The organism is Novosphingobium piscinae (genome assembly GCF_014230355.1).
GTDB lineage: Bacteria > Pseudomonadota > Alphaproteobacteria > Sphingomonadales > Sphingomonadaceae > Novosphingobium > Novosphingobium piscinae.
Map to the genome: position 1 here is coordinate 1 of NZ_JACLAX010000005.1, position 115,343 is coordinate 115,343.

A 115,343-nucleotide genomic window follows, 5' to 3' on the forward strand; every position below is an offset into this window, starting at 1 on the left:
GGCCGCTCCGGCCGCCGCCCCGCGCGCAGCTGCGGCGCCCGCTGCCGCGCCGGCTGGCACGCCGCCGGCCGCGCCCACGCCGCGGATCGTCTCGGTCGGCCCGGGCGGCTTCCTCCGCCAGGGCCCGGGTGATCAGCAGGCGCCCATTCCCCCGGCCCCGCCGCGCCGTCTGGTCCCGGCCAAGCCCAGCCCCGAGATCGCCGACAAGACCAGTCTGCTCGACCTGAACGACCGGATCTGCCGCTGGCCGATGGGCCATCCGGGCGAGCCGGATTTCCACTTCTGCGGCGAGAAGGTGAACCCGGGGTTCCCCTATTGCGTCGAGCACTGCGGCCGCGCCTATCAGGCCCAGCTGCCCCGCGGCGCGCGGCGTACTCCCCCGCCGATGCCCTTCGGAGGGCCTCGGGTCCGCTGAAGCCGGACCTCGGAAACCGTGACGAAAGGCCCGCCGCTGGCGGGCTTTTCTGTGCGCGCCGGGATGGCCGGAGCTGTCGTTCATGGTCTGGCCAAAGCCAAACCCGTCGTCATCCCAGCGCAGGCTGGCATCTTCCGCGGCAAGGGGAGAGATCCCAGCCTGCGCTGGGATGACGGGTGTGGGGCGGAAGCCGCCGAGCCGAAGTCAGCCCTACCCTCCATCCCGTCATGCCAGCGCAGGCTGGCATCTTCAGCAGCGAGGTGAGAGATCCCAGCCCTCGCCGGGATGACGGGTATCGGGCGGAAGCCGCCGAGCCGCCTTCAGGCCGTCACCGGGATGACGAGCTGTTCCGCCCAAAACAAGCGGGGCGGGCATCTCGCGATGCCCGCCCCCAAGGTTCAGGGTGCAATGGAACCGGCGGTCAGAACTTGATCGCGGCCTCGATCCCGAAGGTCCGCGGCGCGTTGAAGTTGCCGTAATCGCCCATGGTGTTGGACAGCGTGCCGACCAGCGCGGTGCTGGACTGGACCTGCGGCAGGCTGTTCGACGGATCGCGGCGGAACACGTACTGCATGTCGAACATGTTGCGCACCCAGGCCGAGACGGTCAGCGTGCGGCTGGTATCGCCGCCCACCGGGATGTCGGCCAGGGCCAGACGGCCGTTGACGATGAACGAGGCATCGTTCTTGGTCGCGAACTGGTCGAAGGCCTGGGTCGCCTGCGAGTAGTTGGCGTCGAGGTGCAGGCGCACCTCGGTGCCATTGTCGCCCACCGGGATCGCATAGTCGAGCGAGCCGCTGGCGGCGTTGCTCGGGGTGAACACGATGTAGAAGTTCTGCGGCTGGCTGGTGCGGTTGACCACCACGCGCTGGGCGTTGAGGCCTTCATAGACCACGGTCACCGGCGGCACCTTGAAGTAGGTGTAGGCGTAAGACAGACCCAGCGTGAGGTTGTCCACCGGCTTCAGCGTCAGGTCAGCCTCGACGCCACGGATCTTGGTCGTGCCCGGGGCGTTGAAGGTGACGAGGTTGTTGAAGTTGCCGGTCGCGGTGGGCTGGATCGTGCTGAGATCGACCTGGCTGTCCTGGCGGTCCATCATGTAGGCCGCCACGTTGATCCGGGCGCGCCGGTTCAGGAAATCAGCCTTGAAGCCCAGTTCGTAGGACTGCACGTCTTCCGGATCGAAGGCGCGGTAGTCCGAGGTGCGCGAGCTGGCGCCGCCGGCGCGATAGCCCGTGGCGTACTTGGCATAGACGTGGACGTCGGGGTTCACGTCATAGGCCACGGTGACCATCGGGTTGAAGCGGTTCCAGACCTCGTCCAGCGGCGTGTAGCCGTTGGTGGCCACGATCGCGGCATTCGCCGGATCGGTGTAGTTGATCCCGCGCGAGAAGGTCAGCGCGCCGCGCTTCTTGTCACGGGTGTAGCGGCCACCGGCGGTGATATGCAGCACCTCGCTCGGGTTCCAGGTGAGCTGCGCGAAGGCGGCATAGCTCTTCGACACGACCTGCGATGCACGGTCGATCGAGCAGCCGTTGACGGCCTTGCCCACGAACAGCGGGGTGTTGGCGGTGCAGAACGGGATCGGCACATAGGTCGCCCCGGTCACCACACCGTTCACGACAGTCGCGATGGCGCCCATCGAGTTCGGGGTCGCGGCATCGTCGCTGACCCGCTCGTTGAAGTAGTACAGGCCCGCGACGTAGTCGATGTTGCCGATCGAGCCGACCGCCTGGAACTCCTGGCTGAACTGGCGCTGGCGCAGGTCGGCCAGCGAATAGCGGCTGAACGGGCACGGTGCGGCGGCGGTGCAACTGGCCGTCAGGTTGACGACCGGCGGACGGTGCGCACCGCCGACGTTGTCCCACTGGTCGGCGGTGACACCGCGCCAGGCGGTGATCGAACGGAATTCGATCTCGGGCGAGATCTTCCACTTGAACGTGTTGGTGAAGCCATGGGCCTTGTCGATGCTGACGCGCATCGGCACGCCGATATCGGCCACCCTCATGCGGGTGGTCCCGTTCACCACCACGCCGGGCAGCAGTGGCCGGACCGTGCCGGTGAGACCGCCCGAGAAGTTGCTGCCGGGCAGGACGCAGGCCCCCGGGATGACATCGGCCGAGACCGGCTGGGCCGCGGTGCTGGGGGCGCAGTTGTTCGGGTTGTAGTTCAGCAGCTGGGTGTAGAACGGGGTGGTTTCGCTGTAGGCGTTGTCATAGGCGAAATCGTTGGTGATCCCGTCGGCCGGCTGCCAGCGGACCGCCGCGCGGAAGCCGCGGCGATTGAACATGTTGAACCCGGCCTGCCCCGCGAGCGGGTTCTCGGTGGTCGGATCCTGGCGCGAATAGACGGCGTCCAGCTTGATCGAGAAGCCGGCCACCGTGGGCAGGTCGATATGGGCGTCGGCATTGACCGCGCCATAGTTGCCCACGCCCGAGCTGATCCGGCCGCCGAACTCGCCGGTCGGCGCACGGGCGACGATCGACAGCGCGCCGCCCTCGGTGTTGCGGCCGAACAGGGTGCCCTGCGGGCCCTTCAGCACCTCGATGCGCTCCACGTCGAACAGCGCCGAGTTGATGCCGTGCTGGCGACCCAGATAGACGCCGTCGATGTAGATGCCCACGCCCTGTTCGCGCGCGGGCTGGTTGGCATCGAGCGGCACGATGCCGCGGATACCGATGGTCAGCGCGTTCTGGCGGGCCTCGAACGGCGCGACGCGAAGCGACGGCACCGCGCCGTCGGCCAGGTCGAACAGGCTCTGCACGTGGCGCTTCTTGATATCGTCGCTGCCCATCACCGAGATCGAGATCGGCGTCTTCTGCAGGTTGGTCTCACGCTTGGTCGCGGTCACCACGATGTCGGTCAGGCCAGTCGAATCGGGCGGGGTCGTCTCGGCGGCGACCTCGTCGGCGGCCACGGCGGCATCGGCCGCATAGGCCGGAGCGGCGGCGGCGCAGGCCAGGGCCAGGACGGAGACGGTGAACTTGATCGAATTCTGCATGATGCGTTCCCTTTCGGGCCTTTCTTCATCAGGCAGGGGCAAACCCTCATGGCTCGACTCGGATCGCCGAGCCCCCCTGCTGCGAGCCGGCAAGTAGGCAGCCGAGGTTTCAGTTCGCGGACGGAATGATGACACCAATATGACATTGAATTGACGACAAATGTGTCACTGAAGCGTCATGAATTCGTCATTTCGTTGCGGCACATGGCACAGTCGAACTCAACGCTGTGACTTCCATGCCGAACACCACCGTCGTTCTCATCGCGCCCGGCGATCCGCGTCTGCAGGAACAGCTTGCCGTCGCGCGGTCCGGACTCCAGGTCGTCTGCTGCGGCGAGGCCGCGGCACCACCGCGCCTGCCCGCTCCGCTGTTCGCCTTCGTCGACTGGCTGCTGCCGGCGATGTCCGGGCTCGAGTTCTGCCGCCGCCTGCGCGAGAGCGAAGGTACCGCCCACGCCCACGTCACCCTCGTGCTCGAAACCGCCGATGCCGACGCCCGCCGCCGGGCGCTGGCCGCCGGCGCGGACGACTACATGGTCGGCCCGCTCACCGCCGCGGCGCTGCTCGAACGGATCGACGCCGCCGATCTCGCCGGCACCCGCACCCCGGGCGGACAACGCTTGCGCCATGGCGAACTGTCGGTCGATCTGGCCGGCTTTCAGGCGCGCTTCCGTGGCAAGGTCGTGCCGTTGCGGCCCAACGAGTTTCGTCTGCTGGTGCACTTCATGGAGAACCCCGACCAGGTTTTCACCCGGCTCAGCCTGATCGACCGGCTGGGCAAGGACAGCGGGCTGATCGACGAGCGCACGGTCGACGTGTGGATCGGCCGCCTGCGCCGCGCGCTGCGGGCCCACGGCGTGCCCGATCCCCTGCGCACGGTGCGCTCGCTCGGCTACGTGATGGACAGCCTGCCGCTGGGCTGACACCCCGGGGACGGCCTTCCGGGTTTTTGGCCATGGACCGTGTCAACCGTGTCAACCGCGCGCAAATCCGGGTAGGAAGGGCGTGCCAGTCCCTTGCCCCGGTCGGCGGCTGCGGGCATAGGCGCGGCGAGTCAGGAGCCGCCGAATCTGTCGGCCAGCGAAAGGCATGCCCATGAAGGTCCGCGTCCACGTCAGCCTGAAGAACGGGGTGCTCGATCCCCAGGGCCGGGCGATCCACCACGCCATCGAGGGGCTGGGCTTCGCCGGGGTCAAGGATGTCCGCGCTGGCCGCCTGTTCGAACTCGAGGTGGACGACAGCGTGACCGATGCCGCGCTCGAGGACATGGCGGGCAAGCTGCTCGCCAACATGGTGATCGAGAACTACCGCATCGAGCGGGTTGCCGGCTGATGGCCTTCCGCTCGGCCGTCATCACCTTTCCCGGCTCGAACTGCGACCGCGACATGGCGGTGGCGCTCGAGGAGGTTTCGGGGACCGCGCCGCACCGGGTCTGGCACGGCGACGCCGAGCTGCCGGCGGGTCTGGACTTCATCGCCCTGCCCGGCGGCTTCTCCTATGGCGACTATCTGCGCTCGGGCGCGATGGCCGCGCGCTCGCCGATCATGCAGGCGGTGATCGCCGCGGCCGGGCGCGGGGTACCGGTGCTGGGCGTGTGCAACGGCTTCCAGGTGCTGACCGAGGCCGGCCTGCTGCCCGGTGCGCTGATGCGCAATGCCGGGATCCGTTTCGTCTGCCGCAGCGTGGCGCTGGATGTCGCCAACGCCCAGAGCCTGTTCACCTCCGGCTATGCCGCGGGCCAGCGCATCCACATTCCCGTGGCCCATCACGACGGCAACTACTTCGCCGACGCGGCCACGCTTGACCGGCTTGAGGGCGAAGGCCGGGTGGCGTTCCGTTATGCCGAACCGGTCAACGGTTCGGCCCGGGCAATCGCCGGGGTGCTGAACGAGGCAGGCAACGTGCTGGGCATGATGCCGCATCCCGAGCGGGCGATTGATCCCGTCCATGGCGGCACCGATGGCCGCGCCCTGTTCGAGGCGGCCGTCCGCGCCCTCGCCTCAGCCTGACTGCCCGCCACCATCGGCGGGGTAAACGGCGGCTGCCCAGCCCTGCGCGCTGCGCTCAGGCGGCGGCGCCGGACCGGGCCTGATTGGGTCCGGGGGCAAACAACCGTCGGGCGTCGAACGCGGGCATCGGACGGCCGAAGTAGTAACCCTGGATCTTGTTGCAGCCGAGCGCCTTGGTGATTTCGAGCTCAGCCTCGGTTTCCACCCCTTCGGCCGTGGTGGTGACGCCAAGACTCTCGGCCATGGCCACGACCGCGCGGATGATCGCCAGGCTCTCGGGGTTCTTCTGCGCCGCGCCCTGGACGAAGCTGCGGTCGACCTTGATCGTCGAGAAGCGGAGCTTGCGCAGGTAGCCCAGCGACGAATAGCCGGTGCCGAAATCGTCGAGCGCGATCGAGCAGCCCAGTCCCATCATCTGCTCGAGCGTGCTGCGCGCCGCGGTGGCATCGCGCAGGAAGATGCTCTCGGTCACCTCGATCTCGAGCCGCCGCGCGGGCAGCCCGGTCATCGCGAGGGCAGAGACCACGGTCGACGCGAAGTGCGGATCAAGCAGTTGCTCGCCGGAGACGTTGACCGCCACCTTGACGTGGTCGGGCCAGCGCATCGCCTCGGCGCAGGCCTCGCGCAGCACCCATTCCCCGATCGGGATGATCAGCCGGGTATCCTCGGCCAGCGGTATGAACTTGGCCGGGCTGACCGAACCATGCTCCTTGCTGTTCCAGCGCAGCAGCGCCTCGAAGCTGACGATGCTCTCGCTGTCCGCGCTGACCACCGGCTGATAGTGCAGCAGCATCTCGTTGCGCTCGAGCGCGCGGCGCAGCGCGAACTCCAGTTGGCGGCGCTCCTCGGCATGCGCATGCAGCGCCGGCTCGTAGCTGAAATGGGTGCCGCCGCCGGCATCCTTGGCGCGGTAGAGCGCGAGGTCGGCGTTGCGCATCAGCGTCTCGACGGTCGACCCGTCGCGCGGCCCCACCGCGGCGCCGACGCTGGCCCCGACGTAGAGCGTGTGATGGTCGACCTCGTAGGGCTGCGACAGCCGCTCGATCACGGCCTTGGCGACGCGGCTGACCTGGTTGAGATCGGTCGCATCGCGGATCACGATCGCGAACTCGTCGCCACCAAGCCGGCCGCACAGCTCGTTGTCGGTCATCAGTTCGCGCAGCCGGGCCGAGACCTTGGCGAGCAACTGGTCGCCCACGAGGTGGCCAAGCGTGTCGTTGACCGCCTTGAACCGGTCGAGGTCGATCATCAGGAACGCGCAGCGGGTCCGCCACTGGTCGGCATAGCGCATCGCCTCGGCCAGCGATTCGGTCAGCATCAGACGGTTGGGCAGCCCGGTCAGCGTGTCGTAGCGCGCCAGCTGGGCGATCTTGTCGGCGCTCTCGCGCTGCTCGGTCACGTCCGAACCGACCCCGCGGAAGCCGTCGTAGACGCCGTTGTCGGTGATCTTGGGCGTGCCCGACAGCTCCCACCAGCGCTGCTCGCCGGCCACCGTCACCCGCACCAGCAGGTTGGAGAAGCTCTCGCGTCGCTTGAGCCGCTCGGCCAGGTCATGCAGGCTCGAGGGGAACTGCCCGGTCTCCCAGGCCGGACCGGCGATCAGCTGGATGAACGGCTTGCCCTCGATGTCCTCGGGATCGAGGCTGAGCGCATAGGCGAAGCGCGGGCTGACCGCGCGGACCCGCCGGGCCGTGTCGACCTCCCACAGCCAGTCGGCGCCACCCTCCTCGAACTCGCGCAGCAACAGCGAGACCACCTCGGCCTTTTCCGCCATGCCGGCCTCGGCCACGCGCGAGGCGAGGAACATCCGCGCCGCCTCGATCGTGCCCACCGTGATGATGATCACGAAGACCGTGGCGATCCCGGCGCTCTGCCAGAAGCCGTGGAGCGCGAAGGAAATGGTCGCGGCGCTGCCGATGACCAGGCTGAACAGGATCGTGCCCATCGGCACGGCCGGGACGACCACCGCGGTGGCGGTCATCAGCATGGCCAGCACGGTCCACAGCTGGAGCCGGCTCTGGTCGTCCCCGAACGGGGTGAAAAAGACGATCGGCACCAGCCACACCGCGGCCGTGATCAGCGCGGCGATGGTCTGGGCGTTCACCTCGTCACGGCTCATCCGCCGCCGGTCGGCATCGCCGAGCGTGCGGTCGTAGCGGGCGCAGTAATAGAGCGCGCCGCCCAGCGCGAGGGCCCAGCCCAGCAGGGCCATCATCATCACGTGGGAGGCGAAGATCTGCACCGTGGCGACTGCCGCGATGCCGTGCACGATCAGCCGGGCGAAGGTGACCCGTGCCAGGCTGGCATACTGCATGCCACGCAGGCGCGCCCAATCGCCGTCGGGTGGGTCGACCAGCCCGATCACCGCCAGGACCGGCAGGTCGCGTGGCAGGGTCGACAATTCGGGGACATTGGGTTTCACGGCGGCATGGTTAGCCGACCAAACCTTGCGACCGGGTAAATCTCCGGGGTCAGACCGACCCGTTCGGGACAAATACGGCGGCTCCGGCAGCATTGACCCCGCGACCTTGCGGCGATCCCTCGGGACGGGCCGGCGCGCGGGCCGATCCGGCCGCGAAACACTGCGCTGCAACCGCCGGCACCGGAGCCGATTCGCCAAATGCAGACGTCCTCTCGCGGGATTCCGTCAGTCGGGCGTAGTCGAAATGTTAGGATCTTGGCGGAAAGCTGGGACTGCCCTTCCCCGCCCAGGAGCCCTTCCCCGGTGCAGCACCAGTTCGATCATCAGTTCACCGCGGCGCAGGGGACCCCGGGAGCGACGCTGTCGCAGATCCTCGGCGCCTTCTCCTATGCGCTCGACCTGACCGAAGGCCAGACCGAGGGGCACAGCCTGCGCTGCTGCTGGATCGCCATGCGCCTGGCCGCCCAGCTTGGCCTCACCGCCACCGAGCAGCGCGACATCTACTATGCGGTCATGCTCAAGGACCTGGGCTGCAGCAGCAACTCGGCGCGGGTGGCGGAGCTCTATCTGACCGACGACCGCCGCTTCAAGCGGGACTTCAAGCTGATCGGCACCGGGCTGAGCGACGTACTGGGCTTCGTCCTGCGCAGCACGGGCCATGGCGAAACCCTGATCAAGCGCTCGCGCGCGGTCGCCAACATCCTGCGCAACGGGCCCGAAATCGCCCGCGACCTGATCGAGACCCGCTGCACCCGCGGTGCCGACATCGCCCGGCGCCTGCGCTTTTCGGAAGGCGTCGCCGCGGCGATCCATAGCCTCGACGAGCACTGGGACGGCAGCGGCAAGCCGCAAGGGCTGTCCGGCGAGGCGATCCCGCTGGGCGCGCGGCTGGCGCTGCTCGCCCAGGTGGTCGATGTCTATTTCGTGTCGAGCGGCGCCCAGGCGGCGATCGACGAGATTGCCAAGCGCAGTGGCACCTGGCTCGACCCACGGCTGGCGCGCAGCTTCGCCGGTCTCGCCCGCGAGGCCAGCCTGTGGGAAGAGCTCTCCGCCAGCGATCTTCCGGCCCGTGTCGCCGCGATCGAACCCGATGCCGCGATCATGCCGGTCGATGAGGACTATCTTGACGACATCGCCGCTGCCTTCGGCGCCGTGATCGACGCGAAAAGCCCCTACACGGCAGGCCACAGCGACCGGGTCGGCCACTTCGCCGACGCGCTGTCCGGGTACATGGGCATGGCCGCGCCCGAGCGGCGGGTGCTGCGCCGGGCCGCGATCCTGCACGATGTCGGCAAGCTCGGGGTCAGCAGCCGGATCCTCGAGAAGCCGGGCAAGCTCGACGATGACGAGTGGCGGGTGATGAAAAGCCATGCCATGCACACCACCGAGATCCTCGGCCGCATTCCGGCGCTGCGCGACATGGCGCTGATCGCCGGATCGCACCACGAGCGGCTCGATGGCACCGGCTATCCGCTGCAGCTCGAGGCGACGGTGATTTCGCTCGAGACGCGGATCATCACCACCTGCGACTTCTTCGACGCGCTGACCGCCGACCGGCCCTATCGCGGGGCCATGCCCACCGAGCAGGCCTTCGCCATCATGGCGGGCGAGGCCGGCAAGGCGATCGATCCGGAATGCCTCGCCGCCCTGCGCGAGACGGTGGCATCCGGGCTCATGACCCCGGGAGCGGCCCCACTGCCACGACTGTCGCTGCCAGGCGGCTGATTTCCGCTGGATCATGGGTCACGTAGAGGATCGGCAGGCGCAGCTCGTCGCGGATCCGCTCGATCACCCGCAGGATTTCGTCCCGCCGGGCATGGTCGAGCGAGGACAACGGCTCGTCCAGCGCGAGGAAACGCGGCGCCGACAGCAGCGCCCGGCCGATCGCCACCCGTTGGGCCTCGCCGCCCGACAGCGTGGCGGGCAGGCGCTCGAGCAGGCCGCCCAGCCCGAGGAAGCCGATCGCCTCGTCGGGGCTGAGCCAGCGCTCGGAGGGCGCCAGGCGGCGCCAGGCATAGAGCAGGTTGTCGCGCACGCGCCGGTGCGGGAACAGGCGCAGGTCCTGGAACACGTAGCCGCAGCGCCGCTGCTCGGGCGGCAGGTCGATGCCCCGCGCGCTGTCGAACAGGACCGTCCCGTCGATGGCGATCTGCCCCGTGGTCGGCCGGACCAGACCAGCGATCGCGTCGAGCACGCTGGTCTTGCCCGCCCCCGAGGGGCCGAACAGCGCGGTGATGCCGGCCGGCGCGACCGTGCAGCGCGCCGCGATCATCCGGTCGCCGCGGCGGAGGGTGACGTCAACCTCAAGTGCCATCGCGCGGGCTCCCGCCCCAGCCCCGGCGGACCAGCCATTCGGAGGCGACCAGCGCCGCCAGCGACAGCGCGACCGAGACCAGCGCCAGCCGCGTCACCATGGCATCGCCGCCGGGCAGTTGCAGGGCGGCATAGATCGCCAGCGGCAGGGTCCGGGTCTCGCCGGGGATGTTCGAGACGAAAGTGATCGTCGCTCCGAATTCGCCCAGCGAGCGGGCGAAGCCGAGCACGGCCGCGGCCAGGACCCCGGGGACCGAGAGCGGCAGCGAGACCGTCCAGAAGCACCGCCACGGCCCGGCCCCCAGCGTGCGCGCCGCCTGCTCGAGCCGGCGGTCGATCGCCTCGATCGACAGGCGCATCGCGCGCACCATCAGCGGCAGGGCCATGATCGCGCTGGCCAGGGCCGCGCCGGTCCAGCGGAACATCAGGCTGAACCCGAGACTGCGCTCGAGCCAGCCGCCGACCGGCCCGGTGGCGCCGAAGGCGATCAGCAGCAGCCAGCCGGTGACCACCGGAGGCAGCACCAGCGGCAGATGGACCAGCGCGTCGAGCAGCAGCTTGCCGGGAAAGCGCCCCCGCGCCAGCAGCCAGGCGAGGCCATAGGCCAGTGGCAGGCTGGTGCCGATGGCGACGCCGCTGACCTTGAGCGAGAGCGCGATGATCTCCCACTCCGCGGGCTGGAGCATGGCCACGCTCATCGCAGGGTGAAGCCATGGCGGCGGAAGATCGCCCGGGCCTCGCTGCCCAACAGGAAGCGGCGGAAGCCCTCCCCCTCGGGGTTGGTCGAGCGCGCCAGCGCAGCGAGCGGGTAGATGATCGGCGCATGGCTGCGCGACGGAAAGACTCCAACCACCCGGACGGCCGGGGTCGCCCGCGCGTCGGTGGCGAAGACGATGCCGAGCGGGGCCTCCCCGCGCGCCACCAGCGCCAGTGCGGCGCGGACGTTCTCGGCCCGGACAACACGCCCCTCGACCTGGCTCCAGACGCCCAGCGCGGTCAGCGCCTCGCGGCCATACTTGCCGGCGGGAACGCTGTCCGGGTCGGCCATGGCCAGCCGGCCGGGGCCCAGCGTGCGCGCCAGCGGGAAACCCGGCGCGATGGCCAGACGGAGCGGGCGCGTGGCCGGGGCCACCAGCACCAGCGTGTTGCCCAGCAGCGCAACACGCGAGCCGCGCCGCAGCAGGCCGCGCCGGTCGAGATAGGTCATCCAGTCCTCGTCGGCCGAGAGGAACAGGTCGGCCGGGGCGCCGGCCTCGACCTGGCGCGCCAATGCCGACGAAGCGGCGAAGGACAGGACCGGGCGCGGATGGCCGCGCCGGGCCCAGGCCGCCGCCGCCGCGCTCAGGGCTTCCTGCAGGCTGGCCGCTGCCAGCACCACCGGCGCGCGCGGCGCGCCGGCCTGGGCCCGCACCGGCGTTCCGGCCACCAGCGCGGCGCCGAGCGCGACGACCAGCGCGAGGGCCTGGAGCGCCTGACGCCGACCGGTTGCCTCGCTTGCCACTCGCCTATGTCCTTCCCACCCGGATCCCACTGCCCGGGGTCAGTGGAGGTCAAGGCTATATCGGCGCGGCGCGCGCTCAGCAATGCGACCGGACCAGCGCTGGCCCCGGTCCGGCCGGATCAGGTGGGAGACACGGCCAGTGCCTCGGCGATCACCGCGTGATCGTCGGCCGAAGGATGCCAGTCGCTGGCCAACAGTCCTTCCGGGCCGAACACAGCGGCGACGATCCCCTCGGCGCCATGGGCCGCCCAGGCCGCGGCCAGTTCGGCCGCCCGCGGATCGTCGACCGCGCCCCAGCGGGCCGCGTTGTCGCCGCGGACATGGCGCAGCCAGGCCGCGACGGCGGTGAGGAGCGCGGGACAGCAGCGCCCACTGGCCTGATGGGCGGCAAGCGTGGCCAGCCAGCGCTGCGGGATCTTCTGGCTCCCGTCCATCGCGATCTGGTTGAGCTTGTGGTTCAGCGCCGGATTGGCGAAGCGGTCGAGCAGCGCGTCGGCATAGGCCGACAGGTCCTGCCCCGGGGCAGCGGCGATCGTGGGCAGAGCCTCCTCGCGCATCAGACCTTCCACCAGCGGCCGCAGCAGCGGATCGCCGACCGCCTCGTGGACGAAGCTGTGGCCGGCGAGCAGCCCGCAATAGGCCAGCGCCGAATGGGCGCCGTTGAGCATGCGCAGCTTGGCGGTCTCGTAGGGCGCCACCGCGCCGACGATCTCGGCCCCGACCAGGTCCCAGGCGGGACGCGGGCCAGCAAAGGCATCCTCGATCACCCATTGGCTGAAGGGTTCGGTCACCACCAGCCCGCGGTCCTCGACACCGAGCGCGGCGGCGGCCTCGGCGCGGTCCTCGGGGGTGGTGGCGGGCACGATGCGGTCAACCATGCTGCAGGGGAAGGTGCAGGTCTGGCCGGTCCATGCGCCCAGCCCGGGATCGCGCGCGGCAAGATAGTCACCCAGCAGGCGGCGCAGCTGGTGGCCGTTGTCGGCGAGATTGTCGCATGAGAGCAGGGTCAGGCCGCCCTGCCCCGCAGCGCGGCGCTGTCCCAGCGCCTCGGCCAGCAAAGGATAAAACCCCTGCTCGGCCAGAGCGAGATCGAGCGCGCCATCGGGCTGCCGGCAATAGCCTTTCTCGGTCACGGTGAAGGTGACCACATGGGTGCTCGGGGCGGCCAGCGCGGCGACGACGCGGGCGCGGTCGGCCGTGGCCAGCACCACTTCGGTGACCGCGCCGATCACCTGCCGGCGGGTCCCCGCACCCGAGCGCTCGGCCAGGGTGTAGAGCCCGTCCTGCGGGTTGAGCTGCGCGCCAACCTCGGGCGAGCGGAGCGAGACGCCGAGCGTGAGCCAGTCACCCCCGGCCGCAGCCATCGCCCGGTCGGTGTACCACGCCTGGTGCGCCCGGGTGAAGGCGCCCAGACCGAAATGGACGATCCCGACCTGCCGCCCGGTGCGGTCGTAACCCGGCTGGGCCAGGCCCTGCGGCAGATGCGCCGCCGACAGCCGGGTCACAGCTTGTAGGCCTTCTTGGCGAGGGTGTAGGTCAGCTCGACGGCCAGTTCGGCCGCCTCCCAGTCGGTCAGGCGGTGCTCGGCGACCAGCCCGGCGAGGAACCCGCAGTCGATCCGCCGCGCCAGATCATGCCGCGCCGGGATCGAAAGGAACGCGCGGGTGTCGTCGTTGAACCCGACGGTGTTGTAGAACCCGGCGGTCTCGGTGGTGGCGAGACGGAACCGACGCATGCCCTCCGGGCTGTCGTGGAACCACCAGGCCGGACCAAGGCGGAGACAGGGGTAGTGCCCGGTCAGCGGGGCCAGCTCGCGCGCATAGACGCTCTCGTCCAGCGTGAACACGATCAGGGTCAGCCCGGCCTCGTTGCCATAGCGGTCAAGCAGCGGCTTGAGCGCATGGACATAGTCGGTGCGCGTGGGGATGTCGGCCCCCTTGTCGCGACCATAGCGGGCGAACAGGCTGGCATTGTGGTTGCGGAAGGAACCCGGGTGAAGCTGCATGACCAGTCCGTCGTCAAGGCTCATCCCGGCCATCTCGGTCAGCATCTGGGCGCGGAACAGCTCGGCCTCGGCCGCGGTGAAATCCCCGGCGACCACCTTGGCGAACAGCGCGGCGGCCTCGGCCGGGGCGAGATCGGCGGTCAGCGCGGTGGGATGGCCGTGATCGGTGCTGGTCGCGCCGTGCCGGGCAAAGAAGGCGCGGCGCTGGCGATGCGCCGCCAGATAGCCCGGCCAGGTCAGGCAATCCTCGCCGGTCAGGGCGGAGAAGCGGTCCAGATTGGCGCGGAAGCCCTCGAACTCCGGGTCGATCACCGGATCGGGACGGTAGGCGGTGATCACCCGGCCCTGCCAGCCGCCCGGCCGGGCGTTCTCGGCCATGACCGCGGCGTGGTGCTCGAGTGTGTCGAGCGGGCTCTCGGTGGTGGCGATCACCTCGATGTTGAAGCGGTCGAACAGGGCACGCGGGCGGAACGCCTCGCTCGCCAGCGCCGCGGTGATGGTCTCGAAGTATTGGTCGGCCGTGTCCGGTCCCAGCATCTCGGTGAAGCCGAAGGCCTCGGCAAAGACCCAGTCGAGCCACATCCGCGACGGGGTGCCGCGGAACAGGTGCCAGTGATCGGCGAAGATCCGCCAGGCCGCGCGCGGATCATAAGTGGCCTTGGCCGGCCCGATGCCCAGCGCGTCGAGCGACACGCCCTGCGAGTAGAGCATGCGGAAGACGTAATGATCAGGGCGCAGCAAGAGCTCGGCGGCATCGCCGAACGGGGCGTTGCCGGCGAACCATGCGGGATCGGTGTGGCCGTGGGGCGAAACGATCGGCAGGTCGCGCACCGTGGCGTACAGCGCGCGGGTCAGGTCGCGCACGGCGGGGTCGGCAGGGAACAGACGATCGGGATTGAGCACGAGCGGGCGGGCCATGGAACGGAATATCCTGCTGGTTGGCTAAAGACGGAAACCGCCCTTAGCCGTCATTGATACCGGTGTCATGAGCGAATCTGGCGGAGCCGCCGATGCGCTCAGCTGGTCACCCGGGCGAAGCGCTCGCGCTTGACGCGGGCGGCGCGGCGGGCCTCCTCGATCGCCTTCTCCTCGGTCGCGAAGAGCAGGCTGTCGAGCACGGCGGCGAGGTGCGCGCGCATCGCCGAACGCGCGGCCACCGGATCATGGGCCCGCAGCGCGACAAGGATCGCGGTGTGCTCGTCGACCACGGGCTTGATGTTGGCCGAACGCGCCTTTTCGTGGAGCAGCGCGCTTTCCGGCGAAAGCGCGCGCAGATCCCACAGCCGCTCGATCGCCTCGGCGACGGCCGCATTGCGTGAGGCCCGGGCGATGGCGAGATGGAACGCGCGGTCGGCCTTCTCGGTGCCGTGCGGGTTGAGGTTCTCGCGCTCGATCTCCTCGACCAGCGCCTCCAGCTCGGCCAGCCCCTCAGGGCTGATCTGGGTCGCGGCGAGCGCCGCGGCCTCGGCCTCGAAGAGCAGGCGCGCCTCGGTCAGCTCGATCGCGGTGATGTTGAAGCCGGGGACGTCATTGCTGCCCGGCAGGCGCTTCACATAGGCACCCGAGCCGACCCGGACCTCGACCAGACCCTGCACTTCCAGCGCGATCACCGCCTCGCGCACGGTCGGGCGCGAGACGTTGTACTGCACCGACAGCTCGCGCTCGGCGGGCAACCGGTCGCCCACCGCGTAATTGCCGCTCGCCAACTCGGCGATCAGCTTGCGGGCAAGGTCCTGGTAGAGACGATCGGACGAGGCACGATCGCGGTCGGGGAGAAGGTCGGTCACGCAGGCGGCACTCCAAAATGGCCTTACCACTTTATCGAACTTGACAGGCCAGATGCGACCGGTCAAGAATCTTCGCACTCCATAGCAGACCAATTCGGATCACGAGACGATGAAAATCACTTCCGCCCGCGTTATCGTCACCTGTCCCGGGCGCAATTTCGTGACGCTCAAGATCGAGACCGATCAGGGCGTCTACGGGATCGGCGATGGCACGCTCAACGGGCGCGAGAAGTCGGTGGTCTCCTATCTCGAGGATCATGTGGCGCCCTGCCTGATCGGCATGGACCCGCGCCGGATCGAGGATATCTGGCAGTATCTCTACCGCGGGGCCTACTGGCGGCGCGGGCCGGTGACGATGCGCGCCATCGGCGCGGTCGACATGGCGCTGTGGGACATCAAGGGCAAGATGGCCGGCATGCCGGTCTACCAGTTGCTGGGCGGACGCAGCCGCGACGGGATCATGGTCTATGGCCACGCCAATGGTGCGGACATCGCCGAGACGGTCGAGGCGGTCGGCCACTACATCGACCTGGGCTACAAGGCGATCCGCGCCCAGACGGGGGTGCCGGGGATCAAGGACGCCTATGGGGTCGGCCGCGGCAAGCTCTACTACGAGCCGGCCGATGCGTCCCTGCCCTCGGTCACCGGGTGGGACACGCGCAAGGCGCTGAACTACGTCCCCAAGCTGTTCGAACAGCTGCGCAAGACCTACGGCTTCGACCATCACCTGCTGCATGACGGGCACCACCGCTACACCCCGCAGGAGGCCGCCAACCTGGGCAAGCAGCTTGAGCCCTACCAGCTGTTCTGGCTGGAGGACTGCACCCCGGCGGAAAACCAGGAAGCCTTCAGGCTGGTGCGCCACCACACCACCACCCCGCTGGCCGTGGGCGAGATCTTCAACACCATCTGGGACTGCAAGGACCTGATCCAGAACCAGCTGATCGACTACATCCGCGCCACCGTGGTCGGTGCCGGGGGCCTCACCCACCTCAGGCGCATCGCCGATCTCGCCAGCCTCTACCAGGTCCGCACCGGCTGCCACGGCGCCACCGACCTCTCGCCGGTGACGATGGGCTGCGCGCTGCACTTCGACACCTGGGTGCCCAACTTCGGCATCCAGGAATACATGCGCCACACCGAGGAGACCGACGCGGTCTTCCCGCATGACTACCACTTCGCGCAAGGCGAGCTGTTCGTCGGCGACACCCCCGGCCACGGCGTCGACATCGACGAGGCGCTCGCCGCCAAGTACCCCTACAAGCCCGCCTACCTCCCGGTCGCACGGCTCGAGGACGGCACCATGTGGAACTGGTGAGGCCCGCTCCACCGCGGCGCTGAAACGGCCCGCGGCGGCCTGCCCACCAGGAGAGGACAAGCCCGATGAATTGGCGTTCGGCGCGCGTACGCATCCTGCTGCTCGTGATGGTCGGGACGATCCTGAACTACGTCGCGCGCAATTCGCTCGGGGCGCTTGCTCCGCAGCTCAAGACCGACCTGCAGATCACCACCGAGCAATACTCCTATGTGGTCGGCGCCTTCCAGCTGGCCTACACGCTGATGCAGCCGATCGGCGGCCTGCTGATCGACCGGATTGGCCTGACGGCTGGCTTCGCGCTGTTCGCGGTGGCCTGGAGCCTGGCCAACATGGCGCACGGGTTCGCCCGCGGCTGGCTCTCGCTGGCGGCCTTCCGCGGCCTGCTCGGGATGGCCGAGGCGGTGGTCATCCCGGCCGGGATGAAGACCATCGGCGAATGGTTTCCCGACCGCGAGCGCTCGGTGGCGACCGGGTGGTTCAACGCCGGCACCGCCTTTGGCGCCGTGATCGCGCCGGTGATCGCCGCGCTGGTCGCCAAGACCTGGGGCTGGCAGGCCGCCTTCGTCGTCACCGGCGGAATGGGGCTGATCTTCGCCGCGGTCTGGTACCGTACCTATCGCTCGCCCGAGGTCGCCAGCTTTGTCTCGCCCGAAGAGCTGGCCGAGATCCAGGCCGGCCAGCGCCCGGTGCCGACCCAGGACACCTCGATGCGGGCGATCGTCAGCGCGCCCCGCTTCTGGGCGATCGCGGTGCCGCGTTTCCTGGCCGAGCCGGCCTGGCAGACCTTCAGCTTCTGGGTGCCGCTCTATTTCGCCAAGGAGCGCGGCTGGGACCTGACCGAGATCGCCCTGTTCGCCTGGGTGCCGTTCCTTGCGGCCGATGCCGGCGGGATCCTCGGCGGCTACCTCGCGCCCTGGCTGCAGCGCTGGCGCGGGCTGTCGCTGGAAGGCTCGCGCATCGCCGGTATCTGGATCGGCGCAGTGCTGATGATCGCCCCGGGCTGCGTCGGGCTGGTCGCCAGCCCCTATGCCGCGATCGCGCTGCTCGGGATCGGCGGCTTCGCCCACCAGGCGATCTCGGTGCTGATCAACACGCTCTCGGCCGATGTCTTCCCCAAGAACCACATCGCCAAGGCCAACGGGCTGGTGGGCATGTGCGGGTGGACCGGCGGGCTGCTGTTCTCGCTGCTGATCGGCCAGTTCGCCGACACGATCGGCTTCGCCCCGCTGTTCGCCTGCCTGGGCGTGTTCGACCTGCTGGGCGCGATCTGGCTGCTGGCGCTGCGCCGCCACCTGGCGGTCGCCAAGGCCTGACCCCCATGACCGCTCCCCGCCGCGCCACCCTCTCCCGCCCGCCCCGCTTCGCGCTGACCGGCCGCGACGGCCCCCGCGTCACCCTCACCGCCGATACCGGCGCGGTGGCCCACCTGTTCGTTCTCGAGGAGGACGTGATGCGGGTGCTGCTGCTGGCAGACGGCACGGTCACCTCCCCGCCCAGCTGGACCATCGCCCCGGGACAGGACGACCTGCCCGAGCCCGGGCGCGACCGGCTCGACACCCGCGGCTTCGCCGCACCGGCTTTCGCGCTGGACGAGGACGATGCGGCGGGCCTGCTGGTCCTGACCACCGCGCGGCTGCGCCTGACCGTGGCGCTCACCGGCCTGCGCTGCACCTGGCACCAGCATGACGGCACCGGCTGGCAGCTGATCGCCGAGGACCGCCCGACCCAGGCCTACAACTTCGGCTGGTGGGACGAGGCGACCTATCACTACCTCAAGCGCCAGCCCGGCGAGCGCCACTATGGCCTGGGCGAGCGCAGCGGCCCGCTCGACCGCAGCGGACGGCGGCTTCGGCTGACCAATCTGGACTGCATGGGCTACGACGCGGAAGCCGACGATCCGCTCTACAAGGCGATCCCCTGGGTCCTGACCGTCAATGCCGCCGGTCAGGCGCACGGCCTGTTCTATGACACCCTGGCCGATCCGGTGTTCGATTTCGGGCACGAGCATTCCAACTACCACCCGCACTACCGCTACATGCGCGCCGCGAGCGGCGATCTCGACTATTACATCGTCGCCGGACCCGATGCGGCCGAGGTGGTCCGCCGCTTCACCTGGCTGACCGGCCGCCCCGCGCTGATGCCGCGCTGGGCCGTGGGCTACTCCGGCTCGACCATGACCTATACCGACGCGCCCAATGCGCAGGAGCGGATGGGCGAGTTCCTCGAGGGGCTGGCGCGGCACGACATTCCCTGCACCTCGTTCCACCTCTCCTCGGGCTACACCTCGATCGGCGACAAGCGCTACGTGTTCCACTGGAACACCGACAAGTTCCCCGACGCCCGCGGGTTCGTGGCGAGCTACGCCGCGGCCGGGGTCGAGCTGGTGCCCAACATCAAGCCGGCGTTGCTGCTGTCGCACCCGCGCTACGCCGAGCTGGCGGCCAAGGGCTGGTTCGTCAGCGATGCCGAAGGGCAGCCGGTGGAATGCCTGTTCTGGGACGAACTGGGCAGCTACATCGATTTCACCAATCCCGCGGCCGCGGAGTGGTGGCGCGGGCAGGTCACCGCGCAGTTGCTCGACTACGGCATCCGCGCCACCTGGAACGACAACAACGAATACGAGATCTGGGACCGCCGCGCGGTCTTCGCCGGGTTCGGGCAGCCCCGCCTGGCGGCGGCCGAGCGTCCGGTCCAGACCCTGCTGATGATGCGCGCCTCGCGTCAGGCGCAGATCGCCTTCCGCCCGGACGAGCGGCCCTACCTGGTCACCCGCAGCGGCATGGCCGGAATGCAGCGCTATGCCCAGACCTGGTCGGGCGACAATTTCACCGCCTGGAAGACGCTGCGCTTCAACCAGAAGATGGGGCTGGGACTGGCGCTTTCGGGGGTGTCGAACACCGGGCACGATATCGGTGGCTTCGCCGGCCCCGCGCCCGAACCCGAACTGCTGCTGCGCTGGGTCCAGGCGGGCATCATGATGCCGCGCTTCTCGATCCACAGCTGGAACACCGACGGCACGGTCAACGAGCCCTGGATGTATCCCGCGGCGACCCCGGCGATCGTCGGAATGATGCAGCTGCGCCATGCCCTGGTTCCGCTGCTGCACGATCTGTTGTGGCGGCATCACGCGCGGTTCGAGCCGGTGACCCGGCCGCTGTGGCTCGACTTTCCCGGGGATCCCGCGGCGTGGCGCGATGGCGACGCCTATCTGCTTGGGCCCGACCTGCTGGTCGCCCCGGCGCTGGACGCCGGGGTCACCGAGGTGGCGGTCTATCTCCCGGCCGGCCCTCGCTGGATCGACCTGCGCGACGACCGCACCTGGCAGGGCGGCCAGACCGTCAGCCTCGCCGCGCCCTGCACCGGGCTCCCGCCGCTGCTGGCGCGCGAAGGGTCGGCCCACCTGCTCGACCTGTCGCCCCCCGGTTTCGCGCCGGCCACGGCGCGGTCGGCCGTGCTGATCCTGCCCCCGGCCGGAACCGGCGGGTTCGCCTGGAGCGGCTTCGACGAGCGCGGTGCGGACTGGCCCGACCCGGCGCAGCCGCCGCTGTGGTCGCTGACCGTGACCTGCAATCCCGCGACGATCGCGATCACCGCACGTTGGACGGGCACGACCCCGCCTCCGACCGACCGGCTCGACCTGATCCTTCCCGCCGCCGAGCACCGCGCGGTGACGGTCAACGGCCGGCCCGCCGCATTCACCCCCGCCGAGGTGCTGGGCGTGACCCGGCGCCTGGCCAGTTGCCCCGTCTGAGCAAAAGGAAGCCGGCCAAACCTGTCAGACAGGCTTGGCCGGCTCGAGGACTGCCAGAGGCAGGGTGAAACCGGTGGGCTAACGGCCAGAGAGCAGGCCGTTGGCCTTGAGCCACAGCGCATACTGATCGAACCAGGCATCGCTGGTCGTGCCGTTGGGGTGCGAGGCGAAGCCGTGCCCGCCCGCGCTGTAAAGGTGGAACTCCACCCCGCTGCCGGCCTTGCGCCAGGCGTCGATCAGGCCAAGGTCCTGGCTCTTGAAGAAGCGGTCGTCGGCGGCGAGTGCCGCGAACAGCGGCGGCGCCCCTGCCGGTACCGGAGCGCTCCCGGTCGGGCCATAGATCATGCCAACGAAGTCCGGCCGGGTATCGGGCTGGTTGGCCAGGGTCTGCGCCAGCACGGTGATGGCGCCGGCCGAAAATCCCAGCACGCCAAGCCGCTTGGGATCGACCCGCCATTCCGCCGCGCGCGCGCGGACCAGCCGGATTGCCGATTGCACATCGGCCACGGCATGGGGCACCACCTCGAGCGGTGCCGGACCACCCTTGACGAACAGCCCGGTGAGCGCGGCCTTGAACCCGGCAAAACCGCCGGTGAGCGGCGCGGTGCGGTACTTGACGATGAACACCCGCACGCCCAGCCGATCGAGCTTGCGCGCAACGTCATAGCCTTCATTGTCCATCGCCAGGAACTGGAAGCCACCACCGGGTACCAGCAGCACGGCCGGGGCTGTGCGATCGGCCGGGAGCGAGCTCGGCACCGGCACCAGCATGGGCTGGCTGACATTGTAGGCGATCCGCTGGTCGGGCGTCTGCTGTGCCCAGGCCTCGGCCTGCCCGCCGGGCAGCGTGGTGCCGAGCGGCAGCACCACGGCGCCCGGCTCGGCCGGCACGGCGATGGGCTGGATCAGGTCCACCCAGCTTCCGGGCGCCGGTGCCGGGCTGACGGGAGCCGTCGTGGCGGGCGCTTGCGCCTGCAGCGGAACCGACAGCGCCAGTGCCGCGAGGGCCAGCACCGACCCTGCGCGTTGAGACCAAGGGCGCCGAGACGAGGCCGGGTTCATCGCGCGCCCACGGCCGCCTTGCGGGCATAATAATCCGCCAGCACGGCGAAGGCCTGCTTGCGCACGCCGGTTTCGGAGATCAGCCCCTTGCGGTTCCAGCCTTGCTGGAAATCCGGGTTCTGGCGGCGGGGCGAGCGAAAGTCCTTGAGGATCCAGGGTGACATGCCGCGCAGTGTAGGCACCCGATCAGCCATTTCCAGCGTCTTGCGATAGAATTCCGCCTGGAACTCCTCCGAGAACTTCTGCTGCCGGTCGGGGCTGTGGAATCCGGCCTTGGCATCGGCGCCAAACTCCGAGAACACCAGCGGCTTGTCTGCCGGAACGCGCCAGACGCTGCCCGGCAGATCGGTCAGGCGATCCTGCGTGTACCAGCCGTTGTACGTGTTGATCGAAAGGACATCGAGATCGGCGGCCAGCGGATCGACCATGGTCATGGTCGGCACCGCCGCCGCGCGATCGCGCTCGACCAGCAGCGCCGCGCTGACCAGTCGCGTATCGTCCAGCCGGCGCGTGTCGCTGACCAGGGTGCGCAGGAAGGCATTGCGCGCCTCGCTCACCGGGGTCTCGTTGGCGACGCTCCAGATCACCACCGAGGCGCGGTTACGGTCGCGCAGGATGTTCTCGGCCAGCATGTTGCGCGCGGTCGCAAGGGTCGCCGGGTTGTCCCACGCCACCATCCAGTAGACCGGCACCTCGCTCCACACGAGCAGGCCCAGCTCATCCGCCGCGCGGGTCATCACCTCGGAATGGGGATAGTGCGACAGGCGCACATAGTTGCCGTTCAGGCCGGTCTTGATCTCGCCCAGCAGCGCGCGCGCGTTGGCCGGCGTGATGATCCGCGCCGGATTGGCCCCGATCTCTTCTTCGTGCATCGAGATGCCACGCAGGAACAACGGCTTGCCGTTCAGCAGCAGATCCGGACCACGGCGTTCGATGGTCCGGAAGCCGATGCGGTCGCGCCAGCGGTCATCCCCGGCGCTGAGCGTCACGTCATAGAGCCGGGGCTGTTCGGGCGACCAGCGCACCAGCGCACGCGGTGCGGTCATGGTCGCGCGCCAGGTTCCCATCGCGTCGGTCTTGCCGGCCAGCTCGAGCTTCAGCTCGCCGATGGCGAGACGGACCGGAGCATTGGCCGCGGCCGGACCCCTGAGCCGGGCCTCGACCGCCAGCTTGCCGTCGCGCGTCAGCCGCACCCAGGCATCGTCGACGTAGGTCTCCGGGGTCTGGACCAGGCGGACCTCGCGGGTGATCCCGCCATAGTTTTCCCAGTCGGTCACCGGCGGCGGCACAGTGGCCGCGGTCGCGGCGGAATCGACCCCGATGGTGATCTGGTTCTCGCCGTCGCGCAGCGCCGTGGTCGCCTCGAAGGCGAAGGGCGTGAAGCCGCCTTCATGACGCCCGAGCGGCTGGCCGTTGAGATAGACCACCGTGGCATAGTTGGCCGCGCCGAAGCGCAGGAAGGTACGCCCCTTGCGGCCCGGCGCGACGGTGAAGCTGCGCTGGTACCAGACCAGGCCCTGATAGTGCCGCAACTCGGGGGTAGCCGCCAGCCACGAGCCAGGCAGCTGTGCCGCAGGCGAATGGGCCAGGTCGAACTCGAACAGCGTGCGGTTGTCCTCGGCCATGGCCTTGCGGACATCGACGTCGAGCCAGCGTTGCTGGCCGCGGTCAGGGGTCTCGCCGTGGAAACCGGCAATGCCCGAGCGGTAGGGATCGATCGAATAGCGCCATTCGCCCGACAGGTCGGTGCCCTCGCGCAGATCGGCGGCGACCAGCAGCGGCTCGGTCGCGGCGGTGGCCAGTGGCAGCCGAGCGGCGGGAGACTGGGCCAGCGCGGCCCCCGACGCAGCCAAGCCAGCCGCCGCCAGACAAACGAAACGCCCCAGACTGCCGTAGCGCATGCACATCGCCTCCATCTTCCACGGCCTCCGCGGCTGACGGCGGAGTGCCTTACTGGTCGGACCCGCAACGCATCCGGCCGGAGCGGGGTTCCGTTCCCGCTCCAGCCGGCCCGTGCGGCTTAGTAGTTCAGGTTGAAGCGGATTCCGCCATAGCGGCGGAAGTCACGCGGCAGCAGCACCTGGGTGGCCTGGTTGTTGCCCCAGTTGCCCGCACTGTTGGCCAGCGAAGGGAAGTACTCCTGGTCGAACAGATTGTTGACGAAGGCGGTGACCTCCCACTTGCGATCCTCGTCGCGCACGCCGAGGCCCAGGTTCACGATCGAATAGGCTGGCTGGAACGTCTCGGGATCGCGCGCCACATAGAACACGCTGCTGGTATGCTGCCAGTTGGCCTGGACCACGCCGCGCAGCGTATCGGTGAGCGACGGGGTAAACTCCGCCCCGATCGAGAACTTGAACTCGGGGGCCTGGACCGCCCGCTCGCCGGTCAGGTTCTGGCGCGAAGGCTGACCTGCCACGGTGGTGCAGCCCTGTGCCGCGGTCTGCAGCGGGAAGCACGGCGCAACCGGGAAGTCGGTGTAGGTCGCGTCGAGGATCGCGAACGAACCATTGATGCTGAACGTGTCGTTCGGCCGGACCAGGGTGTCGATCTCGACGCCTTTGGTGGACAGCTTGCCGACGTTGGTGAGGCGGAAGTTGGCCGTGCCATCGGCCAGGGTCTCGATGGTCTGGGCCTGCAGGTTGCGATAGGCGGTGTCGAACAGGGTGACATTGAGCGTAACCTTGCGGTCGAACAGCTGGCTGCGGATGCCGACCTCGATATCGCGCGACTTCTCGGGCTTGATCGGCCCGGCGGCGGCGCGGTTGTTGTTGAAGCCGGTGGTCAGGTCGTAGGTCTGGCCCTTGTAGCCGGTCGAGACCGTGCCGAACACGTTCACCGTCGGGCTGAACTCGTACTTGAGGCTCGCCCGCCAGGTCGCCGCGGTGTCCGAGGCGTTGCCCGACCAGGTGCCGACCGGGGCGGCGCGGCTGGTGAAGGCATAACGGATCTTCTCGTTCTGCAGACGGGCCCCGCCGGTCAGCGTGGCATTGGGCATGAACTCCCAGTCGGCCTGGACGAACCCGGCGATCTGGTCCGACTTCGAATAGGCCGTCCAGTCGGCCAGCGAGAAGGCCGGACCGCGCAGGAACGGCCGGTCGAAGCGGACCGAGGCGTAGTAGGCACCCAGCGTGTAACGGAACGGCTGGTCACCCGGCGACAGCAGGCGGAACTCCTGGGTGAACAGCTTCGACTTGAACGCACCGACCTGGATGTTCGCGCCAACCGCCGCGGTCGAGGACGTGTCGTCCTGGTCGAGGAAGTCGTCGAGGCGGAACTTGTCGTAGGAGGTGATCGAGACCAGCGAATGGTTACCCAGCTCGAACTCGCCGCGCAGGTTGCCACCCCAGCCGCTGTAGCTGGTGCTGGCCGGGAAGTTGTTGCTGATGGTCTGGTTGTCCTCGTTGATCACCACGCCCGGCAGGGTGACCGCGGGAGTGAGGCCCGCAGTGCCGCGCAGCAGGGCATTGGCACCCATCCGCACGAACGGACGGCCCACCGTGGTATCGCCCTTGAGGTAGTTCGCGGTCAGCGTCAGGCTGGCCGTATCACTGGGCTCCCAGCGGAGCTTGGCGCGGGTGTTGAAGGTCTGGTTGCCGTTGACCTTCTGGTTGTTGAAGAGGTTACGGACGTTGCCGTCCCACTTCGAATAGCTGCCCGACAGCACGTAGCCGAGGGTTTCGCCCAGCGGGCCGGAGGCGCTGAAGTTGGCGCCGACCTCGCCGTCGGTCGTGCCCGTGCCGTTGACGCGGATGTTGAACGTGTCGGTCGGACCGCGGGTGATGATGTTGATGAGGCCGGCGGAGGCCGACTTGCCGTAGAGGGTCGACTGCGGACCGCGCAGCACCTCGATCCGCTCCACGTCGGGCAGGTCGGTGAAGGCCCGGGCCTGGAAGGCCAGCGGCACCTCGTCGACCAGCACGGCGACGCTGGGCTCGACGCCGATGCCGAAGGCGAAGGTACCGACGCCGCGCAGCGAAACGTTGGCATTGACCGGATGCTCGGCGGGACGGATCGTCAGCGAGGGCGACAGCTTGGTCAGATCCTGGAACTGGCGCACGCCGGCGGCCTGCAGCTGGCTGGGGCTGAGCACCGACACCGCGAGCGGCACCTGCTGGACGTTCTCGGCGCGCTTCTGCGCGGTCACGATGATCTCACCGGTGTCGGAGGCGTCCGCGCCACCCGCCGCGGGGCTGCTCTGAGCCATAGCCGGCTGAGCGGCGATCGTCAGGCCGATGGCCAGCGCGGCCCGACCCACGGTGTTGCGAAGCTTCATCATGTCCATCCCTCATCCACGCACATTGGGCTTCCGGTCAGGAAGTCGGGATCGGTCATACAAAATGGCCTGACCAAATGCAAGCCGGGACCCCTGCTTGGCGCAAAATTTGGTCTACCGCGCAAAACCATTTTTTATTTCAATGGTTTATGAGCAAAGAATAGCCGATGAAGCGGTACCAGGCCCGGTTCAGCCCAAGCTGGAGGGCCGCATCACTCGCTAATTGGTCAATCCAGTTGTGCGAAGGCCAGGACTGCTCAGGCCAGGGTCGCCCGCCTGATGGCCGCCTGCCATTCACCGACCAGCCGGGCCCGCTCGGCCGCCCCCATTGCGGGCGTGAAGCGGGTCAGGCCCTCGGTCCCGGCCGCGCTGTCGAGCACCCCTGCCCAGGCCCCCACGGCATGGGCCGCCAACATGGCCGCGCCGAGCGCGGTGGTTTCCAGGTTGGCGGGGCGTTCGACGCTGATGTCGAGAATGTCGGCGAGGAACTGGCAGAACCAGTCGTTCGCCGCCATGCCGCCATCGACGCGCAGCGCCGCCAGCGCGCCCGCCCCGTCGCGCTGCATGGCGGCGACCAGGTCGGCGGTCTGGAAGGCGACCGATTCGAGCGCGGCGCGGGCGATGTGAGCCGGTCCGCTGTCGAACGTCAGCCCGGTCAGCATGCCCCGGGCCTCGGTGCACCAGTGCGGGGCGCCCAGGCCGACGAAGGCCGGCACCATGTAGACCCCGCCGTTGTCGGGCAGCCGGGCCGCCATCTCCTGGGTCTGGCGCGCCGCGACGATGATCCCGAGCCCGTCACGCAGCCACTTGATCGCCGCACCCGCCACGAACAGCGACCCCTCCAGCGCATAATGCGCGGTGCCGTCGATCCGATAGGCCACGGTGGTCAGCAACCGCGCGCCCGAGGCGACCGGGCGCTCCCCGGTGTTGAGCAGCATGAAGCCGCCCGTGCCATAGGTGATCTTGGCCTGCCCGGGGGCGAAGCAGGACTGACCGACCAGCGCGGCCTGCTGATCGCCGGCGATCCCCGTGATCGGGATCTCGCCGCCCAGCAGGGTCGTGGTGCCGAAGTCCGCCGCGCTGTCGCAGACCTCGGGCAGGACCGCTGCCGGGATGCGGAACAGGGCGAGCAGGTCGGGACACCAGCGCTGGGCATGGATGTCGAACAGCAGCGTGCGGCTGGCGTTGGTGACGTCGGTCTTGTGGCTGCGCCCCTCGGTCAGGCGCCACAGCAGGAAGGTGTCGATCGTCCCGAACGCCAGTTCGCCCCGCTCGGCCCGCTCCCGCGCGCCGGGAATGGTGTCGAGCAGCCAAGCCAGCTTGGTCGCCGAGAAGTAGGGATCGAGCAGCAGGCCGGTCTTCGCCTGGACCATGGCCTCGTGCCCGGCAGCATGGAGTTCGGCGCAGACCGCGGCGGTGCGCCGGTCCTGCCAGACGATCGCCCGGTGCAGCGGCGCGCCGGTGGCGCGGTCCCACAGCACCACGGTCTCGCGCTGGTTGGTGATGCCGATCGTCGCGATCTCGCCGGGTGCGAGCCCCGCCTCGGCCAGCGCGCCACGCGCCGTCGCCAGGGTATCGCGCCAGATGTCCTCGGGATCGTGCTCGACCCAGCCGTCGGCCGGATAGTGCTGGGCGAACTCCTGCTGCGCCGTCGCGATCACCCGGCGGTCGGCCGCGAACACCAGCGCCCGGGTCGAGGTGGTGCCCTGATCGATCGCCAGAATGGACTTGCCCATGCTCCCCTCCCCCGAATTCAGCGGTTTGCCGCCAGCCACTCGGCCAGTCTCCGCGCCAGGGCGGGATCCGCGCCGAGCCCCAGCTTGGTGCGGCGCCACAGGATGTCGTCGCTGTCGCAGGCCCATTCGTGATCGCACAGGTAGGCCACCTCGGCTGCGGTCAGGCCCTGGCCAAAGTCCTCGCCCAGTCCGGCCCAGTCGGTCGCCGTCCCGATGATCCGCTCGATGCGGGTGCCATAGGCATGGGCCAGGCGCTCGGCCACCGCAGCCGGCAGGAACGGCCAGCGCTGGCGGCACTGCGCGAGAAAGTCGGCAAAACTGCCGGGCGGCAGATCGCCGCCCGGCAGCGGCGCCGTGTCCGTCCACCCCTGGCCCGACCCGGAAAGCCAGGGCTGGAGGTTCTCCAGCGCATGCTCGGCCAGGCGGCGGTAGGTGGTCAGCTTGCCGCCCAGCACACTCAACACTTGCGGGCCCGTCTTGCGGCCCAGTTGCAGCACGTAGTCGCGCGTGATCGCCTTGGCGTCGGCGGTGCCGTCGTCATAGAGCGGCCGCACCCCGGAATAGCTCCGCACCACGTCGTCCGGGCCGATCTCGCGGGCGAAGTAGCGGTTGACCGCGGCGCAGAGATAGTCGGTCTCTTCCGGCGAGATTTCCGGCCGGTCGCGCTGATCGGCGCCGACGAGCACGTCGGTCGTGCCGATCAGCGTATAGCGGTGCTCGTAGGGAATGGTGAAGACGATCCGCCCGTCCTGCTGTTGCAGGATGAAGGCATGGGCTCCGGGATAGAGCTGCGGGACAACGATGTGGCTGCCCTTGACCAGGGTGACCCCGCCCTCGCGCGACACGCCGTCGACCCCGTCGAGCAGGTGACCGGCCCAGGGCCCGGCGGCATTCACGATCGCGCGGGCCTGCACCTCGACCGGAGCGGCGATCCCGGGGCGGGCGCGGGCGGGGTTGGGCGCCAGCGCGACGCGCCAGGCATCGCCCTCCACGCGCGCACCGGTCATCGCGGTCCCGGTCAGGATCGTGGCGCCACGCTCGGCCGCATCGATCGCGTTGAGCACCACCAGCCGGGCATCGTCGACCCACGCATCGGAATAGGCGAAGCCGCGCTTCAGCCCGGGCTTCAGTCCGGCCCCCCAGCGGGGATCAGCCAGGTCGACGCCCTGCGAGGCAGGCAGCGACTGGCGCCCGCCGAGGTGATCGTAGAGCCACAGCCCGATGCGGATCATCCAGCCCGGCCGCCCGCCCTCGGGCTGGGGCAGGACGAAGCGCAGCGGCCAGGAGATGTGCGGGGCGATCCGGATCAGCCGTTCGCGCTCCTGCAGCGATTCCCGCACCAGCCGGAATTCGTAGTATTCGAGATAGCGCAGCCCACCGTGGATCAGCTTGGTGCTGGCAGAGGAGGTGTGCGCGGCCAGATCGTCGCGCTCGACCAGCAGGACGCTGAGCCCGCGGCCGACCGCATCGCGGGCGATCCCGACGCCGTTGATCCCTCCGCCGACCACGAGCAGGTCGAAGGTGGAACCATCCAGCAGGGTCACGTTCTGCACCATGTGCCAAAGATCCTCGCGGTAGACCCGCCCATCCCTCGCTCCCGGGGGCGAGGAGCCTGCTAAGCGACAGTCCCCTGCCCGTCAATTGGTTAGTCCAATTTATCCAGTCGCCTTGACCATAGCAGCGATCGCCCCCGCCACAGCCCGTCCTTTGGGGACCGTGCTGCTCACAGCACCAGCGGCCCGTGCTGGATCTGCGGCAGCACATAGCGGGCGAACAGGTCGGCCTCCTGCATGTGCGGGTAGCCCGACAGGATGAAAGCCTCGATCCCCTCGGCCTGGTAGGCGCGCAGCTTGGCCAGGACCTGATCGGGCGTGCCGACAATCGCGGCGCCGCAACCGGAGCGGGCGCGGCTGATCCCGGTCCACAGGTTCTCCTCGACGAACCCGTCGCCATCCGCCGCCCCGCGCAGCTCCTGCTGGCGCTGGACGCCGAAGTTCTTGGCATCGAGCGACTTCTCGCGGATCGCCCGGCCCGCCTCCTCGTCCAGCTTCGACAGCAGCCGGTCGGCATAGGCCCGCGCCTCGTCCTCGGTTTCGCGGACGATCACATGGACGCGGTAGCCGAACTTCAGGGTGCGGCCGAAGGTGGCGGCGCGAGCCTTCATGTCGGCGATCGTCTCGCGCACCTTGTCCAGCGTGTCGGGCCACATCAGGTAGACGTCGCTCGCCTCGGCGGCGCACTGGCGGGCTTCATGGCTGAGACCGCCGAAGTAGAACGCCGGGCACTTGCCGGAAATCGTCCCGATCCGCGGCGGATCGAGCTTGAGCTTGAAGAACTCACCCTGAAAATCGAGGTGCTCGCCGTTCAGCAGGGTGCGGACGATTGTCATGATCTCGGTCGCGCGGGCATAGCGTGGCCCCGAGGCGATCGTTTCCCCCGGCATGTCGGACGAGATGATGTTGACGTTGAGCCGCCCGCCGGTGCCGGCTGCGTTGGGCCCGAGGATGCGGTCGAGCGTGGCGATGCGCCGGGCCAGCTGGGGTGGCCAGTCCTCGCCCATGCGCGTTGCCCACAGCAGCTTGATGCGCCGCACCTGCGTCGCCACCGCCGCGGCAAAGGCGGTGGTATCGAGACCGAGCTGATAGCCCGACGGCAGCAGGATGTTGTCAAACCCGCCTTCCTCGGCCCGCAGCACGATGTTGCGGCAATGCTCCCAGCTTGATTGCAGATACTTGTCGGGGACGCCAAGAAACTCGTAGTCGTCGTCGCACAGCGCCGAGAACCAGGCGATTTCACATTGCGGTCCGGCCATCATCCCTCTCCTTCGTTCTTCGATCGCACCGCCGCCCTAAGGCAGCCGCTCGCCCCGGGCGGCGACCAGCACCGCGTACCAGTCCTGACGGGTCCAACGGACATGGGCCGCCTGCGTCGCCTCGGCGATCCGTTCAGGCTGCTGCGAGCCAACGATCGGTACGATCCCGGCGGGATGGGCCATCAGCCAGGCATAGGCGGCCACGGTGCGCGATACGCCCTGCGCGGCGCCGATGCGGTCAAGCTCGGCCGCCACCGCCTGCTCGCGCGGGGTGGCAGGCGCGGCCAGCCGGCCACCGCCCAGTGGCGACCAGGCCAGCGGCGTCAGGCCAAGCCGCATGGCCTGGTCCAGTTCGCCGTTCTCGAGGCAGGCGATCCGCAACGGGCTGATCTCGGGCTGGGTGGTGGCCAGCTTGTGGCCGAGGAAATGCTGCAGCGCTTCGGTCTGCTGCATGGTGAAGTTGGATACGCCGAGCGTACGGATCTTGCCGCTGGCCACCGCGTCATCCAGCGTCCGCGCCACCTCTTGCGGATGGGCGAGAATGTCGGGCCGATGGATCTGCCACAGATCGACCTGCTCGGTCCGCAGGCGGCGCAGCGAAGCCTCGATCGCCGCCGACAGATAGCCGGAACTCTGGTCGTAGGGCAGCGGCGGACAGATGCCGCCCTTGGTCGCCAGCACCATGCGCGCACGCAGGCCGGGCTCGGCAGCGAACACCTCGCCCAGCAGGGCTTCGGCATCCCCGAACCCGGCGGCCCCATCGAAGCCATAGATGTCGGCCGTGTCGAGCAGGGTGATCCCCGCATCAAGCGCGGCATGGACCAATGCCGCAGCCTCGCGCGCGGTGCGGCCGTTGTCGGCCAGGCGCCACATCCCCCACGCGATCGGCGAGACGACAAGATCGGAAGCACCCAGCCGGCGGGTGGCTGGCGGGAGGGGCAGTTCGCTCATGCAGGGTTCCTGACTGGGGGCGCGACGGAGCCGCGCTCGACAAGGGTATGGGGCAGGCGGCGATGGCAGATCTCGCCGCCTTCGATGAGGATCGCGGTGGCCGTCCGCGCCAGCTCGGCCATCGGCTGGTGGATCGTGGTCAGCGGGGGCCAAACCGTCCGGGCCAGGGTCGTATCGTCGAACCCGGCAACCGAAAGCTGCCCCGGCACGGGGATGCCGCGATCGTGGGCCACGGCCAGCACGCCGGCGGCCATGTCGTCGTTGGCGGCGAAGATCGCGGTTGGCGGGATCGGCTGGTCCAGCAGATCATGCCCGGCGCGGACGCCGGAATCGAAATCGAACGCGCCGTCGCAGACCAGCGCCGGCTCGAAGGCGATGCCCACGCGGTCAAGCGCGCGGCGGTAGCCGAACAGGCGATCGTCCGAGGCCATGTGGTTGGGATGGCCCTTGATGAAACCGATCCGGCGGTGGCCAAGATTGATCAGGTGGGTGGTCATGTCGTCCGCGGCCTGCGCGTCGTCCATGAAGACCGAGCTGGTCAGGGCATGATTGGTCCCCGGCGAGATCCGCACGAACGGAATGTCCATCGCGTCGAGCGCCTTGAGCACGGCCTCGCAATCGGTCACCGGCGAGGACAGGATGATGCCGTCGACGTGGCTCTCGCTGACCAGCCCGCGTACCTGCTCGCCAACCAGCGGATCGGCCACGTCGACCGGCTGGGCCAGCAGGCGCACCCCCTTCTCGCGGCACAGGTCCCAGCAGCCGGTCTGGATCTGGAACATGTAGTAGGGGCTGTGGTTGTCATAGATCAGCGCGATCTGGTTGGACTTGCCGCCCGACAGGATCCGCGCCGCCACGCTTGGCCGGAACTCGAGCGCGGCCATCGCCGCCTCGACCCGGCTGCGCGTTTCGGCGCTGACATAGGGGTGGCCGTTGAGCACGCGGCTGACGGTTTTGACCGCCACGCCCGCCCGCGCGGCGACATCGCGGATATTGGCGCGCTCGCTCATGCGGCCAGCGCCTCCGGCAGGGCGGCGAACAGCGCGGCGAAGGCACTGTCGGGCCGGTAGAACACGGGCGGCTGGTCAAACGGCGCGGCGACCACGTGAGTACCGGCGGCCAGGTCCGCCCCGCTCCAGACATGGCGCCAGACCCCCTCGCCCGGCAGCACGACCGGGCGCGCAGTCTGCCCGGCCTCGATCACCGGGGCGACCAGCAGGTCGGCACCGTAGAGATACTGGTCCTGCACCGCATGCAGCGCCGGGTCTGCGGGATAGTGGAGGAACAGCGGCCGCTGCAGCGGCAGGCCGGTTGCCCGCGCCTCGCCGGCGAGGTGGCGGACATAGGGCGCGAGGGCGGCGTGGACCCGGCTCCAGCGGGCGAAGCAGGCGAGCAGCTCGGGGGCGGAATCGTACTGCAGGTTGTCGTCGGGGCGGTTGCCCTCGTGGCTGCGCATCACCGGCGCGAAGGCAGCCAGTTCTGCCCAGCGCCGCAGCAGCTCGGCGCTGCGGACATTGCCGTGCAGCGAGGTGTAACCGCCGCAGTCCGAATGGCTGTAGGCATTGCCGACCAGACCGGCCGAAAGCGCCCCGGTGAGCACAGTGCCAATCCCGTCATGCCGGGTGAAGTCCACCGACTGGTCGCCCGCCCAGAGCAGCGGGCACTGCGCCTGCACGCCGGAATAGCCGGCGCGCATGAAGAACAGCGCCTCGCCGGTGAGCCCGCGGCTGGCCAGCGCCATGGCGTTGACCTCGGCCCACAGCACCGGCCAGCGGTTGTGCGCCTCCATCGGATCCGAGCCATCGGCCAGCCGCACGTCGGTGGGCAGATACTCACCGAAATCGGCCATCCACCCGGCCATGCCGCGATCGAGCATCTCGCGGGCCAGCACCCTTTCGGCAAACCAGGCCCGGGTCTCGGCCCGGGTGAAATCGACCACGCCGCAGTCGAATTCGCCGAAATCGACAAGGTAGACCTCGTCGCTGTCCTGCCGCAGCGCGAAATGGCCGCCGGCCAGGCCTTCGGCGAACAGGTCGCCATCGGCCGCCAGGTAGGGATTGGCATAGGCGAGGAAGCGGATTCCCCGCTCGCGCAGCGCCGCGATGCGAGCGGTCAGGTCCGGATAGCGCGCCGCGCTGCGCGCGCCAACGTGCCAGTCCCAGAACAGGCGGCGGCCAAAGCTGGTCTCGCGGATGCCGGCCCAGTCCTCGCACCATAGCCCGGACACCGCAGTCCCGGCGGCCAGGAACCGCTCGAGCCGCGCGAAGCTGTCCGTCCCGGCCTTCAGCCCGACGATCGCCCCGCCGATCGCCCAGTCGGGCAGTTCAGGCTGGCGGCCGAACCGGGTGGACAGCTGGCCCACCAGGCCGATGGGGCCGGTATCCGCGAACAGCTCGAACACCGCCTCGCTCCGCCACGCCTCGACCACGTGGTGCGCCGGATCGGTGAAATCGAGCACGCTGTAGCAGGCCTCGGCCAGATGCACCGCCAGCCAGCGTGCGGTGAGGAAGGTCGGCTGGGGATAGTTGGTCGTCCAGTAGTCCCCGCCGGCCATGCCCTCCTCGTCCATCCGCCGGGTCAAGGCGGTGGACTTGTCCCGGCCGACCCCGGGTTCGCTGGTCCAGATCGGGAACCGGCGGCCGTTGAGCGCGAGGTAGCTCATCTGCTCGCCGCCGCCCCAGACGGCCTCGTCCGGCTCGGCCGCGAAGCGCACCGTGAGCCGGTCGGCCCCGGGGCGCAGCGCGGCGACCGTCAGCCGGTTGCCGACGAGGCCGAGCCGCACGGCGGGACCGGCCCGGTCCGACAGGACCACCGCGTCTTCGTACAGCGCCCAGTCGGCAGGCGCGGCCAGGGGCTCGGGACTGTCCTCGATTCGATAGTTGCCGCGGAACATGGTGATCGCCGGATCGCCCCGGCCGATCGCCACCGCCGGACAGGCCGGGCGGTGGCGCAGCACGGTCCGGCCGGCGAATCGCAGGTCGAACCCGTCCTCCCGCGCCACAAATCCCGTTTCCACGCCCACTCCAGTCCACCTCACCGCCAGCTCCGGCGCCTCGTTCACGCTCGGTCGCATCGTGTATGACACCGCTTGACATATCGGCCTGCCCAAAGCATTTCAAGGACTACAAGTGGCACCGCTGGTTCTTTGCCCTGCGGATCAAGCCACGGTAGGTCGCCCGCACACACAGGGACCGGCCTGCCGGACTGGAGTGGGAGGAAACCTATGAAATTCATGCTTTTCAGCACTGTCGCCAGCCTGGCCATGGCGGCCACCCCGGCACTCGCGCAGCAGGCTCCGGCCGATGAACAGATCGGCGCCGAGATCGTCGTGACCGCCCAGCTCCGCACCGAGCGGCTGCAGGACGTGCCGGTTGCCGTGTCGGTCCTGTCGGGCGATGCGGTCGCCAATGCCTCGCGCTCGAGCCTGGAAGGCGCCACCGCGCTGGTCCCCTCGCTCAACTTCGTGAAGGCGGGCACCTCGCTCAACCAGACGCTGTTCCTGCGCGGGCTCGGCACCACCTCGTTCTCGATCGCGGTCGAGCCCTCGGTCTCCACCGTGCTCGACGGCGTGGTGCTCAGCCGGGCGGCCGAAGCCTTCAGCGACCTGGCCGACGTTGCCCGGCTCGAAGTGCTGCGCGGCCCGCAGGGCACGCTGTTCGGCCGCAACGCGAGCGCGGGCGTGATCAATATCGTCTCGGTCATGCCGGGCGACACGGTCGGCGGCAATGCCGAGGCGGCCTACTTCGGCGGCAACGGCAACGAGTTCCGCGCCCGCGGCTCGGTCGACCTGCCGATCAGCCCCACCGTGCGCACGCGCACGACGCTGTTCTACAACAAGTACGACGGCAACATCTTCAACGTTGCCCCGAACGTGAATCGGCGCGTCAATGGCTTCGAGCACTGGGGCATCCGCTCGATCCTGCAGGCCGATCTGGGCGAGAACGCCAAGTTCACGCTGATCGGCGACTACCACAAGAACGACGATGATTGCTGCGCCGACGTGATCGGTGGGCCGCCGCTGTTCGGCGCGACCTCGAGCACGCCGGGCGCGGTCAACACCACCAACCTGGCGCTGATCCAGACGGTCCTGCCCACGCTGCGCGGGGCCGACAGCCGCACGATCAACCAGAACCTGGTGACCCGCACGATCGAGACCGGCTATGGCTTCTCCGGCCAGCTCGATGCCGGGATCGGCGATCACACGCTGACCTCGATCACCGCCTATCGCAACTTCGCCAACAACGAGATCCGCGACGGCGACTTCTATCCGCAGGCCTACATCGGTGTCCCGCAGCTGCATGACACCGGACCGCAGACCGGCTGGAGCTTCAGTCAGGAGCTGCGCATCGCCTCGCCGGGCGGCCAGTTCATCGACTATGTCGCGGGCGCCTATTACGCCTACACCTTCACCGAGCGGGTCTTCCGCCGCGACAACGTGATCTGCAACGCGGCCGTCGGGGCCACGCTGCCCACCGGGGTGCTGACCCCGTGCAGCAGCAGCCTTGCCGCACCGTCGGTCAATGCCTTCGGCCAGGCGACCTACTCGAATGCCGCGAAGAACATGGCCTTCTTCGCCCAGGCGACCATGAACGTCTCGGCGCGCTTCCGCCTGATCGGCGGCCTGCGCTATACCCACGACCGGCTGGACGAGAAGTTCATCCGCATCACCAGCGCCGGCAATCTGGCCTCCAACCCGCCGTTCGATGCCGGTGTGTGGAACGCCTACCTGAACGGGATCGCCGCAGGCCTGGCGCCTGGCGCCGCGCAGACGGCGGCCGCCTCGGCCACGAACGGCGTCCCGCTGACCACGGGCACGACGGCCAACAACGTGTCGGGCCGGGCCGGCCTGCAGTTCGACGTCAGCGACCAGGTGATGAGCTATGCCACCTACACCCGCGGCTACAAGGGGCCGGCGTTCAACCTGTTCTTCAACCTCCAGCCGACCGGGCTGAAGGCGCTGGAGCCGGAAACCTCGGATGCCTTCGAGATCGGCCTGAAGAACACTCTGCTGGGCGGCGCGCTGACGCTGAACATCGCCGGGTTCTATGCCAAGTACCACAACTTCCAGGCCAACAACCCGGATACGCTGGTGATCAACGGGGTGACCAACACCATTGCCCGCTTCACCAACGCCGGCACGGTCTCGACCCGCGGCGTCGAATTCGACCTGGCCTACCGTCCCTCGCGCGATCTGACGATCAGCGGTGGCGCGGCCTTCACCGACGCCCAGATCGACCAGTTCAACCCGCCGCCGGTGCGCACCCCCAACGACATCGTCGCCAATGGCACCACCCTGCCCTTCGCGCCGAAGTTCAAGGGCAGCGTCAATGCCGACTACCGCATCCGCCTGGGCGGTCCGATCGACATCGCCCTGAACCTCCAGGGCACCTACCAGTCGAGCCAGAGCCTGTTCCTCACCCCCGATCCGGTGATCCGCAACGCCACCTCGATCGGCGCCTACGGCATCGTCAACGCCGGGATCTCGGTGGTGGACGCCGAGGACAAGTTCAAGCTCAGCCTGGTGGTGCGCAACCTGTTCGACCAGAGCTACATCGCGGCGATCAGCACCGGCGGACCGAGCGGCGCCTACCGCTACCAGATCCCGCGCGATGCCGACCGCTACTGGGGCATCATCGGCCGCGTGAACTTCTGACCCCCCTAGCCCGGGCGCAAGCTTCGGGTCGCCCCGGAACCCCGTCACCGCAAGGTGGCGGGGTTCCCTGTTTTCCCGCCGGCGCGGGCCAGAGCGCGCCTCCGGGGCAGCCGCCGCGCTCTGGCCCGCGCCGCAAAAACGCGGCACAGTGCCGCGCGGAGGCCGCTTGCCGATGACCGATCATGCCACCCCCAACCTGCCTTCGCGCGATTTCGCGGCGACCCTGGCGTTCTATGCCCGCCTGGGCTTCAGCGAATCCTACCGCGATCCGGGCTGGATGATCCTCGAGCGCGGCGGACTGGTCCTGGAGTTCTTCCCCTATCCCGGTCTGGATCCGGCGCAGAGCGCCTTCAGCTGCTGCCTGCGCCTGGACGATGTGGCCGCGTTCCATGCCCTGATCCTGGCCAGCGGCGTGCCGGAGGCGCGCACCGGCTGGCCGCGCACCCATGCCCCGCGGCGCGAGCCCTGGGGCGGCCTGGTCGGCGCGCTGATCGATCCCGACGGCAGCCTGCTGCGGCTGGTTCAGGAAGAGGCCTGACCGCGGCGCAACCGCCGCCGCACCGCCCGGGCGGTCAATCGGCCACGGCGGGGACCAGCCGCGGGACCAGCAGGTGGATCACCGCCAGCGCGGCCAGATAGGCGCTGCCGCAGATCGCGAACATCGGCACATAGCCATAGGCGTTCTCGAGCGACCAGGCCGCCAGTTCGATGATCCCCGCACCCGACAGGTTGCCGGCCAGCGCGCCCATGGCGATCACCGTCGCCACGCGGGTGCCGGGCACGATATCGGCGGTCATGCCGAAAATGTTGGTGGAAAAGCCCTGATGGGCGAACAGGCCGAGGCCGATCAGCACGGCGGCGAGCCACGGGTTGGCGGTCACCAGCGCCAACGGCATGGCCAGCACGACCAGGGCATAGAACAGCATCGAGCTCTTGCGGGCGGCATTGACGCTGAACCCGCGGGCGCGCAGCAGCGGGAACAGCGCCCCCGAGGTCAGGGCTCCCAGCGCCGCGAGGGTGAAGATGATCGCGATCGGCCAGCCCAGCCGGCCCTGCCCCATGGCGAACTGCCGGTTGAAGAAATCGGGCATCCAGAACAGGACGAACCACCAGACCGCATCGGTGCAGAACTTGGCCCCGATCACCGCCCAACTGCGCCGGTCGGACAGGAGCTCGCCCCAGGCTACCGGGGCGCGTTCAGGCACGTTGCCGATCACCTTCAGCTGGCGCGTCACCGCCAGCCAGCCGGCCAGCCAGAGGAAGCCGAGCGCGCCGGTCACCACGAAGGCGGCCTTCCAGCCGAACGCCAGCGCGAAGGGCGGGATCAGCAGCGGGGTGAGGATCGCGCCGATGTTGGGCGCGGTGTTGATCAGCCCGATCGCGAGGTTGCGCTCACCCGCCGGGAGATAGAGCGCAGCGGCCTTGAGCCCGGCCGGGGTGCTGACGGATTCGCCCGCCGCCAGCACGATCCGCGCCGCCACGAACTGCTGCACCGTCTGGGCCAGGGCATGGCCCATCCCGGCCATGCTCCACACCGTCACGGCGATGGCATAGGCAACGCGCACGCCGAGCCGGTCGACGAACCAGCCGACGAACAGCAGCACCCCGGCGGCGGCGAACTGGAACGACGAACCGAGGTGGGCATAGTCGCCATCGGTCCAGCCGAACTCGGCCTCGAGCGTGGGCTTGAGCAGCGCCAGCACCTGCCGGTCGACATAGTTGAGCGCATTGCCCAGGAACAGCAGCGCCACCAGCCCCAGCGCGGCCCCGCGCATCACTCCGTTGGCCTGGCTACTGGTCATCTCGGCTCTCCCTCGCTGCGCTCGCGGCAGCGCTTGCGCCTTGCAGACTAGCCACTTGGCAGCTTAAGGGAAGAGGGCATGACACCGTGGGACAGAAACCGCGGACAGCGGGAGCATTGGACGGCCGTGGCACGTCAGGAGATTGACTGGGATTCGCTGCCCTCGGCCGCCGACCTGTTCGGCGAGCTGCACCTGGCCGAGCAGGCCCCCGCGCCGCGCGCGCCCGATGCGCCGCGCGATTCGATCCTGCCCGGTCTGACCATCTGCGCGATTGCCGCCGGCGCCGCGGCCTGGCTGGCCGAGCACTATCACTTCCCGATCATCCTGCTGGGGCTGCTGATCGGCCTGTCGATGAGCTTCGTGGCGCGCGAGCCGCGCAGCCACCGCGGGCTCGATTTCGCCTCGCGCACCTGCCTGCGGCTGGGCGTGGTGCTGCTGGGCTTCCAGGTCACCTTCGGCCAGATCGGCTCGCTCGGCCCCGAACCCTTCGCCGGGCTGGTCGGCGTCATGGCGCTGACCTTCTTCGCCGGGGTGATCGCCGCCCGTCTCGCCGGCCAGTCCAGCTATACCGGAATCCTCGCCGGCGGCGCCACGGCGATCTGCGGGGCAAGCGCGGCCATGGCGCTCTACGGGATCATCGGGCGCGAGCGACTGCCCCAGACCCAGTTCGCGATCACCCTCGTCGGGGTGTCGCTGGCCAGCGCCGTCGCCATGTCGCTCTATCCGATCCTGGCCGGCTACCTGCAGCTGTCGCACCAGCAGGCCGGATTCCTGATCGGCGCCTCGATCCATGACGTCGCGCAGGCGATCGGCGGCGGCTATGCCTTTTCGGAGCCAGCGGGCAGTTATGCGACGATCGTCAAGCTCTCGCGCGTGGCCCTCCTCGCCCCGGTGGTGGTGATCACCGGCCTGGCGATCGGCGAACCCGATTCCGGCGCCCGGCGCACGCTCTGGCGGCGGCTGGCGCTACCCTGGTTCATCACCGCGTTCTTCGCCGTGGTGCTGGTCAACTCGCTGGTGCCGGTGCCGCCGGTGCTGGGCAGCAATGCCCTGGCCCTGTCCAAGGGGCTGCTGCTGATCGCGGTGATCGCCACGGCCATGCGCAGCCGGCTCGACCTGCTGATGCAGACCGGCCTGCGCCCGGCGATCCCGGTGCTGGCCGCCACAGTGGTGAGCTTCATCGCCTCGCTGGGGGTGGCGCTACTGCTGCTCTAAGGCGTCCCGCCAGAGGCATGCTTTGCGCAACCACAGGCTCGCTCAGCCACACTCTCTCGTCATCCCGGGCTTGACCCGGGACGGGCTTGACCCGGGACGGGCCTGACCCGGGACGGGCTTGACCTTGCCCGGGGATGGGCCAAGCGGAAGCAAGCCCTGCCCCGGATCAAGTCCGGGGCGACAACGAAGGCGGGGTCAGTGACCGGGAAGCCGGACAGAGTGCCCCACCAGCCCCCCCTGCGAGAACCGGCATTCCGGGCGCGCCCGGAATGCCGCCCGGCCTACGACCAGCCGTCCTGCGCCTTGAGGCTTTCGGCCAGCTCACCGATCACGCGGTAGCAGTCGAGCACCTTGCCGACCGAGCTGTTCGGCTCGCGGCCCTCGCGGATCGCGGCGACGAACTCGCGGTCCTGCAGCTCAATGCCGTTCATGCTGACATCGACCCGGGACACGTCGATCGGCTCTTCCTTGCCGTTCACCAGATCGTCGTAGCGGGCGATGTAGGTCCCGGTATCGCCGATGTAGCGGAAGAACGTGCCCAGCGGGCCATCGTTGTTGAACGACAGCGAGAGCGTGCAGATCGCCCCGGTCTCGGCCTTGAGCTGGATCGACATGTCCATGGCGATGCCCAGTTCCGGGTGCTTCGGCCCCTGGATCGCGTTGGCGGTCACGATGCGACCCGACTGGTAGGCGAACAGGTCGATCGTGTGGGCGGCGTGGTGCCACAGCAGGTGATCGGTCCAGCTCCGCGGCTCACCCTTGGCGTTCATATTCTTGCGGCGGAAGAAGTAGGTCTGCACGTCCATCTGCTGGACCGCGAACTCGCCCGCGACGATCTTGTTGTGCACGTACTGGTGCGAAGGGTTGAAGCGGCGGGTATGGCCGACCATGCAGACCAGCCCGGTCTCCTGCTGCTTGGCCACCACGGCCTCGGCATCGGCCCAGCTGTCGGACAGCGGGATCTCCACCTGCACGTGCTTGCCCGCGTCCATGCAGGCGATCGCCTGGACCGCGTGCATCTGGGTGGGGGTGCAGAGGATCACCGCATCGACGTCGTCGCGGGCCAGCGCGTCCTCCAACTCGGTCGAGCTGTGCCTGGCACCGTACTTGGCGGCCACCGCGGCGGCCTGCTCGGCCGTGCGGCTGATGATCGAGACGATCTCGACCCCCGGAATGTTCTTGAGGCCGTCGAGGTGCTTTTCGCCGAAGGCGCCGGCACCAGCCAGAGCGATGCGCATGGTCGGGTCCTTGTTCTGATGGAAGCCAAAAAAGGCCGGCCCCGCGGCATGCCACGGGACCGGCAGGGTGGAACGGTGTCAGTCCGCCGGTTCGAGCACGATGTGCCCGATGGCGGTGTTGGAACAGGGAATGTGGTAATGCCGGTTGAGCCGCCTGACCGTCTTGCCCAGCGCGCCGCGCATGATCAGCCACATCACCATCTCGATGCCCTCGCTGCCGGTCTCGCGCAGGTATTCGATGTGGGGGATGTGGCGCACGTCGTCGTTGTCCGCCTCGAGCATGTCGAGGAAGCGGTTGTCCCATTCGCGGTTGAGCAGGCCGGCGCGCGGACCCTGCAGCTGGTGGCTCATCCCGCCGGTACCCCAGATCTGCACCTTGAGGTCCTCGGGGAAGCTGGCCACCGCGCGCGCGATCGCCTCGCCCAGCGCCCAGCAGCGGTTGCCCGAGGGCACCGGATAGGTGACCACGTTGACCGCCAGCGGCACGACCTTGACCGGCCACTTCTCGGGCTGGCCGAACATCATCGACAGCGGCACGGTCAGCCCGTGGTCGACATCCATCTCGTTGATGATGGTCATGTCGAAATCGTCAAGGATCAGGCTCTGGGCAATGTGCCAGGCAAGGTCGGCATGGCCTTCCACGTCGGGCACCGGCCGCGGCCCCCAGCCCTCGTCGGCCGACTTGTAGCGCTCGCCGCAACCGATCGCGAAGGTCGGGATGATATTGGCATCGAAGGCCGAGGCATGGTCGTTGTAGACCAGGATCACCACGTCGGGCTTGGTCTCCGCCTCCCACTGGCGCGTCCACTCGTAGCCCTGGAAGATCGGGCCGAAGTAGTCGTCCTGCCACTTGCCCTGATCGACCGCGACACCCAGCAGGGGCACGTGGCTCGAGCCCACGCCGGCAACGATCTTGGCCATCTCAGTAGTTCCCTTTGATCGAGCGGTTGCCCTCGGGCGAACGGCCGCCCCGCATCATCATCTCGCGGTATTCCGGAAAGGTCATGTCGGTCATGGTCGAGACCGCCTCGGCAAAGCTGATCCCGTCGGTGGAGAACAGCTTGGAGAGGAAATAAACGTTTCCGCCCAGATCGAGCAGGCGATTGTAATCGCGGGCAAGGACGGCCTCTTTGGCCTCCTCGGAGATCGACCATTCATCGAGGTAGGCGCGCTCGTCGGCCTTGAAGCGATCGCGGTTGGCGGGCTTCATCAGGCTCATCGCGAACTGGTTGATCCAGTACCCCTTGCGCGCCCGCGCCGCGGTGAAGACCCGCGTGCCCGGGATATCGTCGAACTCGGCGAGATAGGCGTGGATGTCTTGGCGGGGATCGCTCACAGGCCCCTCTCCTTCAGCTTGGCGTCCAGACGCGGGAAGACGCGGCGGGCATTGCCCTCGAAGATCGCGTGCCGCTCGGCCTCGGTGATGTCGAGCGCGTCGATGTAGCGCTTGGTGTCGTCGAAGTAGAAGCCGGTGGTCGGGTCGATCCCGCGCACCGCGCCGACCATCTCGCTGCCGAACAGGATGTTCTTGTTGTCGATCACGTCGGCCAGCAGGTCGATCCCGGGCTGGTGGTAGACGCAGGTATCGAAGAACACGTTGTTCATCAGGTGGGTCTGCAGGTCGGGCTTCTTCAGCATGTCGGCCAGCCCGCGGTAGCGGCCCCAGTGATAGGGCACCGCCCCGCCGCCGTGCGGGATGATGAAGCGCAGGGTCGGGAAACGGCTGAACAGATCGCCTTCCAGCAGCTGCATGAAGGCGATCGTGTCGGCCGCGATGTAGTAGCCCCCGGTCGCATGCATCGCCGGGTTGCAGCTGCCCGAGACGTGGATCATCGCGGGCACGTCAAGCTCGCACATCGCCTCGTAGAACGGGAACCAGAACGGGTCGGTCAGCGGCGGGTGCCTGAAGTGCCCGCCGCCCGGATCGGGGTTGAGGTTGCAGCCGATGAAGCCGAGCTGCTCGACGCAGCGCTTCAGCTCGGCGATCGAGCTGGTCATGTCGGCCTCGGGCGACTGCGGCAGCATGCAGACCCCGGCGAAGGTTTCGGGATAGAGCCCGACCACCCGGGCGATCAGGTCGTTGCAGACCTGCGCCCACGTCACCGCGACGCTCTGGTCGCCGACGTGCGGGGCCATGGCGCTGGCCCGGGGCGAGAAGATCGTCATGTCGGCGCCGCGCTCCTTGAGCAGGCGCAGCTGGTTGGCCTCGATCGTCTCGCGGATCACGTCGTCGGAGATCTCGGGATAGGGCGGACAGGGCGTCCCCGCCTTGAACGCCGCCTTCTGGGCCTCGCGCCATTCGTCGTGGGCCTTGGGCAGCACGGTGTAGTGGCCATGGCAGTCGATGATCAGGCTCACGCCCTCGCTCCCTTCGTGGTTCTTGCGCTGCCCGGCAGCAGCAGGTCGGTCCGTCCGGCCATTTCGGCCTGGCGCCGCACGGTGCCCTCGGTCATGGCCGGCGCGATGCCGAGTTCGCGCAGCGTGCGCGCGGATTCGGCCATCTCGGCCGCGCGCCGCGCGCCGTGGGTGACCATCCGCTCGATGTTGTAGGCCGCGCGGTCCTGCCACGGCTGCGCCTTGTCGCTGGCGTCAAGCGAGGCGAGCACCTCGTCGGCGACCCCGGCGGCCGCGGCGGCCTGCATCATCTCGGCGGTCAGCGCCTCGATCCCCTTGACCATGACCGAGCGGATCATCTTGATCGCGCTGGCCCGGCCGATCTCCGCGCCGACCACCCGGATCCGGGTGAAGCCGGCCGCCGCCAGCGCTGCCGCGGCCGCGTCCGCCGCCTCGCCGGCGAGCAGCAGCGGCACCGCCAGCCGCGCCGGATCGACCGGCGCGAGCACGGCCACGTCGACATAGCGCCCCCCCGCCGCCGTGACCGCGGCCGCTGCGGCGCGCTTGGTCCCGGGGGCCACCGAATTCATGTCGCACCACAGCGCCCCGGGAGCCAGCGCCGGGGCATAGGCCGTGGCGGCAGGGAGGGCCTGATCGGCGGTGACCAGCGACAGCACGAGCGGGGCCGCAGCCAGGGCCTCTTCGGCCGAGCCGGCCGGCGTCAGCCCGGCGGCGGCAGCCGCGGCGCGGCGCTCGGCCGCCAGGTCCCAGGCCCGCGCCGCCGGGCCCCAGCCGGCGGAGCCGGCAAAGGTCGCACCGGCTTCGCCGAAGCCGATCAGGGCAAGGGTGGACTGCATCGGCCTGACTTGTCCGCTGCCCCGCCCGTCCGCAAATCGAAAACCGCGGCGCCCCATAAGCTCAGGCTATTTGACTATCGAAGTGGTCGATCCTGCGGCGGATCGGCGGCCCGGGATGGCGGGATTGATCCAGGTCAAGGAAACCGGCGCGGACTGCGGCACCCTTGCAGCACAAACGCATGGGAGCCGCCGATGCCCGATACCCTCACCGCCCCTCCGCCCACCGCGTCGATCCCCGGCACGGTGCTGTTCGACGGCTCGGCCGCGCAGAAGGGCTATCAGCTCAACGCAATGTGCTTCTCCTTCAACGAGCGCGCAAACCGCGAGGCCTTCGCCGCCGACGAGGACGCCTACTGCGCCCGCTTCTCGCTCACCCCGGCCCAGCGTAAGGCCGTCGCCGAGCGCGACGTGCTCGGCATGATCGCGGCCGGGGGCAACATCTACTACCTCGCCAAGCTGGCCGGCATCCTCGGGCTGGGCGTGCAGGATATCGGCGCCTTGCAGACCGGCCTCCCGGTCGAGGGGTTCAAGGCCATGCTGCTCGCCCAGGGGCGCGGGCAGTCTTATGAACAATCGGTCGCGGAGGCCCGTCATGGCTGAGCTCGTCGGCGCCTACTTCACCAGCCACGTCCCCGGGATCGGCGGCGCGATCCACCGCGGCGACCAGGAGACGCCCTACTGGAAGCCGTTCTTCGACGGCTTCCCGCCGGTCCGCGAATGGCTCGAGGCGATGCGCCCCGACGTCGCCGTGGTGTTCTCGAACGACCACGGGCTGAACTTCTTCCTCGACAAGATGCCGACCTTCGCGGTCGGTGCGGCGGCCGAATACCGCAATGCCGACGAAGGCTGGGGCCTGCCGCTCTACAAGTCCTTCGCCGGACACCCGGCGCTGAGCTGGCACGTGATCGAACAGCTGGTCGCGGACGAGTTCGACCCGGTGACCTGCCAGGCGATGCTGGTCGATCATGCCATCTCGATCCCCTTCGAGCTGGCCTATCCCGATGCGGCGGAGTGGCCGGTCAGGCTGGTCCCGATCGGGATCAACACGGTGCAGCACCCCCTGCCCTCGGCCCGGCGCTGCCTGGCGCTCGGCCGCTCGGTCCACCGCGCCCTGGCCAGCTGGCCCGGCAACGAGCGGATCGTGGTGATCGGGACCGGCGGCCTGTCGCACCAGCTCGATGGCGAACGCGCGGGGTTCATGAACCCCGACTACGACCGCTTCTGCCTCGATAACCTCGCCGCCGACCCCGATGCCCTGACCCGCCATTCGATCGAGGAGATCGTCCGGCTGGCCGGAACGCAGGGGGTGGAAGTGCTCAACTGGATCGCCGCCCGGGGGGCACTTGGCCCGGCGGCGGTCGAGATCCACCGCAACTACCACCTGCCGATCTCGAACACGGCGGCGGCGACGCTGGTGCTCGAACCGGTCTGAGGAGGGCGTGACCGGCGGGACGGGTCAGGCGCTAGCCCGCCACCGCGCGCAGATCGTCGAGGAACTCGGCCTGGACCGCGGTGGGCCGCCAGGAGGCGCGGGTGGTCATGCCGATCGTCCGGCCATGGCCGGGCGGCGCCTCGCCCAGCGTGACCAGCCAGCCCGCCTCGAGCTCGACCGCGACCTGATCGGGCGAGAGCAGGGTGAGCAGGTCGCTGTCGATCAGCAGTTGCCGGATGGTCATTACCGAGCCCGATTCGATCGGCACCGGCGGCGGCGCCAGTCCGGCCGCGCGGAACAGCTGCGCCCAGCTCTCGCGCAGCGGCGCGCCATCGCCGGCGATGACCCAGGAAAAGGCCGCCAGCCGCGCCAGATCCGGGGTCGTGCCCTCAAGCGGATGCCCCTTGCGCGCGATGATCGCGGGCCGATCGTGGAACAGCGGCTCCTGCGCCAGGTCGGGCTCGAGCAGGGGCTCGCGCAGCGCGCCGACCATCAGGTCGATCGCGCCGTTGCGCAGCGGCTCGACCAGCTCGCTGCGGGATCCTTCCACAATCGAGATCCGCACCAGCGGATGGCGCCGCAGGAACCGCGCCACGGCCGCGGGCAGCACCTTGGCGCGCGACAGCGGCATGGCGCCGACCACGATCCGGCGGGTCTCGTGCCCGTTCAGCGCGGCGATCTCGGCCAGCCCGGCCTCGAGCTCGACCCGGGCCAGGCGGAAGGCGCGGGCCAGTGCCGCGCCGGCCTCGGTCAGGACCACGCTCTTGCCGCGCCGGTCGACCAGCTTGCGGCGCAGCGACAGTGCGAGATCGCCGATCGCCCGGTGCAGCGAGGGCAGCGACAGCCCGGTGCGCAGGGCGGCCGCGTTATAGCTGCCATGGTCGGCCAGCGCGAGCAGCGCCCGCATCCGCGACATCGTCACATGCGGGCCGGGAATGTGCACCTGGGCCGCGCGCACGCGCGGAATCAGGAGATCGGCGGCGGGGGTCGGCACCATCCCGTCGTGCCGGCGTTCGAACAGCGGCAGGCCCAGCTCGGCCTCGATCCGGGCGAGCGCCTGGGTCAGCGCCGGCTGGGTCAGGTTGACCGCCTGGGCAGCGGCGCTCATCGTGCCGAGATCGGCGATGCGCGCCAGCGCCGCGAGGTGCCGCAGGTTGAGTTCCCAGAGGTCCATCGGTCCTACGCTTAGCAAAAACTAATCGCCGCGCCAGTGTTCCACCTTCCCCGTGCCCGGCGGGGCGACCATGGTACCGCCTGCCAGACCACCAGCGGAGAGACCCAGGCATGAGCGGGATCGTAGTCCAGTCCATCGAACGCGCACCGATCGAGGTGATCGACGCGCTCGCCGCCTGCGGCGTCGCCACCGTGCACGAGGCGCAGGGCCGCACCGGCCTGCTCGCCTCCTACATGCGGCCGATCTACACCGGCGCGCGCGTGGCCGGGTCGGCCGTGACGATCAGCGCCCCGCCGGGCGACAACTGGATGGTCCATGTCGCGATCGAACAGCTCCAGCCCGGCGACATCCTGCTGCTCGCCCCGACCAGCCCGTGCGAGGACGGCTACTTCGGCGATCTGCTCGCCACCAGCGCCCAGGCCCGCGGCTGCCGCGGGCTGGTGATCGACGCCGGGGTGCGCGACGTGCGCGACCTGACCGAGATGCAGTTCCCGGTCTGGTCCAAGGCGGTCTATGCCCAGGGCACGGTCAAGAACACGCTCGGCAGCGTCAACGTGCCGGTGGTCTGCGCCAATGCCCTGGTGAACCCCGGCGACGTGATCGTGGCCGACGATGACGGCGTCTGCGTGGTCCCGCGCGCCCAGGCCGAGGCCGTCCTGAAGGCGGCCCAGGCCCGCGAGGCCAACGAGGGCGAGAAGCGCGCCCGCCTCGCTGCCGGCGAACTGGGGCTCGACATGTACAAGATGCGCGAGCGGCTGGCCGAGATGGGGCTGAAGTATGTGTAGGGGAGCGGCCGCTGTCCGTTCCCCATCCCCGTTCGCGTCGAGCGTAGTCGAGACGCCGCGCGCAACGTGTCTCGACGACGCTCGACCCGAACGGAGCTAGGATGACCGGTTTTTCCGCCCCCTGCATGTGGATGCGCGGTGGCACGTCGAAGGGCGGCTACTTCCTGCGGGATGACCTGCCCGCCGATCCCGCCGTGCGCGATGCCTTCCTGCTGCGGGTAATGGGCAGCCCCGACCCCCGCCAGATCGATGGCATGGGCGGCGCCGATCCGCTGACCAGCAAGGTTGCCGTGGTCAGCAAGTCCGCCCGCCCTGGGATCGACGTCGATTATCTGTTCCTGCAGGTCTTCGTCGATCAGGCGATCGTCACCGACGCGCAGAACTGCGGCAACATCCTCGCGGGCGTCGGCCCCTTCGCGATCGAGCGCGGGCTGGTTGCGGCCACCGGGGACGAAACGCGCGTGGCGATCTTCATGGAGAACACCGGCCAGGTCGCGGTCGCCACGGTGCGGACGCCCGGCGGCGTGGTGAGCTATGCCGGCGAGGCCGCGATCGATGGCGTACCCGGCACCCACGCGCCGATCCCCACCGAGTTCCGCGATACCGCCGGCTCGTCGTGCGGGGCGCTGCTGCCCAGCGGCAACGCGGTCGACGTGGTCAACGGCGTGCCCGTCACCCTGATCGACAACGGCATGCCCTGCGTGGTGATGAAGGCGGCCGACGTGGGCATCACCGGCTATGAGGACCGCGACTGGCTGGATGCCAATACCGGGCTCAAGGCCACGATCGAGGCGATCCGGCTGGCCGTGGGCGAACGGATGAACCTGGGCGACGTGCGCGAGAAGTCCGTGCCCAAGATGATGCTGGTCGCCCCGCCCCGCGCCGGCGGTGCGGTCTGCGTGCGTTCGTTCATTCCGCACCGCGCCCATGCCACGATCGGCGTGCTCGGCGCGGTCTCGGTGGCCACCGCCTGCCTGATCCCGGGCTCGCCCGCGGCGGAGGTGGCGGTCGTGCCCGAGGGACCGCGCAAGACGCTGTCGGTCGAACACCCCACCGGCGAGATGAGCTGCGTGCTGGAGGTCGATGACGCTGGCGCGGTGGTCAGCGCCGCCCTGCTGCGCACCGCGCGCAAGCTGATGGACGGGGTGGTGTTCGGCTGATGCCTCTGCCTAACCTTCGACAAGCTCAGGCTGAGCGGGTCGGGGTCGATAAACTGAACGAGACCCGCTCGGGCTGAGCTTGTCAAAGCCCGCGCACAACGGGAGCCCCCATGACCGACCGCATCACCTCCTGGCACGCCAGCCCGAGCAAGCCCACCTTCACCCCGCCCCCGGGCGCGGTCGACGCGCACTGCCACGTGTTCGGGCCGATGGCGCAGTTCCCGTTCAGCGCCAAGGCCAAGTACCTGCCCGAGGATGCCGGGCCGGACATGCTGTTCGCGCTGCGCGATCACCTGGGCTTTGCCCGCAACGTGATCGTCCAGGCCAGCTGCCATGGCACCGACAATGCCGCGACGCTCGATGCCATCGCCAGGTCCAATGGTCTGGCCCGCGGGGTCGCCGTGGTCGATCCGGCGATCAGCGAAACCGAACTGGCCGCGCTCCATGCGGGGGGGATCCGCGGCATCCGCTTCAACTTCCTCAAGCGGCTGGTTGACGATGCGCCCAAGGACAAGTTCCTCGAGGTCGCCAGCCGCCTGCCCGCCGGCTGGCACGTGGTGATCTATTTCGAGGCCGATATCCTGGACGAGCTGCGCCCGTTCATGGACGCGATCCCGGTGCCGCTGGTGATCGACCACATGGGCCGCCCTGACGTGCGCCAGGGCCCCGACGGACCCGACATGACAGCCTTCCGCGCCCTGCTGAACAGCCGCCCGGATATCTGGTTCAAGGCCACCTGCCCCGACCGGCTCGACGCGATCAAGGAGGGCGGCGCGGGCGATCCGTGGGACGCCTTCGCCAGCGCCGTGGCGCCGCTGGTCGCCGACTATCCCGACCGCTGCCTGTGGGGCACCGACTGGCCGCACCCCAACATGGACACCGAGATCCCCGACGACGGGCACCTGGTCGACATGATCCCCCGCATCGCGCCCACGGCCGAGCTGCAGCGCAAGCTGCTGGTCGACAATCCGATGCGGCTGTACTGGGCGGATTGAGGGGGACTGGGGGGCGGCCGATGATTTGGCCGGGTAAGGGCTCATGTTCGGATTTCTGAGGACTCCGGCACATCCGGCTTGACGGGAATCAGCGGTGACCAAACATCCCCTGTTTGGTCATCCTGAACTCGTTTCAGGATCCATTCCACGCCAGGCGTGAAGCCCGCCGCGGCAAGGCGGCATGGGTCACGCTTGAGATCGAAAACCGTTCCCAAGGCCCGATGGATCCTGAAACAAGTTCAGGATGACCAAGAGGTCTCGGGGGCAGAATAGCCATCATCGCGCCGCACCATGGCAGCCCGCCGCAGCGCCCCGCTGCGCCAGCCAGACTTTCCTACCTGGCCAAGCCCTGCCACACTCCGCGCGGCTCTTTGCGTCGTGAGACTTTGGCAGCGCTCTTCTGCGACTTTGCAGTGCGCATACGGGTGAACTTGGAGAAGTTCGTGGAAATCACGTCGCCCTAAACCGGCAGTCCCACATAGTTCTCCGCGATCCCCTGCTGCGCCGCGCGGCTGGTGGCGATGTAGTCCAGCTCGGCCACCTGCATGCGGCGCTCGAACGGGCCGTCCTCGGGGAAGCGGTGCATCAGCTTGGTCAACGACCAGCTGAACCGCTCGGACTTCCACACCCGGGCCAGCGCCTTGTCGGAATAGCCCGCCACGGCATCGGCATCGTGGCGCTTGAACCAGCCCACCAGCGCCTCGGCGGCATAGTGCACGTCGCTGGCGGCGAGGTTCAGGCCCTTGGCCCCGGTCGGCGGGACGATGTGCGCGGCATCGCCGCACAGCAGCAGGCTGCCGTGGCGCATCGGTTCGAACACGAAGGAGCGCAGCGGGGCGATCGACTTCTCGATCGAGGGGCCGCGCGTCATGTTCGCCGCCGCCTCGGGGCCGAGGCGCACCGCCAGCTCGTCCCAGATCCGCGCGTCGGACCAGTCCTCGACCTTCTCGGTCAGCGGCACGTCGACGTAGTAGCGGCTGCGGGTGTGGCTGCGCATCGAGGCGAGCGCGAAGCCGCGCTCGTGGTTGGCATAGATCAGCTCGTCGTGGCACGGCGGCACGTCCGCCAGAATGCCGAGCCAGCCGAACGGATAGACCCGCTCGAAGCTGCGCCCCACGGTGGCAGGGATCGCCTGGCGCGATGGGCCGTGGTAGCCGTCGCAGCCGACGATGAAGCGGGCGCTGACCTCGTGGTTGGTGCCGTCCTTGGTGTAGGTGACGCGCGGCGTGTCGCCCTCGATATCGTGGAGCGCCACGTCGGCTGCCTCCCACACCACCTCGAGCCCGCGCTCCGGCGCGGCGTCCATCAGGTCGCGCTGGATCTCGGTCTGGCCGTAAACCACCACGGTCTGGCCGGTCAGATCCTGCACGTCGATGCGGATCAGCCGTTCGCCATCGGCCAGGTTGAAGCCCGCCTCGACCAGCCCCTCGCGCCGCAGCCGGGCATCGAGCCCGAGCCGCGCCATGATCCCGACGGTGACCTGTTCGAGCACCCCGGCGCGGATCCGCGACAGCACATAGTCGGGCGCCTGCCGTTCGATGACCAGGCAATCGATCCCCTCGGCGCGGAGGAGATGACCGAGCATCAATCCGGCGGGGCCGGCGCCGATAATGGCAACCTGCGTTTTCACTGTGGCGTCTCCCATGTCCTCTTGACGCCTGCTTGACACGGCGGGCCTTCGGGAGGAAGGCATGCACCCGTCATTCGTTGGTACTTTCCGGACATCCACCATGCCTGCAAAAGCGATCCCAGCCTATGCCCTCTATGGCGAATCCGGCCCGGCTGAGGCCGATGATTTCGTGCATATCGAGACGATCGAGGCGCGCAGTTCCCTTCACGACTGGGAAATCGCCCCGCATCGGCACCATCGCTCGGCGCAGGTACTAATCGTTGCCTCGGGGCATGTCGCGGTGGCGCTCGACGGGCGCAGTCTGGACCTTGCCGGGCCGTGCCATGTCACCATTCCGGTCGGGGCGGTGCACGGCTTCCGTTTCGCGCCGGCGACCCACGGCTGGGTGCTGACGCTGGGCCAGGCCTTCCGCGCCCGCACCGCCGGGCCGCGCGATCCGCTCGGCCGGCTGCTCGCCGAGGGCGGAGCCGGGGCCCTGCCGGACGAGGCCGCCGCGCGGATCGCGCTGCTGGCGGGCGAGCTGCTGGCGCTGGGGCAGGATCTGCCCGATCGCGGGCTGGTCCATGCCCTGGCCGAGGCCCTGCTGCGCTCGCTGCCGCCCGCCCCGGCCCCGCCCACCGCCGAGGACCGGCGGCTCAGCCGGTTCCGCGAGCTGGTCGAGACCCACCTTGCCGGTCATCGCCCGGTGGAATTCTATGCCGCGGCGCTGGGCATGACCCCGCGCACGCTCCACCGGCTGTGCCTGCGCCAGCTCGGCTGCACCCCGCTCGAGGCGATCCATCGCCGCCTCGCCGCCGAGGCGCAGCGGCTGCTGCGCTACACCAATGCCAGCGTGACGCAGGTCGCGGGGGAACTGGGCTTCGCCGACACGTCGTACTTCTCGCGCTTCTACCTGCGCATGACCGGCCGGCGCCCGACCGCCGAACGCAGCGCGCCCGGTTAGGGTCGGTTGCGGGGGAACCCGAGCAAAGGCTAGACCGCGTTGGCCCGGGCGATGCGGCCCAGCACCGCGGCGCTGGGCTTGGGGGTGCGGACGAAGGTCTGCCGGTCGACGCTGGCCAGGCCGAACTTGGGCTTGAAGCCCGAGATCCACTCGAAGTTGTCGATCAGCGACCAGTGGCAATAGCCCAGCACCGGCACGCCCTCGGCCATCGCCTGGCGCAGATCGCGCAGCGCCGCGGGGATGAACGTGGCACGCACGCTATCGTCCGGGGTGCCGACCCCGTGCTCGGACACCAGCACCGGAACCCCGGTGGCGGCATGGGCATAGCGCACGGCGCCGGCCAGCGAGGGGGCATACACCTCGGCCCCGCTCCAGTTCAGCGTCGCGCCCGGTGGCGGCGGCAGGCGCCCCTCGCTGCCCCACACCGCCCGCTCGTAGTTCTGCACCCCGATGAAGTCGTCCGACCGCGCCGCGGCGAGCCAGTCGCCATAGAGCTCGCCGCGCATGCGGTCGCGGACCGCGACGTCGCCGGCGGCCTGATCGTCGAACATCGCCAGCGACACGCCCACCGGGAGCCGCGGCGCCACGGCCTTGATCGCTGCCCTGGCAGCGCGGTGCCCGGCCAGCATGCCGCGCTGCAGTTCGGGCAGGTCGGACAGCGCCGCGACGTTGCCGCAGACGAAGCGGGGCACGCCCAGCCGCCGTGCGGCGGTCTCGGTGGTCAGCCGCTGGATGTCCCACACCGGCGGGGGCAACAGCGACTTGAGCAGGATCAGGATGTTGGGCTCGTTCAGGGTGATTGCGGCGTGGATGCGATCCCCGATCGCGCGGGTTACGCGCTCGGCAAAACGGCCGAACAGGTCGGCGCTCTCGGGACTGGTCCAGCCGCCCTGCGCGCTGAACCACAGCGGCGCGCTGAAGTGGCTATAGGTGACCACCGGGGTCAGGCCGCGGGCCAGACAGCCGTCCACCATCGCCCGGTAGTGATCGAGCATGGCCTGCGAGAACGCGCCCTTGACCGGCTCGATCCGGGCCCATTCGACCCCGAAGCGATAGGTGTTGAGCCCGATCGCCCGGGCCAGGTCGAGATCGCGCTCCCACAGCAGGAAGCTGTTGGCGGCATCGCCGGACGGCTCGGCGAAGATCGTCGGCTGCTGGTGTTCGAGATACCACAGGTCCGAGGTGGTGTTGTTGCCCTCGATCTGGTGCGGGGCCGTCGCCGCGCCCCACAGGAACCCCTTGGGAAAGGCCGCCCGGCCCGGCTTCGGGGCAGCGCCCAGGGCTGGCGTGGCGGCCAGAGCGGCGCTGGCGGCAAGTAGCTGACGGCGATCGATCATCGGGGGTTCTCCGGAGTGGGGGACCTGGCGGCCGGGGGGCTCAGGCGCAGCACTGCGCGACAAAGCCGGCCACCTCTTCGGCGAGGCGGCGGTCCGCCGTGCCAAGGTGCATGGCCATGGTGTAGTGGTTGTGGCCACTGGCGAAGTGGGTCCGCGGCAGGCTGCCATGGCGGTCCAGCCGGGCCTGCATCAGGCCAAGGAACTCGGCCTGGAAGCGCGGCGGGTCGAACTCGGCACAGGCCAGCAGCAGCGGCAGCGCGGTGGCCTCGACCGCGGCGCGCGGCATGCGCGCGGGATAGAGCTCGGCCGCGCCGTAATAGAGCAGGTCGCGCGGATCGGGCGGGGTGTAGCCATAGAGCCCGGAGAGCAGCACCAGCCCGCGCACGGCCAGATCGGGCCGCAGCTGCATCGCCGCGGCGGCATGCACCGCCCCGGCCGAGGTACCGAGCACCACGATCCGCCGCGCATCGCCGCCCCATTCGGCGGCGTGGGCGGCCAGCCAGTCGAGCGCGGCCAGCACGTCCTCGCCGCCCGCCGGCCAGACATGCTCGGGCGCCAGCCGGTAGTTCATCACCGCCCCCAGCCAGCCCTGCTCGGCGGCCCAGCGCCCGACCGCCGCATTGGGCCAGCCATCCGCCGCCTTGTCACCCTTGAGGAAGCCTCCGCCGTGGACGAACAGCACCACCGGGACAGGATCGCCGCGTCTGTCCCCGCCATAGAGATCGAGGCGGTGGCGCGGATCGGACCCGTAGGCGCAGTCCGCCGACCGCACCGGCACGCGGGCAGCCAGAGGCTCCTGCTCGGGAGCGTAGAGCGCACGGCACCGCTCGAGCACGTCCGGGCCAAGACCCCGGCCCAGTTGCCGAATGGCCTCAGCGTGGCTGTGCGACGTCATCGTTCAGCCCCCCGGGATGGGGGTCTGGCGTCGCTCGTACGGCGGCAGCCGACATCATAGCTCGCGAGGTCCCGCGCAAGATCAAGCGGCCCGGAATACGACTGGCGCACCCCCGCCCGCAGATTGGCAGCCGAGTCCACCAGGGCTCCGGGCACGGCGAAATGCGTAAGCACGAGATGCCGCACGCCCGCAGCCTGCGCCATCGAGCCAACGTCGGCCGGCTTGAGGTGATGGGCCGAAAGATGCTGCTCCATCTGGTCCATCATCTGCGGGGAAGCATCAGGGCGATGCTGTCGGATGTCGCTGACGATCCGCTCCAGGTCGATGACCTCGCTCACCAGCATATCGGTCTCGCGGGCCAGCGACGCGACGGCTGGACTCGGGCCGGTATCACCGGTGTACGTGATTGACCGCGCTCCGAGCGAAAAGCGCAGGCTCAGCGACTGCGGCGGATCGGCCTCGACCGGACCGGGATGGTCGAAGTGGCTGTTCGCCGCGACATCGACCTTGAGCCCGCCAAGGGTCAGCGCGCTCCCGCCGCGCAACTCAATCACCGCGACCGACGCAGCCGGTGGCCGGTCCGCCTGACCCAGTCCGAAGCCGACCCGCGCCTGAGGTTCGAGCGCCGCGACGATGCCATCGACCATTGCCCGGGTTCCGGGCGGGCCATAGATCGTCAGGACGCCGGGAAACTGGTTCATCCAGCGCAGACCGATCACGGCCGAGAGCCCGCCCGTGTGATCGTGATGATGGTGGCTGATGAAGACACCGCGGATCGAGCCCAGATTCAACCCAGCTCGCGCAAGCTGGTTAGCGGCCCCGTCACCACTGTCGACGAGATAGTATCCACCATCGGCCTCGAGGAGATTGGCAGGTTGGGCCCGCTCGGGCGTCGCGACAGGACCACCGGCGGTGCCGAGTGTGGTCCAGCGCAAGGCCGGACAAGCGGGGTTCCCCTCCGTCATCGCGGGAGGCGTGATACTGCGGGCAGCGACAATCGGCACAGAAGCCCCCGACAGCCCCAGCAACACCGGAATTCCGATCAGCGCTCGGCCCAGTCGCCGCGTCATGCCGGCCACCCGCCTCAGGCTTCGTCGACGATCGGGTTGGCCAGCGTGCCAACCACGCCGATCGACACCTCAACCCGGTCCCCCGCCTTCATGTAGAGCGGCGGCGTGCGCTTGTCGCCGACCCCGCCGGGGGTGCCGGTGGCGATCACGTCGCCCGGGGCGAGCTCGGTGAAGGTCGAGCAGTATTCGATCAGGTAGGGAATGTCCCAGATCAGGTCGCTGATCGGCTGATCCTGCACCAGTTGGCCGTTGAGCCGGGTCTGGACCCGCTGGCTGGCCAGGTCGGGCACCGCATCGGGGGTGACCAGGGTGGGACCGAAGCCCCCGGTGCCGGGAAAGTTCTTGCCCGGGGTGAACTGGATGTTGTGGCGCTGCCAATCGCGCACCGATCCGTCGTTGAACACGGCATAGCCGGCGACATGGGCCATGGCGTCGGCCCGGGCAATGCGACGCCCGCCCTTGCCGATCACCACGGCCAGTTCGCCCTCGTAATCGAAGCGCACGCTCTCGCGCGGGCGCACCAGCGGCGCGCCATCGGCCACCAGCGTATCCGCCCAGCGGGTGAACACGGCCGGATGGTCCTTCTGGTCGCGGCCGGTCTCGGCCACATGGGTGGCATAGTTGAGGCCGATGCACAGGATCTTGCCGGGATCGGGCACCACCGGCAGCAGCCGGACGGCGCTGCGGGCGAAGGTGCCGGTCACGGCCAGCGCGCCGAGATCGCCGCCGAGCGCGTCGCGCAGCCGAGCCGGCGCGCCGGGCACGCCCAGATCGTACACGGTCTCGCCGTCGAGCCGGCCGAAGCTGGCGGTGCCATCGGGGCGGACGAAGCTGATGTAATGGGTCATGGTTCTGGTCTCCCTGCCCTTCGCTGCCCGGAGCGGATCCGTCAGGCCGGCCAGCGCCACCGCGCCGGCCACGAAGGTGCGTCTGTCAAAGGTCAAGCGGGCTCGGCGGCAAGCGGGACCGGCTCCCACTCGCGCCGGAAGCGGAAGCGCTCCTCGGCCACGCGCAGCCCGGCGAAGTCCTTGTCCGAAACGCCCCACTGGTCGATCCGGTGCTCGGGCCAGGTCCAGTCATCGGGTTCGCCGGTGCGGTAGTCGGCCGGGACCTTCTCCACCGCGGTGGAGTACTCGATCACCGGGCCGAACGGCGCGATGTAGTAGGCATAGACGTTGTCGCCAGGACCGTGCCGCCCCGGCCCCCAGGCCGGCTGGAAGCCATGGTCGCGCATCCAGCCGATGCCGCGCATCACCGCGTCAAGATCGTCCATCTCGAAGGCGATGTGGTTGAGACTGGCGAAACCGGCGCGGGCGAAGGCGGTGGAATGGTGGCTGTCGTTGCAGCGCACGAAGACCATGCCGCGGGTCCGGTCCGAGACGCGGAAGCCCAGCACCTCCTCGACCGCGTGGCCGCTGGCCTCGGCATCGGCCGAATTGAAGACCACGTGGGTCAGCTTGACCGGCATGACCCGCTTGCTCGCCTTGCTGTAGCCGGCGATCGGCGCGGTGTTGGAGGTTTCCTCGAGGAAACGCAGCAATTCGCCCTCGGGCAGTTCGACCTCGATGCCGTGCCCGCCGCCGGGATCCTGCGAGACGACCGGACGGGCCGGCCAGCCCTGCGCCGCCACGCGGGTCTTCAGCCCGGCCAGCTCGTCACCCTCGCAGACGAAGGTGGTCGAGCGGACGAATTCGTCCCCCGGCTGGAAACTGACAAGATAGGGAAACACGCCCGAGCCGCGCAGATAGTGGGTCGAGCCGCGGACCTCGGCGGAGACCAGCCCCCAGATGTCGACCATGAAGGCCGCGGCGGCAGCCGGATCGGGCAGCGACAGTTCGATGCTGCGCAGCTTCATGCCGCCTGCTCCCCCAGCCCGGCGGCACGGATCCCGGCCAGCGCGCAGTCCTCGTCACAATCCCCGGTATCGCCGCTCACCCCCACGGCCCCGATCACCGCGCCTGCGGCGTCACGCACCAGCACGCCGCCCGGCGAATAGGCGATCCGGCCGCCGAGGGTCACGGCAACGGCCTGGAAGAACGCGGCGTTGTTGGCGGCGCGCTGGGCCAGGACGCGGGTGTCGGCGCCCATGCCGAGCGCGCCGGTGGCCTTGGCCGTGGCGATCTCGTGACGGAAGAAGGTGGCGCCGTCCTCGCGCGCCAGCGCCACCGGATGGGCGCCGGCATCGAGCACCACGATCGCGAGCGGCTGGGCCGCCCGGCTCCGCGCCGCGGCCAGCGCCCCGACGATAATCGCTTGGGCCTGGGCCAGTGTCAGGGTGGTCATGCTGCCATCTCCGCAGGTTGGGTCAGCGCCGCGGCGCGGGCGGCGAGCAGCTCGCCGGGCGCGCCCGTGCCGAACACGTAATGATCGGGCCGGACCAGCACCGCGGCCACATTGCGCTCGGCCAGCCAGGTCCGCACGGCCCCGCCATCAGGCAGGTCATCGGCCGTGAAAAGGCCAACCCCCGCCGCGACCGGTCCGTCCGGCAGGGTTGAGGCGAACAGACGCCAGCCCTGTCCGGTCAGATCGTCGAGCCGGCGGCCATCGGCCAGCAGCGGCTGGATGAAGCGCTCGCCCGCGCCCGGACCACCCGGCAGGACCACCCCGCGGGCGATCGCCGGGATCAGGTCCGCAGCGGTCTCGCCGGCGCGCTCGGCAGCGCGGGCGCGGATCTCGGCATCGCGCGCGGCCGCCTTGGCCGGGTCGAGCTCGCAGATGTAGCGGCCCGCCGCCACTGCCGCGCCGATCACCCCGCGCACGTGCGGATCGCGTTCGGGCTGGTAGGTTTCGAGCAGGCTGGCCGGAGCGCCCTCGCGCACCACCGCAGCAAGCTTCCAGGCCAGGTTCGCCGCATCGCGAAAGCCATGGCACATGCCCTGCCCGAAGAACGGCGGGGTCTGGTGCGCGGCATCACCCGCGAGGAACACCCGCCCGACCTGCCACTGCTCGGCGACGAGGCCATGGAACCGGTAGGTGGCGGCGCGGACGATGCGGTGGGGTACGTCCTTCATCCAGGCGCCGACCAGCTCGCCGACCTTGGCCGGCTGCATCATCTCGGCGTCATCCTCGTGCGGCAGCAGCATGAATTCCCAGCGGCGGTGATTGCCGCGTCCGGGGACCACCGTGGCGGGCCGCGCCGGATCGCACATCATCACCGACAGGCGCTGCAGATCGGCGCCCGCAGGGACGCCGGTGAGCGGTGGGAAGGACACCGGCCCCTCAACCTCGGCGTCGACCACCAGCCAGGGCTCCTCGAACTGCAGGTCGTCGAGCGCCACGCCGAGCGCCTTGCGCACCGGGCTGCGCGAACCGTCGGCAGCGATCAGCCAGCGCCCCGCCGCGGTGCGGGGCGCACCATCGACCAGATAGTGCACCGTGACGGTCTCGCCGTCCTGCTCGAGCGCGGCGAACTCGGCACCGAGTTCCAGGGCCACCGTGTCAAGTCCGGCCATCCCCGCGCGCAGATGCGTTTCGAGTTCAGGCTGGTAGAAGAACCAGTCGTTGGCCCAGCCGAACGGCTTGGGCTTGCCGACCGTCCCCATGTAGCGGATCACGCCATGATCGGCGCCGATGTGCAGATGGCCGTCCGCCGCGATCATGTCAGGCAAGACCCGGTCGATCACCCCTGCTCCCTGGAACAGCCGCATCATCTCGTGATCGAGGTGCACCGCGCGCGGCAGCGGGTAATGCTCCAGCTCCTTCTCGAGGACCAGCACGGACAGGCCTTCGCGGCCCAGCAGATTGGCTGCGAGCGCGCCGACCGGACCGCATCCGACAATCACGACATCGTAGACCATCTCAGGCCGCCACCGCCTCGGGCGCCTTGTACAGCGCGCCATCCTTCATGATCATCGCGAGCCGCTCCTTGTCCTGGAGGATCGCGACATCGGTGGTGGGATCGCCATCGACCAGCAGCAGGTCGGCCAGCCAACCCTCGCGCACCAGCCCGACCTCGAGCCCCATCAGCTCACCGCCCAGCCGGGTCGCCGCAACCAGCGCTTCGACCGGGGTATAGCCGAAATGCTCGACGAAGATCTGCAGGTCGCGCGCATTGCGGCCGATCGGGTTGAAGGGAAAGCCATAGTCGCCACCGATGCAGATGCGCACTCCGCGGGCCTTGAGCGCGGGGACAAGCTTCGCCTCGAGCGCCATGCGCTCGGCGGCGCTGGCCTTCATCGCGCTCATGTCGATATGCGGCGGCGGGCTGGCCTCGAGCGCGGCGATCGAAACCCCGGGCGACGGCGCGTAGAACGTGGCATCCTTGGCCGCCACCATCGCATCGGCTGCCGCAGCATCGGCATAGGAAGCGTGGTAGATGATCCGGGCGCCGGCATTCAGCGCCAGTTCGATCGCCTTGGGGTAATAGGCGTGGCAGGCGATCCACAGCCCCAGCTCGCGCGCGGCCCGGCCGGCCTCAGCCATCTCCTCGTCGGTGTAGAGCACGTGCTGCGCGGTGCCGGGCTTGAGCGCGTCCTCGCCCGAGACCACCAGCTTGACCGAACCGATCCCCTGCGCCTGGCAATAGTCCATGAAGGCCCGCATCGCCGCCGGTCCACGGCCGTTGAACACGTCGCCGGTGTCGACACCCTCGGCGCCCTCGGGGCTGCGCTCGAGCGTCGAAGGAACCAGCCGCGGCCCGGGCGTCTCGCCGGCGGCGATGGCGCGGGCCAACTCGGGCTCGATACCGTCGCCAAGGGCTCCGGCCGAATAGGCGCTGGTGAAGCCGTGGTCGAGCAGGACCCGGGCATTGCGCCAGGCGGCAACCTTGAGCTCGTCAGGCGGCAGGATGAACTGGTGGTAGATCTTCTCGACCGAGGAGCCCCAGGTGAGATGGGCATGGGCCTCGACCAGCCCCGGCATCAGCGTGCGGCCGGCGGCGTCGATCTCGGCGTCGGCTGTCACCTCGGCCAAAGCATCGCTGCCATAGGCGACCCGGGCGATACGGTGCCCCTCGACCAGCACGGCCCCCGCCCGCAGCGGGGCCCCGGTCCCGTCAAAGATCATGGCGTTGCGGATCACGCGGCGCATTTCGGCTCTCCTCTACCCGGCCCTGCCTTGGCCTGGCCCCTGCTCTGCGCAATTTTGATCGAAAAGAAAAATATGGTCTTTCTATGCGAGCATAGCGGAACACTATGGATCGATCGCCAGTTCGGCCAGGAGCCGGCGCGCGAGCGCCGACAGGGTGCGCCCCCCGTGGCGCCGCACGCCGATGCTGCGCGGCATGCCCGCATCGTCGAGCACGATCGCGCGCAGCACGCCCACCGACAGTTCGGCCGAGGCGACCTCGCGCGGGAGGATGGTGACCCGCGATCCCATGCGGACGATCGCCTTGGTGGTGAGCAGCGAATCGCAGCGCACCACGTTGCGCGGGCTGGGCAGACCGCTGGCGAGGAACAGGGCATCGACCTGGCGACGGAACGCGCCCTGCGCCTCGGGCAGGACCCAGTGCAGGTCGATCGCGTCGCGCAGCGCCATCCGCTCGGGCAGGTGATCCTGCGCCGGCCCGACGATCAGCGCAAAGGGATCGCGCGAAAAGGTCGTCTCGATCAGACCCTCGGCGGGTTCGTCGATCTCGGTGGTGACGAAGGCCAGTTCGATGTCGCCTGCCAGCAGCATGGCATTGAGCGCGGCGTCGGCCCGTTCGATGACATTGAGCGAGAGCGCCAGCCCGGCCTCGTCAAGCGCCGTGAGCACGCGCGGCAGCAGGCTGACCAGCGCGCCCGGCGTACCCCCCACCCGCAACGGCCCCATGATCCCGGTGCGGGCGCTGTCGACCTCGGCCTCGGCATCGCGCAACAGATGGAACAGCGCCTCGGCACGCAGGCGGAGCGCCTCGCCCTCGGTGGTCAGCACGATCCCGCTGCGCGAGCGTTCGAACAGGCGCACGCCCAGCCGGGCCTCGAGCGCGGCGATCGCACTCGACACCGAGGGCTGCGAGAGGTTGAGCGCCCGCGCCGCGCCACTGATCGTGCCGGCCTCGCAGACCCGATGAAACGTCAGCAGCGCGCGGGGATCGATCATCGGGTCGTTATTGCGGCCTTGGCGGGTTCAAGCAACCGCACCGGCCCGATCAGGCCGGCTGGCCGCAGCGGCGCGTCGGCACGGTAAGTCGGCATGGCCGTCCAGGTCAGCGGCTTGGCCCCCGGCTGCGCATCGCCGACCAGCCGGTTGACCCAGGTGTTGGCAACCTCGATCTCCAGCCGGTTGACCCCGCTGCGGACGGCAGCCGCGATATCGAGCCGGTAGGGCGCATGCCAGGCCGTGCCGACCTCGACACCGTTGACCCGCACCCGCGCCAGATCGCCCACCGCGCCCAGATCCAGCCACAGCGGCGTCCCGGCGCGCCGCCCGCGCGGCAGGGAGAAGTTGCGGGTATAGGTCGCCACCCCGGAGAAGTACTTCACCCCGGGATCGGCATGGGTGTCGAGCGCGGCGAGCCTCGGGAGCGCAATGGTCGCGGGGGCGCCGCGGCCAGGCTGGAAGGCCACCGTCCAGCCCTCGTCCAGCGCGGCGAGCGGCTGCTCGGTGACGGCCGGCAGGGCCACGGCATCGCGCCGGGCGGGGTCGCGGAACACGACGAAGACCGCCTCCTCGCCGCGCAGGCTGAGCGGGACGATCGTCTCGCCGCCGACGATCCGGTAGCTTAGCGGCTCGCGCGCGCCGGTTTCGGCGTGCCACAGTTCGGGCACCCGCCCGGTGACGCGGAAGCGGGCCTCGATCGTCTCGGCGGCCTCGCCCTGGTTGACCAGGAAATAGACATGGCCATCGCCCTCGCGCCGGTGGACGAAGGGGATGGCCGCCGCTGCACTGCCCCCGGTGAAGCTGAAGTCCGCTGCCAGGCCGATCTCCCGCAGCGCCGCTTCGGCATCACGGGTGGCGAGGACCTGGCCCTTCCCGACGGCGGTCCGGCCCGATCCGCCAGCAGGCCAGAGCCGGGCGACGAGCGCGGCGAAGGCGGCATCGTCCCCGGCGCGGCTCGGGTCGGCGACCGGCGGCAGACCAATCACCGTCGCGCCGCCCTCGACCAGCGCGGCCAGCCGTTGCAGCGCGGCCAGCGTCATGTAGCGACTGGTCCCGCCCAGATAGAGCGCGCGGTACCGGGCGCCCGAGGGGGCCACCAGATCGGCGCCGTCGTTGCCCAGCAGCCCGGTCAGCGCATCGAAGTTGACGAAGTCATAGGCATAGGCCCGCGGCGCATCGGCCACCGGGCGATCGCCGTAGAGCCCGGTCAGCGGGGCTTCCTCGCCATGGAAATAGGCCAGATCGGCATGGTTGCGGCCCCACTGCAGCAGCAGCGACGAGCGGGCGATATAGTCGACCCACGGCCTCGCCAGCTCGGCCCAGCTTTCCTGCCGGTTGAAGTGCTGGCCGAAGATGAACAGCGACAGGCCGGGCTGCTTGTCGTCCACCGGGACGTGAACCGAGGTGTGGATCACCGGGCGGTTCACCCCGGTAACGAACTCGAGATCGATGAAACGCTTGAGGTCCTTGGGCGCGAAGGCCCAAGGCGCCATCGCCGCGGTCATGGATTCGGCGGCCACCAGGTTCTGGCCATACAGATGGGCGACCGAAGCGGCGCCCTTCATGTCGGCAATCAGCGTCTGGCGCGGACCCTCGGCGCGGTCGAAGGTCCACAGCGCGGCCATCGGCACGTCGGCGTGGCGGCGCATCGCCATGTCGTCGCCCAGCATCGGCCGATGGTCCTCGAGCGCCTCGCCATAGACGATCAGCCCGTTCTCGTGCGCCACCTGGGCGACCGTGCCGTAATGCTCGCTGGCCAGCAGGTCGGCCAGGGTCCGGCGATAGTCGTAGAGGAAGCGGTCGGTCTCTGCCCGCGAGCCGATCAGCGTGCCGGTCAGCGCCGGCAGCCAGGGACGCGGATCATAGCCGCGCAGTTTGCGGAACTGCTCGATCAGGCGCGGCGTCCAGTTGGCCTCGCCCACCTCGATCGAGTCGGTCAGCAGCGCGCGCACGCCGCGCTGGCCGATCAGCTCGGGCCCGGCGGCATCACGGTACATGCCGAGATAGTGCTCCAGATACCCACGCACCGCCGCGCCGTCGTACTTGTCCACCTCCAGCCCGGTCGCCTCGGGCGTGGCCGGATGGTTGGTCGTGCCGAGGAGCGAATAGCCCAGCCGCAGCACGCGCCAGACCTGCCCGGCAGGCAGGGCCGGCGCAGTCCAGTCGAGGCTACCGTCGGGGCGCAGCCGGTCCGAAAGGTCGACCACACGGCCCGGGGCCACGCCGCCGGCGTCATCGGCCGGGGCCGGCAGGGCGTAGTAGTCGGGGCTCATCGCGAAGCCGGCCTTGGTCTCGTAGCGGTCGACCAGCGGCGCCGTGCCGAGACGGAAGGTGCCGACCACGGTGGGACGTGCAGCCAGCGCCCCGCTGACGATCGTCTCCATTGGCGGCATGGCCACGCCCGGGGCGGGCGCGCCGAGCCCCGGGCGCGGGGCGCCCGGCCGCAGCACGATCCGGAACCGGGTGGCGGTCACGGCCGGGAAGCTCACCGTCGTCGGTACCGCACTGAGCGGCATTTCGGCGACGGGGCGCCAGGCCTCGCCGGTCTCGCTGGCCTCCAGCACCGCGCTGTAGCGGGCCCCGGCAAAGGGGACGATCGCATCGGGCAGGAACAGCGTGGCCGCGCGCACGGCGATCGGCCGGGCATAGGACAGTTGCACGCCGAGCGGCTCGCCAGCGGCGGTGGCGGCAAGGGTGACGCCCTCGCCCGTCCGGCCATCGGCCAGCGCCGCGGCCTCGAGCGGCTGTCCGCGGAGGTCGCTGGCGGTCACCGCCGGAAGCGCGGCAGCCGGCGTGACCGGAAAGGCAAGGACCGCAACCTCGCCGTAATGGGCCGGGCCGTCGGGCGCGGCATGGCCCGAGAGCAGCTCCTCGATCGAGGGCGACTGGCGGACGTCCTGGAACGGGCCTGCCCGGCGCGGCGGGGCGGCGAGCGGCGCGGATAGGCGCTGGCCCGGCGCCAGCTCCGCCGCGCTCCACACCAGCTTCTTGAGCCCATCCTGCGGCTGCACCCAAGGACCGCCGGTCTCCGACCAACCCGGCGAAGCGGCGATGGCCAGCTCCAGCCCGAGCCGATCGGCTTCGGATGCCGCATAGCGGAAGGCATCCTTCCACTCGGGGGTCATGTAGACCAGCCGCCGGTCGACGATCTGCGGGGTCTGGAGATTGGCATCAAAGGTCTGCAACCCGCCGATCCCGACCCGCTTCATCCAGGCAAGATCCTTGGCGATCCCGTCCTTGGTGACATTGCCGTTCATCCAGTGCCACCAGACCCGTGGCCGCGCGGCGACGGGCGGATCCCGAAACTGGGCCTCGAGCAGCGCGCCCTGACCTTCGGTTGAGGATGCGGCTGCCGGTTTGTCGGGTTCTGCCAGGGCCGCCATTGGCACCGTCAGGCAGGCGCTGCCGAACAGCCACGCTGCCAGCCTAGACTTGTTCATTGCCCTGGTCCTCTTCTGCTCTGCCCGGCCACTGCCTTGACCAGCGGGGCCATAGCCGTGGTGGCGTCAGGCCGCCACCACGGTCTGCTCGATCACGCCGAACGGGGTCGCCCCTTGCTGCGTGACGGCCTCCATCCGCACCCGGTCGCCAAAGGACATGAACGGGGTGCGCGGGTTGCCCTCGGCGATAATCTCGATCGCGCGACGTTCGGAGATGCAGGCGCTGCCAACCGTCGCATAGTCCGGGTTGGACACCGTTCCAGAGCCGATGATCGTCCCAGCGACAAGATCGCGGGTGCGCGCCGCATGCGCGACCAGCTCCGGGAACGAGAAGGCCATCGCCGCGCCATTCGGTCTCCCGAACCGCGCGCCATTCCAGTCGATCGCCAGGTCGCAGCAGACCCGTCCGTCGCGCCATTCGCCGCCCAGCTCGTCGGGGGTGCAGGCAAAGGGTGCGACCGCGCAGGCCGGCTTGGCCTGGACCCAGCCGAACCCGGTCTTCATCTCGATCGGCGCAATCGCGCGCAGCGACCAGTCGTTGATCTGAACCAGCAAGCGGATGTGACGCGCCGCCTCGGCTGCGCTCGTGCCCATCGGCACGGCATCGACGATGACCCCGAACTCGCCCTCGAAATCGATGCCCAGCGCCGCATCGGGCACGGGCACGTCGTCATGCGGGCCCAGGAACCGGTCGGACAGGCCCTGATACATGAGCGGCCGCTCGCTATCGATCGGGTCGAGCCCGAAGGCCACCTGCATGAGTTCGCCGTGCGTGGCGAAAGCCGAACCGTCGAGCCATTGCCACGACCGCGGTAGGGGCGCCCGTAGCAGGGCCGGGTCGAGCGGCTCGCCCTGTCCGGCAGCGACCAGGTCGGCGCGGGCCAGCAGCATCGGCTCGACCGCCTCCCAGCGCTCAATCGCGGCCAGCAGATTGGGTGCGATGTCGGCCGCCGAGAGGCAGCGCGCGGCATCGGCGGAGACGACGATCAACTCGCCGTCGGGGGTACCATTGGCACGGGTCGCAAGACGCATGGTTCAATCCTCGAAAATGGCCACGGCCCGGGTCCAACCGGCCGATGCGCCCTTGATCTTGTGGGGGAAGCAGCTGACCATGAAGCCGTGCGGCGGCAGCACCTCGAGATTGTGCAGCTTTTCGAGGTGGCAGTAGCCGATGTCCCGTCCGGCCTTGTGTCCTTCCCAGATCAGCGAGGTGTCCCCGGTTTCCTTGACCTTCTGCGCGGTATGGGCAAACGGCGCGTCCCACGACCAGGCATCGGTCCCGGTGACCCGTACGCCGCGGCTGGTCAGGTACATCGTCGCTTCATAGCCCATCCCGCAGCCGCGGCTGACATAGTCCGGATCGCCCAGTGCCTTGCCGGCCGAGGTGTTGACCAGCACGATGTCCAGCGGCTTGAGTTCATGCCCGATCCTGGCCAACTCGGCTGCGACGTCGGCGGCGGTCACCACGTAGCCATCGGGCAGGGCCGTGAAATCGAGCTTCACGCCTGGCTGGAAGCACCATTCAAGGGGGATCTCATCGATCGTCAGCGCGGGCCTGGGCTCGCCGTCCTGCGCGTCCTGCGTGGGGTGAAAGTGCCAGGGCGCATCAAGGTGGGTGCCGCTGTGGGTGGTCAGGCGGACCCATTCCGCCGCGGCGAACCCCTCCCCGCCCGGCAAGGCCTCGGCGGTGAGCCCGGGAAAGAAGAAGTGCATCTCATCCACCGTCTCGCGGTGGGTCTGGTAGGTGATTTCGGGCCGCAGGAATGGCGGGTCGCTCACCACCTCGTTGCACAGCGTGATCGAGAGGTCGACAAAACGGCGGGTCATGATGGCACGGGCTCCGGGGTCAGGGTTTGAGCGAAGATGGCACGGGGCAGGCGCAGGGCCAAGGCCGCGCAAACGGTCAGGATCGCGGCCACCAACCCCGCGGCGAGCAGCGTGGGTGACAGGTGCAGCGCAGCGGCCCAGCCGAAGTAGGCACTGCCGACCAGCGCCACGCCCACCGCACTGCCCAACTGCTGACAGGTCTTGAGCAGGCCCGAGGCCGAGCCGGCATGTCCGCGGTCCATCTGCGCGAAGGCGATCGGACCGATGCAACCGCTAGTCATGCCCATCCCTATGCCGGCGGCGATCATGACCGGGGCAATGCTCGCCAGAGGCCAGCCAAGCCCGATTGCGGCCAGCACCAGCCAGCTCGACAGGGCCATCAGCAGTGCACCCAGGAATGGCAGCACACGGCCATAGCGCGGCAGCAGCTTGCGGCTCAGGAACCCGATACCGAACATGGCGCCGAAGCCGAAGGGCATGTGCAGCAAGCCGGCCATCAAGGGCGACTGGCCGCGCTCGGCCTGCAGGGCGAAGGCGAACACCAGCAGGAAGCCGGCGCTGGCTGCGGCGAAAGCGAACGACATGGCCAGCCCGAGGCGAAAGGTCCGCACCCCCAGGATGGCCGGATCGAACAGGGCCGGCTGGCCCGCTGCGCAGCGCCGGGCCACATGACGCCAGCCCAGCGCGCCCAGCGGCAGGGCGAGCAGGACGAGCCAGAGAGCACTTCCCCCTCCAGCTCCGCCCTCGCTCCCGATCAGCGGCCCGACCAGCATGGCCACTGCCGCACCGAACCAGGCCGTTCCTCCCAGATCATAACCGGCATGCAGCCCGGAACGGGTGGGTGGCAGCAGGCGCATGGCCGCGGCGATGGTGAGCGCTCCGACCGGAACATTGATCAGGAACAGCAGCCGCCAGCCCAGCCCGAACAGGTTCGCGTCGATCAGCACGCCGCCAAGGATCGGTCCGGCAATCGCCGCCAGCCCGCCAATCACCCCGAACAGGGCCATCTTGGACACGCGTTCGAGCGGGGTGAAAAGCACCTGCAACAGCGCCAGAGACTGCGGCGCCATCACCGCCCCGGTGGCGCCCTGGAGCAGCCGCGCCGCGACCAGCTGGCCACCGGTCTGGGCCAGTCCGCAGGCGGCCGAGGCCAGCGTGAAGCCCGCGACGCCCCAGACCAGCATGCGGCGATAGCCGTAGCTGTCGCCGAGGCGGCCGCCCGCCAGCAGCAGCAGGGCAAAGCTGATCGAGTAACCGGCGACGATCCATTGAGCGTGCACCGCATCAGCGCCGATGCCGGAGCTGATCGCTGGCAGGGCAATGTTGACGATGGTCAGGTCGACGATCTCGAGCACCAGCGCCACGACCAGCACGAGCACGGCCAGCGTCCGCTGCCGCTCAGTCATGGCCGCAGGTCCGGTCATGATCGCGGCATCCCGTCAGATCTGCCCGTCGCGCAACATCGAAACCGCCGCAGCGCAGGCGCGAGCCGTGAGCGCCATGTAGGTGAGGGACGGATTCTGGCAGGCCGACGAGCTCATCTGCGCGCCATCGGTGACGAACAGGTTCGCCACATCATGGGCCTGGCTCCACTTGTTCAGCACCGAGGTGGCCGGATCATGGCCCATGCGCGCCCCGCCCATTTCATGGATAGCGGTGCCGCCGGCGCCCGGCCGGTCGGACCCCATGATCACCTGGCCGCCGGCCGCGGTAAGCATCTCGGCAGCGTCGGTCTTGGCCTGGGCCAGCGCCGCCAGCTCCTCCTGGCCGAAGGCGAAGTCGATCTTCAGCAGCGGCAGCCCGTTGGCATCGGTGCGGCTGCGGTCGAGCGTCAGGCGGTTGCTCGCCCGCGGCACGCAATCAGCGAAACCGACCAGCACCATCTTCCACATCCCGGGATGACGCAGCTTTTCCTTGTAGGCGGCGCCGATCCCGGCCTCGCGCTTGCCGGCGGTCCAGGTGCTCTGCAACGCCCCGCCCTGGAACGAGAAACCACGGCTGTGCCCGGCCCCGTCCATCCGGTCGAGATTGCGATAGCGCGCCACGATGACCCCGGTCGGACGATTGCCGAAGCTGGTGTGGGCCTCGAACCCGGGCATCAGCGCCATCGCCGAAAGCGTGTTGGCATGGTCCATGATGTGGGTGCCCAGCACGCCGCTGGAGTTCGCCAGACCGCCTGGCATGGCCTCGCTCACCGAATTGAGCAGGACCTGCACCGAGTTGAACGCCCCGGCATTGAGGAACACCAGGCGCGAGCTGGCCCGGCGGCGCTGCTTGGTCCGTGTCTCGACCCAGCGTACGCCGGATATCTTGCGGGTCAGCGGATCGTAGTCCAGCGCCTCGACCACCGCGTCGGTGATGACGGTGAGCCGCCCGGTCTTCTGCGCCGCCGGCAGCGTGCTCGACTGGGTGGAGAAATAGGCCCCGTAGGAGCACCCCCGCGCGCAGATCGAGCGGTACTGGCAGGGGCCGCGCCCCTCCTCGTCCTTGGCCTCGGTCAGATTGGCGGTGCGGCCGATCGTCAGGCAGCGATCCGGCCAGCGGCTGCGGATCGCCTCGCGCACGTGCTGCTCGACGGCATTGAGCGCCATCGGCGGCTGGAACCGGCCATCGGGCAGCTGGGCCAGCCCCTCCGCCTGTCCGGATACGCCGATGAAGGCTTCGACCTTGTCGTACCACGGCGCCAGATCGGCGTAGCGGATCGGCCAGTCGGTGCCGTGGCCATCGCGCTTGTTCGCCCCGAAATCATAGTCCGACCAGCGATAGGACTGACGGCCCCAGGTCAGCGAGCGCCCGCCCAGTTGATAGGAGCGAAACCAGGAGAAGGCAGTATCCGGCCCCGTGGCGTAGGGGTTCTCGGCATCGTTGACGAAGTGGTTCTGGGTGAACTCGGTGAAATGGCGGTTCAACCGCTGTACGGCATACTGCGCACGAAACAGCGCGGCGTCGCCCTGACCGAGGAAGGGTAGCTCCCACGGCGCCTTGGTCTCGGTCTCGTAGTCCTGCTGATGCCGAATCTCGCGGCCGCGCTCGATCATCAGCACGGTCAGCCCGGCCTCGGTCAGTTCCTTGGCCGCCCAGCCCCCGGTGATCCCGGAACCGACCACGATCGCATCAAAATCCATTTCAGCAGGCTCCTGCTCGGCTCACCCGAAATCGACCGCGGTCCAGTCGCTTGAATAGGCGACAGTCTGCGGGGTGGCCGGGAGGTCCGGCTCCCAGCGGCCGGGGACCAGCTCGTAGCGCAGCTCCTGCGCGCCGCCGATCTCGGTGGTGTAGTACCCGGTCAGGATCAGCCCCTTGACCGTCCGCCAGGGATGGTCGCGCCGGCCCTCGGCATAGGCCTCGGCATCGAGCGCGGCGAGAATCCCGGCGCGCCCGGCCGCGCGGAGGAACCGCCCGCCGGCGCGACGGTTGAGCTCGGCCTCGAGCCAGGCCGCATGGTCCAGCGTGCCGTCGGGGCGCAGGTGCGGGAGCAAAGCGGGCGTCGGCTGGGCCAGCGGCTGACGCGCGCCGTCGAGTCCGTGGGCCAGGGCCAGCAGCACGAAGTCTCCCGCTCCCACATCGCCCGCCCCGGGGGTTCTGGTCCGCGGCAGGACAAGCTGGCTGACCTCGCGGAACAAGGCCCGCTGCGCGGGTGTGGGCGCCGTGGCAGGATCGAGGCTGGACAGGGTGACCGCCGCGGCTGGCAGACCGAACGCCAGGGCGACCAGACCGGCGGCCCCCATGAACTCGCGGCGGTTCCAGCCCCTGGCAGTCGCGGTCACCATGTACTCCCCACAAGACAAAACGCGATGGGACGGACCACCATGGCCCGCCCCATCCTGATCACTGGCTCAGAAGTCGGCCGACAGCCGCACTCCGTAGGTCCGCGGCGTGCCGAACTGCCAGTTGAACACGTCGTCCACCGGACCGGCCGAGATGAAGCTGCCGTAGGTCAGCGGACGGATGTTCTCGAGGTTCTTCACGAAGGCCTGGATCGAGAACTTCTTGCTCTCGGGGCGGTATTCGAGGTTCAGCTCGGTATTGCTGAAGGCCTTCTGCTTGCCGTCCCGATAGTTGTAGAAGTCGGTGAAGTAGGCCGACTTGAAGGTCGTGTTGACCCGGCCGGTCAAGCTACCCGCCGCGCCCAGATCGACCGTGTGGTCGAGCCCGGCCGTGATGATCCAGGTCGGCGAGAAGCCCGGACGGTTGCCGGCGAAGTTGGGCTGCTGCACGCCGGGCGTCGTCGGATCGAGATCGCCCACGCCATTGATGTCAGGCCCGGTGCCCGGAACTGCATAGACGTTGAACTGGGCCTTCAGCTCCTTGTACTCGGCATTCAGGTAATTGACCGAGGCGTGGAAGTTGGTGTTGTCGTCCAGCTTGAAGTCGGTCGCCGCCTCGATGCCCCAGATCTTCGCCTTGCCGGCGTTGAAGGTCTGGCCGCCGAGGGCGGTGTCCAGCAGCACCGAGACCTGCAGGTCCTTGTAGTCGTAGTAGAAGCCGGTGAGGTTGAAGAGGTGCTCACCGGAAGCGCCGAAGTTCTTCTTCAGGCCGGCTTCATAGGCCGTGTTGCTTTCCGGCCGGTAGTCGCCCACCGAGTCGAAGCCGCCGCCCTTGAAGCCCGTCGAAACCTTGGCGTAGATCAAGGTATCGGCGTTCGGCTTGTAGTTCAGGCCGGCCAGCCAGGTGACCTTGTCTTCCTCGCTGGCGAGATTGAGCGTGGTCGCAAAGCGCAGCGCCGAGAAGTTCTTGCGCTCGATCGTGCCGTTGAACAGCTGCGGATCCGGCGGACCGGCACCGAACGGGGTGGCGTTGCGGTAGATGCCGCGACGCTCGTTCTTGGTGTAGCGCAGCCCGCCGACCGCGGTGAGCTGATCGGTCAGGGCATATTCCAGCTGACCGAACGCGGACTTGCTGTTGCTGTTCACGTAGCGGCCAAAGTACGACAGCTGCACGACGTTCGGTCCGAAGGTCGTGACGAAGGCGCTCTCGTTGTTGACCGATTCCTGGAAGTAGAACCCGCCAACCTGGTAGGTCAGGTTGCCCAGCACGCCATTGAGCCGCAGCTCGTGGCTCTGCGTGTTGGTCTCGCGGTTCCAGCTGAACGAGCGGTAGGTATAGGGCAGCGTCAGGAACACGCCCGGATCGCCTGTGAAGTTGCGATAGCCGCCGGTGTAGGTGAGCGTGGCGTCGTCGTTAAGCTCGTAGGCCAGCTTGCCCCGGATGGCCCAGGTTTCCTGGCCGATCCGGCCCAGCCCGAAGTTCGGCGGCAGGTAGCTGGCGCGATCGATACCGGCCAGCAGGTTGGTGTTGTTGGGAATGCACAGCACCTGCGGGTAGGCTGGCGCAACGCGGGTGAACCCGTTGTTGCAGGCGCCGCCCGTCGGGCCGTTGCCGGCCGCGTTGAGATTGGCCGCGGCAAACGCCTGCGGCGTGAACTCGCGGCGGGCGAACTCGCCCGAGAAGTTGGCGGTCAGACGCTCACCCGGGGTCAGCTTCAGCGCGAGGCGGCCGCCATAGGCCTTGTTGTCGTCCGAACGGCCACCGGCGAAGGCCGGATAGTTGAACCCGCCGCCGTTGAACGCGGCGCGGGCCGGGTGGGTCACGAAGCCGTCGTGCGAATCATAGAAGCCCGAGACACGGACCGCGCCGAGATCGCCGAACGGCAGGTCGACACCACCGTCCAGCCGCACGGCATTGTAGTTGCCGTAGCTGCCCGACACGTTCGCGCCCAGGGTGTTACCCGGCTTGCGGGTGATGAAGTTGATCGCGCCGCCGGTCGAGTTGCGACCATAGAGCGTACCCTGCGGCCCGCGCAGCACCTCGACGCGCTCCATGTCGAACAGCGCGACGCTCATCGCGTCGGGACGGTTCATGTACTCGCCATCGATGTTCACGACGACCGAGGTATCCTGCGATTCGTCGTTCGTCGCGGTACCGACGCCGCGGACCGAGATCTTGACCGTACCCTGATCCTGGTTGAGCTGAACCACCGGGGCGATCTTGTCGATGTCGTTCAAGCCACCGAAGCCGGTCTTCTTCAGCGCTTCGGCGTTCACCACGTCGATCGCGATCGGCACGTCCTGGACGTTCTGCGTGCGGTTCTGCGCGGTGACGACAATCTCGCCGGTGTCCGCGTCATCACCACTGGCCGCCTGCGGTGCAGACTGGGCCAGAGCCGGGACTGCCATGGCCAGCGAACAGGCCCCCGTCAGCAGCATGAATCCCATCTTGCGATAAGCCATATATCAGTACCTCCCCTCATCGATCTTCCCGGCGACGCTTCCCCACGCCGCCGGTGAATTAGAATGCTAGTTTTATATAAGATCCCAGCCATGTCAAGCCGGTCTGCTTGACGCGCCCTGGACCTTGCTTTGCGAGGCCAACCCTGTCGCGGGGTCAGCCACCGGCTTCACCCCATCCTGCCCACCCGAGTGGTATCGCCCCAGCGACCCATCCGGAAAATACTGTTTCCCTATGCATCCATAGGGTTAGACTTTGGTCGACCAGGCGGCCCGCCCCTCACGCGGTGACGCCACCGAGCGTTTCAGCGAACCAGTCGGCGATGCAGTCGCGGCCATAGGACATGTTGTCGGCCCCGACATGCTCGACCCCGCCTTCGCGCGCCGTGAAGATCACCTTTTCGCGCTTGGGTGCGTTGACCAGCTGCTCGTAAAGATCGTCCGCATAGGCCACGCTGATCTGCCGGTCGTGCGCACCATGGGTGACGAGAAACGGCACCTTGATCCGGTCCATGTGGCCATTGAGGTTCATGTCGGTGCTCTTGGCGAGAAAGTCGTCCATGTCCGCGGCACCGAAGGCCCACATCACGTGCGCCCAGTAATGCGGCACCGGGTTTTCGCCCTCGCGCGCCATGCGCTTGTCCTGCACCTCGCGCCAGTTGTGGTTGGCGCCCCACACCGCGCCCGAGGCGAACCGCGGCTCATAGGCCACCGCGCGGGGCGCGAAATGGCCGCCCAGCGAAATCCCGGTCATGCCGATCCGTGCGGGATCGACATCGGGCTGCTGCTCGAGCCAGTCGACCGCCTTGCTCGCCCAGCTTTCGCTATGCGGATCGACCGGCAGGCCCTGCAGGCGCAGCGCCTCGCCCGAACCGGGCTGATCGACGCACAGCGTCGAGATCCCGCGGCGAGCAAGCGCTTCAGGCAAGCGGCTCCAGTAGAGCAGCTCCTTGCAGCTATCGAGCCCGTTGCAATAGACCACCACGGGATGCGGCCCCGGGCCGGGCGCGCGGGTGTAGAGCGCCGGCATGGTGCCGGCTGCGAGCGGCACCTCGACACGCTGGCGGTTGATCTGGCCCAAGACAGTCGACTTCTCGAAAGCAGCCAGCGCCTTGGCGTAGGTTTCCTTGCGCCCCGGAGCGCCGTGTCCCTGCATGCGTTCAGCCACCAGCAGGTAGAGCGCGGCGCGCTCGAGCTTGTTGCTCGCACTGAACGCCCGCCCCCGCGCCTCGTCCTCGGCGGCCAGCTCAATCAGCTTGTCGCCATAGCCCGCCCACTGCTTCATGAAGGCAGGCGTGCCGGCATCGCCGCCATTCGCCGCTGCCGCGATGATCGGCTGGCACATGTCGACGATCTCGCCGATCTGTCCGCCGCTCTCCATCGCGATCGAGACCGAAAGGTTCCAGATGTAGTTCGGAAACGGTTCGTAGAGGGCCATGTCAGGCGTCCACGGCCACGAACAGCCCCGGGTTCGGCGCGGGATGCGGCAGCGTCTGCGGACCGCCGGTCCCGATGCCCCACTGGTCCATGATCAGCGGCGCCGGGGTATAGACGGTCGGCTCGCGGGTCTCGAAATCGACCTCTTCCAGCTCGGACGTGTATTCCGTGACAAAACCGCCCGGCGTGACGAAGTAGCTGAACGTGTTGTTGCCCGCCGTGTGCCGTCCCGGACCCCAGCCGATGTTCACTCCCTTCTGCTTGAGCCGGTGAATACCGCGCATCATGTCGTCCACGCCCAGCATGTCGTAGGCCACGTGATTGAGGCACGGCGGCCCGGGCAGGATCGCGAAGCGGTGGTGCGCCGTGTTGCAGCGCAGGAAGCACATGAAATCGCCCAGCCAGTCGCTCACCTTGAAACCCAGCACGTCGCAGAACCAGGTGACCAGCGCCTGGTGGTTGGGCGAGTGCAGCACGATGTGGCTGATCTTGACCGGGACGCCCTCCCAGCGGGTGATCTCACGCTTGGCGCCGCGCGCGACGTCGGACGAGATCTCGAGCTGGAGCCCGTCGGGGGAGAAGAACCGGAAGCCGTAGCCGCCGCCCGGGGTCGTCAGGTCGCGCGGATCGTGCACGATCTTGGCCCCTGCGGCTGCAACCTTGTCGCGCAGCGCATCCACATCGGCGCGGCTGTCCGCGGCCAGGGCGATCACGTCGATCCGGTTCTCGTCGGCCTGGCGGAGGCGGATCACGTGGTGCTCGTCGTGGCCCTGGGCCTTGAACCACGCCATGCCATCGTCGCTCGGCACGGCCTCGAGCCCGAACACATCGGCATAGTAGGCCCGCTCGGCCTCAAGGTCGGTGACGCCGTAGCCGACATAGCGGATTTCGGTAACGCGGCTCATTCTTGCAGTCCTTCAGATCGGCTTGGACACGACGGCGAACATCTCGCCGGTGGCCTTGTGGTTGTCGACGGGGGGCGCCTTGCCGAGCTGCCCCATGCAGATCGCCAGGCTGGAATTCACGATGTAGGCGCAGCGCTCGAAGCGCCGGTCACGGTAGGCCCGCAGCGCGGCCTCGACGCTGTCATGGCGGGCGAGTTCATCGGCCAGGACGATGCCGTCCTCGATCGCCATGCCGGCGCCCTGCCCAAGGTGCGGGGTGGTGGCATGGACCGCATCGCCGAGCAGGCCGACCCGGCCCTTGCTCCACGGCCCGGTCACCAGCACCCCTTCGAGCGGGCGATAGACCACGCCGGCGTCGTCGACGATCTGCTCGGCCAGTTCGCGGATCGCCGGCGAGCAGTTGGCCAGCTTGGCGCGCATGACCGCGGCAATGCCCTCGAGCGGATAGCGCGGGTTGCCCGGCTCGGGCGTGGTCACGTACATGTACATCAACTCGGCGCTCATCGGCACGAGGCCAACCCCGGTCGGCCCGTTGTAGACCTGCAGCGCGTCAAGCGTGGCCGGCCGCGGGAAATTGTAGCGCCAGACCGACTGTCCGGTGAACTCCGGCTTTTCGGCATCGGGCAGGATCATCCCGCGAACCTGCGAATAGACCCCGTCAGCGCCGACAACCAGATCGTAGCGGCCGGCACTGCCATCGGAGAAACTGGCGTCGACCCCGGCTCCGTCGTCCGCCAGCGCGGTCACGGTCAGCCCGAGGCGCAGCGTAGCACCGGCGGCTTGCGCCTCGTCGCCCAGCACCTTCTGGAGCGCCCGCCGCGAGATTCCGACATTGGAGGGACGCCCTTCAACCAGCTTCGGCGAGGGCACCCGCGCCACCTTGGTCCCGTCAGGCGCGAAGATCTCAACCGCGTCGAACCCGAAGGAACCGTCGAGGAAGGTATCGAGCACGCCAAGCTGGTCCATCGCCCGGACCACATTGGACTGCTGGATGATCCCGACGCCGTAGACCGACCATTCGGGATCGCGCTCGATCAGGGTCACCGCGTGCCCGGCGCGGCCCAGCGCGATAGCGGCGGACAGGCCACCGATACCGGCGCCGATGATCAGGATTTGCTGTTGCTGCATCGATCGATCCACGGTCACCCGGCAGGGCGGACCACTCCCTTTGTAGCGGCCCTTGGCGGAGCCTGTTGGGCAAGGAAATAGGCCCTGACTTGCTATTCTCCCAATGATTTGTTTTTATCATGACCTATCAATCAGAGTGATAGGTTCACCGGTATGCGCTTCAAGGGATTGGACCTGAACCTGCTCGTCGCGCTCGACGTGCTGCTGGAAGAGGCCAATGTCTCGCGCGCGGCGCAGCGGCTGCATCTGAGCCAACCGGCGACCAGCGCGGCGCTGCGTCGGCTGCGGGCCTGGTTCGGCGATCCGCTGCTGACACCGCACGGCAAGCGGCTGATGCTCACCTCCTACGCCTTGCGGCTGCGGCCCCAGCTCACCCAGCTGCTCGCCGGGATCGATGCCTTCACCAGCCAGCCGGCGCTGTTCGATCCCGCCACGGCCCATCGGCGCTTCCGCATCGCGATGTCCGATTACCTGGCCAACGTGGTGCTCGGGCCGTTGACCAATGCCATCGCCGGAACGGCCCCGGGAATCGAGATCGAGATCGTCACCCCGGACGACAGCGTGGGTGAGCTGCTCGAACGGGGGGAGATCGACCTGATCATCGCCCCCCAGGAATTCATCAGCCCGCGCAATCCGACCCGGCTGCTGCTGGAGGAGCACCATGTGGTGGCCGGCTGGACCGGCAACCCGCTGATGCATGCCCCGCTCACGCCCGAGGCCTTCGCCGCAGCCGGGCACGTCTCGGTCCGGCTCGGCCGAATCACCCGCCTGACCTACGCCGAGGCCCAGCTGCGCGCGCTCGGCGTGACGCGGCGCGAGGAGCTGATCGTACCCGCCTTTGCGCTGGTGCCGGACCTGCTGGTCGGGACCATGCGCCTTGGGATCATGCACGAACGGTTGGCACGCCGCGCCGCCCGCCGCACCGACATCACGATCGCGCAGCTCCCCTTTCCGTTCGCACCCATGCGCGAAGTCGCGCAGTTCCATCGGGCGCGCAGCGACGATGCCGGGCTGCTCTGGCTGTTCGACGAACTCGATCGCATCGTCGCCGCCGACGATGCCGCGCAATCTCTGCTTGACTGTCCCGAGACACGATGAGAATTCTTGTTCTAATAAAGTAGCGGCCGCACAGGGCCGCCAGGCAAACGGGTCCGCCAGGACCGGCACGGGGCCGCCACCGAGGGAGAGAACCGTGCTGCTGGCGCCGTGCATCGAATGGCAATTCGCCGATCACCCTGATCTGGCCGACCGCATTCGTGCGGCGTCACGGGCCGGCTTCACCGCCGCCGAATTCCACCTGTGGCGAGACAAGGACCTGCCCCGCATCGCCGCCGCGCTGGCCGAGACGGGCATGACGCTGACCGGGATCTGCGTCGACCCCCGCCGCTCGATCGTCGATCCGGCGGAACGCGCCGGGATGGTCGCCGCGGTGCGCGAATCCATTGCCGCCACGGCCGCGCTGGGCCGGCCCCCGCTGATCTTGGCCTCGGGCTTCCGCGTTGAGGGAATGAGCGAGGCCGACCATTTCGCCAATGCGGTCGCCGCACTGAAGGAGGCCGCCGCACTGGCCGAGGAGGCCGGGGTCATGTTGCTGCTCGAGCCGCTCAACACCCGGCTGTTCGCCAGCATGTACCTGGTCAGCACGTCGCTCGGGCTCGATCTGGTGGAGGCGGTGGGCAGTCCCAACCTGCGCCTGCTTTACGATGTGTGGCACAGCGCCTGTATGGGCGAGGATATGGCCGCGGTGCTGGCCGGCCGGATCCACCTCGTCGCCCACGTCCAGGTGGCCGACATGGATGACCGGCACGAGCCCGGCACCGGCACGCTGGACTGGGCCGAGGTGATGCGCACTCTCGCCAGCCTCGGCTATGCCGGCGGGATCGGGCTGGAGTACCTTCCGACCCTGCCGATGGCGGAATCGCTGCAACTGACCCGCGCAACGCTGGCAGTCTGATCCCTTTCACGCTGCGATCCGGGAGAGGAATGTGGCACACCCCCAAGCGAGCGCCGAACGGCTGACCCTGACCGAGCGCCTGAGCTATGGCTTCGGCGACATGGGCACGAGCCTGGCCTACAACATGGCCAGCGGTTTCCTGCTCTACTACTACACCGATGTGGTCCGGCTGCCGGCCGCCGCGGTCGGCACGGTGTTCCTGGTCGCCCGGTTGCTGGACGCGATCATCGACATGATCGTGGGCGTGTCGGTCGATCGCACGCGCAGCCGCTGGGGGCGGACGCGGGTCTACTTCCTGATCACCGCCCTCCCCTACGCGCTGGTCACCGTGCTGGTGTTCAAGGTGCCCGCCTGGGGACAGACGGCGCAGCTGGTCTATGCCTTCGCCACGTTCAAGGCACTCGGGATCCTGATGTCGCTCCAAGCGATACCCTATACCGCGCTGATGCCGATGATGACGCTCGACACGACCGAACGACTCAAGCTTTCGGGGATGCGCTCGGTCGGGACCTCGGTCTCGGTGGTACTCGGAACAGCGGCAACCATGCCGCTGGTCGGCCTGTTCGGCGGTTCGGATCCGCAGCGCGGGTTCGTGGCGGTGGCAGTCGTGTTCGCCGGGATCGGCCTGATCACCACCTTCGCCCTGTTCCGCAACTGCCGCGAGCGTCATGACGACCAGTCCAACCCGCGCTTTGCCATCCTGCCCGCGATCGGAGAAATGCTGCAAAACCGCGCCTGGCTGGTCTGCTTCGGCTTCTGCCTGACCTACTTCGTGCGCTTCGGGGTCATGATGTCGGCCACAGCCTACTTCGCGATCGAGGTGTTGCGCAGCCCGGCGATGATCTCGGTCATGCTGCCGGCGGTGGCGGGAATGCTGCTCCTGTCCTCGTTCGTGGCGCCGCCGATCCTGGCCCGCACCGGAATCCGCAAAGGCTCGACCATCGTCCTGGCGGTGGCTGCGGTCCTGTTCGCGCTGCTGCCGCTGACCGAGGGCAACCTGGCGGCCTTCACCGCGCTCTACCTCGCCGCCTGCCTCGCCCCGTCGATCACGATCACCGCAGCCTTTACGATGATCGCGGAATGCGCCGACCATCACGAAGCGCGCTTCGGCGTACGCCGCGAAGGGCTACTGTCCTCGGGCATCAGCCTCTCGACCAAGGTCGGCATGGCGCTCGGCACGGCCGGCTTCGCCTACCTGCTGGGCGAGGTAGGCTACACGCCGGGCCATGTCACCGCATCGGCGCGCGAGGCGATCCGCCTGGCCTACTACGGCAGTGCCGTGCTGCTGCTGACGCTGCAGGTGGGGATCGTGCTGTTCTGGCCGGCCGACCGGCTTGGTGACAGCCGGGGCCGGACACCGCTCGCCGCCGCCTGATCCTCCCGCGCAGCAGGGGCGCAGCATGCTGCATCTCCCGGCGCCGGACGGTCACGGCAATGCTGCGCGGCAGATCCGTCGCGGGAGGTCACATCAGACCGAGGGTCCCGCCCGCCGCGGCATAGGCCTGCAGCACGGCCAGCCGCTCCGGCGTCGACACTGCCGGCCGCGGCCCAACGCTATCGCCCAGGCCCATCACCGTCGCGCTGCGCGAGGTGACCGCGGGCCACGGGGACTGCGGAAGCCGGGGATCGCCGGTGCGAGCAAAGGCCAGCACGCGGTCCTGCCACTGGCGCACGATCACCCTGTCGGCGGCGGTAAAGACGCGATCGCCGAGCCCGATCGTGCCGAACAGGTAGGGCAGTCCCGAGCTGTGGAAAGCCCCCCACGGCTGCCCCCCGCGCACCGGCGGATAGGCATGATCGTAGAGATAGGCGAAGACCCGCTGGCCGTGCGCCGCGGTGCGCGCCCGCGACCAAATCAACAAGCCGGCCATGTAGCGGTCCCGCGCCAGCTCGCCGTTGGCGCGGATCGCCTCGGCCTCGGTGGCATGCGGATAAAGCGCCAGGAGCCGGTCGGCGAAGGCGCCATAACGCGCTCGCACCGCTGCCTCGAAAGCGGCCGGGCTGCGCACCGCCGGGTCGATCATCTCGGCCGCGTTGAAGCCGCTGAGCAGCGGCACCGGCGAAGCCACCGCCGCGGTTGCATCGGTCGGGTCATGCGGGATCAGCCGGCCATCGCGGTGCGGGACGAAAACCAGCCGCGGACGCCCGCCCTCAGCCGGGACAATGGCGCTAGCCGCGATCAGGCGCTCCGCCGGGAGCGTGCGCAATGTGGCAAGATCGGCCCCACCCAGCTGTGCAGCAAAGTCCGATCCTGCCGCTTCGCCCTGTGCCAGATCGGGGAGTTCGATCGCCATGCTGGCGCCGCTCAGCGAGATCGCGCGCTGAAACAGCCCACGTGCGGCCGGGGCGACCATCAGGTTGTTCACCGAGGCCGCTCCAGCCGATTCGCCGGCTACGGTAATCTGCGCCGGGTCGCCGCCGAAACGCGCGGCATGGGCCTTGATCCAGCGCAGCGCAGCGATCTGGTCGAGCAGGCCGTAGTTTCCGGCAGCGGCGCGATCTTCGGCGGTGAGCGCGGGATGGGCGAGGAAGCCGAACACGCCGAGGCGGTAGTTGATCGTCACCACGACGGCGCCGCGCGCCGCAAGCCGGGCGCCATCGTACAGAGGCATGTTGCCCGATCCGCCCTGGTAGGCCCCGCCGTGGATGAACACGAGCACCGGCAGCGGTTTCTTGCCAACGCGAGCCGGCCGCCACAGGTTCAGCGTGAGACAGTCCTCGCTGACCGGGGGCGCAGCGATGAACTCGGCCGAATAGGGACCCCAAGCCCCCGCAATGGCCTGCTGGCAGGCGGGGCCGCGCTGTGCCGCAGCCCGCACCCCTTTCCAGGGCAAGGCGGGTTGCGGCGCGCGCCAGCGGCCTGCACCGACCGGCGGTGCGGCATAGGGTATGCCCAGAAACGCCTCGGTTCCCGAAGCGGCGATGCCCTCCAGTTGACCCGCTGCGGTCGAGACCCGCGGCACAGCAGCCAGTGGTGCCGAGATGCCGGCCAGGGCGGCACTCACGATCAGGACCAGGGATTGGGGCGAACGGCTTATCTTCATGTCAAGCACTCTCGGTTGGCCGGGGCGCGGCACAGGCCGGCGATGACCAGCAGGGTAATGAACAGGAACAGGTTCTGGGTCAGCGCCGAAGCCTCGCCATGGGCAACATGGATCCAGGCCGACACGCACTGGCTGGCAGCCAGCCACACGGCGGCCTTCGCGGCGAAGGGACGGACGGGCCGGCCGATCCCGCCCAGGCCAGCGAGGGCCAGGGCCGCCGCCGCGACAAGCTCGGTCCAGCCCATTGGTCGACCGATCCATTGGGGCACGTGCGCGGTCCAGGCCCCATGCCGGACCAGTTCGGCCATCGGGGCGAAGGCCTTGTAGTAGCCGACGAACGCAAAAAACGCGGCCATTGGCACGACCAGGACGGTCAACAGAACCTCGCGTGCTGCGGCTGGCCCGCGTCCAGCCCGGCCTGAATTCAGCCCTTCCATGCCGCGCCTCTCCTTGTCCCAATAGCACGCTCCGGCGCCTTAATAAAAACAATATATTGATTCTAAAAATACACAAGGCCGGCCGGAAGGCGCTTGACGCCAACGGCATTTTTCAGAATAGTGGTTCCAATTAGGGCCCAGGCCCCAGGGGAGAGAATCCGACAGACCGGCAACCCGCCATGCGCGAGTCATCCGGCTTCGGCTTGACGCCCCGCCCCCCGAAAACCTCAGGCGGAGTTTTGAGGATGAGCAGTGCGATCAAGCGGGGCGTGAGCCTCTATTCCTACCAGAACGAGACCTTCCAGGGCCGGATGAGCCTCGAAGACTGCATCCGCACCAGCGCCGAGCTGGGCGCGAAGGGCATCGAGATCATCGGCGAGCAGACTTTCTGGGGCTGGCCCGAGTACGGCGCGGCCGATGCCGATGTCGAGACCTGGCACCGGCTGATCAAGCAGTACGATTGCGTACCGGTCAGCCACGACTTCATGCTGGACTACAAGCGCTACAAGGGCCGCGAGATGCTCTTCGCGGAGCAGGTCGCCAGCGTGAAGAAGGACATCGACTTCGGCGCCCGGCTGGGCATGAAGTACATCCGCGCGCTGGTTTCCATCTCGCCGGACGTGCTGGTCGCCGCGGCGCCGCATGCCGAGGAAAAAGGGATCAAGATCCTGATCGAGGTCCACGCCCCGCTGCACTTCGATCATCCCTGGATCATCCGCCATGCCGAGGCCTTCGAAAAGTCGGGCTCGGACGCGCTCGGCTTCCTGCCCGACATGGGCATGTTCCTGTTCTCCTTCCCGCCGGTATGGAAGGAGAAATTCATGCGCCTCGGCGTGCCCAAGACCATCGCCGACTACGTTGAAAAGGCCTATGAGGACCGGGTCCTGTCCGAGTACGTCATCCTCAACGTCCAGCAGATGGGCGGGGTGGGACCGGCGATCGCGATGGCCGAGACGCTGCGCCACAACGCCGCCTTCGAGCCGAAGCGGATGCTCGATCACATGGGCCGCATTCACAACATCCACGGCAAGTTCTACCAGATGACCGAGGACTATGTGGAGCCGTCGATCCCCTACGACGAGATCATCAAGGTGCTGCAGCAGGGCGGCTATCAGGGCTACATCTGCTCGGAGTATGAGGGCAACCGCTGGATCGAGGATGCCGAGGAGCCGGATTCGGTCGAACAGGTGCGCCGCCAGCAGGTGATGCTCGCCCGCCTGCTCGGCGAGGCCGAAGTGCCCACGATCAAGACCGCCCCGATCTCCGTGGCAGCCGAATAAGGAGACCCCGATCATGATGGACAACAAGATGATCGTCGAGGGCAGCCTCCAGTCGGTCGATGGCGGCTTCTCGTTCCTTGGGCGCCTGCCCTACTATCGCGGCCTTGGTCTTTCGATGATCGAGGACATCCAGGTCACGGTCGATGGCGAAGTGCAGCCGCGGGAGTCGGTCCGCTTCGCGGTGCGCGGCCAGACCTACACGCTCGACGAAATGGAAACGGTCTACGACAATCGCTGGAACTTCGGCGAGAAGGCCACGATTATCGTGCTGAACGGGGGCCTTGCCGCTGGCGATCACACGATCACCTTCGCAGTGCGCTATCGCGTATCCTACCTGCCCTTCGTTCCGACAACGAAGGACACCAAGGAACTCGCGCTGGCCGCCTGAGGCAAGCCCTGCGCTAAACCCGACGGGCCCCGGCATCCCGCGATGCCGGGGCCCGTTGTGGTTCAGCCGGCCGGCGGCTCGCCCCCGGCTTCGGCGCGGCGCAGTTGCATCAGCCGGCGGCGGGCACGGATCGCGGCGGCGTCCGCGGCCAGGCCTCCCAGCAGTCCTCATCGCCCGGCAGCCCCGCACCCGCATCGGGGCTGAGCAAGATGGTCGAAGCCAGAATTGGCGTGTCGAGTGACATCCAGCGGCAAGCCCGGTCGGACCGGGCTTGCCCGCGGGCTCCTGCCCTTATTCGATCCCCATCAGGCGCTTGTTGAGCGTACGGTCGGCGCCGCCCGCGGCGAAATCATCGAAGGCGTGTTCGGTGACGGTGATGATGTGGCGCTGGATGAACGGCGCCCCCTCGGCAGCGCCCTGCTCCGGATGCTTGAGCGCGCATTCCCATTCAAGCACGGCCCAGCCGGCATAGTCGTTCGCAGCCATCTTGCTGAAGATCGCCGGAAAATCGACCTGACCATCCCCCAGACTGCGGAACCGGCCGGGCCGGTCGACCCAAGACTGGTAGCCGCCATAGACCCCTGAGCGGCCATTGGGGCGGAACTCGGCGTCCTTCACGTGGAAGCACTTGATCCGCTCGTGGTAGATGTCGATGAACTGCAGGTAGTCGAGCTGCTGCAAGACGAGGTGGCTGGGATCGTAAAGGATGTTCGCACGCGGATGGTTGCCGACGCGCGCGAGGAACATCTCGAAGGTGACGCCGTCATGGAGGTCCTCGCCAGGATGGATCTCGTAGGCGGCATCGACCCCGTTTTCGTCGAACACGTCGAGGATCGGTTTCCAGCGGCGCGCCAGCTCGTCGAAGGCGTCCTCGACCAGGCCTGCCGGTCGTGCCGGCCAGGGGTAGAAATAGGGCCAGGCGAAGGCGCCCGAAAAGGTCGCATGGGCGGTCAGGCCCAGGCGGCGGCTGGCGACCGCGGCATGTTTGACCTGCTGCACCGCCCATTCCTGGCGGGCGACCGGATTGCCGTGGACCTGCGGCGGGGCGAACCCGTCGAACTGCGCATCATAGGCCGGGTGGACCGCCACCAGCTGCCCCTGCAGATGGGTGGAGAGCTCGGTGATCGCGAGCCCCTTGTCGGCAAGCATGCCCTTCACCTCGTCGCAGTAGGTTTGGCTTTCGGCGGCAAGGCGCAGGTCGAACAGGCGCGCATCCCAACTGGGGATCTGGATCCCCTTGTAGCCCAGCGCGGCCATGTACTCGGCAATCGCCGGCAGGCTGTTGAACGGGGCGGTGTCGCCGGCGAACTGGGCAAGGAAGATCCCCGGCCCCTTGATGGTCTTCATCCGATCGTTCCCTTCAGACGGAAAGCTTGACCCAGCCGGCCTTTGCCCGGCTGGCCTCGACCGCGGTGGCGATGAAGGCCATCCCGCGCAGGCCCGTGCCGATTCCCGGCAGCAGCGGAGCCTGCTCGCCGCGCAGCACGGCGGCGAAATCGCGGTACAGGTTGGCGAAGGCCTCGAGATAGCCCTCGGGATGGCCGGTCGGGGTGCGGGTGCGGCTCAGCGCGTCGGGGCCCAATTGCGGGCCGCCGGCATGGACGATCTCGGTCCGCCCATCGAGCGTATGCAAGGTCAAGGTGTTGGGCTGCTCCTGGCGCCACAGCAGTCCGCCCCGGTCGCCATAGAGCCGGATGCGCAACCCGTTGAGCTCGCCGACCTCGATCTGACTGGCCAGCAGGACGCCTCGCGCGCCATTGGCAAAGCGCAGCAACACCGTGCAATCGTCGTCCAGCGCCCGCCCTGGCACCACCGCGCCAAGATCGGCGAGCAGTTCGGTGACCTCCAGCCCGGTGATGAACTCGGCGAGTTGGAAGGCATGGACCCCGATGTCGCCGATACACCCACCGAGCCCAGAGCGTGCCGGATCAACCCGCCATTCGGCCTGCTTACCCGAGGCCTCGCCGGCAAGCCAGCCCTGCGGATACTCGACCACGACCTTGCGCACCGTTCCGACCGCACCGGCCGCGACGCGCGCCCGCGCCTCACGCACCAGCGGATAGCCCGAGTAGGTGTGGGTCACAGCAAACGGCAGCCCGCTCTCGCGCACGACAGCGGCCAGCGCATGGGCCTCGTCGAGGGTAGCCGTCAACGGCTTGTCGCAGATCACCGGCAGCCCGGCCTGCAGCGCCGCCCGCGCCGAAGGCAGATGGTTGTGATTGGGGGTGACCACTGCGACGAAGTCGATCCCGTCCGCCCGCGCCCGCTCTGTCGTGAACATCTCGGCAAGCGAACCGTAGGCACGGGCCGGGTCGATGCGGTAGGCACCGGCCGCGGCCTTGCTGCGCCCGGGATCGCTCGAAAAGACACCGGCGACGAGCTCGATCTCGCGGTCGAGTTCGGCCGCGAAGCGGTGTACCGGGCCGATGAAGGCCCCCGGTCCGCCACCGATCATTCCCATCCTCAGGCGCGTCATCGCCATTCCTCACCCTTTATGATTTGAAACACGAATTCTAGTTTGCTACACTTTCCGGCGTCAAGCGCGAAGAGCCCACTGCGAGGCCCGACGGAGAGCAGGACTGCCATGCTGAAGGAATTCTACAAGTCCCTGACCCTGAAGCCGCAGGGCTTCACCATGATCGTCGCCGGGTTCCTGCCTGTTTTCGCTATCATTGCCATGTTTCCTGTGGTGGCCGCGATCATCGCCCATTTCAAGGACGTACCCGGAGCTGCGATCAAGGTCCCGGCCATGGTCACCGCGCCGGGCTATGCGATCGCCGTGCTTGCCCCCTTCGCCGGCCTGTTCGTCGACCGGTTCGGCCGACGCCGGTTGCTGCTGGCCTGCACATTTTTCTATGGCATCGTCGGCACGGCCCCGTTTCTGCTGGAGGACCTCGACGCGATCATCGCCTCGCGCATCCTGCTGGGGGTTTGTGAGGCTGGCATCCTCACGATCGTCAATACCCTGATCGCCGACTACTGGGACGATCACGGTCGGCGCAACTGGCTGATGCTGCAAGGCCTGGTCGGTCCGCTGTTCCAGCCCGGGGTGTTCTTCCTGGTCGCGGCGGTCGCCGCGGTGCGCTGGAACGGGGGGTTCCTGGTCTATCTCATCGCCCTGCCGATCTTCGTCGCGATGTACTTCACGCTGTTCGAGCCGCGGCAGGAGGCTGCCCCGGCCACGGCATCCGGCAACGGGATCGAGGCCGAGCCTTTCCCGCTCAGCAGCGCATTGCAGGTTGGCGGACTGACATTGTTCGCCTCGGTGCTCTACTATGTCTTCATCGTCAACGGCAGCATTGCCTGGCGCGAGATCGGGGTGACTGATCCGATGGCCATCACCAAGGCCACGGCCGTGCCCAGCTTCTTCATCATGGCTGGATCGGTCGTGTTCCGGGTGGTCTCGCGCTGTTCGAATGCCGTGCAGATCGCCACCCTGTTGGGTCTGCTCGGCTTTGGGCTGGCAGGGATCGGCCTGTCGCAAACCGTGCTCGGGATGCAGGCGAGCCTGGTGATTCAGCAAACCGGAGCAGGCATGGCCGTGCCGGCGCTGATCGCCTGGGCCCAGTCGAAGTTCTCCTTCGTCCACCGTGGACGCGGCATGGGAATCTGGACCAGCGCATTCTTCCTCGGCCAGGCGATCTCGCCGCTCATCGTCGGCACCATCGCCCAGTCCGCCGGCTCCATGAAGACGGCTTTCGTGACCACCGGACTGATCGCTCTCGGCGCCGCGGTGTGCGCTGTGGCCGTGTCGCGGCTGGCCCCGCGGCCTGCCAAACTTGCCTGATCAGGATCGCGCGGGTGGTCCGGACTGGAGAACCCGCGAACCGGGATTTGGAGAACCACGCAGAGCCCGCTAAACGAGCCGGATCGACCCGCGATCCCTCTGCTCCGCTCCCCAGGACCCACCGCATGACCGCTTCAAGTCGCGCCAAGACCAAGACCGTTCCATTCAACGTCGAGTCAGTCAGCCGCACGCCGCAACAGGGCCGCAGCAAGGCCTCGCTCGAACGGATGCTGGGGGCGGCCCGGACGCTCATGGTGGAGCGAGGGAGCGAAGACTTCACGCTGATCGAAGTCAGCAAACGGGGCAACGTCTCGATCGGGTCGATCTATCTGCGGTTCGAGAGCAAGGACAACCTGGTGCGGGCCGTGATCGCCAATGCCATGGAAGACCTGACCCGGGCCGAGGCGGCGATGCTCGAGAGCTTGATGGCCCGCTGCACCACGCTGCGCGAGTTCGTGCCGCAGTTCGTCGAACATTACGCCAAGGTCCTGACCGAGAACGCAGCCCTGCTGCGCCTCGCCATGGCCCGTGCCGAACATGATCCACTGGTGGCCGGGCCGGGCAAGACCGCGGCGTTGCGTGCTGTCGAGAAATCCGTTGACGCGATGCTGCGCTATCCAGACGAATTCGGCGGGACCGATTGCAAGACGCGGGCAACGGCTGCCTATTACATCATCTTCGCCACCCTCGCCCGCCAGCTCAGCCTGGGTTCTTCGCGCGAGGCCGTGACCGATTATGACTGGGAGGAGCTGAAGCACGAGCTTGGCCGGATGTGCCTGGCCTATCTCACAGCCCCCTGAAGATCCATGGCGAACCGTCGGCGGGTGGCCGCCGCGGCAACGGGAGCAAGGACATGACCAAGATCTGGACGCTGGCAGCGACGCTCGCCGCGGCCCTCTGCAGCGTATCGGCAGCGGCCCAGCCCGCGCAGCCGTCACCGCCGGCCTTCCGGGTGGTTCCGACCACGCCGTCGCTACGCCCGGCGATTGAGCTGGGCGGCGGGACAGGTGCAGAGCAGTGGGAAGCCTTTGTCGATCAGGTCAGCGTCCGCAATGTCACGGGGGCCGCGCTCTACCCGGTCCTGCCGGCGAAGGGCCGCGGCAACGGCCAGGCCATCATCGTGGTGCCGGGCGGCGGCTACCGGTTCGTCTCGATCGAAAGCGAAGGTTTCCGCGTGGCCGAGGCGCTTGCCGCCGAAGGCTATGCCGCCTTCGTGCTGAAGTACCGTACCACGCCGACCGCGCGCGACATTCCCGCCTATCTGGCCGATACGATGCAGTTGTTCGCCAACCTCGGCAAGGGCGAGTTGGCGGACAATCCGCTCGCGGTCGATGATCTGGCGCGGGCGATCGGACACGTCCGCGCCCATGCCGCGGAATGGCAGGTCGATCCCGCGCGCGTCGGAGTGATCGGGTTCTCCGCCGGCTCGCGCACCGCGATCCGGCTGCTCGAGACCCAGGCCGGGGTGGCAGGTCAGCTCGCCACGGTTGCCCTGCTCTATCCACCGATGACCCAGCCGGTTAAGCCCGGCCCGCGCCCGCCCCTGTTCCTGGCGATCGCCAGCGACGACCCGCTGTTCCGTCAGGGCAAACTGACGCTGGTCGACCAGTGGCTCAACGACAGCCCGCAGGTCGAGTTCCACCTTTATGCCGGTGGGTCGCATGGTTTCGGCATGCGCCCCACCGGCCATACCAGCGACCTCTGGATCGGCCAGTACATCGCCTGGCTGAAGCGGCACTGAGCCCACACAACGCCCCGGAGGAGCAGACCTCCGGGGCTCTATCGGGGCATGGCCGGCACCGCGCCGTCAGGCGGCGAGGATCCGCCGGCACATCGCCTGGTGCCGCTCGACTTGGAGGAAGGCATCGCGGGTGTCATAGGCATGGCCTTCCCACTCGCTCACGATCGTGCCGGTGAAGCCACCGTCGCGGAACAGCGGCAAGATCGTGGCGTAGTCGATCGCTTCCTCGACCAGGTCCTCGCTGACGCCGTAGAACTTGCCATGGATATGGATCGTCCGGTCGACCAGCGCGGCCCAGCTTTTCGGATCGTTGTTCGACAGGATGAAAAAGGCCAGCGAGGCGGCCTGGATATGTGCCGGGGCATGACCTGCGGCGAGCGCCCATTCGCGCAGGCGTCCGGCCTTTTCGTGGCTCATCCCGCCTTCCAGCCAGACCTCCTTGAGCTTGTCGAGCAGGCTCTCCGCCGCCCCGGCGCGCCGGGCCGCCTCCAGCATCGATTCCGGGATCCGGCTGGCCGTGCCGCCGAAGTCCGGGATCCAGCCGAGCACCGGGGTATCGAGCTTGTCGTACATCTCGCCATAGGCCTGAACCGCGGGATGACCAGCCCACATCGGGGCGTGCACCTCCACCCCCATGCGAATGTCGAGCTCTTCGGCGTAGGGCGCGATCTCGGGCAGGAGATGAACCGGCAGGGCGAATTGGTAGCGCACCAATGAAAAGCCCATCTTCTTGGCCGAGCGCAGCTGGCGCTTGTGGTACTCGACCAAGTCGGCATCGTCGATCGGCTGCTGGCCAGGCTTGAGGAACCGGTCCGAGTTGATCGCACAAGACACCGGATTGAGCCCGGCCGCCGCGACCAGATCGCGGAACCGTGCCGCGAAATCGTCGCTGACGTCCGGGAACTCCTTGAAGTTCTGGAAGCCGATGATCTCGATGTTGGGTCCCAGCCCACGGCGGGCGACCTCCTGGAGCAGGTCCGGCAGCTCGAACTGGCGCAGCAACCACTCGTTGGTGAAGGAATAGAGCGTAACGCCGACCTGCGGCCCGCTAGCGGTGGTCATGGACATGTCCTCTCGTTCGCTCAGTTGATGCTGAGGGTCGCGGCCTGCGTGTTGAAACGCTTCATTCCGGGGATGTAGGGCGGGCTGACATACAGCGTCAGCGCCACGTCATGCGTCGACCCCGGGACGAGGTCCTGCCCGGGGACGATAAGGAACGCGCTATCGCGCACGAACCAGAAGGCATTGGTCTGATCGCCATTGGCCGCCAGCGGCCATTCCGCGCCGTCATAGGCGATCTTCGCGGCGCTGAGATCGACGCTCGCCCCGTCTACCTCAAGCGATTCCACCTCAACGACAGAGAACGGCAATGAACGGTACCACGGCAGCCGCATGGCCAGCCGCAGCGCCCCGTCAGCCATGGTCAGCCCTTCCTCCCCGATGATTCGCTCGACGGGTAGCATCGCACTCTCCTGCATTTAATTAGAAGTATGGTTCTAATAACTGCTTGACAGGGGGTCAAGCCTCGTGCTGAAAAAAGCGAACAGATATTCGCATACAGGCGCCGGGAGAGCATGGCCGAGTTTGACTACATCATCGTGGGCGCAGGCTCGGCCGGCTGTGTGTTGGCGAACCGCCTGAGCGCTGACGGCCGGCACCGCGTGCTGCTGATCGAGGACGGCGGCGACAACCAGCACCCGTTCATCAAGATGGCCGGGGGCTTCGTGAAGATCATGGGCAATCCGGCCTATTTCCGCGCGTTCCCGTCGGTCCAGCGCCCCGGCATGCGCAAGGAGATGCATGCCTACGGACGTGGGCTTGGCGGCTCCTCGGCCATCAACGGGACCTGGTACCTGCCCGGCATGCCGGCGGACTTCGACGGCTGGGTCAACCGCGGCCTGGTCGGCTGGGGGTGGGACGAGATTTCCCGCTGCTACCACCAGATCGAAAGCTACCGGGCGCCTGGCGCCCACCCCGGCCGCGGCCGGGACGGGGAGGTGGAGATCACCCCGTCGACCTACGCGTCACCGGTGTTCGACGCGCTCGTTGCGGCATTTGCGACAGCAGGTATGCCCTGGGTTCCCGACATCACCGCTCCGGGTATCACCGGGGTAGGCCGCACCCAGTACACGGTCGACCGGATGGGTCAGCGCGAAACCAGCTACACCGCCTTCGTCAAGCCGGTCCGCAACCGATCCAATCTGACCATCGCCACCGAAACCGCGGTCAAGCGGGTGCTGATCGAACAGGGTCGGGCCACCGGCGTGCTGTGTGAACGGGGCGGGGTGGAGCTATCCTACCGTGCTGCGGGCGAGGTGATTGTCTCGGCCGGGGTCTATGGCTCGCCGCAGATGTTGCAACTGTCCGGGATCGGCCCTGGTCCGGCCTTGCAAGCGCTTGGCCTGCCCGTGCTGCAGCACAGCCCGGCGGTCGGCCAGAACCTGGCCGACCATCAGAAATTCGGCGTCTCGTTCGACCTCCACAACCACCCCGGGACCAACCGCGAATTCGTGGGCTGGCGCTTGTACCGCAACGCCTTGCGCTACTTTCTGACCCGCACCGGCCCGCTCGCCCGGGTCGGGCTGCCGCTGACCGGCCTCATTTCAAGCGAGGGCCGCCCGGACTGGCCAGACTTCCAGCTCGCCGCAGCACCCTTCGCGATGCGGACCGTCAACGAGATGGCGGAGCGTCCCGGCAGTCCGATCACCGACAAACCGGGGCTGACCTTCTCCGGTTATCATCTGCGCCCGCGCAGCCGCGGCTCGGTCATGCTTACGGCGCCGGACATCCGCACTCCGCCGCTGATTGACGCCGCCATCTGGAGCGATCCCTACGATCAGCGGAAGGCGCTGGAACTGTTTCACCTGTTCCGCCGCATCGCCTCGGCCGAAGCGCTTGCTCCCTTTATCGGGGCGGAGCGGATGCCTGGGGCGCAACTGGCGGATGACGAAGCAATCATGCCGGAGCTGGCCAAGATGATCGAGACCGGGCTGCATGGCACGGGTACCTGCAGCATGGGGACCGACCCTGCGACCAGCGTCGTCGACGCGCGCTGCCGGGTGTTCGGGGTCGAGCGCCTGCGCGTGGTCGACTGTTCGATCATGCCCACCCCCGTTTCCGGCAACACCAATGGCCCGGCCATGGCTGTGGCCCAGCGTGCAGCCGAGTTGATCCTCGCCGACCACGCCGCCTGACCGAGCGCTCCCGCGTCATCACACCTCCTGCAGACAGGACCTCAGCCATGCCGTTCGAGCTCTCGGTCAATCTTGAGTATGCCTTTCAGGAAGCCGGCGAGCGGGTCGAGCAGCGCATCGCGGCGGCCGCAGCCGCGGGGTTCCGCAAGGTCGAGCTGTTTCTGCTGAAGGACCGCGACCTCGCCGCGATCCGCGCCGCGCTTGATGCGCACGGCGTGACTCTGATCAGCACGGTGGCCGACTATGTCACCCAGTTGGTCGATCCGGCGACCCACGAGGGGTTTTGCGCCGTGTTCCGGCAGGCTGCCGAGGATGCCCTCGCCCTCGGCTGCCGCAACATCGTGGTGACCTCGGGCCGCGGCGTGCCCTGGCTGAAGCGTCCGGTGCAGTTGCGGATCTTCGCCGATGCGCTGGTCCGGCTGGTGCCGATTGCCGAGGAGCTCGGCGTGACGATCCTGCTTGAATCCGCCAACACCCGGCACGATCACCCGGGGGTGCTGTGCGCCACGACCGGCGACAGCATCGCCGTGGCCGAAATGGTCGGCTCGCCCCGTGTGCGCGTTCTGTACGACATCTACCATTCGGTCGTAGAAGGGGAAAATCCGGCTGCGGTCCTCCCCCAGGTCTTGCCCTTCCTCGATCACGTGCAGATCGCCGATGCCCCCGGACGCGGCGAACCCGGCAGCGGAGCAATCGACTGGCCAGCCATGCTGGCTCTGCTGGAGCAGCATGGCTATCGCGGCACCATCGGGATCGAGTGCCTGCCGACCGGGCCTTCGCCCCAGGCCTTCACGCTGATCCGATCGCTCGCAGCGGGCACCTGAGCCGGCCCGCGGGGCCCGGCTAGCGCGGCTCCTCGGCGGCAGCGACGGTGACGCACAGACCGAGCTGCCCATCCTGCCGGTCGGACAGGGTCAGGTCCAGAGCATAGGCCGCCACGATATCGCGCGCGATCGCCAGACCCAACCCCGAACCGGGCCGGTCCGGGTCGAAGCGCAGTCCGGCCTCGCCCGCGCGGCAACGCTCCTCGCCGGTCATGCCGGGCCCATCGTCGGCGATGGTGATCCGGCCCGCGGCGACACCGACGTCGACCCGCGTGCGCGCCCATTTGCCGGCATTGTCGAGCACGATCGAGAGCAGCTCGGTGAGATCGCTGGGGTCGATCGGCAGGCTCGCATCAGCCGGCACCGGGGCGCTCTCGACGAAGGCGATGCCGGGATGAAGCCGACGCATGGCCGAAAGGATCGGGGCGAGCGTCGGGGCGATCCGGCAGATGGCCCCGGGCAGGTTGCCGGTCACCGCCGCGCGGGCCCGGGCCAGGCGCAGCTCGATCTGCTGGGCCATGCGTTGGGCCTGGTCGAGCAGGACCTGAGCGGACTCCTGCGTGCCGGGTTCGCGTGCCAAGCGTTCCGCCTCGTCGATAATCACCGCCAGCGGCGTGCGCAGGCTGTGTGCGAGGTTGCCGGCCTCGACCCGAGCCCGCTCCACCACCCCCGCGGTGTGGGCGATGTAGGCGTTGAGATCGTCGGCCAGCGGCGCAATCTCGAGCGGCATCGCCCCGCGCAGCGCCTCGCGGTCGCCCTGCCGGAGCCGGCCGATGGCCGCGGCCAGCCGGTCAAGCGGCTCGAACGCGAACAGCACGACCGCCCCGCCGATCAGCAGCAGGGTCAGCGCCAGCCCGCCCAGCCAGCCGGTCAGATCGCGGGTGAAATCGGAGATCGTCGCGTCGAGCAGCCGCTCGTCGGTGGCGATCATGTAGTGGACGTCCTGGCCCTGCGGCCCCTTCGCCACGAAGCCGTAGGTGATCGCCGGGCCGCTCGGCCCCTTGTCGATGCGATGCAGCACCTGCGCCGAATGGGCCACCTGCTCGTCGAGCGCCCCGCGCCGCATCGAGAGCGAGCGCAGGGGGGGATGCCCGTCGACGTTCACCTGCCAGTAGAACCCGGACATCGGAACAAGGTAGCGCGGATCGGACAGCGGTCGGGTCAGTACCGGAGCCCCGTCCGCCTTGAGCCGGATCAGTCCGGCCAGCTCTTGGACGTGGACCTCGAGCTCCTCATGGAAGCCCAGTTCGACATGCTTGGCGAACAGCCGCGTCGCCGAGACCCAGATCCCGCCGATGCCCACCACCACCCAGGCCAGGATGGCCAGCAGCAAGCGCAGGCGCAGACTGTTCCAGCCCCACCGCCGGGCAACCCCGTACCGCCGGCTCATGCCGCGCCGAACCGGTAGCCCAGCCCGCGCAGGGTGCGGATCCGTCCCGCGCCGATCTTGCGGCGCAGGCGCGAAACCAGCACCTCCACGGCATTGAGATCGCGATGGGTATCAAGGTCGTACAGATGCTCAACAATTGCGCCCTGGGACAGCACTTGCCCGGGATGGCGCAGAAACAGGTGGAGCAGCCGGAACTCCTGCTTGCTCAGCGTGATCGGCTGGCCCTCGGACTCCACCTCGCCGCTGATCACGTCGAGCCGGACGCCCTCAACCTCGAGCCAGGTGCCCCGCACGCCGATCTGCCGCCGCAACAAGGCGTGGAGGCGTGCCAGCAGCTCCTCGAACCGGACCGGCTTGACCACGAAATCATCGGCGCCGAGATTGAGACCCTCGACCTTGTCCTGCCACGATCCGCGGGCAGTGAGGATCAGCACCGGACATGCGACCCGCCGCAAACGCCAGCCACGCAACAGGTCGAGTCCGCTGCCGTCAGGCAGGCCGAGGTCAAGGATGACAGCCGCCAGCATGTCCATGTCGGGCCAGGCCTCGCCCTCCTCGCGCGATCGCGCCAGGTCGACTGCGAACCCCGCTCCCCGCAGGCGCTCGGACAGGCGCTGCGCCAGTTGATCGTCATCCTCGACCAGCAGGATTCGCACGCTCCGCTCCCTTGCTCTTGTGAAGCTGACAATAGACCGCAAAACTGACAAGCTCCTGTCAGCTTTCTAGGGCATTGCCGGAATCATGACCACGCTCTCCGTCGATCCGCGCGCCCTGGCCGCTGGCTTCGCCCTGCTGCTTGCCGGAGCGGGGGCCTACTGGACGCTGGCCACCGATCCCGAGGCTGAGCCCGCCGCCGAAGCTCCGGCCGCCGCCCCGGGCGCGCTCGATGCCGCGCAGATCCAGCGTCTGGGCATCCGTCTCGAGCCCGCCCGCGCCGTGACCGGGATTCCGATCGCCACGGTTCCCGCCGTGGTGACCCTGCCGCCCGATGCCCGGGTGGCAGTGACCTCGCCCTTCGCGGGCACGGCGCTGAGGGTCTTCGTCACGCCCGGACAACAGGTTGCGCGCGGCGCTCCGCTGGCGATCGTACGGGCGCCGGAGACCATCCAGTTCGGAGCCGAACTCGCCCGGACCGAAGCCGACCTTGCCTTTGCCCGCAGCCAGGCCGCCCGGCTCGAGACTCTGGCCCGCGAGGGGGTGATCGCCGGGGTGCGGGCCGACGAGGCCCGCGCCACCCTGCGCCGATCCGAGGCGACCAGCCGCGAGAACCGCCGCCTGCTTGCCCTCGCCGGGGCCGCAGCAGATGGGACGGTGACGCTGCGGGCACCAATCGCCGGGCGGGTAGCCAGTGTCGGCATCGATGCCGGCGCCGCGCTGAGTCCAGCCGGGCCGGCACCCTTCCTGATTGAGAACGATGCGGCTCTAGCGCTTGACCTGCAACTGCCCGAACGGCTCGCCGGAACGGTCAGGCCCGGCATGCTGGTGGCCGTCCTGCCGGCCAACGGCGACAGGCCGATAGCCTCCGGGCAGATCCTTTCGGTCGCTCCCTCGCTCGATCCCCAGAGTCGCTCGGTGCTTGCCCGCGCCAGCCTGGCGGAGCCCGGGGGATTAATTCCCGGCAAGGGCGTGAGCGCGGTCATCACCGACCCGGCCGCACCCGCCCGCGCCGGGGTGAGCGTGCCCTCCGCGGCGGTGGCCCGCATTGCCGAGGCCGATCAGGTCTTCGTCCGCGCGGGCGGACGGTTTGCCCTGCGCAAGGTCCGGGTAGTCGCGCAAAGCGGGGGTCGCTCGATCCTGGCGGAGGGTCTGCGCGTCGGCGAACAGGTCGCGGTGAGCGGTGTGGCCGAACTCAAGTCCCTGCTGTCAGGACAATAGCACCGTGCTGCGCCGCCTGGTCGAACGTGCTCTCGCGCTACGCCTTGCCGTCCTTGGCCTGGCAGTGCTGTTGGCCGGTCTGGGCGCCTGGGCCTTCGTCCAGCTGCCGATCGATGCCTTCCCCGACATCAGCTCGACCCAGGTCAAGATCATTCTCAAGGCCCCTGGGATGACGCCCGAGGAGGTCGAGAGCCGGGTGATCACCCCGATCGAGATGGAGATGCTGGGGATTCCCCACCAGACCAACCTGCGTTCTGTGGGCAAGTACGCGATCGCCGACATCACAATCGACTTCAAGGACGGCACGGACATCTATTGGGCGCGCAGCCAGGTGGCCGAGCGGCTGAATGCGCTGCTCGGCGAGTTGCCCGCCACGGTCAGCGGCGGGATGGCGCCTATCTCGACTCCCCTGTCGGACATGTACATGTTCACCCTCGCCGGACCGCAGGATCTCGCGGAGAAACGCCGCGTGCTCGACTGGGTGATCCGCCCGGCGCTGCGCACGGTTCCGGGGGTGGCTGACGTCAATGCGCTGGGCGGCTTCGTCGAAACCTTCGAAGTTGCCCCCGACGCCGCCGCGCTGGCCGCGGCCGGATTGACCGTGGGCGAGCTGGGCAGCGCGATCGAGGCGGCGAACCGCAATGATGGCGCCGGGCGACTGGTCAATGGCGAGGAGGCCCTGATCGTGCGCTCGACCGGCGCCTTCGGCTCGCTCGCAGACCTCTCCGCCGTAGTCGTCCGCTCGGCGGCGGGCCGCATCGTGCGGGTGGGCGACGTTGCCGCCGTGCGTCCCGGCGCCCTCACCCGGTACGGCGCGGTGACCCACAACGGCAAGGCCGAGGCGGTGGAGGGCCTGGTAATCGGCCTGCGCGGCGCCGATGCCGGCCAGGTCGTCGCCGGGGTCAAACAGCGCCTCGCCGAGATCGCGCCCAGCCTGCCCCCAGGGATGACGATCGCGCCATTCTATGACCGGTCCGACCTGATCGGCCATGCGGTCGGTACGGTCGAGGAGGCCCTGCTCGAGGCGACAGTGCTGGTGGTCGTCCTGCTGCTGCTGTTTCTGGGCGATGTCCGTGCCGCAGTGATCGTCGCGCTCGCCTTGCCGATGGCGGCACTGCTCACCTTCATCGCCATGCGTGCGGTGGGACTCACCGCCAATCTCATGAGCCTGGGCGGACTGGCCATCGCTGTGGGCATCCTGGTCGACGGCGCCGTCGTGGTGGTCGAGAACGTGGTTGAACGCCTGTCCGACCCGCGACACCAGACCGCGGGCAAGCTCCACACAGTGTTCCTTGCCGCCGCCGAAGTGGCCATGCCGGTCGCCTCGGGGCTGGCGATCATCGCGCTGGTGTTCCTGCCCTTGCTGACGCTTGAGGGGCTCGAGGGCAAACTCTTCGCCCCGGTCGCCCTGACGATCGTGCTGGCCCTGCTCGGCGCGCTGGTGCTGTCGCTGACGCTGGTTCCGGTTCTGGCCTTCTATGTCCTGCAGGTCCGCGACGGGCATCACGAACCGTGGCTGATGCGCCAGCTGAGCCCGCGCTACGGCCGCATGCTCAATCTCGCCTTCGCGCACCAGCGGACCGTCTTCGTGGGCGCCGGGGCCGCGCTGGTCCTGGCCGGCGTAGCCTATGCGGTGACCGGCAAGACTTTCCTCCCGACAATGGACGAGGGCTCGGTGATCGTCCAGCTCACCAAGTTGCCCTCGGTCTCGCTCGATCACAGCACGGCGGGCGACATGCGGGTCCAGCAAGCGATCCTGGAGCAGGTGCCCGAAGTGACCGAAGTGATCGCGCGGGTCGGATCGGACGAGCTGGGGCTTGATCCGATGGGGCTCAACGAGACCGACAGTTTCCTGCAGCTCAAGCCGCGGAGCGAATGGCGGGTCAGCGACAAGGACTGGCTTGTCGACCAGCTGCGTCAGGTCATGGCGGGATTCCCCGGGATCGAGCCAAGCTTCACCCAGCCGATCGAGATGCGCATTTCCGAGATGCTGACTGGCGCGCGGGGCGATCTGGCGATCAAGCTGTTCGGTCCCGACAATGCCGAGCTGGCCCGGCTGGCGGCGCGGATCAAGACCCGGCTCGAGGCAGTGCGCGGCACCAGCGAGGCCATGACCGCGGCCGATGCCCGGGTCGACTATCTCCAGCTCGATATCGACCGGCAGGCCGCCGGGCGCGTCGGCATGCCGGTGAGTGAACTGCAGGACGCGCTGCGCGCCCAGGTCGAGGGGGTGCGCGCCGGCGTGATCGCCGATGGGGTGCGACGCGTGCCGATTGTCATCCGCGGCGAATCCCGCGGGCTCACCCCGCAAGCCTTCGCGGATCTGCCGCTACGGACACCAAGCGGACTGTTGGTACGGGCCAGCGACGTCGCGCAGGTCCGGCAGGTCGAGGGACCGGTCAAGCTCGAGCACGAAAACGGCTCGCGCTACGCGCTGATCCAGGCCTTCGTCTCGGGCCGGGATCTGGTGGGCTATGTTGCCGATGCGAAGGCTGACATCGCGGCCAACGTGCCCCTGCCGCCGGGTTACCGGATGGTCTGGGGCGGCCAGTTCGAGAACCAGCAACGGGCTTCGGCGCGACTGGCGGTAGTCCTGCCGATCGCCCTGCTGATGATCTTCGCGGTCCTCTATGCCACCCTCGGCTCGCTCCGGGCCGCGCTGCTCATCCTGCTGATGATCCCCTTCGCAATGGTGGGCGGCATGGTCTCGCTGGCGCTCTCGGGCGAGTATCTTTCGGTGCCGGCCTCGGTCGGGTTCATCGCCCTGCTCGGCATCGCCGTGCTCAATGGCCTGGTTATGGTCAGCTATTTCCGCCAGCTCCGGGATGGTGGGATGAGCCTGGCCGAGGCGGTCAGGCGCGGGGCAGAACGGCGGCTGCGGCCAGTGTTGATGACCGCTTCGATCACGGCCTTCGGGCTGGTTCCGCTGTTGTTTGCCTCGGGTCCGGGATCGGAGATCCAGAAGCCGTTGGCCATCGTCGTGATCGGCGGGCTGCTCTCCTCCACCCTGCTCACCCTCGTGCTCCTGCCGATCCTCTATGCCCGCTTCGGCGAGAGTCCGGCCGAGCGCAGCGCGGGAGGGCTGCCCGATGCGTGAGCGGCCATTCCGGCGGTGGGGAATCCTGGCCCTGGCCGCGCTGTGGAGTGCCCCGGTCGCAGCCGAGCCGGCGCTGCCCCCGCCCGATGCCGTGGCGGCGGCGCTCGATGCCGCGCCCGCGGTGATCGCTGCCGAGGCGCGCACCGACGCCGCTCGCGCCGAGGCACGCGCGCTGGCCCGCGGCACCCAGGAGTTCTCGCTTACGACCGGCTTCATGAGCCGCTCGATCGACCGCGAAGGGCGCTACAACGAATACGACGCCGTGCTCAGTCGCCCGATTCGCCTTCCCGGCAAGGGCCAGCTCGATCGCGCGGCGGGCGAGTTCGGGCTATCGGTGGCCCGCAACCGGGCCGAGGATGCCCGTCACCAGACCGCGCTGCTGCTGGCCGACAGCTGGTGGGACTGGGTGGCTGCCGCCGCTGAAGTGCGGGTAAACCGCCAGGCCGCCGAGAACTATCGCGGCATGCTCGCCGCGGTGCGCCGCCGGGTTGCGCTGCGCGATGCAGCGGCGCTCGAGGCGGACCAGACCGAGGCAGCCCTGGGTGGAGCGCTGCTGGCGCTCGAGCAGGCCGAAGGGCGGATGGCCGTGGCGCGTGCCCGGCTGGCGGCCCGGTTCCCGTCACTGCCGCTCCCCGATGCAGCCCCGGAACCTGACGCACCCGAACTGCCCGGCGAGGGCCTGGCACCGTTCGGCGCGAAGGTCGTGGCCCGCAGCCATGAGATCGCCGCAGCGGACGCCGAGGCGCAGCGGGTGGCCACCTTGGCCGAACGCGCCCGGGCCGACCGGCTGGCCGATCCTTCGCTGGGGGTGCGCCTGTTCTCCGAGCGCGGCGGCCTTGAGCGGGGGGCCGGTGTGGTGGTGACCCTTCCGCTGGGCGGCGGCCATCGCCGCGCACTGGCCGATCGCGCCTCGGCCGAGGCCAGTGCGGCGCAGGCCGATGCCGCGGCTGCGCGCCAGGTGGTCAACGAGATGGCCACCGCCGACATGACCCTGGCCGAGGCCGGCTATGCCGCGTGGCGGCGCGCGCGGGAAGGCCTCGATGCGCAGGTCGCGGCGCTGATGAAGCTGCGCCGCGGTCAGGCCGCCGGGGAGTTTGGCCTGGCCGAGGTACTGCTGGGCGAACGCCAGGTGCATGATGCCTTCCGCGCCGAGGCCCTTGCCCGGATCGAGGCGCAGCGCGCCCTGACCCGGCTGCGGATCGACAGCCACGAGCTGTGGATCACTGAATAGATGCCGCGTCTGGTGCTCCCGCTCGGGCTCAGCGCTGGCTGCACGAGCCGCCCGCGCCAGGCCCCGGGTCGCGGCCCAGCGGGGAGGAACCTGCTGCACAGCCGGCTGACGGGACGATAGTCGTCAACGGCAGAGGATCGGCTGCCACCGACGGCGCCACCGGGGCGGGCCCAACGATCGGCGAAGGCCAGGTCGTCAGCTTGAGGCTCTCGATCGTGAGCGTCCCGGCGGTCCAGTCGATCACGTAGTTGGGACTGGTCAGCCCATCGGCACCCAGACGATAGGTCCCCGGATGGACCGCGCCTTGCGCATTTCCAGTGTATCTCAGCATGCCCGTCAGGCTGGCCGGGGTGTCGCCGTTGACCAGCCCGTCGATCATCACGCCATTGCCGCCGCTCCAGCCGAAGCCATCATAGGTCTTGGCGGCATCGCGCACAGTGATGGTCAGCGGCGCGGGAGTGATGCGGTAGGCACCGGCATTGCCGTCGGCCTGGCGGGCCGTGATCGCATAGTTGCGGCTGGTCAGCCCGCTGCCGCTGATCCCGTAGACCCCGGCACCCGCACCGGCGGTAGCCGTGGTGGACCAGCCGACCATGCCGCTAAGCTGCGCCAGCCCCTCGCCGTTGACGAAGCCACTGCCCGTGACGGTTCCGTCCAGCGCTGCAAGCGGGCTGCCGTAGAGGCTTGAGCGCAGGGCCGCGGCATAGGTCAGGGTCAAGGGAGCGGGGTCGATGGTCAGGCTGCCGTCGACATAGCGGATCGTATAGTTGGCAAGGCCCGCCCCGGTCGCGTCGCGCAGGCTGTCGCGATAGGTGCCGGCGTCGATGCCGCGCGCCAGCCCCGCCACGCCGGTCACGCTGTCGTTGCCGATCAGCCCCGTCACACTGAATCCATTGTCCTGCGTTCGGCCCGAATAGGTCGCGCGGGTGGTGGCGCCGGTGATGGTCAGCGGCGCCGGGGTCACCGTGTAGGCCGCGGCATTGCTGGGGTCCTGAACCGCCGAGATGACATAGTTGCTGCTGGTGAGGCCCGATCCGGTCACCTCGTAAGCACCAACGCCCGATCCCTGGCTGACGGGGCTTGACCAGGTCAGCGCACCGCCAAGCTGCGCCAGCCCCTCGCCGTTGACGAAGCCGCTGCCCGTGACGGTTCCGTCCAGCGCTGCGAGCGGGTCGCCATAGACGCTGCTGGCCGGATTGGCGGTGTAGGTGAGCGTCAGGGCCTTGGGCGCGACGAAGACGCGCCCGGTGGAAGCGAACCGCACGGCATAGCCATTGAGCCCGGAGACTGTGCCCTGCGCGAGGGAGATCGCGTAAGGCCCCCCGTCCACAGACGCCGTCGCCTCCGCCCCCGCCGAGCCGAGCAGCGGCGCGCCGCTCCACGCAGAGGCCGCCGTATCGCCAAGGAATGCCCCCGCGACGCCCGGGTGATAGCCGGTGACCTCAGTCACAGTGTCAAGGATCGGGGTCGCATCAAAGCCATAGGTCTTGTGGAGATCGACGGTGTTGAAATCGAGCGTGGGCTGTGCCCCGAAAACATAGCGGTTGCCGGGCTGAGACACGGGGGTGTTCGCCGCGACCCACGACCTGTTCCAGATCGCCGTGTTGCCCGAATCGAGCCCGCCAAACCGGGCAGTGTCCGGGCTGGACGTGAACACCTGCCAGCGGCCGTTGGGCGTGGACAAGGCATTGGGTCCGGCATCATTGAGGAAGTTGCGCTCGGCACCAAGGCGGATGGCGGTGCCGCTGGCGGTCGATGTCAACATGGCGCCCGGCTCCAGGCTCAGATCGGCTTCGCCGTTGAACCCGGCCTGGAGCGTGAGGACGCCGGTAGAATCGATCGAACCGAGCGAGAGACTCCCCCAGTTCAGCAGTGTGACGTTGCCGACCGGGCTGGTCGTGACGAAGCGATCGATACCGGACAGAGCCACAAGCTCCCCGGTACCGGAATGCGAAAGCGTGCCGGCGTCAAGTCCGCCGCTGCTGAACAGGCTGGCGCCGCCGGCAACATGGGTCTGGGCGATACCCGAGCCAACGCACCAGCAGCCAAGCAATTCGAGCACACCGGCGAAGACGCTAATCGTGCCCGTGTGGGAATTTCTGGCGCCCAACTGCAGGGTGCCGCCGCCCGTCAAGGTCAATCCGCTTCCGGCTGCATATCCGTAGTCGTTGAAGGCCGCCTGGCTTGTCAGCCTAGCGCCGGGAACAATCGCAAAAGTCGTCGTCTGGTTGGAGCTGCCGCCGAGCAGGATCTGGCTGTTGCTGCCGCTCGCGAGGATGCTGGACGTGGCATTGACGGTGACGGTGCCGCTCAGCCCGAACGAGCCCCAGACCGGGGTAGCGCCGCCATTGGCATTCAGCGTGCCGCCATTGAGTGTCAGGTTCCACAGCCGGTTGTAGTAGCCATTGGACCGGATTTCACCTCCTGCATTGACGATAATCGCAGCGGATGAGGTGGTGGTGTCATCTCCCCAGGTATCATTGCGACCGAAGCCGAGGATGCCGCCGGAATTGACCTGGATGGTGCCCGCGCTGAGGCTGGTTCCGTTGCCGGAAAAGGTCAGTGTCCCGCTATCGATCGTGATCGGGCCGGAGTGGGTGTTGCGCCCGCTGAGCGTCAGGGTGCCGGTGCCGACCTTGGTCAGGGCCAGCGCGCTGGTTCCATTCTCCAGCACGCCGCTGAACGTGGTGCTGGTATCGTTGCTGCCTACGGTCAGGGTCACCGGACTGGCCCCGGAATTGGTCACTCGGCCGGCTCCCGCCAGCGAACCAATGGTGATCGGAAAGCCGGCCAGATCGAGCGACCTGCCCGAGCTGATCGTGACCGCCGAGCCGCTGCCAAAAGCCGTGGCTGAGCCAGCCACGAAGCTGCCGCTAGTGACCGCCGTGGCGCCGGTATAGCTGTTGTTCCCGGTCAGCGTGATCGTGCCCGTGGCGATGGATCCGACGCTGCCCGTACCCGAAATGGCATTGCCAAAGGTCAAGGCATTGGTGCGCTGGAACTGCAGCGAGGCGTTGTTGACAATCGCGGTGTTGCCGAGGCTGCCAGTCGTGCCGTTGGCGCCGATCCGCAGAATGCCGGCGCTGATCGTGGTCTGTCCGGTGTAGGTGTTCGCCCCCGACAGAGCGAGGGCACCGGTGCCCACCTTTGTCAATGCAAGCTGCCCGGCCCCATCCTCGATCACACCCGAATAAATCGTGGTCGCGTTTAGTCCGCCCACTGTGAGAGTGACGGAGCTGGCAGCACTTGAGGTGACTACCCCCGAACCCGACAGAGAGCCAAAGGTCACGGAGAAGCCGGCGAGGTCCACCGTCCGTCCAGCGCTGATCGACAGGGCCGAATTGCTGCCAAAAGCCGTGGCCGAACCGGCGCGCAGGTTGCCATTGATTGCACTTGTGGCGCCGGTATAGCTGTTGTTTCCGGTCAGCGTGAGCGTGCCGGCCCCGGCATTGGTCACCGTCCCAGTGCCCGAAATGGCATTGCCAATGGTGACCGCATCGCTCCGCTGGAACCGCAAGTTGGCGTTGTTGAGCACAGCGCCGCTTCCCAGCGTACCCGAGGTCTGGCCGTCGCCAATGCGCAAGAGGCCACCGCTGATTGTGGTCAGCCCGCTGTAAGTATTGGTACCCGTCAACAGAAGTAGACCCAGCCCGATCTTGGTCAGCGCCAGCGCTCCCGCCCCATCCTGAAGCTGCCCCGCGAAGGTCGTGGTGACGTTGGCACCGCCCACGGTTAGAGTCGCCGCGGTGGCTTGGGAATTGGTGACCGTGCCGGAACCGGCCAGAGAGCCGATGCTGACCGCAGAACCCGCGAGATCGAGCGAGGTGCCGCTGCTCATCGTCACCGCCGAATTGCTGCCGAAGGCCGTGGTCGATCCGGCGCGCAGGGTGCCGGCGGACAGGGTGGTCGCCCCGCTGAAGGTGTTGGCGCCGGCCAGCACCAGGGTCCCCGCTCCCTGCTTGGTCAGCCGGGTGGTGCCGGTGATGGCCCCCGACAGGGTGCCGCTGCCTGCGCCGACATTGGCGGTGAGCAGGCCGCCATTGGCGTTGATCGCACCGCTGCCGGAAATCGCGCCTCCGGCATTGAGCGTCAGATTGAGCTGGTTGGAGGAGGAACTGACGTCGGCATTGAGCAGGATGTCGCGCGTGGCGGTCAGGGTCAGCGTGGCATTCCCGCCTGCGGTCTTGGTGATCGGCGCGGCCAGCGTGATGTCACCTGCCGTGCCGCTGCAGGTGCCGAAGCTGGCATTGCAGGCGGTGGTCGTGGCCGTGACCGAAGTGCCGCCATTGAGCGAGGCCGAAATCGCGGCCGCGCCGGTGGCGTCGATCGTCAGATCCTGCGGGTCGATCAGCCAGGTCCCGCCATCCCCGCCGCGGGCCGCAGCCGAGGCCGCGAAGGCCGACCCGAAGCCGATCTGGCCCAGCGCCGAGGTCTCGATGAAGCCGCCATTGCCCGTTGGCCCGAGCGCGTCGGCACTGACCTGGCCGGACAGGTGCGTCGTGCCGTCTGACCAGAGCACCACGGTCCCGCCGTCGCCGCCTGCCGTCGCGTCGGCGCGGACTGTGCTTGAGGCATCCATGGTGAGCCGCTGGGCCGTGGTAAGCCCGGCACGAACCGCGCCGGCAATGTCCCCGCCGAGGCGGACCGTGCCGCCGCCGGTTGCGCCGCTGGCGGTCACACTCGCTCCGATTAGCGCGAGGGTGGCGCCGCCGACGTCGATCGTCCCACCACGGCCGGTGGCCGATGTTGCATCGAGCGTGCCAGCGAGGCGCAGGTCCCCATCGCCGCCCTCGATCACGATGGTGCCGCCCTCCGCCCGTGCACCGGTGGCGCGCAGGGTGCCGGTCAGGTTGACCGTGTTGCGCACCAGTTCCGCGGCATCGGCGGCGCGCAATTCGATGCGGTCGGCGGCGATGTGTCCGTCGGCCGTGAGCAGACTGTCCCCGCCCATGGCATGACTGGGCAAGGTGACCTGGAGGAACTGGTCCCCGCCGAGATCGAGCGTCGCCGCAGCGCCGGCGCCGAGACCGATCCGCCCGAGCGGCGCGCGGATCGTGCCGGTCTGGCTCACCCTGGCGCCCAGCAGCGCGGTGAAGCCGCCCTCGCCGACGGTGATCCGCCCGGCGCTGTGGACCTCACCGGCACGATCACCGGCGAAACGCAGCGACCCGGCAAGGAAATCCCGATCGGTGAGATCGAGCGTCGAGGCCACGAAGCCCCCGGTCGTGTCGACCGTGCCGGTGGATGTCAGGGCGATGCCGTTGGGGTTGATCAGGAACACCTGGCCATTGCCGCTGATCTGGCCGGCAATCACCGAAGGCGCACTGCTGCTGACCCGGTTGAGCGTGGCGGCACTGGCATCCGGCGCGTTGAAACGGACGCTGGCCCCGGCGCCGACCGAGAAGCTGTCCCAGGCGATGACCGCGCGGCTGGACCCCTGATCGATCGTCAGCGTGCGCCCGGCTGCGCTGATGGCCGCCTGGCCGGCGGTCACCGCCCCGCCGGTCGGAAGAAACTCATCCGCACGCACGGCGCCCGGCAAGACGGCAAGGCCGAGCGCGGTGCCGGCCAGCCAGAGCGCGGGGCGGCCGGTCCGTCGGCGGGGTGCGGCGGAAAGGCAAACGGGCAGAACAGCGACAGCGGCGGAGCGCAGGGCGAACAGCATCGGCTACAGCCTCACACTAAGGGTCAAGGTGGCTCGGACGGCATCGGTGCGGCCGGACAGGTCGGTGAACTGGCGGGCGACCTCGAAGCCCAGCTCGGTGCCGCGGCCGCTGGCGCCCAGCAGCTGGCCGCGGGCGCCAAGCCCGACCGAGCCCGCGCGGATGCTCCCGGCCTCGACCGCGGTTGGCCGAGCGATCGCGCCGGCGCCGCCAGCGGCGAAGGCATAGGGCTGGATCTCCGCCCGCGCCGACAGGCCGACCGGCGGCAGGATCAATTCGCCGCGCAGGGTGGCGCCCTGATCGACGGTGAAGCTTCCCCCAGCAAACCCGGACACTCCGTTGTCGGCGCTCAGGGCGAACTGCTCGGAGAGGAACAGCGCCCGGCCCAGCCCGGTCAGCGCCCGGCCCTGGATGTCCAGCACCAGCGCACCGGCTACGCGCTGGCTCAGCCGCACGTGGCCCTGAAGGCTGGTGAAGCGGTTGTCGGCGCCATCCCGCGAATGGGGAACCAGCGTGGTGGCGGCGGTACCGCCCAGGCCCCGCGACAGGGTCAGACCAAGCTGGCGCACCCCGCCGGTCGTCTGCCCGCGCCAGGTCAGACCAAGCCGCAAGGCAGCATAGTCGTCATGGCTCAGCCGCGTCGCGAAATCCGGGGCGGCATTGGTTTGCACGATCTTTTCGATCGCCATGCGCAGGTCGAGACTGGAGCTGCGGCGCCGTTCGAGCGCGGCCTGCAAGGCCAGCTGCGCCCGGGTAAACCGGCCCACGGTGCGAGGGGCCGTGGCGATCCGGTCGGGTTCGGTCCGCGCCGCGATCAGGTCAGCGCCCAGCGCCAGCCCCTTGGCATTGAGCGGTACGTTCAGCCCAAGCCCGAGCGAGCCGACGCGGGGACGACCCCAGCCATGCCGCGCCAGATCGGTCTGGCTGCCGACATAGGCATAGACCTGTTCCCCCCGCCCGGCCAGGCTGCTGCCGACCAGGCTGCCATTCCACTGCCAGGTGCCGAGGCTGACCGGAAGCCGGTTGTCGAGCGCGAGCCGGCCCTGCCACCGATCGAGGCTTCCGGCGACGGTCAGGCGCACCCCACCCGGCGCATCGCCCGGTGCCAGGGCGCTGCGCAGGGTGACCCCGGCCAGTTCGCCCGCAAGCAGCACGGCCCGCTCAAGCTGGGCCAGCTGCAGCTGCCGCTGGTTGATGAGGGGTTCCAGCCGCGCCCGTACCGCCGAGCGCACCGGCCCCGGGACCCCGGCCAGATCGACCGCTTCGATGAACCCGTCGACCACCACGATCCGCGCCGTGGCGCCGGGGCCCAGGCGTTGCGGCGGCACGATGACCCGGGCGAAGACGAAGCCGGCGCGGGCGTAATCCTGCTCGAGCGCGCGGGCCAGAGCGAACAGGCCCGACAGCGAACGGACCTCGGCCGGTACGCGGCGGGCCAGGCGGCCATGCGCCGCGCTCATGGAGGCGAAGCCGCCCTCCACCTGCACGCCCGACAGCGACAGCGGAAAGTCGGGCTCGGTCGGCAGTGCCCGGGGTTCGGCAGGCGCCTCGTCGGGCAGGGCCGGCCGGGAGGGCGTGTTCGCCATCGGAGCGGCCGTCGGCGGGGTCACCTGGCTGGGCAGGACTGGCTGGGCATTGAGCCGGCCGGAGCCTGGGCCATGCACCAAGAGCAGCGCCAAGAGCGACACCAGTACCACATGCCCGCACCGTCGCTGACGGGCAGGCGCGGCTTCGGAGCCGATGAAGGCATGGCGCAGCATCGAAATCATGCGCACCGTTTGTCACGGAGATTCAAACTTCATTCTAAAAAGCGGAGTTATTATTGTGCCCCCTAGGCATGCTTATGGGGTTTTTTATCTGTAACTCCGGTATCTTTCCTAAGTATAAGCAGTTATCCGTATTCGCGCGGTCAGCATAGTTGCGGTGGTAGCGCCAAGCTGCTGGCGGCAGACGGCAAGGCGGGCCTCGCGGCGCCAGCTTGTTGCGGTGCCATACGGACGGGGCGGGAACGGGCCCCAGCGCGATCGGCGCGGGCCCGCCTTATCGTGGCTTTGCCAACAATCACCCCGCCGTGACATTTGCGCCACTCCGCACTTCGTGCCATTTTTTGCAGCAACTTACATCAAGTTCAGCACAATTCACTTCAACCGCACACCGATGCAGAATCCCGACAATACGCAGTTTGCAGCATACGATGCTGCAACGCAGCGCCGATAGCAGGCTCCATTGCAGTTTATTGCTGCATTGTGTCCGGAGATGTCGTTAATGAAAGCCACCCTGCTCTGCTCGACCGCGCTGCTTCTTTCCATTTCCGCCACGGCGCGCGCAGAGGACGCGGCGGAACCGGCGACCGACATCATCGTGACCGGCACCCGGCAGATCGGCATGAAGGCAGAGGACAGCCCGGCGCCCGTGCAGGTGATCGGCGCGCAGGCGCTACAGTCAGTGGGTCAGCAGGACCTTACCCAGGTGCTGGCGCAGAGCCTGCCTTCGCTGAATTTCCAGGCTTTCGGGGGCGATACCGCAAACCTCACGCTGACCGCGGCGCTGCGGGGGCTGAGCCCGAACGATACGCTCGTGCTGGTCAATGGCAAGCGCCGCCACGGCACCGCCAACCTCGCCGTGCTGGGCGGCTCGCCCTATTCGGGCGCAGCGACCACCGACTTCTCGTTCATTCCCACTGCGTCGATCAGCCGGATCGAAGTGCTGCAAGACAGTGCCGCCGCGCAGTACGGCTCGGATGCGATCGCGGGCGTGGTCAATGTCATCACCAAGAACGCCGATCATGGCGGCCTGATCACCGTCACTGGCGGCAGCAACTACCAGAACGGAGGTGAGACCGCCGCGGCCGCCGCCAACTTCGGCTTCGGTCTGGGTGATCGCGGGTTCGTCAACGTGACCGGCGAATACCGCTTCAGCGACTATACCCAGCACGGCCAGTACGACCGCCGCTTCTTCACCCCAACCGGCCAACTGCTGCCCTCGCTCAATGCGGTGCAGGTGGCCGGGCTGCGCGCCAATCCGCGCTTCCCGAATGTCAACAATATCAACGGCAATGCCCGGTTCTCGCTGTACAATGTGGCGTTCAACGCCGGCTACGACCTGACCGACGACCTCCAGCTCTATGCCTTCGGGTCCTATGGCAATCGCAACGCCAAGGCCTTCCAGAACTATCGCGCACCGGATCGCGTCTCGGGCCGCACCAGCACCGGCACAGTGGTCTATCCGCTGCCGCTCGGGTTCAACCCGCAGGAGAACATCCGCGAGGAAGACTTCTCGCTGACCGCCGGGCTGAAGGGCACGGCCGGCGAGTGGAACTATGACCTGTCGCTGACTTATGGCCGTGATGCCGTGGCGCTGTTCACCATCGATTCCGCCAACCCGGTGCTGTTCTCGATGCTGCAATCGGCCAGTGCCACGCCGCTGACCGGGCTGCAGCGCAACTTCTATGATGGCCAGCTGACCAACAGCGAATGGGTCGGCAACATCGATGTCAGCCGTGATTTCGAAGTCGGCTTCGCCAAACCGCTGACCCTTGCGCTGGGGGGAGAGTTCCGCAAGGGCACCTACCAGATCGCCCAGGGCGAGTACGCCTCCTACATCTTCGGTGGCGCTCAGGCCTATCCCGGCTTCGCGCCGAGCGATGCAGGCAAGTTCGGCCGCAAGAGCTATGCCGGCTACATCGACATCGCCGCCGATCCGGTGGACTCACTCCATCTCGACGTGGCCGGCCGCTATGAACACTATTCGGATTTCGGCTCGGCCTGGTCGGGCAAGTTCACTGCCCGCTACGATTTCTCAGACGCTTTCGCGCTGCGCGGCACGGTCTCGAACGGCTTCCGCGCTCCGTCACTGGCCGAATCCTACTACTCGTCGGTCAATGTCGGCCCGGGCTCGACCTTCGGTCAGCTACCGCCCAACTCGTCGGCCGCGCAGCTCCTCGGTTTCGCCCAGCTGCGACCGGAAAAGTCGACCAACGTGTCGGTCGGCCTGGTGCTGAAGCCCCTGCCAGGGCTGCAGGTGACGATCGACGCCTACCAGATCAAGCTGAAGAACCGGATCGTGCCCTCGGGCGACATTTATGGCACGCTGGGCACCAGCACCGTCTCGCAGGCTGTGGTCAACGCGCTGATCTCGCGCGGGGTCTCGCTGGCCGACGCGACCAGCTATGCGGGCATCAACATCTTCACCAACGGTGTCGACACGCGCACCCGCGGCGTCGAGGCGACGGCCAACTACACCAGCGATTTCGGCGACATGGGCCGGGTCGACTGGTCCCTCGGGCTCAACTACAACAAGACCGACATAACCCGGGTCTCTTCGCTGCCAGCGGCCGTGTTCAACGCCGCCTTCGGCCAGACTGACCTGCTCAGCGTCAACGCCAAGGACGCGTTGTCCACCGCTACGCCGCGGGTCAAGTCGATCGCCAATGCACTGTGGAGTCTCGGCTCGTTCTCGCTCAACCTGCGCGGGACGGTCTATGGTTCGACCCGGCAGCGTCAGCTGGGTGACCAGGTCTACCAGACCGCGATCGGCACGACCTTCATCGCCGACCTCAATGTCGGATACAAACTGACCCCGCTGATCCGTTTCGACGTCGGTGCCAACAACCTGTTCGACAAGCAGGCCCCGACCTTGCCGCTGCGCGCCGATGGCACCAGGCCGATCACCGGCAACGTGTTCAACGCGCCGCTGTCCTACACCCCGTGGGGCATTAACGGCGGGTACTACTATGCGCGGGCCACGATCAACTTCTGACGGAGCCTCATCGGGCCGGACCGGTTCCCCAGTGCGAGCCGGTCCGGCCAAACCCCTTTCAGGACGACTGCTCCTCCCGCTATGCTCGGCGCCATGACCAATCCGCTCGATCGCGCCGCTGCTGCCCTGGCGGACCAGCCCGCGGTGGCCGAGCGTCTTGCCCGGATGCTGGTGACGCAGCAGCCGGGTGATCCCCGACCCAGGCTCATCCTGGCTTCGGCCTTGCGCAGGCTCGGACGGGCCGACCAGGCCCTGCCGCTGCTGTCCGACCTCGCCCGTGCCTTCCCACAGGCCGCGCGCACCCGCTACGAACTCGGGCTGTCACTGGCTGCCCTGAGCCGGGACCGCGAGGCTGACCGCGAGCTTGACCACGCCGTCCGGCTCGACCCCAATCTTGGCCCCGCCTGGGAGGCGATCGAACAGCGGGCTTTTGCTGCCGGAGATGGTCAGCGCGAGCGGCGTGCCCAGGCAGCGCTGGCCCGGATAGACGCTGGAGATCCCGAACTTGGCCGGGCTGCCGAGCTGGTCGTGCTCGAACGGTTCGGTGAGGCCGAGCCGCTCCTGCGGCGTTTCTGCCTGGCCCAACCCGATCACCCCGAGGGCCTGCGCCTGATGGCTGCATGCCAGGTGGCGGCACGTGGCTTCGCTGCGGCGGAAACGCTGCTCAACCATGCCTTGTCGCGCGCGCCGGGCTCGCGGCGGATCCGCTTCGACCTTGCCCATGCGCTGTTCGCCGGACGCCGGGCCGAGCCTGCCCTCGCGGCGCTTGCTCCCCTGCTTGAAGCCGATCCGGACAATGCGGCCTACCGCAATCTGCTGGCAGCCTGCCTCGGGCTGCTGGGTGACGATCGCGGCGCCGAGGCGATCAACGCCGAACTGGCAGCCGCCTTTCCACACAATCCGCGCATCGCGGTGAACCATGCCCACGCAGCGCGGACGGCAGGCGAGCGCGAGCGCGCGATTGCCGCCTATCGTCGGGCAATTGCGCTCCACCCGCGCGGGGGGGAGGCGTGGTGGGGCCTCGCCAACCTCAAGGTTGGAGCGCTGACCACCGAGGACGAGACCAGCCTGCGCACCCTGCTGGCCGCTGACCTGCCCGACGACGAGCGGATGCGGATCGAGTATGCCCTGGCCAGGCGGCTCGAGGACGCGGGCAAGGCGGACGAGGCGATGGACCACTATGCCCGTGGCGCCGCGCTAGCGCGGACTAGGTTCGCCTATGGCCAGCGCGACTATCCGGCTGAGCTGGCTGCCACCCGCACCACGTTCACCCCTGCCTTCCTGGCGGCGCGGGCTGGGTGGGGCTGCCTCGATCCCGCGCCGATTTTTGTGGTCGGGCTGCCACGCTCCGGCTCGACGCTGGTCGAGCAGATCCTCGCCAGCCACCCGGCGATCGAGGGGACCATGGAACTGCCCTACATGGGCATCCTCGCTGGCGAGATCGAGGCCGGCGGCCCCGCCGCGCTGGCCGCCGCCGGACCAACCGAGGTGCGCGCCTGGGGCGAGCGCTACCTGGCCAGCGCGAAGATCCACCGCCGGCTCGGCCGCACCCACTTCATTGACAAGATGCCCAACAATTTCAGGCACATCGGCCTCATCCGGCTAGTTCTGCCGCAGGCCCGGATCGTCGATGTCCGCCGGCATCCGATGGCGGCATGCTTCTCCGGGTTCAAGCAGCTGTTCGCCGAGGGCCAGGAGTTCTCCTATGATCTCGGCGATCTTGGCCGCTACTACCGGCACTATCTCGCTACGGTCCGCCATTTCGTCGGAGCTGCCCCCGGCGCCGTACACACGCTGCTTTACGAGGACCTGATCGAGGATACCGAACGGGAAGTCCGCCAGCTGCTCGCCTACCTGGGGCTGCCGTTCGACCCAGCCTGCCTGCGCTTCTTCGAGAACGATCGCGCGGTTCGCACCGTCAGCTCGGAGCAGGTCCGTCAGCCGATCTACCGGTCCGGCCTCGATCACTGGCGCGCGTTCGAACCCTGGCTCGGCCCCCTGGCCGAGGCCCTCGGCGAGGATCGTACCAACTGGCGCGAGACCGCGCCGCTACCCCCTCTCTGATGCGGAGTTCGCTGTGTCCCTTACCGCTGCCCCTCGCCTGATCCTGCTGGCCGCCGCCGTGGTGGCGTTCGCCGGGGGCACCCGTCCCGCTGCGGTCTCGGCGCAGGACAAACCGGGCAACAAGGCGGCGGTCGAACCGGCCAGCGCCGGGCGCGAACTCTACGAGCAGATCTGCCAGGCCTGCCACATGCCCGATGCCAAGGGCGGGATGGGTGCCGGGACCGGCGTCCCGGCCCTCGCCGGCAATGCCCATCTGGCCGACAAGACTTTCGTGATCGCGCGGGTCTGGCACGGCTATGGCGGCATGCCGCGGTTCGGGGCTCTGCTCAGCCCAGAGCAGGTGGCCGCAGTAACAACCTATGTCCGCAGCCACTTCAACGCCTATCCCGATCCGGTGACCGTCGAGGAGGTGGCCAAGGTCGCCGACGGCGCCCCACCGCAGGTTGCCTGCAACTGCACCCACTGACCTGCCTCTGCGCCCGGCGAACCCGCCGGACGCTCCCCGACGTCTCCGCTCCCGCCGCAAAGGATTGACCATGTTCGACGACCTGACCGCGCCATCCCGCCGCAGCCTGCTGGCGATGATTGGCCGCGCCGGCGGCAGCCTCGCCATGTACCAGGCCATGACCTCGCTGGGTCATGCCGCCGACAGCCAGTTCTCTGGACCGCCGAAGCTGTCCGGCGCACGGCCGGGCGCCAGCGTGCTGGTGCTGGGCGCCGGCATTGCCGGGCTGCTGTCAGCCTACGAGCTGATGAAGGCGGGCTACAAGGTGCAAATTCTCGAGTTCCAGGGCCGGACCGGCGGGCGCAATTGGACCCTGCGCGGCGGCGACACCGTCACCGAAATCGGCGGCGCGACCCAGACGGTCGGCTTTGCCCCGGGCAACTATCTTAATCCCGGTCCCTGGCGCCTGCCCTATCATCACCAGACCATGCTGCATTATTGCGACGAGCTGGGGGTCGAGCTCGAACCGTTCGTCCAGCTCAACAACAATGCCTTCATCCACTCCGCCAAAGCCTTCGGCGGCAAGCCGCAGCGCCACCGCGAGCTGGTGGTCGATTTCAACGGCCATGTCAGCGAGCTGATGGCCAAGGCGCTCAACCAGGGCGCGCTCGACCAGCAGATCAGCAAGGAGGACAAGGAGAAGCTGCTGGTCGCGATGCGCGAATGGGGCGTGCTCGACAAGTCCGACCGCTACACCAGCAGCATCCACGTCGCGGACCGGCGCGGCTATGACCGCGCACCCGGCGGCGGGGTGGGCGGGGCCCCGATCGCCTCGAGCGTCAACGGCCTGTCCGACGTGCTCGACAGCAAGGTGTGGAACCTGATCGGGTTCTATCTCGAGTATGTGATGCAGCAGACCATGTTCCAGCCCAAGGGCGGCATGGGCCGGATCGGCGACGCCTTCGTCAAGAAAGTCGGGCACCTGATCCGCCTCAACACCCGGGTCACCCGGATCACCCAGGACGACAAGGGCGTGGCCGCCGAGTGGACCGATGCGAAGACGGGCCAGACCGGCACAGCCCGGGCCGATTTCATGGTCTGTACGATCCCGGCCAGCATCCTGGCGCAGATCCCGATCCAGGTTTCGGCGGCCAAGCAGGCGGCGATCAAGGCCCTGCCCTACAACTCGTCGGTCAAGATCGGGCTCGAGATGAAAAGCCGGTTCTGGGAAAAGAAGTACCACATCTATGGCGGGCACAGCTTCACCGACCAGGCGATCAACCTGATCTCCTATCCCTCGATGGGCT

General features: G+C 68.7%; 88 protein-coding genes (1 of these 88 running past the window's edge). 34 read left to right on the top strand and 54 right to left on the bottom strand.

The features are described 5' to 3' along the window. Positions 1-415: GcrA family cell cycle regulator (locus tag H7F53_RS06475; protein ID WP_221773618.1), on the top strand; the 415-nt coding region annotated here is incomplete at its 5' end. 421 nt (positions 416-836) lie between these two features. Here the strand turns inward: H7F53_RS06475 and H7F53_RS06480 are convergent. Continuing rightward, positions 837-3,416 (bottom strand): TonB-dependent receptor, encoded by a 2,580-nt coding sequence (locus H7F53_RS06480; protein WP_185678677.1) that lies wholly within the window; start codon positions 3,414-3,416, stop codon positions 837-839. Between the two features lie 236 nt (positions 3,417-3,652). On the opposite strand from H7F53_RS06480, the gene H7F53_RS06485 reads away from it, so the two are divergent. The 3 genes from H7F53_RS06485 (at position 3,653) to purQ (ending at position 5,425) form a co-directional block, all read left to right on the top strand. Beyond that, positions 3,653-4,339 carry a winged helix-turn-helix transcriptional regulator gene (locus H7F53_RS06485; RefSeq protein ID WP_185678678.1) on the top strand — a complete coding sequence of 229 codons (687 nt, stop codon included), beginning with the start codon at positions 3,653-3,655 and terminating at the stop codon, positions 4,337-4,339. 172 nt (positions 4,340-4,511) lie between these two features. Next, positions 4,512-4,748 carry a phosphoribosylformylglycinamidine synthase subunit PurS gene (gene purS, locus H7F53_RS06490; RefSeq protein WP_185678679.1) on the top strand — a complete coding sequence of 79 codons (237 nt, stop codon included), beginning with the start codon at positions 4,512-4,514 and terminating at the stop codon, positions 4,746-4,748. After that, complete coding sequence (gene purQ / locus H7F53_RS06495) at positions 4,748-5,425, top strand: phosphoribosylformylglycinamidine synthase subunit PurQ (RefSeq protein ID WP_185678680.1); 678 nt, start codon at positions 4,748-4,750, stop codon at positions 5,423-5,425. The genes purS and purQ overlap by 1 nt, the downstream gene beginning before the upstream one ends. 55 nt (positions 5,426-5,480) lie before the next feature. On the opposite strand, the gene H7F53_RS06500 is transcribed toward purQ, so the two are convergent. After that, a complete protein-coding gene (locus H7F53_RS06500; RefSeq protein ID WP_185678849.1) occupies positions 5,481-7,739 on the bottom strand; it encodes a putative bifunctional diguanylate cyclase/phosphodiesterase in 2,259 nt (752 codons plus the stop codon). Between the two features lie 411 nt (positions 7,740-8,150). Between H7F53_RS06500 and H7F53_RS06505 the strand changes: the two genes are divergently transcribed. Beyond that, on the top strand, positions 8,151-9,572 hold the full coding sequence (locus tag H7F53_RS06505; protein ID WP_343061957.1) for an HD-GYP domain-containing protein: 1,422 nt from the start codon (positions 8,151-8,153) through the stop codon (positions 9,570-9,572). On the opposite strand, the gene H7F53_RS06510 is transcribed toward H7F53_RS06505, so the two are convergent. The 6 genes from H7F53_RS06510 to H7F53_RS06535 all read right to left on the bottom strand — a co-directional run bounded on the left by H7F53_RS06510 (position 9,520) and on the right by H7F53_RS06535 (position 15,453). Next, a complete protein-coding gene (locus tag H7F53_RS06510; protein ID WP_185678682.1) occupies positions 9,520-10,161 on the bottom strand; it encodes an ATP-binding cassette domain-containing protein in 642 nt (213 codons plus the stop codon). The two genes, H7F53_RS06505 and H7F53_RS06510, sit on opposite strands and share 53 nt — an antisense overlap. Continuing rightward, positions 10,151-10,846 carry a molybdate ABC transporter permease subunit gene (gene modB / locus H7F53_RS06515; RefSeq protein ID WP_185678683.1) on the bottom strand — a complete coding sequence of 232 codons (696 nt, stop codon included), beginning with the start codon at positions 10,844-10,846 and terminating at the stop codon, positions 10,151-10,153. Before modB ends, H7F53_RS06510 begins: the two co-directional genes overlap by 11 nt. Before the next feature lie 8 nt (positions 10,847-10,854). Next, a complete protein-coding gene (modA, locus tag H7F53_RS06520; RefSeq protein ID WP_379542859.1) occupies positions 10,855-11,661 on the bottom strand; it encodes a molybdate ABC transporter substrate-binding protein in 807 nt (268 codons plus the stop codon). Positions 11,662-11,780: 119 nt separating this feature from the next. Beyond that, complete coding sequence (locus H7F53_RS06525) at positions 11,781-13,166, bottom strand: mannitol dehydrogenase family protein (RefSeq protein WP_343061958.1); 1,386 nt, start codon at positions 13,164-13,166, stop codon at positions 11,781-11,783. After that, a complete protein-coding gene (uxaC, locus tag H7F53_RS06530) occupies positions 13,163-14,584 on the bottom strand; it encodes a glucuronate isomerase (protein ID WP_185678684.1) in 1,422 nt (473 codons plus the stop codon). Before uxaC ends, H7F53_RS06525 begins: the two co-directional genes overlap by 4 nt. A gap of 98 nt (positions 14,585-14,682) precedes the next feature. After that, positions 14,683-15,453 carry an FCD domain-containing protein gene (locus H7F53_RS06535; RefSeq protein ID WP_185678685.1) on the bottom strand — a complete coding sequence of 257 codons (771 nt, stop codon included), beginning with the start codon at positions 15,451-15,453 and terminating at the stop codon, positions 14,683-14,685. 109 nt (positions 15,454-15,562) lie between these two features. Here H7F53_RS06535 and manD point away from each other — a divergent pair, with 109 nt between their 5' ends. The 3 genes from manD (at position 15,563) to H7F53_RS06550 (ending at position 20,522) form a co-directional block, all read left to right on the top strand. Beyond that, positions 15,563-16,771: a D-mannonate dehydratase ManD gene (gene manD / locus H7F53_RS06540; RefSeq protein WP_185678686.1), complete on the top strand. Its 1,209-nt coding sequence runs from the start codon at positions 15,563-15,565 to the stop codon at positions 16,769-16,771. A 65-nt stretch (positions 16,772-16,836) separates the two neighbouring features. After that, the gene (locus H7F53_RS06545; protein WP_185678687.1) at positions 16,837-18,084 is read left to right on the top strand and encodes an MFS transporter; all 1,248 of its coding nucleotides are present in this window, start codon (positions 16,837-16,839) and stop codon (positions 18,082-18,084) included. A 5-nt stretch (positions 18,085-18,089) separates the two neighbouring features. Next, positions 18,090-20,522 (top strand): glycoside hydrolase family 31 protein, encoded by a 2,433-nt coding sequence (locus H7F53_RS06550; protein ID WP_185678688.1) that lies wholly within the window; start codon positions 18,090-18,092, stop codon positions 20,520-20,522. Positions 20,523-20,600: 78 nt separating this feature from the next. On the opposite strand, the gene H7F53_RS06555 is transcribed toward H7F53_RS06550, so the two are convergent. The 9 genes from H7F53_RS06555 to H7F53_RS06595 form a co-directional block, all read right to left on the bottom strand. Continuing rightward, positions 20,601-21,536 (bottom strand): alpha/beta hydrolase, encoded by a 936-nt coding sequence (locus tag H7F53_RS06555; RefSeq protein WP_221773620.1) that lies wholly within the window; start codon positions 21,534-21,536, stop codon positions 20,601-20,603. A gap of 44 nt (positions 21,537-21,580) precedes the next feature. Continuing rightward, entirely contained in the window at positions 21,581-23,485 is a 1,905-nt protein-coding gene (locus H7F53_RS06560) for a glycoside hydrolase family 2 protein (protein WP_246438641.1), read from the bottom strand. 119 nt (positions 23,486-23,604) lie between these two features. Continuing rightward, positions 23,605-25,860, bottom strand: a complete 2,256-nt coding sequence (locus H7F53_RS06565) for a TonB-dependent receptor (protein WP_185678691.1) — start codon at positions 25,858-25,860, stop codon at positions 23,605-23,607. 257 nt (positions 25,861-26,117) lie between these two features. After that, on the bottom strand, positions 26,118-27,596 hold the full coding sequence (gene glpK, locus H7F53_RS06570; RefSeq protein WP_185678692.1) for a glycerol kinase GlpK: 1,479 nt from the start codon (positions 27,594-27,596) through the stop codon (positions 26,118-26,120). A gap of 17 nt (positions 27,597-27,613) precedes the next feature. Continuing rightward, complete coding sequence (gene glpD / locus H7F53_RS06575) at positions 27,614-29,152, bottom strand: glycerol-3-phosphate dehydrogenase (protein WP_185678693.1); 1,539 nt, start codon at positions 29,150-29,152, stop codon at positions 27,614-27,616. A gap of 167 nt (positions 29,153-29,319) precedes the next feature. Next, positions 29,320-30,408: an LLM class flavin-dependent oxidoreductase gene (locus H7F53_RS06580; protein WP_185678694.1), complete on the bottom strand. Its 1,089-nt coding sequence runs from the start codon at positions 30,406-30,408 to the stop codon at positions 29,320-29,322. Positions 30,409-30,444: 36 nt separating this feature from the next. After that, complete coding sequence (locus tag H7F53_RS06585; protein WP_185678695.1) at positions 30,445-31,359, bottom strand: aldo/keto reductase; 915 nt, start codon at positions 31,357-31,359, stop codon at positions 30,445-30,447. Continuing rightward, positions 31,356-32,369, bottom strand: coding sequence for a LacI family DNA-binding transcriptional regulator (locus tag H7F53_RS06590; RefSeq protein ID WP_185678696.1), 1,014 nt, complete (start codon positions 32,367-32,369; stop codon positions 31,356-31,358). Before H7F53_RS06590 ends, H7F53_RS06585 begins: the two co-directional genes overlap by 4 nt. Further along, the gene (locus tag H7F53_RS06595; RefSeq protein WP_185678697.1) at positions 32,366-34,432 is read right to left on the bottom strand and encodes an alpha-glucosidase; all 2,067 of its coding nucleotides are present in this window, start codon (positions 34,430-34,432) and stop codon (positions 32,366-32,368) included. The genes H7F53_RS06590 and H7F53_RS06595 overlap by 4 nt, the downstream gene beginning before the upstream one ends. A 150-nt stretch (positions 34,433-34,582) precedes the next feature. Between H7F53_RS06595 and H7F53_RS06600 the strand changes: the two genes are divergently transcribed. Together H7F53_RS06600 and H7F53_RS06605 are read left to right on the top strand one after the other, a co-directional pair. Next, the gene (locus H7F53_RS06600) at positions 34,583-37,012 is read left to right on the top strand and encodes a TonB-dependent receptor (protein ID WP_185678698.1); all 2,430 of its coding nucleotides are present in this window, start codon (positions 34,583-34,585) and stop codon (positions 37,010-37,012) included. A 172-nt stretch (positions 37,013-37,184) separates the two neighbouring features. Continuing rightward, positions 37,185-37,550 (top strand): bleomycin resistance protein, encoded by a 366-nt coding sequence (locus H7F53_RS06605; protein ID WP_185678699.1) that lies wholly within the window; start codon positions 37,185-37,187, stop codon positions 37,548-37,550. Between the two features lie 34 nt (positions 37,551-37,584). Here the strand turns inward: H7F53_RS06605 and H7F53_RS06610 are convergent, their stop codons facing one another. After that, positions 37,585-38,814 (bottom strand): MFS transporter, encoded by a 1,230-nt coding sequence (locus H7F53_RS06610; protein ID WP_185678700.1) that lies wholly within the window; start codon positions 38,812-38,814, stop codon positions 37,585-37,587. 126 nt (positions 38,815-38,940) lie between these two features. Here H7F53_RS06610 and H7F53_RS06615 point away from each other — a divergent pair, with 126 nt between their 5' ends. Next, positions 38,941-40,029, top strand: a complete 1,089-nt coding sequence (locus H7F53_RS06615) for a YeiH family protein (RefSeq protein ID WP_343061960.1) — start codon at positions 38,941-38,943, stop codon at positions 40,027-40,029. A 281-nt stretch (positions 40,030-40,310) separates the two neighbouring features. Here the strand turns inward: H7F53_RS06615 and H7F53_RS06620 are convergent, their stop codons facing one another. The 5 genes from H7F53_RS06620 to H7F53_RS06640 all read right to left on the bottom strand — a co-directional run bounded on the left by H7F53_RS06620 (position 40,311) and on the right by H7F53_RS06640 (position 44,458). Further along, positions 40,311-41,267, bottom strand: coding sequence for a Gfo/Idh/MocA family oxidoreductase (locus H7F53_RS06620; protein WP_185678702.1), 957 nt, complete (start codon positions 41,265-41,267; stop codon positions 40,311-40,313). 78 nt (positions 41,268-41,345) lie between these two features. Further along, entirely contained in the window at positions 41,346-42,188 is an 843-nt protein-coding gene (locus H7F53_RS06625; RefSeq protein WP_185678703.1) for a class III extradiol dioxygenase subunit beta, read from the bottom strand. A 1-nt stretch (position 42,189) separates the two neighbouring features. Then, the gene (gene ligA / locus H7F53_RS06630; RefSeq protein ID WP_185678704.1) at positions 42,190-42,603 is read right to left on the bottom strand and encodes a protocatechuate 4,5-dioxygenase subunit alpha; all 414 of its coding nucleotides are present in this window, start codon (positions 42,601-42,603) and stop codon (positions 42,190-42,192) included. After that, a complete protein-coding gene (locus tag H7F53_RS06635) occupies positions 42,600-43,625 on the bottom strand; it encodes an amidohydrolase family protein (protein WP_185678705.1) in 1,026 nt (341 codons plus the stop codon). The genes ligA and H7F53_RS06635 overlap by 4 nt, the downstream gene beginning before the upstream one ends. Beyond that, entirely contained in the window at positions 43,622-44,458 is an 837-nt protein-coding gene (locus H7F53_RS06640; protein WP_185678706.1) for a DUF1932 domain-containing protein, read from the bottom strand. Before H7F53_RS06640 ends, H7F53_RS06635 begins: the two co-directional genes overlap by 4 nt. A 192-nt stretch (positions 44,459-44,650) precedes the next feature. Here H7F53_RS06640 and H7F53_RS06645 point away from each other — a divergent pair, with 192 nt between their 5' ends. Together H7F53_RS06645 and H7F53_RS06650 are read left to right on the top strand one after the other, a co-directional pair. After that, entirely contained in the window at positions 44,651-45,058 is a 408-nt protein-coding gene (locus H7F53_RS06645; RefSeq protein WP_185678707.1) for a protocatechuate 4,5-dioxygenase subunit alpha, read from the top strand. Then, positions 45,051-45,890, top strand: coding sequence for a class III extradiol dioxygenase family protein (locus H7F53_RS06650; RefSeq protein WP_185678708.1), 840 nt, complete (start codon positions 45,051-45,053; stop codon positions 45,888-45,890). The genes H7F53_RS06645 and H7F53_RS06650 overlap by 8 nt, the downstream gene beginning before the upstream one ends. Before the next feature lie 31 nt (positions 45,891-45,921). Here the strand turns inward: H7F53_RS06650 and H7F53_RS06655 are convergent, their stop codons facing one another. After that, positions 45,922-47,064: a LysR family transcriptional regulator gene (locus H7F53_RS06655; protein WP_185678709.1), complete on the bottom strand. Its 1,143-nt coding sequence runs from the start codon at positions 47,062-47,064 to the stop codon at positions 45,922-45,924. Positions 47,065-47,174: 110 nt separating this feature from the next. Here H7F53_RS06655 and ligK point away from each other — a divergent pair, with 110 nt between their 5' ends. From ligK to H7F53_RS06670, 3 genes are all read left to right on the top strand, one after another. Further along, on the top strand, positions 47,175-47,849 hold the full coding sequence (gene ligK, locus H7F53_RS06660) for a 4-carboxy-4-hydroxy-2-oxoadipate aldolase/oxaloacetate decarboxylase (RefSeq protein WP_185678710.1): 675 nt from the start codon (positions 47,175-47,177) through the stop codon (positions 47,847-47,849). 101 nt (positions 47,850-47,950) lie between these two features. After that, positions 47,951-49,009, top strand: coding sequence for a 4-oxalomesaconate tautomerase (locus tag H7F53_RS06665; protein ID WP_185678711.1), 1,059 nt, complete (start codon positions 47,951-47,953; stop codon positions 49,007-49,009). 110 nt (positions 49,010-49,119) lie between these two features. Further along, entirely contained in the window at positions 49,120-50,004 is an 885-nt protein-coding gene (locus tag H7F53_RS06670; RefSeq protein WP_185678712.1) for an amidohydrolase family protein, read from the top strand. A gap of 460 nt (positions 50,005-50,464) precedes the next feature. On the opposite strand, the gene pobA is transcribed toward H7F53_RS06670, so the two are convergent. Beyond that, positions 50,465-51,634, bottom strand: a complete 1,170-nt coding sequence (pobA, locus tag H7F53_RS06675) for a 4-hydroxybenzoate 3-monooxygenase (RefSeq protein ID WP_185678713.1) — start codon at positions 51,632-51,634, stop codon at positions 50,465-50,467. Positions 51,635-51,734: 100 nt separating this feature from the next. Between pobA and H7F53_RS06680 the strand changes: the two genes are divergently transcribed. Continuing rightward, on the top strand, positions 51,735-52,577 hold the full coding sequence (locus H7F53_RS06680) for a helix-turn-helix domain-containing protein (protein ID WP_185678714.1): 843 nt from the start codon (positions 51,735-51,737) through the stop codon (positions 52,575-52,577). Positions 52,578-52,606: 29 nt separating this feature from the next. On the opposite strand, the gene H7F53_RS06685 is transcribed toward H7F53_RS06680, so the two are convergent. From H7F53_RS06685 to H7F53_RS06775, 19 genes are all read right to left on the bottom strand, one after another. After that, positions 52,607-53,914, bottom strand: coding sequence for a family 1 glycosylhydrolase (locus H7F53_RS06685; RefSeq protein WP_185678715.1), 1,308 nt, complete (start codon positions 53,912-53,914; stop codon positions 52,607-52,609). A gap of 40 nt (positions 53,915-53,954) precedes the next feature. Then, complete coding sequence (locus H7F53_RS06690) at positions 53,955-54,809, bottom strand: alpha/beta hydrolase (protein ID WP_185678716.1); 855 nt, start codon at positions 54,807-54,809, stop codon at positions 53,955-53,957. Next, entirely contained in the window at positions 54,806-55,879 is a 1,074-nt protein-coding gene (locus H7F53_RS06695; protein ID WP_185678717.1) for an MBL fold metallo-hydrolase, read from the bottom strand. Before H7F53_RS06695 ends, H7F53_RS06690 begins: the two co-directional genes overlap by 4 nt. A gap of 14 nt (positions 55,880-55,893) precedes the next feature. Beyond that, a complete protein-coding gene (locus tag H7F53_RS06700; protein ID WP_185678718.1) occupies positions 55,894-56,727 on the bottom strand; it encodes a fumarylacetoacetate hydrolase family protein in 834 nt (277 codons plus the stop codon). Between the two features lie 92 nt (positions 56,728-56,819). Continuing rightward, on the bottom strand, positions 56,820-57,734 hold the full coding sequence (locus tag H7F53_RS06705) for a VOC family protein (protein WP_185678719.1): 915 nt from the start codon (positions 57,732-57,734) through the stop codon (positions 56,820-56,822). Then, entirely contained in the window at positions 57,731-58,162 is a 432-nt protein-coding gene (locus H7F53_RS06710; protein ID WP_185678720.1) for a GlcG/HbpS family heme-binding protein, read from the bottom strand. Before H7F53_RS06710 ends, H7F53_RS06705 begins: the two co-directional genes overlap by 4 nt. Further along, entirely contained in the window at positions 58,159-59,676 is a 1,518-nt protein-coding gene (locus H7F53_RS06715) for a bifunctional 3-(3-hydroxy-phenyl)propionate/3-hydroxycinnamic acid hydroxylase (RefSeq protein WP_185678721.1), read from the bottom strand. Before H7F53_RS06715 ends, H7F53_RS06710 begins: the two co-directional genes overlap by 4 nt. Position 59,677: 1 nt before the next feature. Then, entirely contained in the window at positions 59,678-60,907 is a 1,230-nt protein-coding gene (locus H7F53_RS06720; protein ID WP_185678722.1) for an amidohydrolase family protein, read from the bottom strand. A gap of 102 nt (positions 60,908-61,009) precedes the next feature. After that, positions 61,010-61,900: a LysR family transcriptional regulator gene (locus H7F53_RS06725; RefSeq protein ID WP_185678723.1), complete on the bottom strand. Its 891-nt coding sequence runs from the start codon at positions 61,898-61,900 to the stop codon at positions 61,010-61,012. Beyond that, positions 61,897-65,340, bottom strand: a complete 3,444-nt coding sequence (locus tag H7F53_RS06730; protein ID WP_185678724.1) for a glycosyl hydrolase — start codon at positions 65,338-65,340, stop codon at positions 61,897-61,899. Before H7F53_RS06730 ends, H7F53_RS06725 begins: the two co-directional genes overlap by 4 nt. A 66-nt stretch (positions 65,341-65,406) precedes the next feature. Beyond that, positions 65,407-66,372 (bottom strand): fumarylacetoacetate hydrolase family protein, encoded by a 966-nt coding sequence (locus H7F53_RS06735; protein ID WP_185678725.1) that lies wholly within the window; start codon positions 66,370-66,372, stop codon positions 65,407-65,409. A 3-nt stretch (positions 66,373-66,375) separates the two neighbouring features. Then, on the bottom strand, positions 66,376-67,167 hold the full coding sequence (locus tag H7F53_RS06740) for a cyclase family protein (protein ID WP_185678726.1): 792 nt from the start codon (positions 67,165-67,167) through the stop codon (positions 66,376-66,378). Then, positions 67,164-68,591, bottom strand: coding sequence for an MFS transporter (locus H7F53_RS06745; RefSeq protein WP_185678727.1), 1,428 nt, complete (start codon positions 68,589-68,591; stop codon positions 67,164-67,166). Before H7F53_RS06745 ends, H7F53_RS06740 begins: the two co-directional genes overlap by 4 nt. Before the next feature lie 15 nt (positions 68,592-68,606). Next, on the bottom strand, positions 68,607-70,292 hold the full coding sequence (locus tag H7F53_RS06750) for a GMC oxidoreductase (protein ID WP_185678728.1): 1,686 nt from the start codon (positions 70,290-70,292) through the stop codon (positions 68,607-68,609). A 21-nt stretch (positions 70,293-70,313) separates the two neighbouring features. Further along, positions 70,314-70,937, bottom strand: coding sequence for a gluconate 2-dehydrogenase subunit 3 family protein (locus H7F53_RS06755; RefSeq protein ID WP_185678729.1), 624 nt, complete (start codon positions 70,935-70,937; stop codon positions 70,314-70,316). 66 nt (positions 70,938-71,003) lie between these two features. Continuing rightward, a complete protein-coding gene (locus H7F53_RS06760; protein WP_246438645.1) occupies positions 71,004-73,397 on the bottom strand; it encodes a TonB-dependent receptor in 2,394 nt (797 codons plus the stop codon). Positions 73,398-73,674: 277 nt separating this feature from the next. Further along, complete coding sequence (locus H7F53_RS06765; protein ID WP_185678730.1) at positions 73,675-74,832, bottom strand: alpha/beta hydrolase family protein; 1,158 nt, start codon at positions 74,830-74,832, stop codon at positions 73,675-73,677. A 1-nt stretch (position 74,833) separates the two neighbouring features. Then, positions 74,834-75,736 (bottom strand): VOC family protein, encoded by a 903-nt coding sequence (locus tag H7F53_RS06770; protein WP_185678731.1) that lies wholly within the window; start codon positions 75,734-75,736, stop codon positions 74,834-74,836. 12 nt (positions 75,737-75,748) lie between these two features. Beyond that, on the bottom strand, positions 75,749-76,864 hold the full coding sequence (locus H7F53_RS06775) for an FAD-dependent oxidoreductase (RefSeq protein ID WP_185678732.1): 1,116 nt from the start codon (positions 76,862-76,864) through the stop codon (positions 75,749-75,751). Positions 76,865-77,017: 153 nt separating this feature from the next. Between H7F53_RS06775 and H7F53_RS06780 the strand changes: the two genes are divergently transcribed. From H7F53_RS06780 to H7F53_RS06790, 3 genes are all read left to right on the top strand, one after another. Then, a complete protein-coding gene (locus H7F53_RS06780) occupies positions 77,018-77,962 on the top strand; it encodes a LysR family transcriptional regulator (RefSeq protein WP_185678733.1) in 945 nt (314 codons plus the stop codon). Positions 77,963-78,056: 94 nt separating this feature from the next. Then, positions 78,057-78,818, top strand: a complete 762-nt coding sequence (locus tag H7F53_RS06785; protein ID WP_185678734.1) for a TIM barrel protein — start codon at positions 78,057-78,059, stop codon at positions 78,816-78,818. A gap of 31 nt (positions 78,819-78,849) precedes the next feature. Further along, the gene (locus H7F53_RS06790) at positions 78,850-80,193 is read left to right on the top strand and encodes an MFS transporter (RefSeq protein ID WP_343061963.1); all 1,344 of its coding nucleotides are present in this window, start codon (positions 78,850-78,852) and stop codon (positions 80,191-80,193) included. Positions 80,194-80,281: 88 nt separating this feature from the next. Here H7F53_RS06790 and H7F53_RS06795 read toward each other — a convergent pair whose 3' ends face one another. Continuing rightward, positions 80,282-81,862: a carboxylesterase/lipase family protein gene (locus H7F53_RS06795; RefSeq protein WP_185678735.1), complete on the bottom strand. Its 1,581-nt coding sequence runs from the start codon at positions 81,860-81,862 to the stop codon at positions 80,282-80,284. Next, positions 81,859-82,218: a DoxX family protein gene (locus H7F53_RS06800; protein WP_185678736.1), complete on the bottom strand. Its 360-nt coding sequence runs from the start codon at positions 82,216-82,218 to the stop codon at positions 81,859-81,861. Before H7F53_RS06800 ends, H7F53_RS06795 begins: the two co-directional genes overlap by 4 nt. 326 nt (positions 82,219-82,544) lie before the next feature. Between H7F53_RS06800 and H7F53_RS06805 the strand changes: the two genes are divergently transcribed. Together H7F53_RS06805 and H7F53_RS06810 are read left to right on the top strand one after the other, a co-directional pair. Continuing rightward, positions 82,545-83,579: a sugar phosphate isomerase/epimerase family protein gene (locus tag H7F53_RS06805; RefSeq protein WP_185678737.1), complete on the top strand. Its 1,035-nt coding sequence runs from the start codon at positions 82,545-82,547 to the stop codon at positions 83,577-83,579. 13 nt (positions 83,580-83,592) lie between these two features. Next, a complete protein-coding gene (locus tag H7F53_RS06810; RefSeq protein ID WP_185678738.1) occupies positions 83,593-83,967 on the top strand; it encodes a C-glycoside deglycosidase beta subunit domain-containing protein in 375 nt (124 codons plus the stop codon). Between the two features lie 291 nt (positions 83,968-84,258). Here the strand turns inward: H7F53_RS06810 and H7F53_RS06815 are convergent, their stop codons facing one another. Both H7F53_RS06815 and H7F53_RS06820 read right to left on the bottom strand, forming a co-directional pair. Beyond that, entirely contained in the window at positions 84,259-85,314 is a 1,056-nt protein-coding gene (locus tag H7F53_RS06815; protein ID WP_185678739.1) for a sugar phosphate isomerase/epimerase family protein, read from the bottom strand. Between the two features lie 13 nt (positions 85,315-85,327). Further along, entirely contained in the window at positions 85,328-86,443 is a 1,116-nt protein-coding gene (locus H7F53_RS06820) for a Gfo/Idh/MocA family oxidoreductase (RefSeq protein ID WP_185678740.1), read from the bottom strand. Positions 86,444-86,551: 108 nt separating this feature from the next. Here H7F53_RS06820 and H7F53_RS06825 point away from each other — a divergent pair, with 108 nt between their 5' ends. The 3 genes from H7F53_RS06825 to H7F53_RS06835 all read left to right on the top strand — a co-directional run bounded on the left by H7F53_RS06825 (position 86,552) and on the right by H7F53_RS06835 (position 89,495). Next, on the top strand, positions 86,552-87,754 hold the full coding sequence (locus H7F53_RS06825; RefSeq protein ID WP_185678741.1) for an MFS transporter: 1,203 nt from the start codon (positions 86,552-86,554) through the stop codon (positions 87,752-87,754). 125 nt (positions 87,755-87,879) lie between these two features. Then, entirely contained in the window at positions 87,880-88,554 is a 675-nt protein-coding gene (locus H7F53_RS06830; protein WP_185678742.1) for a TetR/AcrR family transcriptional regulator, read from the top strand. A gap of 53 nt (positions 88,555-88,607) precedes the next feature. Continuing rightward, positions 88,608-89,495 carry an alpha/beta hydrolase gene (locus tag H7F53_RS06835; protein WP_185678743.1) on the top strand — a complete coding sequence of 296 codons (888 nt, stop codon included), beginning with the start codon at positions 88,608-88,610 and terminating at the stop codon, positions 89,493-89,495. A 66-nt stretch (positions 89,496-89,561) separates the two neighbouring features. Here H7F53_RS06835 and H7F53_RS06840 read toward each other — a convergent pair whose 3' ends face one another. Next, positions 89,562-90,557, bottom strand: a complete 996-nt coding sequence (locus H7F53_RS06840; RefSeq protein ID WP_185678744.1) for a sugar phosphate isomerase/epimerase family protein — start codon at positions 90,555-90,557, stop codon at positions 89,562-89,564. A 20-nt stretch (positions 90,558-90,577) separates the two neighbouring features. Next, positions 90,578-90,958, bottom strand: a complete 381-nt coding sequence (locus H7F53_RS06845; protein ID WP_185678745.1) for a C-glycoside deglycosidase beta subunit domain-containing protein — start codon at positions 90,956-90,958, stop codon at positions 90,578-90,580. 111 nt (positions 90,959-91,069) lie between these two features. On the opposite strand from H7F53_RS06845, the gene H7F53_RS06850 reads away from it, so the two are divergent. Together H7F53_RS06850 and H7F53_RS06855 are read left to right on the top strand one after the other, a co-directional pair. Then, the gene (locus tag H7F53_RS06850) at positions 91,070-92,689 is read left to right on the top strand and encodes a GMC family oxidoreductase (RefSeq protein ID WP_185678746.1); all 1,620 of its coding nucleotides are present in this window, start codon (positions 91,070-91,072) and stop codon (positions 92,687-92,689) included. 47 nt (positions 92,690-92,736) lie between these two features. Further along, positions 92,737-93,513: a TIM barrel protein gene (locus H7F53_RS06855; protein ID WP_185678747.1), complete on the top strand. Its 777-nt coding sequence runs from the start codon at positions 92,737-92,739 to the stop codon at positions 93,511-93,513. Positions 93,514-93,532: 19 nt separating this feature from the next. Here the strand turns inward: H7F53_RS06855 and H7F53_RS06860 are convergent, their stop codons facing one another. Further along, positions 93,533-94,903, bottom strand: coding sequence for a sensor histidine kinase (locus tag H7F53_RS06860; RefSeq protein ID WP_185678748.1), 1,371 nt, complete (start codon positions 94,901-94,903; stop codon positions 93,533-93,535). Beyond that, positions 94,900-95,559 (bottom strand): winged helix-turn-helix domain-containing protein, encoded by a 660-nt coding sequence (locus H7F53_RS06865; protein ID WP_185678749.1) that lies wholly within the window; start codon positions 95,557-95,559, stop codon positions 94,900-94,902. Before H7F53_RS06865 ends, H7F53_RS06860 begins: the two co-directional genes overlap by 4 nt. A gap of 85 nt (positions 95,560-95,644) precedes the next feature. On the opposite strand from H7F53_RS06865, the gene H7F53_RS06870 reads away from it, so the two are divergent. The 3 genes from H7F53_RS06870 to H7F53_RS06880 are packed head-to-tail and all read left to right on the top strand — an operon-like array spanning position 95,645 to position 101,106. Beyond that, positions 95,645-96,778 (top strand): efflux RND transporter periplasmic adaptor subunit, encoded by a 1,134-nt coding sequence (locus tag H7F53_RS06870; protein WP_185678750.1) that lies wholly within the window; start codon positions 95,645-95,647, stop codon positions 96,776-96,778. Positions 96,779-96,782: 4 nt separating this feature from the next. Continuing rightward, the gene (locus H7F53_RS06875) at positions 96,783-99,875 is read left to right on the top strand and encodes a CusA/CzcA family heavy metal efflux RND transporter (RefSeq protein ID WP_185678751.1); all 3,093 of its coding nucleotides are present in this window, start codon (positions 96,783-96,785) and stop codon (positions 99,873-99,875) included. Continuing rightward, positions 99,868-101,106: a TolC family protein gene (locus H7F53_RS06880; protein ID WP_185678752.1), complete on the top strand. Its 1,239-nt coding sequence runs from the start codon at positions 99,868-99,870 to the stop codon at positions 101,104-101,106. Before H7F53_RS06875 ends, H7F53_RS06880 begins: the two co-directional genes overlap by 8 nt. A 28-nt stretch (positions 101,107-101,134) precedes the next feature. Here H7F53_RS06880 and H7F53_RS06885 read toward each other — a convergent pair whose 3' ends face one another. Together H7F53_RS06885 and H7F53_RS06890 are read right to left on the bottom strand one after the other, a co-directional pair. Further along, positions 101,135-106,636: a two-partner secretion domain-containing protein gene (locus H7F53_RS06885; protein ID WP_185678753.1), complete on the bottom strand. Its 5,502-nt coding sequence runs from the start codon at positions 106,634-106,636 to the stop codon at positions 101,135-101,137. 138 nt (positions 106,637-106,774) lie between these two features. Next, complete coding sequence (locus H7F53_RS06890; protein ID WP_185678754.1) at positions 106,775-108,529, bottom strand: ShlB/FhaC/HecB family hemolysin secretion/activation protein; 1,755 nt, start codon at positions 108,527-108,529, stop codon at positions 106,775-106,777. A 505-nt stretch (positions 108,530-109,034) separates the two neighbouring features. On the opposite strand from H7F53_RS06890, the gene H7F53_RS06895 reads away from it, so the two are divergent. The 4 genes from H7F53_RS06895 to H7F53_RS06910 form a co-directional block, all read left to right on the top strand. Continuing rightward, complete coding sequence (locus H7F53_RS06895; protein WP_185678755.1) at positions 109,035-111,527, top strand: TonB-dependent receptor plug domain-containing protein; 2,493 nt, start codon at positions 109,035-109,037, stop codon at positions 111,525-111,527. A 93-nt stretch (positions 111,528-111,620) separates the two neighbouring features. After that, positions 111,621-113,591, top strand: coding sequence for a tetratricopeptide repeat-containing sulfotransferase family protein (locus H7F53_RS06900; RefSeq protein WP_185678756.1), 1,971 nt, complete (start codon positions 111,621-111,623; stop codon positions 113,589-113,591). Between the two features lie 13 nt (positions 113,592-113,604). Further along, on the top strand, positions 113,605-114,057 hold the full coding sequence (locus H7F53_RS17625; RefSeq protein WP_185678757.1) for a c-type cytochrome: 453 nt from the start codon (positions 113,605-113,607) through the stop codon (positions 114,055-114,057). Between the two features lie 70 nt (positions 114,058-114,127). Continuing rightward, positions 114,128-115,343 carry the 5' portion of a flavin monoamine oxidase family protein gene (locus tag H7F53_RS06910; RefSeq protein ID WP_185678758.1) on the top strand. It continues 374 nt past the right edge of the window, so only the first 1,216 of its 1,590 coding nucleotides appear in the window; it begins with the start codon at positions 114,128-114,130; the stop codon falls past the right edge of the window.

What these genes read in the sequence shown, in the direction of transcription:
- H7F53_RS06480 (WP_185678677.1), bottom strand. Translation starts at nt 3,416, where the DNA reads ATGCAGAATTCGATCAAGTTCACCGTCTCCGTCCTGGCCCTGGCCTGC.
- H7F53_RS06485 (WP_185678678.1), top strand. Translation starts at nt 3,653, where the DNA reads ATGCCGAACACCACCGTCGTTCTCATCGCGCCCGGCGATCCGCGTCTG.
- purS (WP_185678679.1), top strand. Translation starts at nt 4,512, where the DNA reads ATGAAGGTCCGCGTCCACGTCAGCCTGAAGAACGGGGTGCTCGATCCC.
- purQ (WP_185678680.1), top strand. Translation starts at nt 4,748, where the DNA reads ATGGCCTTCCGCTCGGCCGTCATCACCTTTCCCGGCTCGAACTGCGAC.
- H7F53_RS06500 (WP_185678849.1), bottom strand. Translation starts at nt 7,739, where the DNA reads ATGCAGTATGCCAGCCTGGCACGGGTCACCTTCGCCCGGCTGATCGTG.
- H7F53_RS06510 (WP_185678682.1), bottom strand. Translation starts at nt 10,161, where the DNA reads ATGGCACTTGAGGTTGACGTCACCCTCCGCCGCGGCGACCGGATGATC.
- modB (WP_185678683.1), bottom strand. Translation starts at nt 10,846, where the DNA reads ATGCTCCAGCCCGCGGAGTGGGAGATCATCGCGCTCTCGCTCAAGGTC.
- uxaC (WP_185678684.1), bottom strand. Translation starts at nt 14,584, where the DNA reads ATGGCCCGCCCGCTCGTGCTCAATCCCGATCGTCTGTTCCCTGCCGAC.
- manD (WP_185678686.1), top strand. Translation starts at nt 15,563, where the DNA reads ATGAAAATCACTTCCGCCCGCGTTATCGTCACCTGTCCCGGGCGCAAT.
- H7F53_RS06545 (WP_185678687.1), top strand. Translation starts at nt 16,837, where the DNA reads ATGAATTGGCGTTCGGCGCGCGTACGCATCCTGCTGCTCGTGATGGTC.
- H7F53_RS06550 (WP_185678688.1), top strand. Translation starts at nt 18,090, where the DNA reads ATGACCGCTCCCCGCCGCGCCACCCTCTCCCGCCCGCCCCGCTTCGCG.
- H7F53_RS06560 (WP_246438641.1), bottom strand. Translation starts at nt 23,485, where the DNA reads ATGCGCTACGGCAGTCTGGGGCGTTTCGTTTGTCTGGCGGCGGCTGGC.
- H7F53_RS06565 (WP_185678691.1), bottom strand. Translation starts at nt 25,860, where the DNA reads ATGAAGCTTCGCAACACCGTGGGTCGGGCCGCGCTGGCCATCGGCCTG.
- glpK (WP_185678692.1), bottom strand. Translation starts at nt 27,596, where the DNA reads ATGGGCAAGTCCATTCTGGCGATCGATCAGGGCACCACCTCGACCCGG.
- glpD (WP_185678693.1), bottom strand. Translation starts at nt 29,152, where the DNA reads ATGGTGCAGAACGTGACCCTGCTGGATGGTTCCACCTTCGACCTGCTC.
- H7F53_RS06580 (WP_185678694.1), bottom strand. Translation starts at nt 30,408, where the DNA reads ATGGCCGGACCGCAATGTGAAATCGCCTGGTTCTCGGCGCTGTGCGAC.
- H7F53_RS06585 (WP_185678695.1), bottom strand. Translation starts at nt 31,359, where the DNA reads ATGAGCGAACTGCCCCTCCCGCCAGCCACCCGCCGGCTGGGTGCTTCC.
- H7F53_RS06590 (WP_185678696.1), bottom strand. Translation starts at nt 32,369, where the DNA reads ATGAGCGAGCGCGCCAATATCCGCGATGTCGCCGCGCGGGCGGGCGTG.
- H7F53_RS06595 (WP_185678697.1), bottom strand. Translation starts at nt 34,432, where the DNA reads ATGCGACCGAGCGTGAACGAGGCGCCGGAGCTGGCGGTGAGGTGGACT.
- H7F53_RS06600 (WP_185678698.1), top strand. Translation starts at nt 34,583, where the DNA reads ATGAAATTCATGCTTTTCAGCACTGTCGCCAGCCTGGCCATGGCGGCC.
- H7F53_RS06605 (WP_185678699.1), top strand. Translation starts at nt 37,185, where the DNA reads ATGACCGATCATGCCACCCCCAACCTGCCTTCGCGCGATTTCGCGGCG.
- H7F53_RS06610 (WP_185678700.1), bottom strand. Translation starts at nt 38,814, where the DNA reads ATGACCAGTAGCCAGGCCAACGGAGTGATGCGCGGGGCCGCGCTGGGG.
- H7F53_RS06620 (WP_185678702.1), bottom strand. Translation starts at nt 41,267, where the DNA reads ATGCGCATCGCTCTGGCTGGTGCCGGCGCCTTCGGCGAAAAGCACCTC.
- H7F53_RS06625 (WP_185678703.1), bottom strand. Translation starts at nt 42,188, where the DNA reads ATGGCCAAGATCGTTGCCGGCGTGGGCTCGAGCCACGTGCCCCTGCTG.
- H7F53_RS06640 (WP_185678706.1), bottom strand. Translation starts at nt 44,458, where the DNA reads ATGCAGTCCACCCTTGCCCTGATCGGCTTCGGCGAAGCCGGTGCGACC.
- H7F53_RS06645 (WP_185678707.1), top strand. Translation starts at nt 44,651, where the DNA reads ATGCCCGATACCCTCACCGCCCCTCCGCCCACCGCGTCGATCCCCGGC.
- H7F53_RS06650 (WP_185678708.1), top strand. Translation starts at nt 45,051, where the DNA reads ATGGCTGAGCTCGTCGGCGCCTACTTCACCAGCCACGTCCCCGGGATC.
- H7F53_RS06655 (WP_185678709.1), bottom strand. Translation starts at nt 47,064, where the DNA reads ATGGACCTCTGGGAACTCAACCTGCGGCACCTCGCGGCGCTGGCGCGC.
- ligK (WP_185678710.1), top strand. Translation starts at nt 47,175, where the DNA reads ATGAGCGGGATCGTAGTCCAGTCCATCGAACGCGCACCGATCGAGGTG.
- H7F53_RS06665 (WP_185678711.1), top strand. Translation starts at nt 47,951, where the DNA reads ATGACCGGTTTTTCCGCCCCCTGCATGTGGATGCGCGGTGGCACGTCG.
- H7F53_RS06670 (WP_185678712.1), top strand. Translation starts at nt 49,120, where the DNA reads ATGACCGACCGCATCACCTCCTGGCACGCCAGCCCGAGCAAGCCCACC.
- H7F53_RS06680 (WP_185678714.1), top strand. Translation starts at nt 51,735, where the DNA reads ATGCCTGCAAAAGCGATCCCAGCCTATGCCCTCTATGGCGAATCCGGC.
- H7F53_RS06685 (WP_185678715.1), bottom strand. Translation starts at nt 53,914, where the DNA reads ATGATCGATCGCCGTCAGCTACTTGCCGCCAGCGCCGCTCTGGCCGCC.
- H7F53_RS06690 (WP_185678716.1), bottom strand. Translation starts at nt 54,809, where the DNA reads ATGACGTCGCACAGCCACGCTGAGGCCATTCGGCAACTGGGCCGGGGT.
- H7F53_RS06695 (WP_185678717.1), bottom strand. Translation starts at nt 55,879, where the DNA reads ATGACGCGGCGACTGGGCCGAGCGCTGATCGGAATTCCGGTGTTGCTG.
- H7F53_RS06700 (WP_185678718.1), bottom strand. Translation starts at nt 56,727, where the DNA reads ATGACCCATTACATCAGCTTCGTCCGCCCCGATGGCACCGCCAGCTTC.
- H7F53_RS06705 (WP_185678719.1), bottom strand. Translation starts at nt 57,734, where the DNA reads ATGAAGCTGCGCAGCATCGAACTGTCGCTGCCCGATCCGGCTGCCGCC.
- H7F53_RS06710 (WP_185678720.1), bottom strand. Translation starts at nt 58,162, where the DNA reads ATGACCACCCTGACACTGGCCCAGGCCCAAGCGATTATCGTCGGGGCG.
- H7F53_RS06715 (WP_185678721.1), bottom strand. Translation starts at nt 59,676, where the DNA reads ATGGTCTACGATGTCGTGATTGTCGGATGCGGTCCGGTCGGCGCGCTC.
- H7F53_RS06720 (WP_185678722.1), bottom strand. Translation starts at nt 60,907, where the DNA reads ATGCGCCGCGTGATCCGCAACGCCATGATCTTTGACGGGACCGGGGCC.
- H7F53_RS06725 (WP_185678723.1), bottom strand. Translation starts at nt 61,900, where the DNA reads ATGATCGATCCCCGCGCGCTGCTGACGTTTCATCGGGTCTGCGAGGCC.
- H7F53_RS06730 (WP_185678724.1), bottom strand. Translation starts at nt 65,340, where the DNA reads ATGAACAAGTCTAGGCTGGCAGCGTGGCTGTTCGGCAGCGCCTGCCTG.
- H7F53_RS06735 (WP_185678725.1), bottom strand. Translation starts at nt 66,372, where the DNA reads ATGCGTCTTGCGACCCGTGCCAATGGTACCCCCGACGGCGAGTTGATC.
- H7F53_RS06740 (WP_185678726.1), bottom strand. Translation starts at nt 67,167, where the DNA reads ATGACCCGCCGTTTTGTCGACCTCTCGATCACGCTGTGCAACGAGGTG.
- H7F53_RS06745 (WP_185678727.1), bottom strand. Translation starts at nt 68,591, where the DNA reads ATGACCGGACCTGCGGCCATGACTGAGCGGCAGCGGACGCTGGCCGTG.
- H7F53_RS06750 (WP_185678728.1), bottom strand. Translation starts at nt 70,292, where the DNA reads ATGGATTTTGATGCGATCGTGGTCGGTTCCGGGATCACCGGGGGCTGG.
- H7F53_RS06755 (WP_185678729.1), bottom strand. Translation starts at nt 70,937, where the DNA reads ATGGTGACCGCGACTGCCAGGGGCTGGAACCGCCGCGAGTTCATGGGG.
- H7F53_RS06760 (WP_246438645.1), bottom strand. Translation starts at nt 73,397, where the DNA reads ATGGCTTATCGCAAGATGGGATTCATGCTGCTGACGGGGGCCTGTTCG.
- H7F53_RS06765 (WP_185678730.1), bottom strand. Translation starts at nt 74,832, where the DNA reads ATGGCCCTCTACGAACCGTTTCCGAACTACATCTGGAACCTTTCGGTC.
- H7F53_RS06770 (WP_185678731.1), bottom strand. Translation starts at nt 75,736, where the DNA reads ATGAGCCGCGTTACCGAAATCCGCTATGTCGGCTACGGCGTCACCGAC.
- H7F53_RS06775 (WP_185678732.1), bottom strand. Translation starts at nt 76,864, where the DNA reads ATGCAGCAACAGCAAATCCTGATCATCGGCGCCGGTATCGGTGGCCTG.
- H7F53_RS06780 (WP_185678733.1), top strand. Translation starts at nt 77,018, where the DNA reads ATGCGCTTCAAGGGATTGGACCTGAACCTGCTCGTCGCGCTCGACGTG.
- H7F53_RS06795 (WP_185678735.1), bottom strand. Translation starts at nt 81,862, where the DNA reads ATGAAGATAAGCCGTTCGCCCCAATCCCTGGTCCTGATCGTGAGTGCC.
- H7F53_RS06800 (WP_185678736.1), bottom strand. Translation starts at nt 82,218, where the DNA reads ATGGCCGCGTTTTTTGCGTTCGTCGGCTACTACAAGGCCTTCGCCCCG.
- H7F53_RS06805 (WP_185678737.1), top strand. Translation starts at nt 82,545, where the DNA reads ATGAGCAGTGCGATCAAGCGGGGCGTGAGCCTCTATTCCTACCAGAAC.
- H7F53_RS06810 (WP_185678738.1), top strand. Translation starts at nt 83,593, where the DNA reads ATGATGGACAACAAGATGATCGTCGAGGGCAGCCTCCAGTCGGTCGAT.
- H7F53_RS06815 (WP_185678739.1), bottom strand. Translation starts at nt 85,314, where the DNA reads ATGAAGACCATCAAGGGGCCGGGGATCTTCCTTGCCCAGTTCGCCGGC.
- H7F53_RS06820 (WP_185678740.1), bottom strand. Translation starts at nt 86,443, where the DNA reads ATGACGCGCCTGAGGATGGGAATGATCGGTGGCGGACCGGGGGCCTTC.
- H7F53_RS06825 (WP_185678741.1), top strand. Translation starts at nt 86,552, where the DNA reads ATGCTGAAGGAATTCTACAAGTCCCTGACCCTGAAGCCGCAGGGCTTC.
- H7F53_RS06830 (WP_185678742.1), top strand. Translation starts at nt 87,880, where the DNA reads ATGACCGCTTCAAGTCGCGCCAAGACCAAGACCGTTCCATTCAACGTC.
- H7F53_RS06835 (WP_185678743.1), top strand. Translation starts at nt 88,608, where the DNA reads ATGACCAAGATCTGGACGCTGGCAGCGACGCTCGCCGCGGCCCTCTGC.
- H7F53_RS06840 (WP_185678744.1), bottom strand. Translation starts at nt 90,557, where the DNA reads ATGACCACCGCTAGCGGGCCGCAGGTCGGCGTTACGCTCTATTCCTTC.
- H7F53_RS06845 (WP_185678745.1), bottom strand. Translation starts at nt 90,958, where the DNA reads ATGCTACCCGTCGAGCGAATCATCGGGGAGGAAGGGCTGACCATGGCT.
- H7F53_RS06850 (WP_185678746.1), top strand. Translation starts at nt 91,070, where the DNA reads ATGGCCGAGTTTGACTACATCATCGTGGGCGCAGGCTCGGCCGGCTGT.
- H7F53_RS06855 (WP_185678747.1), top strand. Translation starts at nt 92,737, where the DNA reads ATGCCGTTCGAGCTCTCGGTCAATCTTGAGTATGCCTTTCAGGAAGCC.
- H7F53_RS06860 (WP_185678748.1), bottom strand. Translation starts at nt 94,903, where the DNA reads ATGAGCCGGCGGTACGGGGTTGCCCGGCGGTGGGGCTGGAACAGTCTG.
- H7F53_RS06870 (WP_185678750.1), top strand. Translation starts at nt 95,645, where the DNA reads ATGACCACGCTCTCCGTCGATCCGCGCGCCCTGGCCGCTGGCTTCGCC.
- H7F53_RS06880 (WP_185678752.1), top strand. Translation starts at nt 99,868, where the DNA reads ATGCGTGAGCGGCCATTCCGGCGGTGGGGAATCCTGGCCCTGGCCGCG.
- H7F53_RS06890 (WP_185678754.1), bottom strand. Translation starts at nt 108,529, where the DNA reads ATGCTGCGCCATGCCTTCATCGGCTCCGAAGCCGCGCCTGCCCGTCAG.
- H7F53_RS06895 (WP_185678755.1), top strand. Translation starts at nt 109,035, where the DNA reads ATGAAAGCCACCCTGCTCTGCTCGACCGCGCTGCTTCTTTCCATTTCC.
- H7F53_RS06900 (WP_185678756.1), top strand. Translation starts at nt 111,621, where the DNA reads ATGACCAATCCGCTCGATCGCGCCGCTGCTGCCCTGGCGGACCAGCCC.